Below are 115,343 nucleotides of genomic sequence, written 5' to 3' on the forward strand. Positions count from 1 at the left end.
TCTAATTCTTTCCATCATGGTTCAGGTCCAGTTCTTGGTCCATCCTCTCATCCTTCCCATCCTTGTTCAAAACCATCCCTCTAATCCTTTTTCATCATTGTCAAGGCCAGAAACAAGCGTAAAGCAATACGCCAATCCTGTATCTGGTCAGTTCAGGCGCCATATTACCGATTATGATCATGGAATATCCTCTAATCCATTCTATCCTGGTTCATTTCCAGTTCTTGGCCCATCCTCGCATCCTTTCGATCCTGGTTCAAAACCATCCCTCAAATCCTTTTCATCATGGTCAAGGCCAGAATTGAGCCTATAGCGATACGCCAATACGGTATCTGGGCAGTTCAGGCGCCATATTATCCATTATAATCCTGGAATATCCTCTAATCCATTCTGTCCTGGTTCATTTCCAGTTCTTGGTCCATCCTCTCATCCATTCCATCCTGGTTCAAACCTATCTTTCCTTCCAAAAACCTTCCCTCTATCCGTTACATTTTTATTATTCTATTAGGAAAATGAATCTAAAAAAATTATACTGTATTCTTTTTAGAAATTATTAAATCCCATGGTTAATATTAGTTATATAATATTAATTTTCATGGATTGTCCAATACTTAACATATTTCAATAAATGTATGGTTTTGGCCATATATCCACTCGCTTTTACTGGATATGGATAATAAATCTACGTTTTTGATAGATTATAGCAAGTTTGTGACGTAATTTAATTTTGTATATAAACCTATTTTGTCCATTCGTTTACTTATCTATTCAACTTCCAAAATATCTTTATGTCGGCTATTTTATGGATTATTTTTTTTTATATCTTGGATTCAATAATTAGCCGATAAGCCAAAATTTCACTTTGCCGACATTTAATTTTAATTAATCAGATAGGTGTGGAGACCTATTAAATAATATTAAGCTTTTTTTGAATTAACCTATTTTATGATGTTTATGGAAAACAAATCATTGCCACCTTAGCTGACTTTAGTTGCATAATAATTAAAACAATAATTTACTAATAACAATTTATATAAAAACTTAAATTATGAGATGGAATAAACCTAATGACGTTCCAAACATAAATTACCTAAAGCCTATGAAATTCTTAAAACTTGTACTTTGTTCAAGTTCAATTTTATTCATGGCGCAAGCTGAGGCCACGCCTCACTATCTTTGGAAAACAGATAAAATAGAATCGAATCTGGATTATTCTTTTGAACTGCTGCAACAAGTTACCGTAAGGGGACAGTTAGTGGATGAGCAAGGGGCTCCAGTACCAAATGCTTCTATTTTGGTTAAAGGCACCAATGAAGGTGCAAAGTCTGATGAGCAAGGTAAATTCTCTTTTCAAACGGGGAAAGCAAAAGGGATCTTGGTCATCAGTCATATGAGTTATGAAACGAAGGAAGTGCCAATCAACACAGCTTCACAGATGAAGATTGTTTTGACGGAAAATTCATCCACCAATATCGAAGAGGTTGTGGTTACCTCATTTGGTATTAAACGTGACCGTAAGACATTGGGATATGGGGTAGCAGAAGTCAAAGCTGATGAGCTTTCCAAAGCTCCTACTCCAGATGTAACCAATGCCTTAGCCGGTAGATTGTCAGGTGTACAGGTAAGTGGGTCAGGTGGTGGATTTGCTGGTTCTAATATTACAATTAGAGGTTTCTCTACTTTCACTGGAAGTAACCAACCCTTATATGTGGTAGATGGTATTCCTTTGGATAATTCTGGTGGTGGTAACTCAGGAAACTCCGGTGTTATCAATTCCAGCCGTATTTCTGATATCAATCCTCAGGATATCGAATCTATGAGTGTCCTTAAAGGTGCTGCTGCTACGGTACTTTATGGTTCAAGAGCTGCTTCCGGAGTAATCTTGATTACTACCAAGAAGGCTAAGAAAGGAGTTAAGAATCAAATTTCTGTTGGTACCAACACAGGTGTTGGGATTGTTTCCAGAATGCCAGCCTTTCAAAATGAATATGCACAAGGTAGTAACGGAATTTATAATAACTCCGTAACGGGTTCTTGGGGACCAAAAATAGCTGGACAAGAGGTAATCAACTGGTTTGGCGAAAAGGAAAATCTGCAAGCCTATCCCGATAATATCAATGATATCTTACAAAATTCGGTAAGTTCTGTAAACGATTTAAGTTTTACGGGTTCTGGAGAGAAATATGACTATCGTGTATCCTATGGATATACCATTGAAACAGGTCTAATACCTAGTAATAAGTTAACCAGAAATAATATTTCTGTAAATGCCTCAACGGACATCACTGAGAAATTTAAAGTGGGCACATCATTTTCATATGTAAACAACGTTTCAGACCGTACTCAGGCTGGTAACCAAGGTGCCAATCCGCTTTGGAGAGGTGTTTATACACCTAGAAGCTATGATTTGACCAATTTACCATTTAAAAATGCGGAAGGAAATCAATTATGGTTTGCGCCGGAGGATCATCCATACTGGTCAATCGAAAATGTTAGAAATAACAATGAGGTTAACCGTTTCTATGGTAACATTAATCTGAAATATGATTTTCTTGAATGGTTAACAGCCGATTTAAAAGTGGGTGCCGATGTTTTCAGTATGGTATCTAAAGGTTTTGATAATAAGGGAATCCGTAGTAATGGTAATACCAGCTCGGCTGGAGCCGGTGGTGTGCAAGATCGTAGTGTTTCCATGAAAAATATCAACTCTTATTTTACCCTAACGGCTAATAAGAAGGTGTTTGAAAACTGGAATTTGATTGCAACTGTGGGTAATGAAATAATTGCAAACAATAGAAATACTTTACAGTCTACTGGTTTAGGTATTGTATTGCCAGATTTTGATAACCAAAGTAACTTCTTGACCTATAATACTTCAGGAAGTATAAGTCAAAACAGGCAGGTGGGGGTTTTCGCCGATGTAGTGATGGATTATAAATCCTATTTATCCTTGAACGTAAAGGCAAGGAATGACTTTTCATCTACCTTATCAAAAGGGAATCGTTCCATTTTTTATCCAGCAGCAGCTGTGAGTTTAGTTTTGACAGAGGCCTTTCCAGACTTAAAATCAAATGTTTTGACCATGGCCAAAGTGCGTGCGAATGTAGGTGAAGTAGGTAAAGGAACCGATCCATACGAAACAAACACTTATTTCGGAAGGTCAAGTGCTTCTGATGGTTTCGTTTCTACCTTGGTAAGTTTTCCATTTAATGGCTTAGCTGGTTATACGTTGAATAATAGTGCAGGAAATAAAGAATTGAGACCAGAATTTACGAGGGAGTATGAATTGGGATTAGACCTTACTTTGTTAAATGGAAGAATAGGTTTTGAAGGGTCAGTTTACCAAAGGGATACCCGTAACTTAATATTTGCAGTACCAGCACCATCTTCTTCTGGTTTTACCTCGATGGTGACCAATGCAGGTAGTTTATCAACCAAAGGTATAGAATTGATGTTAAACTTAGTTCCTGTTCAAAAAGAGAACTTCACTTGGAGGTCAGGACTAAACTTTACAAAATTCAAATCCATTGTTGAGGAATTGGCACCGGGAGTAAGCAATATCTCCATTGGTGGTTTTACCTCGCCAAATATTAGATTGGTAGCAGGACAGGAATATGGACAGATCTGGTCGAATGGCTACCAAAGAGATGACCAAGGTAGAATGATCATTAATGCCAATGGATTGCCTAAGCCAACAACCAATGTTCAAAAAGTAGGAAATCCTAACCCTAAATTTAATTTAGGTTGGACAAATGACTTTAACTACAAAGACTTGACCTTATCTTTCTTGGTTGATTTCAAATATAAGGGCGATGTGATGTCGAGGACCATTGGAGACTTGAGAATCCAAGGTGTAGCGGAAGAAACAGCGGAATTTGAACGTATTGATGGTTCGGGAAATATTAATAAGCCATATCTATTCGAAGGCGTATTAGAAGACGGTTCACCAAATACCACTCACGTTTCTGCTCAACAATACTATAGCTTACAAGGTAAATATGTAGCCTGGGAAGGGTATGTATTGGATGCAACCTTTGTAAAACTGAGAGAGGCTAATCTTTCCTATAAGTTGCCAACAAAATGGTTGGAAGGACAGAACTTTATTAAAGGAGTAAATATTTCGGTTTATGGTCGGAACTTGTTTACCTATGCTCCTAATTTCCCACACCTAGATCCAGAACAAAACTTGTTAGGTATCAGTAATGCGAGGGGATTGGAGTTTGGATTCAGTCCTACACCTAGAACGATTGGTGGAAGTGTAAGGTTTAGCTTGTAAAATTGAAACAACATGAAAAAGATATTTAGTTTATTAACAGTCGCAACATTATTAGGAGTAAGCTCATGTAGTTCATTTTTAGATGTAAATGAAGACCCTAATAACGTAACAAAAGTTGGGATTAATCAACTGCTGCCTTCAGTTACCGTAAATGTCGGTTTCTTTGGAGCTAGTGATGTAATGCGCGTTGGAAATTTATTTGTACAACAATTTAGTGGTCAAGGACCAGTTCAAGGCCACGTGGCCTTTAAGGAGTCTGAAAGATATAATATTAACGATTCAGATATCAATGGAGAATGGGTGACCATTTTCGGAACGACATTAAGTGATATATCTGTTTTGATCAAACAGGCTACCGAAGAGGGAAGTCCACATTATGCGGGCGTAGCCAAACTTTTGAAAGCTTATGTTTATCAAGTAACAGTAGATGCCTGGGGAGATGTTCCTTATTTTAATGCTTCAATGTTTGAAGAGAACTTAAAACCAGAGGTAGACGATGATGAATTGATCTATAAAGATTTGATCCGTTTAATCGATGAAGGAATTGCAGATATCAATGCCGGGACATCTGTTCTTTCTCCAAATTCGTTTACTTCCATTTACGCTTCAAACAGCTGGGCAGCATCTAAGGAAAAATGGGAGAAATTTGGAAACACCTTAAAATTGAGAATTTACCTGCATTATTCAGCCAAAGATCCTAACTTCTCCAAAACCAAGATGAATGAGCTGATCAATTCAGGTGCAAAATTCTTTGCTAGCAATGAGGATGGTTTCATTATGAACTTCTTAAATTCTCCCCAACGTCAGAATCCGATATACAGTATCGAATCGGGTCAGTTCAGGAATCAGTTCTTGCCTAATCGCTATATCGTTGATCTGATGAACAGCAATCAAGATCCGCGAAGAGAGAAGTATTTTACACCATTCCCCTATTTTTCAAATCCAAAAACCTATAAAGGTTCCAGTGTTATGGATGCGAATATTTCCAGTGAGTATTCCAGATTACATGAGTATTTATATGGAAATGTGACCTCCTTTAATTCTAGCATGGTAGATTCCAAAGGTGCATTGCAAACGGGAGCTATAGCATATGGTGGTGAAGCCCCAGCTCGACTGTTGACCTTTGCCGAGTATAATTTTATCCGTGCTGAGGCAGCATTGATGAACGGAGCAGCAGCACAGGCGCAAACCTTCTATGCCGCAGGGATCAAAGCATCATTTGACGACAGTAAATTACCAGCGGCAAGCTTAGCTTCCTATATGGCAAGTAAGGGAACTTTAGCAGGAACCAACGAGCAAAAATTGGAACAGATTATTACAGAAAAGTACATTGCCAATTTTGGAGTAGTAGGAGAGCCATGGGCAGATTATAGAAGAACTGGATACCCTGCATTGACACCTTTGAAAAAACCAATAGCGATTTATGATGAAGTTCCGAGGTCATTATTGTACGCTCAATCTGAAGCAAACAATAACCCAAATATCAAGCAGAAATCAAGTATGCTGGAAAGAGTATTTTGGGATACAAGACAATAATTTATAAATTTCGATTGTAATCAATTATCAACAATATAAACACAATGAAAAGATACATTTTAATTTTATCAGCACTAATTATGGCGATTGCTGTGCAGGCTCAACGAATGCCATTAGCAGATAGCACAATTGTTACAAAACACAGTGTTACTGCAAATGGACAGAAATTTGGCTATACAGCAAAGACCGGAACACAACCCGTTTGGGATCAAAAAGGCAATGTTTTAGCAACTGTACACTTCACCTATTACACCCGTGATGATATCAGTAACCGCGCAAAAAGACCTTTGGTAATTTCTTTCAACGGTGGTCCTGGTTCAGGTTCAGTTTGGATGCACTTAGCATACACCGGTCCAAGAATTTTAAATATTGATGATGAAGGATATCCTTTACAACCTTATGGGGTTAAGGAAAACCCTTATTCAATCTTAGATGTGGCCGATATCGTGTATATTGATCCGATCAATACCGGTTATTCCCGTATTTTAGATGAAAAAGCTGATCGTTCTCTTTTCTTTGGAACCAATGCCGATATCAAATATCTAGCGGAGTGGATCAATACCTTTGTAACTAGAAACAACCGTTGGGCATCTCCTAAATATTTAATTGGCGAAAGTTACGGTACCACCCGTGTTTCTGGTTTAGCTTTGGAATTACAAAACGCGCAATGGATGTACCTAAATGGAGTTATTTTGGTATCCCCAACTGAATTAGGTATTAAGAGAGAAGGTGCTGTTGAAAAAGCTAACTTTTTACCTTATTACTCTGCTACAGCTTGGTATCATAAAAAACTAGCTCCGGAGTTGCAAAACAGAGATTTAGAAGAGTTTCTTCCAGAGGTAGAGAAGTTCACTATTGAAAAGCTTTTACCAGCGATAGCGAAAGGATCTAGCATTAGTGCAGCAGAAAAATCCGAAATTATCAAGCAGTATTCCAAATATTCTGGATTGTCTGAAACTGTAATTACACAGAATAATTTGGATATTCCAACTGCATTATATTGGAAGGAGTTATTACGTGATCAAGGAAAAACTGTAGGTCGCTTGGATTCCAGATATATTGGAATTGACTTCCGTGATGGTGGGGAACGCCCAGATTATAATTCGGAAATTACATCATGGTTACATTCATTTACTCCGGCCATTAATTATTATTATACCAATGAGCTGAACTATAAAGCAGATGTAAAATATAATATGTTCGGTCCTGTTCATCCTTGGGATAGAAGCAATGACAATACAGGTTATAACCTTAGACAAGCGATGGCAGCTAACCCTTACTTGCATTTAATGGTGCAGTCAGGTTACTATGATGCTGCTTGTGATTATTTCAATGCTAAATATAATATGTGGCAAATGGATCCTTCCGGTAAATTAAAATCAAGAATGAGCTGGATTGGATACAGAAGTGGTCACATGATGTACTTACGTAAAGAAGATCTAATCAAAGCGAACGATGATATTCGTCAATTCATTAAAAAATCTTTACCAGCAGCTGATCAACCAGCTAAATACTAGTGTTTTTTTTAAACGGAGCCAGCCTTTCCCTTCGGGCTGGCTTCTATTTATTTCACACATACTATGCTATTAAAACGTTTAATTCTTATTCTATTTGTCAGTATAAATTCTGTACATGCCCAAGACTACATCAATGACACGAAAGCGGTCAGGACCTTCCTCGACCAAGAGAAATCGAGGTACATTAAGGAACTCCATTCAAGTTCTAAAACTAAATATGCTACCTTAAATCAGCTCTTGGATCTTGGAGAATGGAACTTGGTGAATCAAGAATTAATAGTTGGAAAAAATATCAATGCGCAAGAAGCCGCTGTTTTAAAATTTAAATACCATTGGCTTAATAATGATTTCAAGGCTGCAGAACAGGATCTTCTAAAGTTAAGTAAAAAGGATCAGGCCGACTTGAAAGTAAAGCGTGCCTTTGCCATTCTAAAAATTGAAGCTTGGGAACTGGAAACTGCAGAGCAAATGAGTAAAGCGCTATTGCAAAAGCATCCTAATGACATCGAAACAAACCTTGTTTTGGGAAGAGCTTTGATGCTGCAGAAAAAGTACCCTGAAGCTTTAGCTTTAGCCAATAGCCTCATTGAAAAAATGCCTAACCTTGCGGCTGGGTATTTTTTGAAAGCTGACGTTTTCTTCTGGGATCAAAAACCAAAGGACGCGGAAGAGGTTTTGGTTAAGGGCCTCAAGTTAAATCCGCTGAACGCTGATGCCAGATTTTATTATGGATATGCGATATGGAGGAGAATTGATGCCACTCAATTAGGAGATATGGTTGCCCAATGGGAAATTGCATTAGCTCTAAATCCATTGCATTTTCAGTCACATTGGCATCTGGGAAATGGTCATACCAATTTGACCTATGCCGATTACGTGGATGAAAATGAAAAAACAATCAGACAAGAGCTGGAAACTGCCGATGAATTGTTTACTGCTAATGAAATTGAAGCAGCGCTTGAAAAGGTAGATCAAATAGAAAAAGCGCATCCAAATTCTGTATTGCCGGAGATGCACAAAGCATCCCTGCTATATGGTGATTTTGATGCTACTGATCGAGAAGAGAGGTTAGATAAAGCGGAGCAGATTTTCTTAACTATATTAAAAGAAAAGCATCATTATGGACCAGCACACAATGGATTGGCAGCTGTAATCAAATCAAAGAGAATTCCTTACCTGAATACTTATCCAAGTATAAGTGCTGCAATAAAGAATCCTAAGATTAGCAATATGGACGATTTCTTGGAAGTATTTCCTGATCTCGCCTATTACCCTGGTCATGTTGCGAAAGGTATGGCTTGGAATCAATTATATACCTCTACGGTATATTTTCCATTTCTGGTAAAACAGCATCGTGTATTTGTTGTGCCTCCGTTGCACATCGACTTGGCCTTAGCAATGAAAGCGCCTTATTTCAGGTTTAATTCAACCTTTGACAACCGTCAGTGGATGGATATCCGTGGGGTAGGCTCCGGAGCAGCGGCCATAGAATATGTAGAACGTGGTGCCTTTCAGGAAAGAAATGTAATCCTACATGAATATGTACATCTTTTCCATGGACAGGTATTGACGGATAAACAGAACAGAAAGATCCGTGAGCTTTATTATAATGCCATGGAAAATGGCCTTACTCTTGACTACTATTCACAGAACAATGAATCTGAATATTTAGCTCAGACCTATCCAGCCTATTTTGAAAAGGTAAAAGTTCATCCATTGGATTTTAAATCGATGAATACCTTGAATGACCTGAAAACCAAGGATCCCAAGATGTATGCTTTTTTGGATGATATGATCAGCAAGGAGAAAGCGTATTTGGCAGGTGATAAACAGGCCATGGCATCAAATTGGTCAGAAGTTTATGTGAATTTAGCAAGAAATTCTGCCAAGAATGACCTGAAGGAGGCTTATACTTACTTGGATACGGCTCTGCAATATGATCAGCAATATTTACCAGCTTTTGTTGATTATGCAGATTACCTGTTGTCGGAAGGTAAATATGATGAAGCTTCCAATCGATTGAAAGCGGCCAAGGCGATCGATGCCAACTATGCTCCTATTTATTCGGTAGAGGGAAATATCCTTATGGCCACTCAACCTAATAATTTACCTGCTCAGGCGGCCTTGCTCAAAAAGGCGTATGATATCGAGGTTGATTATATGGAGAAAGCTAAAAACTCCGGAATCTTGAGGAATTTCTATTTCCAACGCGGAATGTTGAAGCAAGCTATGGACGTAGCGGATGAATATGTGAAAAATGGTTCGGAAATATCCACCTATTTAAGAGATAGAAAAGATGATTCCAAGACGTTCAAAGCCTGGCAGAAATCATTGCTGGGATATGAGGAGGAAATTGCTGTTCTATCACATTTGGCGGCCCAGAAACCACAAAATTATTTGATCCGTACGCAACATATTGAGGCTTTGACTGCAAATGGAAAGTATGATGAAGCCTTGAAAAACCTACAACAGATCTATCGTACCTTGCAAGCTTCTCAAGTGAACAGACCAGAGTTTGAATTGCTTTTTGCTGAAGTTTATGCCAAACAGGGAAAAACTAAGGAATTGAATGAATTCTTGGACAAATTGATGGTCCGAGGTGGTGACCCGATTAGATTGGAGCCTTTATATAACCAAAGGTTGGTCAGGTTATTAGCTGATAACAATAGATTGGAGGACGCTAAAGCATTTCATCAGAAATTAAAACCGAATAACACTTTGTTTTATAAAGCATCCGATTTAGTTAGCCAGGCATTGATCAATTTAAAAGAAAACAAAACGGACGAGGCATTAAGCCTTCTGGACGAAGCACTTGGAATTTATCCTTACGAGGTTGATGGCATCAAAATGTTGAAGGAAATAGGGAAATCTAATGCTAAGGCAGATAATATTTTAACTAATCGTTTAAAAGGAATGGAAATTCCAGCAATTTTATAGCATCTTTACAAATTAAAATTATTACATGAATACATACGAATTAATTTCCATTGGCCTTTATATGCTACTAATGGTTCTGATAGGGCTTTATTCCTGGAAGAAATCAACGAGTAACTCAGAAGAGTTTTTAATTGGAGGCCGTAAAATGGGTGCTGCAGTAACAGCATTGTCTGCCGGTGCTGCGGATATGAGTGGATGGTTATTGATGGGCTTGCCTGGCGCCATGTATGCCGCTGGTTTGTCCAGTTCTTGGATAGCCATTGGATTGACAACCGGTGCATTTCTAAATTATGTTTTAGTAGCACCAAGGTTAAGGGTATATACGGAGGTTGCCAAGAATTCCATTACCATACCGGTCTTTTTTGAAAATAGGTTTCATGATAAGACCCAATTGCTGAAAATCGCATCTTCTGTCTTTATTCTAGTGTTCTTTACACTTTATACTTCTGCAGGAATGGTTTCAGGAGGGCGTTTATTTGAATCGGCCTTTAATATGGATTATTATACTGGTTTGTATGTAACGACCTTTGTCGTGGTTCTATATACCTTTTTGGGCGGTTTCTTAGCAGTGAGCTTAACTGACTTCGTGCAAGGTACCATTATGGTTACGGCCCTTGTGATATTGCCTATCGTGATGGTTACCCAGATCGGTGGATTGGGCGAAACCATTAACATTATCGATACTAAAAATTCAGATTACCTGGATTTGTTTAAAGGCACGACCACTATTTCCATCGTTTCCTTACTTGCTTGGGGATTAGGCTATTTTGGTCAACCGCATATCTTGGTTCGTTTTATGGCTATTGATAGCGTTAAGGACATTCCAAAAGCAAGAAATATCGGGATTACCTGGATGATCTTTACCGTTGGTGGAGCTATGTTGGTAGGTCTATTTGGTATTGCCTATTTAGCAAAATTTGATACGGCTACCATGACTAAATTTGATGGCTCAAAAGAAATGGCTGAAACCATCTTTATCTATACCTCCAGGGTGTTGTTCCATCCATTGATCGGTGGATTCTTGCTGTCTGCTATCTTGGCTGCAGTTATGAGTACCATTTCTTCTCAATTATTGGTGACTTCAAGTTCCATGACGGAAGATATCTATAGGACCTTTTTCAATAAGCAAGCATCCGCAAAGACCATGTTGCAGGTCAGCAGGCTTTCAGTTTTGATCGTTGCTGTGATTGCTCTGTTATTATCCCTTAATCCGAAAGATAGTATTTTGAATTTGGTAGGGAATGCATGGGCAGGATTCGGTGCTGCTTTTGGACCGATAGTATTATTATCCCTGTTGTGGAAAAGGACCACAGCTATGGCAGGATTGCTTGGCATGTTAGTGGGAGGTGCCGTAGTTTTATTGTGGGTGTATGTTCCGCACAACTATAAGGAGGTTTATGAAATGATCCCTGGCTTTATTTTAAGCTTTTTGACCATTGTCATTGTTTCCTTGTTATCAAAACCTGTGAGTCAGGAAATTCAGGATGAGTTCGATGAAGTAAAACGCATCGTCAAATCATAGATAAACAACAGATTGATTATTAAGCGCTGATCGAATTCGATCAGCGCTTTACTTTTTTATAGGTATCAGGTGGGATTAAAGAACAGGGGTCACTTTATAACCTTTGTCCTTCAATAATTGAATGACACCATTTTTGCCTAATAAATGACCTGCACCAACTGCAAAGAAGGTTGAGTTGTTCTTCATCATTTCAGGCATTTTGCTTATCCATTCTTGGTTTCTTTTGGTCAACATCATTTCTTCTTTTTCAGGGCTCATTGAAGAGGTCTTAAATAACAACTCTTCGACTTGTCCAACTTCATTGTTGAAGTATTTTGTGACCAATAGTTTAGTTTGTTCCTTCATTTTATCTAAATCCCTCAAATAGGTGTAAAGGTCTTCCGCCTTGAAGAATTCGTTCATGAGATTGATCTGAAACTCTGCTGTTTCCAGTTCGTCAACTGGTTTGCCAGCAGCTCCTTCCAATTTCAATAATTCCAATTCCATGGATTTTATATCCTTAGGGTCTTGACAGTCGAATGCCTGCATGGACAAAAGTGAAATAAGGACCGCTGGGCCTACCTGATCCAACATCGCTGGAGATAAATTCTTGGCGGTCAGAACGCTATCGATCAGTTGTTTCTTTTCTGGAGCCAAGCCGTCAAAGAATCCTGGTACTGGTCCGATATGAGCCTGTAATGATTTTACAGTTTCTGGATTGCTAGCATTAAGTTCTAGAGCAATACGGTCGGTTGTTTTGACAGCTTCATTTATTTTGTCTTCCATTTTGAAATCAGGACCACATGCCATGTGAATGGTTCCTAGGACATACGAATCCTTTTTTAAACCGTTTCCGGAAATTTTCCAAAGGAATGTCTCTTTGTTCTGGGCAAATAAGGCAATAGTCATCATAAATGCCATTGCAGTAAGAATGAGTTTTTTCATATTGTATTAGTGTAAATTCAAATAGTAAGTATATGACCAAGATTATTCGTTACAATAAATGTGCAAAAAATTGTAAATGGCGTTGGAAAGACATAAAAAAGGGACGAATTTAATTCGTCCCTTTCTATTGTTTTCCAGTTTACAACTTGAAATCTCCAAGAGTTTCAAATTTGATTTTACTTGGATGGTTTTTGTCAAAGTATAGCTTATGGGTGTTCTTGATATAATCTTCAGCCTTAGCCTTGTAGATATCCATAAATTGGTTCGGATTTCTATCTGCTAATGGGAACCAGGTATGTTGGATCTGCACCATGATTTTGTGCCCTGCCTTGAAAGTGTGGGCTACATCTGGAAGGACAACACGCACAGGCGTGATTTCATTAGGTTTGAATGCCTCTGGATTACTGAAGCTATTACGGAACTTGCCGCGTAAGATTTCTCCCCTTACCAGCATTTGGTAATTAGGCATTACGACCTTTTCGTTTACTGCAGAAGTTGCAGAAGAAGTGTCCGGATATACATCGATGATTTTAACGATAAAGTCTGCATCGGTACCCGTCATGGATACATTGAGGTCTGCAACAACCGGACCTGCCATAGTGATAGCTGATGTTAATGTTTCAGTCTCAAATACAATTACATCTGGGCGATTTGCCACGAAACGTTGATCAGCGATCATATATTCCCTGGTTCTGTTTTCAATCAGACCTTCTTGGAAAGGAACAGGTTTGTTTGGGTCACTCACATATTCCACATAGGATTCAGCTTGATCGTCTGCTGCCTTTGAAATCTTTCCGTTTGCATTTAGGAAAAGTTCATTTGTATGAGCATCCTTTGGCGGCCATTGGTCAAAATTCTTCCATTCATTGGCTCCTGTGAAAAAGATATTGGCTTCCGCAGGATTGAAGGAACCTTCACCTTTTAGATAGTATTCGAAGAAAGGTGCTTCAAATTTCTTTTGGTAGTCCAAGCTTGTTTTTTGTCCAAAGCGGATGTCACCAAAATGATCACCTTCTCCACGAACCCATCCGCCATGGAACCAAGGCCCCATTACCAAAATAGAATTGTTCTTTTTGTTGCGTTTTTCGATTTGTTTATAGGTTTCAAAGGCGCCATAGGTATCCTCTGCATCGTAAAGCCCGCCAACCACCATTACAGCAGGTTTAACGTCGTTTAGATGATTGGTGATAGTTCTTGCTACCCAGAAACTGTCTAGGGTGCTGTGCTTCGCCAAATTGTCCCAGAACTTAACGGTATGACTTAAATATTCATTCTTTAATCCAGATAGCGTTGGGTTGTCCAAGAAGAACTTGTAAAGGTCCTTTGATGGTAATTGGAATCCTTTCGGCCCATTTTCATTGGTAATAGGTTTTGGCCTTGGAGCATCAAAGGAATACATGAAACGGAATGCATCTGCCAAGAACAGGGCTCCTCCATGATGAAAATCGTCTCCGATGAACCAGTCTGTAACTGGAGCTTGTGGAGAAACCGCCTTTAAGGCAGGATGACTGCCGACCAAACTTACTGTAGAATAAAAGCCAGGGTAGGAGATACCATATATCCCAACTTTACCATTGTTACCCTTTAAATTCTTGACCAACCAATCTATGGTGTCATAAGTATCTGTACTTTCATCAATTGTGTGTTTGTTTTCTTTGGTTTTAGTTGGGCGAATGTCTTCAAAAGTACCTTCACTCATCCATTTACCACGTACATCTTGATAAACGAAGATATAGCCCTTCTTCATCATCTCTGGAAAATTTCCTAAACTGGCCTTGAATTTCCCTTCGCCATATGGGGCAACGGTATTAGGAGTTCGGTTCAGCATGATAGGGTATTTCTTCGACTTGTCTTTTGGGGTGTAGATTGATGTGAACAGCCGTGTACCATCTCTCATGGTGATGTACTGTTCGGTTTTGTCATAATGCGTTTTTACATAATCGGCATTGGCATCCTGACCTTTGCTTTGTATACCCAATAGGAGGAAAAGGATACAAAGAATTAATAATTTCTTCATTTGGATAGGTTTTTTAATTTAGTTTAATAAGGTTAAAGTTATACTTTTTTTGATAACTTAGGTTAACATTAATACATTATTTATATGAGCATTAAAGAAGGATTTTTGGTAGAATTGGAACGCGAAACCAATAACACAAGAAGGATCTTAGATCGATTGAAAGATGAGGACTTGTCTTTTAAACCTCATGAAAAATCCATGTCATTAGGCAATTTAGCAGGGCATATTGTTGAGCTCCATAATTGGGTCTCTGATGCTTTGACGAAGAACGATTTTAACCTAGCAACAGACTATAAACCATTTCACCCAAGCAGTGTGGAGGAACTTAAGAAATCATTGGATGAAGGCTATAAAAGGAATGAAAAAACGTTAGATGAATTTCCTGAAGAGGATTGGTTTAGCAAATGGACGATGAGGGTGGATACCTATGTGGTAGGGGAAATGCCAAAACTAGGCGCTCTTCGCTTTGTCATCAATAATCATTTGATCCATCATAGAGGTCAGTTAAGTGTTTACCTTAGGTTGTTAGATATTCCTGTACCAGGTTTGTATGGACCTTCAGCAGATGAAAAGAAATAGGTTAATTTCAAAAGAATTAAATGCCAGGAGAATTTCTTCTGGCATTTTTTGTTGCTGAAAATAAGTGATTTATGGTTATTTTTCAGTTTTTTTATTTTTTGATGTAATAGAAGGGCAGCGTAGTCTGTCTTGTTAATAAATAAGCAATAATAATGATGAACCAAGAGACCTTTAAAAATACGGTATTTGTCCTGAAGGATAAGCTTTACCGGTTTGCAAATAGGTTTCTGGAACATCAGGAAGACGCTTACGATCTGGTACAAGAGGTGATGCTGAAACTGTGGGAGCAGAGGGGTCAATTGACACAGTTGAAAAGTATTGAAGCTTTTGCCATGCAAATGGTCAGGAATATGGCTTACAACAAAATTGATAAACTGGGAAGGCATGCGAAATATCTAAATCAATTGCCCGCAGATGTTCAAAAAGAAAAGTATCCAGCGATGACCAAAGAGCTGATCTTGAAAATGATCGATGAACTGCCGGAAAAGCAAAGATTGGTGATGTACTTAAGGGATATTGAAGAATATGAAATCATAGACATCGCCGAGATGGCAGGACTTGAAGAAAATGCAGTCAGGGTGAATTTATCAAGAGCTAGAAACAGCATAAGAGTAAACTTAACTAAGGTTTTTGAATATGAAAAGAGAAGAATTGGATAAGCTGAGGGCTAAGTACTGGGAAGGAAAATCTTCCTTGGAGCAAGAACGTAGACTGAAAGAGTTGGAAGATGAAGAATTCTTTTCCATGCTCAAAAAACCTGAAGAAAAGATGGACTGGGATTTTGAGAGCTTTATGGATCTGGCTGAAAAAGAAATGCCAGCTGACAAGAAAATTATTCCATTGTCCCGAAGGATCATCATGCTGACTAGCATCGCGGCTTCATTGCTGTTGGGATTTTTCTTGATCCGTCAATTCAATGATCAAAAGGATAATCGGGCAATCAATAAAGTTGCTGTATCAAATGAAAGACCTAAGCCTCTGGACGTGGAGTCGCCAAAGAGCACTCCTGAAGAGTTAGTTGCGTCGAAGGGTCCAAGTGTCCAAGCTGAAAGCAAGGAGCCTTTAAAAAGCGTGCAATTAGCCTCTACAAGGAAGTCAAAAGAGCATTCGCCAGAAACTATGCAAACAAACCCTTATCCGGATGAGGATTTGTATGTGGAGGTCAATGGCGTCAGGATCTATGACGAAGAGAAAGCCCTTGAAGTGACTGAGACAGCCCTGCATTTCGCTGCGTCGAATTTAAAGAAGGGGATGGAGGGTGTTGAAAACATTAAGTATCTAAAAATTGAAATCTAAAAAAATGAAAACTATGAAAACGTTCATGTTAATAATCAGCCTATTTGTGGCAAGCATGGCACAGGCTCAGATCTCTAAGCTAGATCAAATTTTTGAGCAATATAAGGAGCAAAAAGGGGTTACTTCGATCAAGATTGGAAAACCTATGTTCAAGATGTTGAACAAAATGAAAATCAATGATGCCGACGTTGAAACCATCAAACCCTTATTGAGCAAGATCAATTCCATCAAGATGTTGGTTTTTGAAAACGCAGGTTCTGCCATCCAAAAGGAAGTTAGTTCTGCCATTGGAAACCTTAAATATGAAGAATTATTGGTAATCAATTCTGATGGAGACAAAATCCGGTTCTTGGCTGAAAATGTAGAAGGTGATTTCCTGAACAATCTTTTGCTCAGTATCAATTCCGATGAAGAAACTGTCTTTATGATTCTTGATGGTTCCTTAAAATACGATGATCTCAATGCCCTTGTAAACAATAACGATAACTAACCTTAATAACACTAACATTATGAAACGCTACATTGGAATTATTTGTGCCGCTATTATTTTCTTCAGCATGCAGAGCTGTATGATCAAAAGGAGTGCTAACATGGATTTCGCAAAAGGCACTAAACTCTCAGCTGATGCTGAAATTGTATCAATCAATGTTCCAGGGATCCTGATGAAAACATTTATCCGTGGAAAGATCAGGGAATTGCGTGAAGATGATCCTGCACTAGCCTTGGCATTGAAGAAGATCAAGAAAATTAAATTGATGGCAGTTTCTGGTGGTGGAAGAAATTCCAACCTTTATGATAAATTCAACAGTTATCTGGTGAAAAACGATTTCGAGGAGCTGATGAGTATATATAGTGACGGCTCAAAAATCTCCATCAACACAAAAACAAAAGGGGATAGGATAAAAAGTGTGATGTTGGGAATCACTGACGATGAGGATCAGGTATTTGTTGATCTGAAGTCTGATATCAATCTCAATGAACTCAATCAATTGATTGAGCATTATGAAAGTACACAGCAAGATAAAAAGGAAAAGAAAGAAGATCCTTCAGAACAATCTTAAGTTTCGTTGTTTAGTTAATAAAAAAGCCTGGCTCATTTGAGTCAGGCTTTCTTTATGATTTTCGCTGTTAGAATTATTTAGCTAATTCTTCAGCAATTGCTTTTCCAATTTCAGCAGGTGATTCAACCACACGGATACCGCACTCTTCCATGATTTTCATCTTAGCAGCAGCAGTATCATCTGCACCACCAACGATAGCACCAGCGTGACCCATACGGCGTCCTGGAGGCGCTGTTTGGCCAGCGATGAAACCAACAACAGGTTTAGTTCCGTTTTCTTTGATCCAACGAGCAGCTTCAGCTTCCATACCACCACCGATCTCACCGATCATGATGATACCTTTAGTTTCAGGGTCGTTCATCAACAATTCAACAGCTTCTTTAGTAGTAGTTCCAATGATTGGGTCACCACCGATACCGATTGCCGTTGTGATACCTAATCCTGCTTTCACAGTTTGGTCTACTGCTTCGTAAGTTAAAGTACCTGATTTAGATACAACACCTACAGAACCTTTTTTGAAGATGAAACCTGGCATGATACCGATCTTAGCTTCTTCAGCAGTGATGATACCAGGACAGTTAGGGCCGATTAAACGTGAGTTTTTGTCGCTCAAGTAAGATTTTACTTGAATCATGTCTTTTGTTGGAATACCTTCGGTAATACAAACAATTAAAGCAATACCAGCAGCAGCAGCTTCCATGATAGCGTCAGCAGCAAATGCAGGTGGAACAAAAATAATAGAAACATTTGCACCTGTAGCATCAACAGCATCTTGAACTGTGTTGAATACTGGGCGGTCTAAGTGTGTTTGGCCACCTTTACCAGGAGTAACACCACCTACTACGTTTGTACCGTACTCAATCATTTGAGACGCATGATAAGTACCTTCGTTTCCGGTAAAACCTTGAACGATTACTTTGGAATCTTTATTTACTAATACACTCATTTTGTCTTATTTTTTGCAACGCAAATCTACTATTTTGATATGACTTCTAAAAATCAGATAGGTAGGTATTTTGTTATTTTTTAATAAACTTGGTTTTATTGATTAAATCCCACAGTACTATACCTATGGTAACAGAAACATTGAAGGAATGTTTTGTCCCGAATTGAGGTATTTCTAAGGTGCCATCCGCCAATGAAATGATATCCTCTTCCACACCATGCACCTCATTGCCAAATACTACCGCATACTTCTTGCTTGTTACAGGCTCAAAGGTCTCCAAAGAGACACTATTGTTGGTTTGTTCGATCGCATATACTTCAAAACCTTCTGCTTTTAATTTTTTGATGGCTTCGACACTATCCTTTTCGTACTCCCAGGTTACCGACTGGGTTGCTCCTAATGCTGTTTTCTCTATTTCACGATGCGGTGGAGTAGCTGTAATACCACATAAAACGATCTTATCGATGGCAAAGGCATCCGCAGTACGAAAGGCCGAGCCTACATTGTGCATGCTCCTCACATTGTCCAAAACAATGACCAAGGGAGTTTTCTCTTGAGATTTAAAGGTTTCAACATCAACCCGATTGAGCTGATCCATGGATAATTTTTGCATCTTGCAAAGATAATGATTTCGAAAAATTAAAAATGATTTTGAATATTAGATTTTCTGTGCTATTTTTGCAGTCCGAAATAAAGTATAAAAGATTTAAAATATTATATAGCTAAGAGAAATGGCAAATCATAAATCGTCGATCAAAAGAATTAGAGCTAACGCTGCGAAGCGTTTAAGAAACCGTTACCAAGCGAAAACTACTCGTAACGCAATCAAGAAATTACGTAACACTACTTCTGCAGAAGAAGCTAAAGAATTATTGCCACGCGTGGTATCTATGCTTGATCGTCTTGCAAAGAAGAATGTTATCCACAAGAAAAAAGCTTCTAACAACAAGTCTAAGTTGACTAAATTCGTTAACAAATTAGCGTAATCTAAGCTTTTTTTATAAAATATTGTAGGGGTGTTTTAAAACATCCCTTTTCTTGTTTGTATACTTTTCTGATTCTGTGCTCCGTATTTCAAGGTGGAATACCAGGAGCACCATAAAAAAGCTGCGCTGACCAAAAGGTCAGCGCAGCTTTTTTATGGGCATATTTCTTATTTGCTCAGGATCGATTTTACAACCTGATCTAATTTCTGTTTGTCACCTTTATATGAGTTTAGGTCATAAAGTTCAACTTTACGGAAATCAATGGGATGGCTTTCACTTTGTAAATAGATATAGCCTTTGTCCAATAGTTTACCATCTTGTTTCACCTTAGGGTCCACAGGTGATGCACTTCCACCTCCAATTTGCGGTTTGTTGTATTCCAGAACAACCTGTCCATCCAGAACGTGCTGGATCAACGAATCGCCAAGTACGACAAACTCAGCGGTTACCCATTGGTCACCATGGTAAGTCTTCGATTTGGAGCTCAAACAGTGTGGGGTGAATAACTTATCGTCGATTACCACGTTGGTTCCAGGTGTACATAGGTTGGAGGTTGTGCGTTCGTCCTTACCGTTTCCGCCCAAGAGCTGTCCTTCGATAGAGATCGGGAAATCTTGGTCTTTCAACATGGTTTTAGGATCTTGTCCATGCAACATAGCGCCGCTATTGGCCCATGCCCAGCCTTCACCACCCTTGGTCTGTTCGCCTACAAACCTGTATTCCAGCCTCAGCACATAATAACCATAAGGTTTATTGAAGGCTAGGTGTCCATACTGTTGGTTAAAATCATCATATCCATCATAACGTACTTTCAAAAGCCCATCTTCAACTCGGAATGTATTCGCATAGTTGTCGCCTACTTCATGCAATCTAATCTTAGGAGTCCAATCTTTGATATCCTTGCCATTAAATAACTGAATAGGTTTAGGGGTTTTTACGGTTGTTTTTTGGTTGACTTGTGAGGTTGCTGAGCAAGAAAACATAGTTCCCAGCAGCAAACAGGCGATAATGGTCTTGAAATTCATTTATTAAGGATTATAAAAGTAAATTACGGTTTTTTACATATTCACTAGGACGCACGCCAATAACCTTGTTAAAGGTGTTGCTAAAGGTAGGCAGACTATTGTATCCTACTCGCAACGCCACTTCATTCACGCTAAGTTTGTCGTCCAATAGGAGCTTCAAGGAGGTCAGCATCCTTAAGATCGTGAAGTACTGAATATACGACATGGCCAGTTCTTTCTGGAACAATCTTGCCAATGTCCTTTCGGAAATATCAAAATGCTCAGCCAAGCTCTTAAAACTGATGTTCTCGGCGATATTCTGTTCCAGGTAATTAATGATCTGCTTTAGCTTGTCATTTTTAGGATAGGGAAGAGCCAATGGCAACTCCGTTTGGGAAAGCTCAGGCAGGATAAGCTTAAAGGCTTTCGCAATAGAATAGCGAGGTTCTTCCTCAGGAAAGATATTCCCATTCCAGCGGTTTGTAAACATGATCAATTCGATCAACAGATCGTTGACCGGATAGATATTGACCTTATCGAAAAATTCTGTGTCGGTCTCGTACTTAGGAAAGTACAGGTTTCTCATCACCACCTCCGAGCTACTCGGGTGAATGCTGTGCTTTACATGCGGCGGAATCCAGATATAGTGGCGGGCAGGGAGAAAGTAAGACTTCTCTGCCGTCTTCAAAAAGACAACCCCACCTTCCGTATAAAGGAATTGACCTTTTTTGTGTGAGTGCTCAGTAACCGAGTCACCCATTACTGCATGATGACAATAGATACTGTTGTCATAAGTATCTACTTCTGTCATATAATATTTATCAATATATTCCTTTTGCATCCAGATGAGGCGTTAATGTGGCATAAATTTCCTGTTTTTATTTGAGAAAAGCAAAACAAGGGCGTTTTGAGGACCACACGCCACAAGTGTTTGCCTTACATTTTTGAAATAATTTTAAAAAAAGATATCCACATCTTTTGATTATTATCGCATTTGCTCTAAATTAACAGCATCTAACATCAATCTATGGCGATTTCTTATCCTATCCACAAGAATTCTATAGTAAATGTGTCTAGTAAGTAATCAGTTACTTTTTATTCAGACAAAAAAAGTAACTGGCTATTATGAATAATTTAATAAATAAAATATTGACTAATATTGCCTCACTCTTTTAGAGGGAACACAAATGTATTGATATGTTGGACAGAATACGTCTTGAAAGACTTAAAGAAAAAGTTACTACTGCCGAAGAAGCTGTCAAATTAATCGAAGACGGTATGGTTGTAGGCTCCAGTGGTTTCACCAAAGCTGGAGACAGTAAGGTCATCTTACCCGCATTAGCTGAACGCGCCAAAAAAGAAAATATTAAGATCACTTTAATGACAGGAGCGTCCCTAGGTCATGGTACCGACGGGAAACTTGCTGAAGCTGGTGCCTTGAAAAAGCGTATGCCCTTTCAGGTAGACCCTGTCCTGAGAAGTAAAATCAATAATGGTGAAGTGCTTTTCATCGATCAGCACTTGAGCGAAAGTGCCGAACTCTTACATAATAAAAACCTTCCTGATGTAGATATCGCCGTTTTGGAAGTAGCCTATATTGACAGAGATGGAAGCGTGGTTCCAACGACTTCCGTAGGGAATTCCGTTACATTCGCGGCCTTGGCCAAGAAAGTTATCCTGGAAATCAATACTTCGGTCCATGAGAATGTTTATGGTATCCACGATATCTACCAAGCCGAAGATTACCCACATAGAAATGTAATCCCGATTGTTGCGCCATGGAATAAGATTGGCAGAAAGACCATTCCCTTAAATCCGGATAAAGTAGCGGCTATTGTCTTTACCAGTCAACATGATAGCCCTGCAGATATCGCTCCACCCGATGAGAAAACCAGCAAGATTGCTGAACATATCCTGGAGTTTTTTGAAGAGGAGGTAAACCTAGGCCACTTATCAGATCGTTTGCTACCGATCCAGGCTGGGATTGGAAAAGTAGCTAATGCCGTTTTGACCGGTTTCTTACATAGTAATTTCTATGACCTGACCATGTTCTCTGAAGTATTGCAGGATTCCGCATTTGACTTAATGGATGCAGGAAAATTAAGCTTTGCTTCGGCATCATCGGTTACCGTTTCCAAAGAATGCTATGAGAGGGTGTTTGATAACCTTCAGAAATACCGCGACAAGTTTGTGCTTCGTCCACAGAATATTTCCAATACGCCAGGTTTGATCCGTCGTTTGGGAATCATTGCCATCAATACCGCTATTGAATTTGATATTTATGGAAATGTGAACTCTACCCATATCGGTGGAACCAAGATCATGAATGGTATTGGAGGATCAGGGGATTTCGCGAGAAATGCCTATCTAAGTATTTTCGTGACCCAAGCCGCTTCCAAGGACAACAAGATCTCGCATATCTTGCCGATGGTGTCCCATACGGACCATACAGAGCACGATGTCGACATCTTGGTAACTGATATCGGTTTGGCAGATTTACGCGGACTGGCGCCAAGGGAGAGGGCACAGAAGATCATTGACAACTGTGTACACCCAGACTATAGAGAAGAATTACAATCTTACTTCGACCGTGCCTGTCAGCGCGGTGGACATACGCCACATCTCTTGGAAGAAGCCTTCAGTTGGCACATTCGCTTCAATGAAACTGGAAGTATGAAAAAATAATAATAGACTATTGTTTTATTTATTGCAAAAAAGCTTAGCGAAATTTCGCTAAGCTTTTTTTTGGAATTTAATTTTTGATTGAAATCTTATCTGGTCAAACCAGAAAAGGTCTTAATTCTACTATCTGTTTCTTCCCGGTAAATAAATCTGGAAACCAACTGATAATCCAAGGCCATTCTGAGTTCCAGAAGCATTAATATTGGCCTTTGAATAATTGTAGCCTGCCATAACTTCCAATGCCACAGTTTGTGTTATGAAATGGGCATAACCTACATTTGCTCCTAGGTTTAATGAGACATCATCACCTGCAGAGCTACCGCCAATTCCGACATCACCCTGTCCAAAGAAACGACCCGTTGCGCTAGCACCTCCTGGGAAATAATAACGAACAAATGGTGAAATACCATAACCCCAATTATTAGGGTTGTCATCTTTTCCCGAAGTAAAACCCAGATTCGCCTGTGCACCTATTGCAATACCATCTGAAATAAAGTACCCAGCACGAGGGTTCAATTGGATATTGAAGGATTCTCCTTCAAAGCTATATCCTAAACTACCTACAGATCCACCAATCATCCAATTACCTTGTCTGATCGGAGCCATACCAACATCCGCTGAAGATTGAGGTACGGTTTTTACTTCTACCTGTGCTGTGCTATAGGATAAGCAGCCTACTGATAAGGCTAATGTTAGTAGTAAATTTTTCATAATAATCTTGTTTTCTTTTAACTTATCAACAAGATGCAATTAATAATGTTTTCGTATTGATAAAATTTTATCTTTTGTAGGATATAGGTTACAACATATAAAAAGCCTTGTTAATCCGTATTAACAAGGCTTACGCTATATTTTCTCTGAAAAATAGATTAATTAATGAAAGGAGATTCTATGTTTCTTTTTTTGATATAAAAATCCAATGCTTTCCAAGCTTCAAATGGTCTGTCTGTCGATAGCACATCTGCTCCTCTAACGATAAAATCAGCATACAACTGGTATCCCGCTTTTTCAGCAGATCGGTCTAAGTTGCCGATTGTACCTAAAATGGATTTAATTCCATGCTGTCTCAACAGCGTATACAGAGCGGTGTCTGGCTCGCGAGTGCCCACAAAAGCGATTAATCGGGTGTCTGGAATACTCAGTTCACTTAGGCGGTTCAAATCATCCCTGTTTTTGATCGTAGCCGAGATCATGAGATCTGGAGCCAACCTGTTCACAACTTCCGCTTGGTTAGCCGAGTAGGTAATGATAATGCTGTTTGCTTCAGCTTTTGTCTTTCGGATCAATTCAATGACCTTTTCGTAAGGAACCGATCTCTTGACATCCAATGTATAGATAACCCTTCCGATACCCCATTGCAAAGCTTCTTCTAGGGTAGGGATCCTATAGTTTGTCAGCTCACCATTGTTATCCTTTAGCTTAAGGTCTTTCAGTTCCTCAAATGTTTTATTGGAAACTCTTCCTTTGCCGGTTGTAGTACGGTCTAATGTTTCATCGTGCATCAGGACCAAAACAGAATCCTTGGTCATGGCAATATCGCATTCAATGATAGCAGGCATCTTGCTGGCCACCTCAGCGAATGTCGGAATTGCATTTTCAGGAAAACCATCACTTGGACCACCACGATGGGCACTGACCAAAGGGAAAGAGTTTTCATTGTAGGTCAGGAAATGGTACAGATCATCCACGGTCTTCAGGTTGAAAACCTGATCCACCTGTGGCATATTGTTTATACTGCTCGAGCTGTTGGTCCTAAAACAAGATGAGGACAGCAGCGCCAGCATTCCTGCGAAAAAAATAGATGAGTAGAATCTATTGCTCATGTAATTCAATGTTTGCTTTTACCAAGGAAACTAATTCTTCCAAAGGCGTATTGATTTGATCGACCAAGATATGGGCGCGATCATAGAATGGGTTTCTTTCTTCCAGTTTGCTCTCTATAAAGTTCAGGAGTTCATCACCAGTAAAGCCTTTCAAGGCCGGTCTCTTATGGACATCAGATTGGCTTAACCTGCTCCATAAGGATTTTGGACTGTGCTTCAGATAGAGGACCGTTCCGTTTTGCAATAGCCAATCCATATTGTCGAAATAACAGGGCGTACCACCGCCCGTAGAAATAATGCCAGATTTGTCCTTTTGGGCATGCAATATTTCTCTTTCGATTTCCCTGAACTTCCCTTCGCCGTGTAAAGCAAAATATTCAGGGATGCTCATGCCGATATGCTCAACAATTTCATGGTCCAGGTCCACGAAAGGAACCTCTAGGGCATTTGCCAATTTTTTTCCCCATGTGGTCTTCCCACTTCCCATAAAGCCAATCAGGAAAACTGGTCGCTGAATCATTCTACTTTATCTAGATATTTAGTTATTAACTCATGTTTGCTAGGAAAATTGTACTGCGACCATTTTTTGACAACGGTTCCGTTCAGCATCAGCATAACCCCAGGGTTTGCCCGGACCATACTTTTCAATGGAACGGCATCTACATAGAATGTTTCCAGCACAAGATCCATTTGATCATTCAGGTAGTTTACTTCATCAGAAGATGATGCAGTTGCCAAAACGGCCCTGATATTATAGTCTTCAGAAAGGTCTCTGATTGTCGTATTGACGCGGTCCAATGCAGCTAAATCAAAAGGAGACATCATCTTGAGGTCTGTACTTACCACAATAAAATTATAATATGGATTTTGGATCACTTCCTCCGTACGATCCGTACCGTCCATGTCCGTAATAATCAAATCAGGGATTTTTACTTCATATCCTTTTTTGATCAATCTCGTCTGTGGATCACCCACAACTTCCCAGTTTTCATCCTCCCACAGCTTCTGACCCATATATTCTTTGTCAGTTACTTTTTTCGTCTCATTCGTGGTTTTATTCTTCAACTCGTAGATATGTTCAAATACATCAGGTTCAGCACCTTCTGGTGCTTTCATCAGTTCTGGAACATTGTTTCCTTCTTTGTAAGGAAGAAAGTCTATAAATGGAAGGAAATAATAGGTATAGATCCCAATACCAAATGAACCCAATATGATGAGTGCAGTCAGCAGGTTTCTGGTAAAAAGACTTCTAATGAATGGCTTGATCTGGTCCCTTTTCACAAAGATGTATACGATCAGTAACAACAGGATAAGGTCCTTAAAGAATGATTGCCAAGGGGTCAATGGAATGGCATCGCCAAAACAGCCGCAAGATTTGACTACTTCAAAAAATGCAGAGTAAAAGGTCAAAAAGGTAAAAAATATGATCAAGAGCAATAAGCCCCAGGCTACCTTCTTGCCAGCAACACCCAGGATCAACAGACCACCTAAGATGATCTCGACCGCACAAAGGAAAATAGCGATCCAAGTGGCATAATCACTTAGGAATCCAAGGTTGAGCACATGGAAGTATTCTTGCAGCTTATAGCCAAATCCCATCGGATCATTGGCCTTTATCAATCCGGAGAAGATAAATAATAATCCAACCAGAATTCTAGCAATCCATAATAAAACATTAGGTTTGGGTTGTTTCGTTTGGGAATAGCTCTGTGTATAAGTCATGTTGTTCGTTATTTTGCCAAACCTAATTTGATCAGTGCAAAGACTGCATAGTTCAGCATATCTTGATAGTTAGCTTGTAATCCTTCCGACACCAAAGTTTGGCCATCATTGTCCTCAATCTGTTTTACACGATGCAATTTCATCAAGATCAGATCGGTCATCGATGAAACACGCATGTCCCGCCATGCCTCGCCATAATCATGGTTTTTGGCAAACATCAGGTCGCGGGTCTCATTCACCTTTTCGGTATACTTCTCCGCCACGATTTTGGGATCCAAGTTCTCGTTTTCCGTATTACCAATTTCCAGTTGTATCAAAGCAATCACACAGTAATTGATGATGCCAATGAATTCATCCACTACACCTTCACCAACTTTCGATTCCTTTTTTTCTTCCAATGAACGGATACGGGCGGCCTTGATATAAATCTGATCAGTCAAAGAACTTAATCGTAATATTCGCCAAGCTGTACCGTAGTCTTTGGTCTTTTTAATAAATAGCTCTTGGCATATGTTGATAATACGATTGTATTCTGTATTTGTATCCATAAATTGATTTTGCATTATAGTATGAGTCTCACAAATATAGCTAGAATATCCTTAACCTTTAAGTCACTTTAGGGTACAATTTCCTCGATTTTCAATATTTATGAGCACTTTAGATTAACTTTGAAGGATGGAATCTGCTAGGTTTTATGATCTTTCCTACCTCAAAAGGGGCACTGCACTGCAACGGAAATCTTATGATTTGATCCGGAATAATGGGATTATGGAAGCTTTGCAGGATTTCAACCCCGTCCTTATTGGAACCATTCCCATTGACATAGCCGTATGGAACAGCGATTTGGATATCGCCTGTGAGGTCTATGACCTCGATAAATTTGAAAGAAAATGTCATGAAAATTTCGAAAAACACAATGGATACAGCTTTAAAGTAGGAACGATGCGTGGAATAGAAGTTGGAATTGCTAACTTTAAAATTGATGGTATGTTGTTCGAAGTCTATGGAGAGGGTAGACCGGTGGCTGATCAGTATGGTTTTCGACATCTGTTGATCGAATCCCAACTTTTGGAGACCTTCGGTGAGGAATTTAAACAACAGATCATCAAGCTGAAGTCGCAAGGATTAAAGACAGAACCGGCTTTTGCCAAATTATTGAAAATCCATGGAGATCCTTATGAAGGTCTCCTAAACTATAACATAGAATCGATGCTGGAAATAAAGAGTCCTGAAATTAGAGAGGTGAATATCATCCGATATATCCAACCTTTTCGCGAAGGTGGTTCGCTGCCTGGATTGGTTGATGCGGATGATGGATTTAGCTATGTGATCAAGTTCCGAGGAGCTGGACAAGGTAAAAAAGCCTTGGTCGCTGAATTTATCGGTGGCGAACTGGCTAGGTTCTTAGGACTTCGGGTTCCTGAAATGGTGTATGCCGATCTGGATGTAGGCTTCGGCAGGACCGAACCGGATGAAGAGATCCAAGACCTGCTCAAGTTTTCTGTAGGGAAGAACCTGGGCGTTAGTTATCTGAATGGAGCTATCACCTTTGATGCCAATGTCGATGAAATTTCCTCCGAGGAAGCTTCCAAGATCGTTTGGCTGGATGCCCTTTTGATGAATGTAGATCGTACGGTGAAAAACACCAATATGCTGATCTGGCATAAGGAATTATGGCTGATTGACCATGGCGCGGCACTGTATTTCCACCATAACTGGGACAACTGGGAAGAAACCGTCGATAAACCATTCGTACAGATCAAAGACCATGTTCTCTTAGCGAAGGCCAAGGATGTTGCCCAAATCGATGCAACCTATAAAGAGCTGTTCAACAAAGAAAATATCAGAAAGATCCTAAAGGTAATTCCGGATGAATGGTTAATTGATGAGGTTCGCAATCTTAGTGCTGATGAAGTGCGTGAAGTTTATGTGGAGTTTATTTCCAGAAGAGCGAGCCATTCTGAAATATTTGTAAATCAAATTCAACATGCAGGATAGGACATTATACGAATATGCTGTGGTAAGACTCGTTCCGCGCGTTGAAAGAGAGGAATTTGTCAATGTAGGCGTGCTCTTATATTGCAGAAAACAACGCTATGCCAATATCCTGTTCCAGGTGGATGAAGGCCGCTGCGAATTGTTATGCAAGGATATCGACTTTGATCAGATCCGGGCTCATTTGGAATCCATGAAGCAAGTCTGTTTAGGAAGCCAAGAGGGTGGAGCCCTTGCCCAATTGGACCAAACCGAACGTTTTCGTTGGTTGACAGCCAAAAGGAGTACGCTGATCCAATGCTCGGCGGTACATCCAGGCTTATGCTTAGATGCTGAAAAAACACATCATGAACTCTTTGAAAAACTAGTACTTTAATATTTAAAATAATTCAACCTACCCATGATAATGGAGGATTTTTATCAACATATATACGAGAAACAACAGGCTGTCCAAGATATGCCCAGCAATAAAGCCATTGCCCATTGGGCGATAGAATTGCTGCATCTGTTGTTCCCTGAACGAAATTCAAGAACATTCAATACGGTTCAGGAAATTGAAGCTGCATTCAAGCAGGCTGAGGCAGATCTCTATCTTTTACTCTTCAAAACAAAAGCATGCTCCAGCTGCAATATCAAGAAAGTGTCCGAAAAGTTCTTTGCCAACCTGCCTTCCATCTATCAGCGCATGCTGACCGATGCAGAAGCCATCATGGAAGGAGATCCAGCAGCACAGAGTTTGAATGAAGTGATCCGTACCTATCCCGGCTTTTTGGCTATCAGTATCTATCGTTTGGCCAATGAACTGTGGAACCAAGGAATCCCTTTGATTCCACGGATACTGACGGAACATGCACATTCCAAAACAGGCATTGACATCCATCCCGGAGCATTCATCGATGAATACCTGCATATCGACCACGGTACCGGTATCGTGATTGGAGAAACCTGTAGGATCGGCAAGCATGTCAAGCTGTACCAAGGGGTAACCTTGGGTGCTTTGAGTGTGGAAAAGAACATGGCCAATACCCAGCGTCATCCCATTATCGAAGACCATGTCATTATCTATGCTGGAGCGACCATCTTGGGAGGTGAAACCGTAGTGGGCCATCATTCTGTGATAGGAGGGAATGTATGGTTGACCAGCAGCGTTGATCCTTATACCACCGTATATCATCAACCCAATTCAAAATTTATTGACTCTAAACCTTTAGCATAATGGCGAATATCATAGACTTAATTGGAAATACACCGATGGTGGAAATCAAAGGATTTCATGACAACCCAAAGGTGAAAATATATGCAAAACTAGAAGGGAATAATCCCGGCGGCTCGGTAAAAGACCGTGCTGCTTTGAATATGATCCGTTCTGCGATGGAACGTGGCGAAATCAATAAGGATAGCAAATTGATTGAAGCAACCAGTGGCAATACCGGTATCGCCTTGGCGATGATCGCCAGTATGTATGGCTTGGAGATTGAACTGGTGATGCCATCTACTTCAACAAGGGAGAGGGCCTTGACCATGGAAGCTTTTGGTGGCAAGGTAACTTTGTTGGACAATATGGAGGTGAGCCGGGACTATGCCGAGGAAAAAGCAGCAAGCGGTGAATACTTTATTCTCAATCAATTCTCTAACCCCGATAATTACGAAGCCCATGTGAAAACTACGGGGCCTGAGATCTGGCGTGATACCGATGGCAAGATTACCCACTTTGTCAGTGCAATGGGGACTACTGGTACCATTATGGGCTGTTCTATCTATTTGAAAGGCCAGAATCCAGAGGTCCAGATCGTTGGCTGTCAACCGACTGAAGATTCCTCTATTCCCGGCATCAGAAGATGGCCAGAGGAATACCTTCCAAAGATCTTTGATCCAAGTAGAGTAGACCGCGTAATAGACATCGACCAAAAAGACGCAACGCAAAGAGCAAGGGAATTGGCAAGAAAGGAAGGGGTATTTGCAGGGATGAGCTCTGGTGGAGCTTTTCAGGCAGCCTTGACCGTAGCCAATGAAATCGAAGAAGGCATTATCGTATTTATCGTTTGCGATAGAGGCGATCGATACCTCAGTTCAGACCTCTTTGGCTAAGAGATCATGATAAAAAAGAATCGGGGCTTTCATTTGAAGGCCCCGATTCTTTTTATGATAAATTTCTATTTATTGTCCCTAGACCAGATCTCAAAGATAGGGTCACCTTTGGAGCTCAAGCCACTGTGGTTCCAAGCGCCATCCTTGATTTCGCCATCAAAGGACAAGGAAGCGCCGACACGGCTATTGTCTCTGGAGAAGAATAAGATGTTCTCGGTATATTTCTTATCCTTGAAACTGTATTTTCCTCCACCTGTGCCGTAAAATCCCTTTTCAGCAGGATTGATGGCAATCCATTGGAAAAAGCCATCCACCAATATTTTAATGGTCTTTCTATCCCCGCGCGGGATGGTCGACATTTTATCTTTTTCTTTTCTACCGGTTATGCGCCACAGCCCATCCAAATCCTGTTTATTGGCAGTTTGTTTCGCGAAGTTCAGGTTTCCCATTTTGATGCCTTTACCATCCAATTGGGCATTCGTGGCCTTTTCAGTGCCTATCTCAGCTGGATTGGCATCATTATATTCCACGTTTACCTGTATTCCATTGTTTGATGTGCTAAATGGACCTCCCCAGGTAGAAATATACTTATTGTCCTCATATTGGATATATGAACTATAGCCATCTACAAATAGCCATAGGTGATTGACATTTCCATCTTTTGCGAGGTAAGCTCCATGTAGGGGCTGCTTAGATTGAGCAATGACTGCAAAACCCATCAGCAGAATGGCCAAACTTAAAAATAGTCTTTTCATGTTGTGATTCTGTTGGTTATCCTTTAAATATAATTAAAACCATTTAAAGAGCAAACTGTTTTGAACCTGACAAAAACGCTTTGTCACGAATGGGTAGGAATCGAAATTTGAGTTTTCGCTTTCAGGCTAATACATTAATTTTACGCCAAATTTAACTTCTATTACATTGCAACTAAATCACAGGACACTATTTCTTCTGTCGTGGGTCTTAATTTTATCCACATTCAAGTCACTAGCTCAGGTAGAGACCAAATCAGTTACTGATACGATCCAATTTAGAAAAGACAGCCTAGCTGTCATTCCCGATGAACCTGCTTTTTTAAAAGATACCTTGCAGTGGGACCTAAACCCAAAGAGGGAAAAGAAATTTTGGCGTGCAGGAACACAATGGTTTTTGGCCCAAGCTTTACCCGCTTCTTTCAACCGTTTTATCACGAAAGATCCTTATTCATATATCAGTTTCCAGAACTTTTTGGACCATCAGCGATTTAGTGCCTGGGATTGGGATGACAACCAATTTACTACCAATCAGATTGACCATCCTTTCCATGGACAGATTTATTTCAATGCCTTTCGTAGTAATGGTTATAACTTTTACCAATCCTCCCTTGCCACGGTAGCCGGAAGTTATATATGGGAGACCGCAGGCGAAACTCAGCACCCTTCCATCAACGATTTAGTCAATACCACCTTTGGAGGGATATTGATGGGGGAGATGATGCATCGGGTATCCCGCAATATCCTTGCGAGAAACCGTACGGACCATAATAGGATAGGAAATGAAATCGTAGCGACATTAGTGAATCCTATCAACGGATTGAATCGCTTTTTAGATGGTAAATGGGGTAAACCGATCGATGATTATTATGGAGCTGACTCTTCGGTCATCAAGGCGGAACTGGATTTAGGAGTGCGACGCTTTGATGCCAAGGAAGGTGATTTCCTGAATGAAGGAAAGAATGCTTTTTACGGTCGCTTGCGATTTATCTATAGCAATGGTGACCATAACTATAAAAGACCTTTTGACCAGTTCTCTGTAAACCTAGAATTGGGGAATGGGGACAGTTCATTTATCAATGGGGTCAATGTACATGCCCTACTTTATGGTGCAAAATTCTTTAAGTCTAAAAAGGGGGATCATTATGGTACCCTGAATGCCCATTATGACTTCTATAACAACGATGCCTTTTTTTACGGAGGACAAAGTTTGAACTATAATTGGCTATCTGAATTCAGATATAAAAAAGGCAATCGCTTGAACCTGTCTGTAGGAGCGGGAGCGGTGATATTGGCCGCAGTTCCTGATCCATATTTGCTATATGGAGCCAGTAGAAACTACAATTATGGGCCCGGAGCATCGTATAGGTTCCGTGGAGATTTGATGCTCTTAGATCGCTTTATTCTAAGTGCTGACTATAATGGTGGCGTGTTCTTTACCATTTCGGGTACGGATTCATACTATGTCCTCCACGGACTGAACGTAGAAGCCAGCCTGAGATTATATAAACGTTGGTCCATCAACTTGAGTTCTGGTTATTTCAATCTCCAAGGTCATTTCTATGATCAGCAATATCCAGACTTTAATCGTGAATATCCTTATGGTAGGTTGTCAGTAGGGTATAATATTTTCTTCTAAGGTTAACACAAAAAACATACTTTTTTATTAAAGTATAATTTTGTTCTATATTTTTAATTTTGTTAGCTATATTTTTGCTGCAAATTAAAAATAGACAATGACTAAATCTTTACTAAGCAGCTGGAGTAGGGGAATTCTTCTTTTATTTATCCTAACTATCTTTTCTTATTCAACTTATGCCGAAGAACAGGACTCTAGCAAACATAAAGCAGTTGATTCTGCCTATTTGGTTAAACCAACCTCTAGTATACGACTTTCCTTAATTGTTCCAAGCTTAACTTATCAACACGAAAAACCAATTGGTCCAAAAACTGTATTTGATGTCAATGCGGGGCTTGTTGTTAGCTTTGGAATAAGTAAACTTACGTTTGAAATAGATCAATATGGAGATTTTAAGACTAATGCTAGGTTTTTCGCTTTAATGCCACAAATGTCTGTCGGGGTAAAGCATTTTTATAATATTAAAAATAGGCTCCGAAAAAATAAAAGCATTGAGAATAATAGTGCAAATTATTTTGGTGGAAGGTTATACGGTGTTATGCTTGGATGGAATAAGGAAACTAAAAACATCAATGCGGAAAAGTCGAAAAGAACACAGTTCAGCAGCAGAACTGCAGTGGGATTAGTAGCCTTGTGGGGGATGAACAGAGACCTCAGTAATAATTTCAATTTTAATCTGGAGACCGGTCCAAGTTTAGTCTATAATTTGGATTCTGAAATAGCGCCTTCTTTCTGGCTTCATGTAGGTTTTTCAAAGACCTTTTAAAAAATTGGTTTATTATTTAATCCTAAGATATTTTTATAACCCATGAGATCTGTTTTAATATTTATTCTGCTATTCCTGTTTATTATATCATTTGCCCATGCTCAAGAAACCAATGCACTTGATCATGATTCATTCCGTTCATATGTTGTAGAGAATCATTGTATCCGTGCGAATATCGTAAAACCCATGTTAGCATATCAGTTTGAAAAGCCAGTTTTTCAAGATGCTGTCCTCGAGATGCATGCAGGTCTTACATTAGGAGGTTTAACACGCTTTCATGCTTTACCAATAGGAGACAAGGAGCGTTGGAATCATTATAATAGAACAATAGTGTTGATGCCGACCTGGTCCTTAGCGGTCAAGAAATATTATGGTTTTTCAAATCGATTACAAAATGGCAAATCCATTAAAAATAATTCATCAAATTTCCTCGCTCTTCGTTATTTAGGCTTAATGGCAGGCTGGACATTTGATACAACGGTGGGAGAGAAAGAAGCAAAAGAAAAACCTAGTTTTGATAAAGGTATAGCCACAGGTTTCGCTGCAACTTGGGGAATAAACAGAGATATTGGCAAAGACTTTAGTTTCAATTATGAAATGGGACCTATTTGTATGAAAGCTCCCCAAGGAATCTGGGGTTTAGGACTATACCTGAAAGTAGGCTTTCAGTGGAATATAATGTCATCTGCTAAACATTGATATTAATATATATTTAGGTAAAATATATTTGTTCCTCATTTTTAATTTCATAGATTTTTCATTGAAGCATTAATATATCCTTATTGAAAAATATTTCACCCACGCTGTGGGTTGGCCATTCCAAACATCCAGGTTCTATAAAGATTTCACCCCTTTCAGGGGTTCGGTAATTTAACAAACATCAATCCTTCCGAAGGAAGCCCTTTAGCCCCCGGCTCATTTCCAGTGGCGGAGAGATGGAAAGAATGCCGATGCCCCGTGCGATGGGATTGGCCTTGGGATGCTTTCAAAAAATTCTCCATCAAAAGGGAGAATTTTGAAGGAAGATATCCCCGACAACAAGGCATTCTTGTCCATGTGCGGATGACCGTGCGAAAAGCCACCTTAAATGGGCCGAAGCCTTTTGGTTACTTTTGGGCTTCAAAAGTAACGAAGATGATTGGTATCCGTGAGCTCCTTCGTCGGTTTGGTTAATTTGCGATTCAAAATTAACGAAGAGTATCAATTGAAATTCAACTTGTCATCTGACGGAGGAAGGATCTCGGAACAATGCAAAAATTCTATTTGTAAGGTTGAATAATTGCATTGGCGTACAGTTCCTGCATCTTCGGTGCAGCATGACAGCACCTGTGTGCGGGGGAAGAAGAATCGTACAGATTCTTCACTAAGCGTTCAGAATTGGAAATGTACTAGAGAGGCATTCATAGTGAAACGAAGAATCTGTTTATTCGATTTATTATGGGTCGTTGTCATCTTGAGCTCAGCGAAAGAACTATTTTCCCTCTTTAAAAAGATTTATTGAAAAATATTTCACCCCTTCCAGGGGTTCGCCATTGCAAACATCCAAATTCTACAAATATGTCACCCCCGCTGGGGGTTTGGGTTGTGGAAATTGTACGCACGATAATTTGAATATCGAGGAATTTCTTTAATCAGAATTGATATTTATTTTATGTTTGTATGGGCGGGCGTATGGGGGACTTTCCAGAGACAAATTGATCCAAATCATGGTCTATCCTCGAATCTGTTAAATCCTGGTTCAAATCCAAATCTTGGCCCATCCTCCCATCCCGTACCCCGATCTGCGTCGAGGGGCATCCTGGTTCAAAATAACCTACAGTCCGATTCCCTTCGCTTAAAGCCCCCCCGAGTCTAAATACTAAATACTTACTACTAAATACTACAAAAAAAGGTTAACGAAATTGCTCCGTTAACCTTTTTTTATTTTATAACTAATTCTTGTAATGCTTATTTGTCAAGCTTTTCGAATTTGTCGAAATCGATCTTTTTAGATTTGATTTTCACTGTATCTTTCAATTGATCGAACACTTTTAAAGCTTTTACTTCTTCGAACAAACGGTTAGCTTGTTCTCTGTCGCCTAATAATTGCATTGCGAATTGTTGCAATTGCTCATCAGTTGGCTCTTCGTTGATGTTGTACATTTTGATTTGCGCGTAGATACGTTCTTTAGCCAAATCAACAACCTCATCATATTTTACTTCTAAGTTGTTTGCTGTAACGATGCGGTTTTCGATGATCGTCCATTTCAGGTTGTTCAAGAAATCTTCGAAACCTTCTTCGATTTCAGTAGCATCCAAGTTAGGGTTAGTTGCTTTTAACCATTTTTTCAAGAAATCCTCAGGGAATTTAGCGTCAACTTTATCCATACCGAAAGTATACATATCGTTGCGTAATTTTTGAGCTGAGTTTTGTTTGAATAGGTTTTCAACTTCTTCTTTTACTTTTTCGTTGAATTGCTCTTCTGTAGTTACTTCACCAGCAGGGAACAATTTGTCGAAGAACTCTTGGTTCAAGTCAGACTCTTCTAATCTATTGATGTTTTTAACCGTCAATTCGAATTTAGTAACGTCTAGGTTTTCAGCCTCATCTTCAGTGATACCTAAGATACGAGCAAGGTCAGCAACTTTGAATGCTTTCTTTACATCAAGCTTTGCAGTATCATCTTTTTTCAAGCCAACCAATGATTTTTTGATTTTGGCATCTTCAATGATGTCCGTACGGATTGAAGTTGTTTTTTCGATACCGTCTTCTTTATCTTGTTTCAATTCAGCGTAAAGAACGTCACCTTCCTCAGAAACTTCGGGGTTGGTCATTTTACCATAGCTACGACGTAAGTTTTTGATACGCTCAGTAAGCGTTGCTTCATCAGCTTTGATGTCGTATTCAGTGAATTCCGTCTCTGCTGAGAAAGGAATGTCAAACTGAGGAGCTAAACCGATCTCGTAATCGAATTTAAAAGTATCTTTGAAATCCCAGTTGTATTGACCGTCTTTATCTTCTTCTTTAGGAAGAGGTTGGCCTAATACTTCCAGTTTTTGCTCACCGATGTATTCAGCAATTTTATCATTGATAATTTTATTGATCTCATCAAATAAGATCGCTTTACCGTACATACGTTTGATATGTCCAGTAGGAACCATTCCTGGGCGGAATCCTGGTAATTTAGCTTGTTTTGCTTGGTCTTTAATTGCTTTATCAACCTGTGGGTTATAGTCCTCAGGCGCTATTTCCACTTGGATACTAGCGTTGATGTCATCAATGTTCTGGTGTGAAATATTCATACTCTTGTTTTAGCTTTTCGCAATTAATAAAAAAAAGTCCTCCTGATATTTTGTTTTCAGGAGGACATCAAGTGCGGAAGAAGGGACTCGAACCCCCACGCCTCGCGGCGCCAGATCCTAAGTCTGGTGCGGCTACCAATTACGCCACTTCCGCAGTTAGGATTTTATTGAGCCACAAAGATAGAAACCAAACCTATATATGTCAAGCTTTTTCTTCTCTTTTTTCTGTGTTTTTTTGTAACTCTTTGTTTCTTAAAGCCTAATTTTTTAAAAAATATTGAAAACAGCCTAGGCTAAACTCAAAATACGGGAAGATTATGCTGCTTTTGGAGCGGTTTCGATGGGTAAACATCCTCTTTCGGTCTTTATAATTATGGAAAACTAAAAGGACATCCTCCAAAAAAACGCGAAGGAGGGGAGGCTCATATTCCTTTTATATAATAAATCAATAAACACTATTCTATAGAAGTAAGAATTCCTTCAAGAATCCTGACCAGGATAATGGAGCATATTTTGACCTCATTCGAGACACATTCCGAATTTTCCGAATATGTCTCGAACAAGGGTAAAGTGATGGTCGAAGGCCTAAGATCAATAATTGGATAAAAAAACGACTTTCAAGAACTTGGTTTTATTGATGGATTGGGGGAGGCTTTATAAAAAAATTGAAAAAATATTTGCGCAAGTACTTTTTTCTCCTTTACTTTGAAACACAAAGTACTTTTATGGACCAGAAAGATATCTTAAAAGAAATAGGCCAGATCCGCTCCATGATGGAGAAATCATCGAAATTTATGTCCATCAGTGGACTTTCAGGCGTATTGATCGGTTGTTTAGCTTTATTGGGATCAGCAGCTGCATATTTTGTGGTTTATGGAACCAAGAGTTTGTTTGGATACCGTGACTATTATGTGCTGGATGAACAGGTGCTATATAAATTGATCATCATTGCCATTTTGGTCCTGGTGATTTCCGTAACGGTAGGGGTGATTATGGCAAGAGCAAAAGCCAAGAAAGCCGGACAGAGCATCTGGAACCCGACCAGTAAAGCGTTATTGAAAGCGATGGCTATCCCATTGCTGACAGGAGGACTGTTTTCGATCATCCTGATCAGTAAAGGTGTGGTCGGTTTGGTAGCTTCCACATTGCTGATTTTTTATGGACTGTCGCTAGCGGCAGCCAGTGTGTTCACTTTTCGGGAAGTCAGGGTACTTGGAATTTTGGAAATTGTATTAGGCTTGTTAGCTTTGGCCTTCCCTGGATATGGCGTCGTGTTTTGGGCCTTAGGATTTGGTGTTCTACATATCGTTTACGGGTTAATTGTCCATAAAAAGTACGAAAGAAAGTGAGCTTGGATTTAACATTATATGACAAGGTTTTTGAAAATAGGGTCAGGCTGCAAATCATGAGTATCCTGATGGCCAATGATTCCTATGATTTCAATTCGTTAAAGGAATTGTTGGAGGTGACCGATGGTAACCTGGCATCAAACCTGAAGAACCTTGAAAAAGAAGGCTATATTTTGGTGACCAAAACATTCATCGATCGTAAGCCGAATACAAGTTATAGTAAAACGGATAAAGGCGCTAAAGCATTTGAAAATCATATCATTGCCTTGGAGAGCCTCATCAAACAACAGTACAGATAGAATTTTTTTGTTCATCTACTTTGAAAGACAAAGTACTTTATAGATAAAAATATGAGAGGATTAAGATTGAAATTTATGCTATTCCTGTACAATTGGTCATCCAAATTGTATGCAGAGCTGTTTAAGGGATATAAGCCAGCCTGGGGAATCAAGAAAGAAGAGTTTTTGGAATATCCGGAGGGGAGTTTAGGCTATGCCTTAGGGATGTTCTACAAAGAAAAAGGTTTTGACGTCATGCCGAAATTGGAGAATCATGATGTCTTTCATCTGATCACAGAAACTGGAACAGAGATTAACGATGAAATTGCCATGCAATATCTGCTGTTCGGAAATGGAAAGCTGAGTTTGTACCTGCTGGCCATGATCTTTATCGGAACCTTTATATTTCCGGAACATAGCGCACATTATTGGTCTTCTTACAGAAAAGGGAAGGCCATGCAAAAATTTCACCATATAGAATTTAAGGGCTTCCTCACAGAATCACTGAGCACATTACAACAAACACTAGATAAAAAACAATTAAAACTACAACTACAAGTAAATCCTATTCAACATGGAAAATAATTCAACTAACGAGGGATTGGAGAACAGTTCTCAAAAATCCCTGATCGAAAAAATCACGTCTTCATTGATCGTTAAGATCTTTGTCATTTTCTTTCTGATGTTAATCTTGCTCATTCCATTGGGCTTGATCGGAGACCTGATTTCAGAGCGCAACAATAGGGAGACGAATGTATCTACGGAGATAGCGAGGAAATGGGGGATGGACCAAGTGATCACAAGTCCAATCATAGCCGTTCCATATGAGGTGGTCAGGGAAAGGATGAAAAGTGATGGCGAAGGTACTGGAACCAGTACGTTGGTCACTACAGTAGTGACCGAATATGCCTTTATGATGGCAGACCAGACACAGATTACAGCTACTGTAGAACCAGAACCCTTAAAGCGTGGTATCTATCAAGCCATTGTCTATACCTCAAAGATCAATATTAAGGGGAATTTCGAAGCCTTTGATTTCAGTAAATTAAAGGTACTGCCTGCTGATCTGAAATGGCAGGACGCCAAACTGGTTTTCGGTATACAGGATGTGAAGGGACTATCAGAAAATCCAACCTTTAAATGGGATGGTAAAGCCATGGAAATGGGGAAATATGATCTGGATATCGATCTGTTCAAGCAGAATTTAACGGTTGACCTGCCATTAGAAAACAATGAGTCCTTGAACAAACCTTTTGAGATCACATTTGACCTGAAAGGATCCAAGTCATTAAATTTCTTGCCGTTGGCAAAAAACACGAAGATCAATGTAAATGGAAATTGGGCAAACCCGAGTTTCAATGGTAACTTTTTACCGGATGAGCGTGAAGTCGGAGAAAGCTTTAAAGCCAACTGGACCATTCCGGATTACAGCAGGAAACAGGCCCAACAATGGACCGGAGAGCCTTATAAGATCTATAACTTCCAAGGTATCGATCTTTCTGACGAAGATGCACATCCTAATGAATATGCTGCACGCACCTTTCCAGAACCACAGAGCGCTAGCACAGACAATCAGCTGACCGCTAACGATTATGACATGGTTCAGGTAAACTTCTTGCCACAGGTCGATAATTATCAAAAAACAACTCGCGTAACCAAGTATGGTGCTTTGGTGATCGCATTGACTTTTGTTTCCTTGGTCTTCATGGAAATCATCAAGAAACAGCGTGTGCATATCATTCAGTATGTATTGATCGGTTTTGCCATGGTACTGTTCTACGCCTTATTACTGGCGATTTCGGAACATATTGGATTTAATTTTGCATATTTAATAGCAGCAATTGCAACAATTATCCTGATTTCATCGTTTATCAAAGCAATAACCAAGGATATGAAATCGGCCTTGAACTTTGCCGCCATATTAGCTCTATTCTATAGTTTTATCTTCGTACTTCTTCAATTACGTGACTACTCATTAATCGTTGGAACCATTGGACTATTCATCATCTTGGCGGTATTAATGCGTATTTCAACAAAAATTAACTGGTATCAATTTGAAAAGCAATGATAAGGTTAAGTAGAACATCCATAAGAATGTACCTCACGAGCATTTGGCTCTTATTTTGGAAAGCCAGTCGTGTAAATTAGGTAATGATTTCGGTTTGCCTGTCAACTTTAGTAAATTGGCAGGCAAATCGTTTTTTATATGCATAAGATATCATGGATTGGAGCACTCTTATTGATCAATAATATGGTTATTGCACAAGAAGGAAAAGAAGTTCCCCAAAAGGTGGAGCGACCAAAAGTAGAAGATCGCGTCAGACGTTCAGGAAATGTGGAACCCCTTAGTCCCCAAAAACTATGGGAATTGGGCCGGGTTTCGGGAGAAGGACTTTCAGCAGATGGCACCCAATTGATTTATGGTGTATCGAATTATCAGTTTGATGAAAACAAATCCGAGAAGGATCTTTTTGTTATTCCGGTAAAAGGAGGGGTTGCCAAGCAATTCACCTCCGAGGCTGGTGGAGAGTCTGTACTTAAGGTAGAAGGGGATGATGTCCTTTATATGTTCAAAGGGCAGATCTGGAAAAAAAGCCTGAAAGACGGAAATGCCGTTCAAGTGACAAATCATGAAGGTGGTTTGGAAAATGTGAAGATCTCTCCTGATGGGAAGCATATCTTGTTCAGCAAACAGGTTCTCTTAAAAGATTACCATAGTACCGATAAATATAAGGACCTACCAAAATCCAATGTGTATATCTATGACAATCTAGATTACAGACACTGGGATACCTGGAATGATGGAAAATTCAACCACCCATTTATCGCTAGTTATGACAATGGAAAAATTGGGGAGGCTAAGGATATCTTAGCTGATGAGCCTTTCTATTCGCCTACCATGCCATTTGGGGGAGCAGAAGATTTTGCATGGACTCCAGATAGTAAATCCGTACTCTATGTCTGTAAGAAGAAATTTGGAACGGAGTACGCACAGAGTACCAATACAGATATCTACAGATACGACCTGGCTTCAGGACAGACCAGCAATCTGACCGAAGGGATGAACGGATATGACAATAATCCGAACTTCAGCCCTGATGGAAAATTGATGAGCTGGATGAGCATGAAAACAGATGGCTATGAGTCAGACAAAAATGATATCTACATCATCGAACCTGCCAGCGGAATCAAACTGAACATGACGGCTCATTGGGATGGCACGATAAACTCTTACACATGGAGCAAGGACAATAAAAAAATCTATTTCTTGGCCCCAACCGAAGGTACTGTTCAGATATTTGAACTATTGATCCCAAGCAACCTGAAGAATAGGGCATTGCCAATTATCAATAAGATTTCAGATGGAGAATTTGATATCAACGGTATCGTGGGAGAAACCAAGGACGGTCTGGTAGTTACCTTATCAAAAATGACAAGGGCCAATGAAGTATACCATTATGCTTTCAAATCCAAAAAATTAAATCCAATTACTTCTGTCAATGATCAATTGTACAGTAAGGTTGCTGATACCAAGGTGGAAGCCAGGGTTACTAAGGCATCGGATGGTTTAGACCTGTTTTCCTGGGTGATCTATCCACCGAACTTTGATCCTAGCAAAAAATACCCAACCCTATTATTCTGTCAGGGAGGTCCACAAGGTGCGGTTACACAGTCGTATTCCTTCCGTTGGAACTTTCAGTTATTGGCTAGTCAGGGCTATATCGTCATCGCACCTAACCGTCGTGGTATGCCTGGATGGGGAGTGAAATGGAATGAGCAGATTTCAAAGGATTGGGGTGGTCAGGCGATAGCAGATTACCTATCAGCAATCGATGACCTTTCCAAGGAAGCATATGTTGATAAAGATAGGATCGGAGCCGTAGGAGCTAGTTATGGCGGTTATTCCGTATTTCAATTGGCAGGTGTGCACGAAGGTCGATTCAAATCCTTTATTTCACATTGTGGATTATTTGATATGAAATCTTGGTATGGTACGACAGAAGAACTGTTTTTTGCCAACTATGAATTAGGTGGGCCTTATTGGGAACAAGGTAATGAGAAAACCTATACCGAATTCAATCCAAGTACATTGGTTTCGAAATGGAATACGCCGATCTTGATTTTCCAAGGCGGGAAAGATTATAGGGTTCCAATCGGGCAAGGTCTGGAAGCTTTCCAAGCAGCTCAACTTAGAGGCGTGAAAAGTAGATTGGTCTATTTACCAGATGAAAACCATTGGGTGCTTTCAGGGCATAATGCACAGGTATGGCAAAGGGAGTTTTTCGGATGGTTGGATGAAACCTTGAAAAAATAAAAAGATAAAAAATAAAGAAGCCGATTCAAATTTGAATCGGCTTTTTGAATGCACAGAAACAAGAGACAGTATAGGATCTATAACTTGCTTTTTCATTCATTACTTAATAAACAACATTTAAAGAATATTTTTACCTTTCTTCATCAGGTCTAAATTTTCATTCAAATCATAGAGCTGGTTTTCTTCGGCTCTCGTGATTGCTTTTTCCATTAAGGATATCCCTTTTTCTTTTTCTCCCACTTTATAGTTTAATAAAGCGTAGTTGGATAGATTTTCAGCATCTTCGGATTTCTCAAAGGCATCCCTTGACCAATCCAATAGGTATTTGATCAGTTCAATTTCCTGAGATCTCTTTGCAAAAACACCCACATATTCCATTTTCATTCTATCACTGATGCTGTTGTCATATTTTTCAATATAGGCTTTCAGGGCAGGGATATAATCCTGCATCAGGAAACCATTTTTATAAAAATTTAATTTTATAAAATCCAACAGTTCAGTGCTATGTGTAGGATATTTTGCTGTTAAAGAGTCTTGAAAGACAGACCAATCCGGATTGCTGTTCAGGATATAGTAGCCCATCGGAGATTTGCGGCCGAGCTTGTTAGCGGCATCTTCAAAATTTATTATTCCTCGGTATAGATCCTCGGCCGCTGTTTCTCCTAACAAAGAGTCAATTTTTTTTGCCTGATTCAAAAGTATGGGGAAGCCGATGTCATGGGATGAACGGGTTACATCCATGATGACCTTGGCTTCGGCTTCCGTTTCAATAGCTGGTTTCTGTGAAAGATAAGCGCTGACCAATTCCTGTTTGTCTTCAGGCTCAGCCTCCATGGAAGCATTTAATAGCTTTTTTAATATCTGTATGTCCTGCTTGTCCGCTTCATACTTTTTTCTTAAAGTGTAGTACTGGAAATCTGGATTTGGAACCTTTTTTAATAGGCTTAGGAAATTGCTGATCTCTCTTTTACCATAGGCTTTATGTACTAATTCGCCATTTGGGTTGAAGAAGAGGTAGCAAGGGTAACCATCCACCTGATAATTTTTGTCAAATTCCTTGCTTAACTTCATCCATTCTTTTTTGATTGGATTGGCTTGAGGGTCATCATCAAATTGCACCTGGACAGACACATAGTTTTGGTTGCTGTACTCCCCAATTTTACTGTCTGTGAAAACCTGTTGTTCCATGATCTTGCAAGGAACACACCAAGAGGTGTAGCAATCCATCATGATGTATTTGTTCTCCGCCTTGGCTTTTTCTTTAACCTCTGCCCAATTCAGGTCATTGCTGAATTTTATTCCTTTTTCCTGAGCAAAGAGAACGGTTGGTAGCAAGAATAATATAAGGATGAATCTTTTCATGATTATTGGATTAATAGCTTTAGAGCACGTACGGAAATTGCATTTTTCATGACCATCTGTTGTTTGTTGCCTTCAGGAGCTGCCGAAGGGATGGTCTGGGTAGAAGAAACCACACCAGCCAGGTTGCCAGCCTCTGATAGGATAGGAGCACCGCTTGAACCGACCGCATAGTCTGCACTGATGGTCATTCTATATTGACGGATTCCAGGGGTCCTAGGGTTCAACATCAAGCTGTTCTTGTTGACGATGCCTTCACTCAGATAGTAGTAGATATGATCAGGGTGGGAAATGATATAAACGGGTTCACCAGGTAATAGGACAGGACCTAATGGAATAAAAGGTAATTTCTTTCCATTTGTTTTTACCTTAAAAATGGCTACATCATTACTGGAAGAAAAGGCCAATAGCTTATCCATCACATATACCTCGCCGTCTATGGTTTCGATAAAATAGGTACTCAGATCTTGGCTCAGTTGCAAGGAGTCAGTTGGCTTATCTGTATGGATCAATTCCCCGAGTACATGATAATTCGTTACGCAGATTCCATCGGAACTGATGGCAAAAGCGGACGCAAATAGATCTGCATATGGGTAATCATTTCTATCCTTTTGATTCAAACGACCCATCAAAAAGACTGTTGATTTTTTTGTTCGAAATAGATCCTTAGGTTTCAACGGTTCTGTTGAAGGATTTCCTTCTATTTTCCATGAAAAAGCTTGTTCATTTTTTAAAGATCTGGCTTCTAACTGAAGTTGAGGAACGGTTTTACCTTGCTGCGCGTTAAAGGCGGCCAGTACTTTTTCCTCCAAGCCCTTGTAGTATAGCGCATCATTCGTGAAAATGCTGTCTGATTGGTCCTGCGCATTGACTTCCGATTGAAAAAAGGAGATTGCAAGAGCCAGGGTCAAAGCCAAAAAAAACGGTGTTTGAAACAATTTCATGGTTAAAGCAGTTCTTCGAGTTTTTTGATTAAAGCTTCGCCCCTTAAGTTTTTAGCTATGATTTGGCCATCTGCATCGACCAAGAAATTGGTCGGGATCTGTACCACATGATACATTTTAGCCACATCACTATCCACACCAGTAAGGTCGGAAGTTTGTTTCCAGGTCAGTTTATCCGCAACGATTGCTTGTCGCCACATTTTCTCCGCTTCTTTTTTGTCTAGGGAAATGCCTAATATTTCGAATCCCTTTTTGTTGAACTGATTATAGGCAGCAACTAAATTGGGGTTCTCGGCGCGGCAGGGGGCACACCAACTTGCCCAGAAATCGATCAGTACATATTTGCCTTTGTAATCTGAAAGGTTGACCGTTTTGCCTTCGGTATCTGGAATGGAGAAATCAGGCGCCGGCATGCCAATGTCAACGATAGCAGATTGCATGATCAGTGAATTGATCATTTCACCGCCTGGAGATTGCTTTAGCTCGTCGGACAGTCCTTGGAAAAGCTCTTTCATTTGACTGTTTTCCAAGCTTCCCACAAGATTGTATAACTCGGTTATCGAAACGGCACTGCTGCCATGGTTTTTGATAAAGGATACGGCAAATTCATTGCGGCTCACATATAATTGATCCATTTGCTTGTCATACTCCTCTTGAGAAATCTTGGGCTGCGGACTATTATATTGATCATCCAATTCCTTGATCTTTGCAGCTAATTTAGTTTCAAAGTCTTTGATTTCTAGGTAATCTGAATAGGTCTTAGAACCTGTAATCTGGACTTCATTTATTTTGTTGAAGTCTCCATTGACTTGAATGTTTCCAGGTTCGACGAATAAAAAGAAAGCGGTGCTTTTATCATTAGACTTATTGACCAAAAATGAATTGGTTGGTCCTGGAATCGTTCCTTTAAATTCAAACTTTCCGTCGACCACCTCTGTGGAATCTTGGCCTGGATAGTCGCCGCGCTGTTCTAGGTGGATATATTTGCTGGGCCAATTCTTGATCTCGCCCTTGATGCTAAAAGGCTCTTGTGCAAAAAGAGGAGAGCATACTGCTGCAGTTAAAAATAAAGCTGTTATCGTCTGGATGTATATTTTCATGATTGTGTTGTTCTAATTTTATCTTTAATGATCATTGACCTTCAATTTCTTCTTCTTGTTTATCCTTGCCCATCAATGGGAGGTTTTCGGATAGTAAAACGCCCTCTGGACTTTCCTTGATATAAAGGCTTAGTGAATTGAAAAGAGCAACCAATTCGCTGTTCAACAGGCTGTTGTTTAAGGTTTGGATTTCCGATAAGCTAACGATGCTGTTCGGGTGTTTTTTAATAAAATCCTTGGAGTATTCAATATCCAGAAGACTTAGGCTATCTAGGCTTTTATAATATTGCTTCAGTACCGTACTGTCTTCCGTTGTGAATTGTAGTTGTACATATTTGCTCATTTCCTGGTCGTATTTTTCATGACCTTCCCTGAGTTCAATAAAGTCATTGTAGGTAGCAGATCCTTTGACCTCCACATTTTTAAAATCTTCGAAATTGCCATTAACGGTGATATTGCCCGGTTCTACGTACAATAATTTTGCAACTCCGCTCTTTTTCTGGGTAATCAGGTAAGCTGCGGTAGCACCTGGGATACTCCCACTGAATTGGAAGCTGCCGTCTGTGGTGCTTACTGAATCAACTCCAGGATAATTTCCTTGACGGACCAAATAGACCGTTTCTGTTGGCCATCCTTCAATTTTACCTTTTACGGTAAAGTTATCTTGGGAAAAACCGAGTTGCGTGAGTATAAATAATTGAATGAATAGCGCAGATAGAATTGTTTGAATTTTCATGTAATTAAGCTTAAAGTGTATGGTTATTTAAATATTTCCTTCAGTTTTTCCTGCAATTTTTCTCCAACAAGGTTCTTGGCAATGATCTTTCCGTCAGGGCCAATCAGAAAGTTGGATGGGATAACCTGAACGGCATAGGTTACTGCGGCTTCGTTCTTATTGCCTTGCAGATCGGAAACCTGTGGCCAAATGACACCATCGTTTTCGATTGCCCGTTTCCAGCGCCATTCTTCAGCTTTGGAGTCGATGGATACACCAAGGATTTCGAAACCTTTATCTTTATAATTTTTATAGGCCGCAAGGAGATTAGGATTTTCTCTGCGACAAGGAATGCACCAACTTGCCCAAAAGTCAATAAGGACATACTTGCCACGGAAATCCTGAAGTTTGATCGTATTACCGGCAGTATCTTTTTGTGCGATGTCAGGTGCGATTTTCCCTATTTCGATATTGGATAAATTTTTCATGTAGGCATTGATATCCTCTGCCTGCACACTTGCAATTAATTTAGGGTCCAATACATCATACAGCTTCTTGAGCTCTGTGTAGTTCAGCTCCTGGCTTAAGCCTGCCAATTCGTAGACTGTCGCTGGGCTAGCAGGATGTTCTTTGATGAATGTTTTTGAAATCTCGATGTTTTTCTCGGTCAGGCTTTTGATTTCATTGCTGATTCCTTTCTGTTTACTTTCATCATTTTCACCGTTTAAGACTTGGTATAAGCTGTCGATCTGCTCTCCCAATACCTTGTGGACTTTCTTGATTTCATAATACTCGTCAGTGGATTTTGAACCGGTTACTTTGGCCTCTTCCAGATTGTCGTATTGGCCATGGATTTCAATATTTCCGGGTTCTAAAAAAAGGAATTTATACTTAGGTTCCTCCCCATCTAGGGAAACCAAGAAAGCATTGGTTGGCCCCTCGATCTTGCCACGGAATTCGAAAGAACCATCCTTATTTTCTACAGAGTCCTTTCCAGGGAAATTGCCCTTCCGCTCAAAGCGGATATACTTGGATGGCCAGCCTTCAATTTTTCCTTTGACCACATACTCGCTTTGGCTAAACGCTTCTTGGCTAAACAATGAACCAACTAATAGAAGCAAAGGGGTGATTTTTCTAATATTTAATGTAACTGTCATATACGTGATTTTTAATTTATACCTTCTATTTCTGAAATATATGGGGTGCCAAAAGAGCTTTCAATAATGGTAAACTTGATATACTTCGCTGTAACTTGATTGATGAATTTTAAGTTTTTCCTATCAGGCCTATCCGCGTTGCTTTGATAATTCACATCTCCCGCTATAAAGACACCTTCTTTTTTCCAGGTCTTGCCATCATTGCTGGAATAGGCTTCAACTTTGGCGAAGTTGTAATAGATATCGTATGAACTGAGGTAAGAAGGCGTGAAGACAAAACCTTTGAGCGTTTCGGTTTTACCGAAGTCGATGGTCAAGTCCTGCGGAGTATATCCGGCGGCTTTCCAGATCGTAGATATCTTGCCGTCAAAGAGATTGGTAGCAGGGAAATCCCTATTGTTGTCATTTACTTCAGCCTGTGCTTTCCATAAGCTGCGGTCCATTTTATTGCCCTGCACTGTTTGAAGTGGATAAGCAATATTTTCAGTCTGAAAATCCTGAATGTTTATGGTGATGAAAGCATACATGGACCCTAGGTCATTTTCTGGTTCTACCATGCTTTTATCGGTAATGTTTTCCAATTCAATGATAGCCACTTGGGTCTGGGTCGATGGTTTTATCTGTTGAAAATCTATGTGCACCTGAAAACTATCCCTCGAATCTGTTTCCCCTATGGCAAACTTCACTGTAGGTTTCAGGATCTTGATGGCACTTTCTGGAATTCGAATGTATTTTTCCCTTTTAACCTTTTCAAACCAGGTTTGTAAAGTGTCTGAAGTATTGACACGGATCTTAGCTTGAGATTCAATGTCCAACGGATGGTTGATCCTTGCGGAAAACATGTATTTCTCGTTTCCATTATCCTTGCCATTGATTCGAGTGATGGACTGGTTTCCATTTAAAAAGTAATAGCCTCTTGGTTTATTGTCTTGGAATCCATTTTCAAATTTGAATACTCCGAACCTTACAAGAGAAGGAGTGATCAATACTTTCATCTTGACAAACATGTAACTGCTTTTCAATTTGCTGTTTCCTGAAAGGATCTTCAGCTTAATGGGAATCAAGTAGATTTCATTATGCTTGAGGTGGGTCGCGTTATTCAATTCAACCTTGAGCGTATCGGTTGACTCAGACAGACCGGACTCTACGGTTATCTTTCCATCATTGGCCAACCTGAAGGCATCTACTGGGAAAGTAGGTGACTTGGTATGCTGCAGACTGTCATAAATACTGAGTAGGGAAAGGTCTATTTTCCCTTGAACCTGTATGTCTCCAGATGCTACGCTTTCCAATAATACAGGTAATCCAGCAGGAGCAAGGGTTCGGTTATTTACTGCAGAGTCCCCAAGTTTCATGGCCGTAGCATTTCCGATATTGCTGCTCAGGTAATTGCTGAACTCATTGGCCACCTCTTGGTATAAATCGAGGTTATCCTTCTTACATCCCACGATGTTGCTCAGGACAACGAGGATGAATAGGGCAGAAAGGCCATATCGAAAAAGTATATTTATTAATCTATTCATGATATTAATGCATTGTATTCCTTGATCTGAATCGCTCCTTATCTCGGATTTGGTATGATATCTTTATTGTTATTGGTAATCAGTGGAGCTATCTCCATTAAGTAGCGTGGAGAATTGGGCTTAATAATGGCAACCGTGGTGTCTTGGTAGTTTTCAGAATCATAGAAACTCCTAACAATATTTTTTAAAAACCTTTGTTCCCGGTTTAGCCTTTTTAAATCAAATAACCTCAAGCCACCATGACAGAAGAGTTCCCTTCTCCTTTCCTGCAATACCGTCGGTAAGATTTCTATGTCGGCAACCTGCAGGTCTGTAGCGTTTTCAATTCTGTTTTTCCTCAGGAGATTTAGAATGGGCAATGCTTCCTTAGGTTTCCCGGTCCTTGCTAGGCTTTCGGCTTTGATGAGCATAACTTCAGGCACTGCAATGCTATAATTGAAATGGTATTTGCCATCTTCATTGGCAAAAATATCATAGTAGTCGAAGTTGAGTCTCCTCCGATAATCCGAGGAGGTGAAAAGAGAATCTAAGCTTTTGCTGATTTGAATTTTAAAGGCATAGGTCAGGTTTAAATCATAGTCTACCCCTGTTTTACCAAGTAATACTTCTGGATTTCGGCTTTGATCCAAGAGTTTTAATGGGGATGCTGTCAGGGTTTTATAATCCAGTAAGGAAGATTTTAGAGCCAAGCATTCATCAGCAGCTTTCAGCGCTTCGGCATAATTCCCCATAAGCAAATAAGTTCTGCTTAATAAGGCCAAGGCCGATGCTTTACCGGGATGAATGATGGTATTTCCCATAACTGGGAAGTCTGGCGTTGCGATGGCATCCGTTAATTCTGCAATGACTAAATCATAGACAGCCTGAACCGTTCCTCTTTTGGGCTTAACGGAAGCATCTGGAACAAGGGAAATTGGGATTGCCAATTCTGTAGCAGCTTTGCCATTGGTAAAGTCCTGGCCATATATATTGGCCAATTGTAAAAAATACCAAGCGCGGTTTACTTTTGCCTGTGCTATGGCAATTGCTAGACCCTTTTTCTCATCTTCATTTTTCGGTTTCACTTCAGAGGCTTTTAGGATCAGGATGTTCATTTGCAGTATGCGCTCATAGGCACTTTTGTACATGAAGTCCATTTCGCCTGGTCCCCAAATATGTTGGGCATACATATAGCTGTTGCCATAGAATTCATTTCGGGCGAAGGCTGGAAAGCTGAGGTCATCGGCCATGAGGTCTGCAAGAATAAAATTACACCGTGCAATGGAGTCGCTGTTAAGCATTTCCTGGAAGTCCTTGAGGGTAGAGGGGTTTACATTTCCCGTACTTGGCGTAATGTCCAAGAATTTCTCGCACGAGGAAATTGTATATATAATCACAAGACTCAGAATGAAAAAATAATGTTTTGTCTTCATGTTTTTATGATTAGAAAATAACGTTTAGTGTAGCCCCATACTGAATAGGAGTAGGTAAACCAAGTCTACCGCCCGTATCCACATTATTAGGGTCGTATTTATATCTGTTTTTTGCCCAAACGGCAATATTTTGCATGTGAGCTGAGATCCGGAGGCTCTTAACATATTTTTCGTTGAGATAGCTCTTCGGAATTTCCCATCCGACCATTACTTCCTGAAGGCGGATAAAATTGGCTGACATAAAGCTGTTGCTGGAGTTCTGGGCCAAGAAACTGCGTATGGATAATCCTGTGTCATCGGTCAGTGCAGGGACATCGGTGAAAGCTTCGTCGCCAGGTTTTTTCCAACGCTGGCTGATCAAGTTGGAGTTTTCGTATTGAGCCCCTGAATTGGACGGTATGAACCGGCGCATAATGCCACCGAAGCTTCCCATAAAGGATACACGGGCGAAGAATTTGCCGTAGGTAATGTCATGCATGAATCCTCCTGTCCATGGCGCTCTAGTGGCTCCCATGTAGATGATATCGTTCGCCAAAACGGAAGAGTCTGGATTGGCTGTGATGTTGCCCTTTGCATCATAGATTTGCGGTGCACCTTCTGCATTCAGGCCTGCCCATCGGTATCCCCAAACATTGGTTGTGCTATAACCTTCGCGGAAAGCCGTTAAAAATTGCCTGCTGGCAGAATATGGCGTTTTTGGAATCTTCTTGGCCATATTCAAATTATAGGCTCCATTGATGGCGAAACTATAACTGAATTTCGGTTTTCTGACAATGTCAGATTTATAGAAGAATTCGACTCCTTTGTTCACAATGTTACTGAAGGTAATCTGGTTGTCCAGACCTGTTGAAGGGTCGGTAGGAATAGGGATGTTATTGGTAATCCCTTGGTCTGACCGGTTATAGTACCTTAAATCTATACGATGGCGGTCATTGTTCAGACCGAATTGTAAATAGATTTCAATGTTTTTATTCCTCGGAGGCAAAACGGAAAAGGTACTGTTGGTCGCCAATCCGAAACCTCCACCCGCGCTGCTATTGGTTCCCATCATCAATCCCAAACCTTGGATGGAAGAAAGGTCCTGATAGGTAGCACCAATCATTAAGGTACTGATCCCTTCGGAAGTGAAATAGGATTCCTTCTTGATATCGTAGGAAATATTTCCGTTGAATTGCTTTTGCCCTTCTGGGGAACGATCAAATGTTCCGTTGAACATCAACGTTCCTTCCCTTAAAGATCCTTCTAATCCCGCACTGAAATACCTGAGGGTCCTACGTTGGTTAAAGGATGCGGAGTCAGTCAAGCTTCCGCTAGGGGATATACCACTCAATTTCATGGTATTGTATCGGCCATAAACGGAGAGGCCTCCACCAAACAGATTCAATCTTAATTCTTCAAAAATATTGAAGGAGGATTGCCCTGCCTGTGGTACGGGAATAAAATTATTTACCCAGATGGCATAATTGTTCCATTCTGCCTGTCTGTATCGGTTACTTCCAATCGTCGTAGGGAGATCAGGCATTTTATTTCCCATCAAACCAGCAGATGCCATCACTCCTGATAGCCAATCAGGAAGGTTTTTATGTTTGAATTGGTAACCTACGATGGAATTAAACGTCCTTGTTGTTGCATATTTCTCCATTCCATAATTAGGGCTGAAAGCCTCGCTATAGTTGGCATTGAAATGTATGGTCTTTTCTTTATAGTCGTAACTGATTCCAGCATTCCAGTTTAGGTTCCTAAAGATCGAGGTGTCACCAGAGGAAGGAGTCAATAGAGCAAATGGATAGATCAAGGCGGCCGTATTGCTATAGAGCCTTCTGAAGTTTTCTACACCTCCGGTCGGATCACCGCCAGGCAGGAAGATCGCAGATCCTTTGCCTGTATTTTTATTGTATCCATAGCGGGTAACATTTCCCGGTCTTTCCCTGGTCTCATTTGCTCCACCTGCACCAATATTGGCGGATACGGTATGCTCCTCAATCTTTAAGGAGTAGCTAAGGCCGGAGCGGATATTCCATTGTAGATACTTGTCACGGCTGTTGTTTAGGATATCTCCAGGGGGAACATAGAAGTCCACCGAGCCATCGTTTGGAGCGCCATAATTATTAAAGAGCTGTCTTCCTTCGCTGCTTTGTCGGTCTGTGATTCGGTCATTGTTGTTGCGAGTCATGCGATAGAATATCGAGTTGTCCCAACGCAATCCCTTGAACAGGTCCCATTTCATTTCCAGACGGCTTTGAACCAGGGTGTTCTTGGATAGACTATTCATCAAGCGGTTGTCTTCCAATATATTGCTTCCATGGTTGAAATAGCCATTTCTCATGATAAGGTTATTATAGACATCACCAAGTACCTTTTGGTCATAGATATAGTTTCCTTGTCTATCAAGGAACATCTGATAGGCTGGGGGAAGGTTATAGATGGATAGTTCATTGGCTCCTCCCTGTGCATTTGTCCGGTTGGCATTGATTTGCCAGTTTGCTATTAACTTCCCTTTCAACAGGTTGAAATTATTTTTCAGGTCAACACCGTAGGTGTTGGAATTATTGTTGAGACCATGGGATTTGAAATTGTTATAGGTCCCGGTCAGGGTAAACATATACTGTGGAGTACCTCCTGAGAAAGTCAACAAATGGTTTTGTGATATAACGTTCTGTTGGAGATGAGCAACCTGGGCTTCATTGGATAGGACAGATAGCGAGTCAATTCTACGGTTGAAATCTGCTTCGGTAATTTTGTTGTCCCTACGCCAAGCGAAAAGTCTTTCTGCCAAATTCAGGTTCTCAAAATCTCCGTCTCCAGGGACAAGATTCATTTCTTCCGCACTTTTTAGATAATCGATGATATCTTTAGAGGTAGCCAACCCTAGTTTTCCCATGTCGTATTTCGGAGCAGGCTTAAAGTACATATTGGCGTTATATGTTATGTTGACCTGGTTCTTTCTTCCGGTTTTGGTCTTGATCAAGATAATACCGGCAGTAGCTCGAGGTCCCCATTTGATCAGTTCTTTTGGGTCTTTGATGACTTCAACCGATTCGACATTGGCCATTGGATAGTCTGCTGGAAATTCCTCAACTGGGAATCCGTCGATAATGACCATCATCCCTTCAGTATTTCCAAAACTTGCAGATCCACGGAGTTCCGGAACAAGGGTTACACTGGCTTGATTGGAATACTCAATAAAAAACCTACCGGCATCACCACCCCCCGGAAGGCTGGTCTTATTTTCGATAGCATCGATCATCCTCTGCCCATTCGGGTAGAACCTTTGGAGGAATTGATCCAGTGTATAATAGGTTTTTCTAAGTCCACCGCCTTGACCTGTTTGGATAGTTCCAACTTCGGTTATGCCGACAATCTTTCTTTTGTTAGATGGAAGGACCTGTAAGGTCAATCCCGGCACAGTTCCCTGCAGTAACTGACCAAGGTTCATGTATGACCTGTTGGTCATATCGATCTGGGTATTCAGGTTCAGGTTTTTCTTTACGCGCGCCTCTACCGTTACTTCGTTTACCGCCAATACCTGATTATACAGCGTTACGAGCATGTTTCTTTCCCCACGAAACAATATCGTACTCTCCTTATAGCCTTGGCAGGTAAAAGTAACCAAGTCGCCCCTAGAGGTCTCAATGTTAAACCGCCCATGGATGTCGGATATGGTCCTGACGTTTTTGGGGTCTTTGTTGTTCACAATGGTTACTCCTCGAATGGGCTTTCCGGCTTGATCTCGAATCTCTCCTTCGACCATTCGTGGCAGGTTAGGACGGGTCAGTTGATCGATGTTGACCTCAATGACCGTTTCCACGATCCTTGGTCTTTTAGGGACCAGGACGATGGTATTGTTCGCAATGGAATAAGATATGGTCTGATGCTGGAAGATCTCATCCAATACGGATCTTAGATCTTGCTCAGTTACTTTTATCCGTACTCTTTTTGATTTCTTGAGTATTTCAGTGGAATAAAAGAGATCATAATTCGTCTGTTCGACAATCTTTTCCAGAACATCCTTTAATTTGCTGTTGCGTTCATTCAGGGTCACCTTTTGAGCAAACAAGGGTAAGGAAAGCATCATCAAACAAGTGATAATAGCTAATTTGATTCTATTCATTTTAGGGTTTTGGTAATTAGGGTTATTGGTACTTTTCTTTAGATCATGGGATTACGGTAAGTTTGTTGTTCTGGAGCTGCGTTTTGATTCCACTTAATTCTAAAACTTTCAGCACTTCAGAGAGATTTTGGTTCATGCTCGTACGACCGGAGAAGGTTTGATTTTGATCTACCCCTGCTTGGAATTCGACTTCAATGTTGTACCAGCGTTCTATTTGTTTCATAATTCCCGCTAGGTCCGAATCTTGAAAGTTGAAATATCCTTGGACCCAGCTAATGGATTGTTTGGCATTTACCTCCGATTTAGCAAGTGTTTCCTTGCTGCGGTCATAAGTAATTTGTTCGTTAGGGGTTAAGAAATGCTCTTCACCTTGACAGGAGATCTTGACCTTGCCTTCCAATAGGGTGGTTCTGCTAGCGTTTTCGTTTGAATAACTATTAATGTTGAATTGAGTTCCCAATACCTGAATGGTCTGGTCTTCGGTTTCAACAATGAATGGTGCATTTTCATTTTTTGTGACCTCAAAATATGCTTCTCCACTCACAAGGACCTTACGTTGGTTTACAGCAAATTCGATTGGGTATTTAATGGTAGATTCAGCATTCAACCAAACATTGGAACCATCAGGAAGTTGGATTTCAAACTTCCTGCCTTTGGGCGTATGTGCGGTATTGTAAGAGATTTTGCCAGCTTCACCTTTATAGTAAATGGCCCCATCTTTTTTATAGATTTCAACACCATCTTGACTAGCAATAAGCCCATCAGCTAAGGAGTCAATTTCTACGGTTTCACCATTTTCTAGGGAAAGGACCAATCCATCCGTACCGGCTTTTTTATCTTGAGTTGTTATTGTATTTTCTGGGACTTTATTTTCTGTAGCAAACCAATAAGATGCGATGCCTAGGATCATCAGAAGGCTTGCTGCAATACCTAAGTAGGTTTTATTTCTGTACCAAATTGGTTTTGGCTCAAGGGTTTTGCCATTAGAGTACTCTAGTTTTGCCAATAGACCTTCTAGGATTCTGGTTTTATGCTCTTCTTTGCTACTTGCAATATGTTCAGGGATAACAATAGGGTCATTCTGGGCACTATTGTACCAAGCAGCATATTCCTTTGCCTCATCGTCAGAAATCGAACCATTGAGCCATTTCTGTTCCAGTTCGGCTAAGCGATTTTGTTCCGTCATCGTAATTTAATTATAGGTCTATATAACTATAATCAAGGTGAGTGCCCTTATCCCTATATAGGAAATGAAAAAAAGTAAAACTTTTTTATGAAATCTTAGTAAAACAAGCAGATGATATAGTTGAGGCCTGATTTTATTTTCTTGAGTGCTCGGGTTAAATGGGCTTCCACGGTCTTTTCCGCAATTAATAGCCGCTTTGCAATTTCTTTTTGGGATAGCCCTTCCTCTCGGCTCAGCTTGTAGACCAATTGGCATTTTTCAGGGAGTTGGGTAACCAATTTTTCCAATTTGGTCTTGAGTTCTTCAAATTGGAGGTAGTTTTCCATAGAATAGAATTTATCGTCTTCCGATCTTTTACTGTAGTCAACAAACTTTTGTTCTATTGCCAGTCTATGTCTATGATTGATTATCTTATATTTTAAGGCTGCTGCAAGATATCTTTCTATTTGGTCACTGAGTTTGATGCTCTGCCTGCGTTTCCAGATATCCAAGAATATATCCTGGACTATTTCTTCAGCTACTAGGATATCGGAAAGTTTATTGCTGGCTATAACCAAAAGCTTGTCCCAATACCTTTTATAAATCTCTGTAAATGCTTTAGGGTCGCTGTCTTTCAATAGGACCAATAACTTTTCATCAGAATATTTATCAAAATGGGACATTTTAGCGCTTAAATATCAATCCTCAGTGTTAAAATAACTTCAATATGATTTAAACGGATAGGAATATTTATCGCTACATCAAATGGAATTAATTAAACTTTGATTATTTTAAGTATAAAAATATTAAAATAATGTTTTATTGCTTTAATGTATTATTGGTTATAATTAGCAGTCAATTAGGTAAGTAATTAATTGATAGTTGTTTAAGCAATTTAAGCGGTTTAAAATAATTCAATAAAAAAGCTCTAATCGGTTAAAATTAGAGCTCTTTGTAAAATTGATTCGTTGAATCTATTTTGTGTCTTTCTTTCCGAAGATTGAAATCTTCAGGTATTTACCTGGGTTTTCTTTCAGGTCTTTCACCAATTGATCCAGACTTTCGGAAGCATTTGTTAAGTTATTGTACAGTTTTTCATCATGGATCAATTGACTTAGTGATCCATCTCCAGTATTGATCTTATTGGTTATTTCCATCACATCCTTCATGGCTTGGTTGGCATTGTCAACAGTCGCCTTGATTTCGGTTTTTGATAGGTCATCTGAAAGGTTATCCAGGTTCGCTAAAATGGAATTGATCTTTTCGTTGTTGTTTTTGAAGTTCATGGTAATGGACTCCATGTTGGCAAGGATCTTACTCAAGCGGTTTTTCTCTGCGCCCATCAATCCATCTACATCACCGGTAATCTTTTCCAGGTTCTTCAAGGAAACAGAGATACTATGCACACTGCTCTTGAAGTCTCTTTGGAAGTTTTCATCCAATACCGAGTTTACACCCGATAGTACGGAATCCAGTTTTACGACCAAGTTTTCGATTTTCTTTTGCAAAGGTTCAACTTTTTCCATCAGGTTGGCCTGTACATCCGATAGCAATGGATCTCCATTCCTGGCCATGGTGGTACTGTTCCCTAATTCAAAGACAATGGCCTTACTACCCAATAGGTCGGCACTTACAATTCTTGCCACCGTATTGGATGGGATATCATAGTCATTGTTGATCTTGAATTCCGTCCTGATTTTTCCGTTCGGTTGAAGGGTAAGTTTAGAAACGCGGCCAATTTGGAAACCACTGACCAATACAGGTTTAGAAACCGCTAGCCCGTCCACGTTGTCATATTCTGTGTAAAAAGTATTTTCGCTGCTAAAAACATTGTTCCCTTTGAGGAAACTGTAACCGATAAATAAGATTGCAATAGCAATACTAGTTAATGCCCCGACTTTAGTTTCGTTAGATATTTTCAAAATTACCCTATTTAAGTACTACCACTCTGTTCTAACCGCCAATTTAAGAAAAAGTTTATTTTTCTATGCTTTTTCTGTAGGTATTTATGGCATTGAACAAATCGGTGACAATTGATTCTTGTCCAGCGGATGACATCATGAAGCGTTCCTCATCTGGATTGGAAATAAATCCGATTTCGGTCAATACCGCCGGCATACCTGCTGTTGCCAAAACCGCTAAAGATTGTTCCTTTACACCTCTATCCGTACGGCTAGATCCCGCAAACTGATCTTGCATATAGGATGCAAGGCGGATACTTTGCTCTCTAAATTTTCTTTTCATCAATGAAAATACGATGTAGGTAGAGGGGTCTTTAGGGTCAAAACCACCATAGTTTTCTTTGTAGTTTTCCTCCATTAAGATGGATGCGTTCTCACGGATCGCTACATCTTGGTCACCGGTACGGCTAAAACCCAGAACCAAAGTTTCGGTTCCTTTCGCGGATGTGTTCAGCACACGTTGCGTGACATAGCGGCCGCGGCTGTTTTTTACCCTACGGCTACTGGCACCACCTGAATTACAGTGTATGGAAATAAAAAGGTCCGCATGATGCTTATTTGCCAATGCAGGACGTTCATAAAGTTTAGGATATACATCAGTAGTACGTGTATAGATCACTTTGATCCCTGGGAATTCCTTCTGGATTTTCTTTCCCAGTTTCAAGGCCACCTGTAGGGCAATGTCCTTTTCCTTAGATTGCCTACCTACAGCCCCAGAATCATGTCCACCATGCCCAGGATCTAATACTATTGTTTTAATTTTTCTAGGACTTCCACTTTGGTCACTTTGTAAATCTTTTGGTTTAAAACTCGCTAATACAACCACTGAGATACAAGTCAACATCAACCCAATTTTCCGAATCACGTTTTTCTTTTTTGTTGTCAATTTCTCCAATTTCTCTTAATCGTTTCTGTTTCCTATCAAATTCTATTCCTAATGTGCAGTTGAATTTGATTTATATTGCTTGATGGCGTCCACTAAATTAGCTACGATTTCATTCTGTCCAGCTTCAGAAGCCATGAACTGTTCTTCATCTGGGTTAGAAATAAAGCCGATTTCCGTCAGTACGGCAGGCATTGCGGCCGAAGCTAGGACTGCCAGTGATAATTCTTGCACCCCTCGGTTTGGACGGCCTTTTTTAACATATTCATTTTGGATATGAGTTGCAAACCGAATGCTCTTATCGCGATATGTCCGCTTCATTAAGGAGAAGATAATATAGGTGGAAGGATCATTCGGGTCAAATCCGCCATAGTTCTCCTGATAGTTCTCTTCAAAAAGGATATCGGCATTCTCCCTAACGGCTACTTCCGATTCACCTCGCTGCAACCTGTTAAAGCCACAAACAAAAGTTTCCGTACCGCTTACTCCAGGGTTCCTGATGGTCCTGGTGGTATAGCGACCATTCTTACCTTTCACTCGGCGGTCTACATCGGCCGAGTTGCAGTGGATAGAGATAAAAAGGTCAGCATGGTTTTTATTTGCCAAGGCTGTCCTTTCGTGAAATGGAACATCCACATCAGTTTCACGGGTCAACATGGCCTTTACGCCAGGCATTTCCTTTTCAATGGCCTCTTTCAATCTTTTTCCCACTTGCAGCGTAATATCCTTTTCCACGGTCGTCCTTCCTCGAGCACCGGGTAGATTACCACCATGCCCTGGGTCAATAACGACCAATTTGAATGTTTTATTGGATTGCGAAGTTTGAGGAGGATTATTCTCAGGATTTTTCTTTTCAGTGGAATGAACAATACCACTCAAGAAAATCAAGGGAAGAAGTACTGCTGCAAACGAAATCGATATTTTTGTTGATTTATTGAAATTCATAGTTAACGTTATTATTTTAGTCCTATCAATAACATTGCAAATGTAAACTGTTAAATATGATTAACTTTTGAAAAACCTAATCGTTGTTATTGATTTTTGACTATTTTTGCCAACAAGAGTTTAAAATTAGCACAAAAATAACATTCATATTTCATTTTGAAGGCCTTAAGTTGTTTTTTCCTTTCCATTCTGTTTTTTTTTATTGGGATGTCTGTGCTACAGGCTCAGGTGGAGACCAATTCTCGCACTCAAAATGTTACAATAGACACCCTTCAAAGAGATACAATTCCGACCGATACCAGCAGAAATAACTTCAAGGAAGTAAATGGTCAGGATACAGTCCACATGAAAGATCAAGGTGGTTTGGAAACCGTTGTGACCATTTCCGCAAATGATTCTTCTTGGAACCAGGTCAGTAAAAACGTCCTTCACTTATACAAAGGCGCCAAAGTTAAATACCAAGGCTTTGAATTGGCAGCAGATTATATCCGTTTGGATAGAAATACCAACGTCCTCTTTGCCTCGGGAGTAATGGACCATAACGGCAAATATGTAGGTCGTCCGGTCGTGATCATGCCCGGTGAGTCACCCATTGCGGTCGACTCCCTTCTCTATAACTATAAGACTCAAGTGCCCAAAACCTTCGGTGTAATGACCGAGGTTGATGGGGGATACATACAGGCCAGGGAGGTCAGGAAAAACATCTATGATGAAATGTCCCTCTACAAAGGGCTTTACTCCACCTGTAACCTGCCTTATCCACATACCCACTTTGGTATACAGATTACCAAGGGGGTCATCACCCAGAAACAGATCATTGCAGGACCTTCCTATTTGGTCGTAGCAAATATTCCAATTAAGTTCTTGGCCATCCCCTTTGGTTTTTTCCCTAAACAGGACAAGAAAAGTTCCGGATTCCTATTTCCATCCTTCGGTGAAGATGCCGCTAGAGGTTTCGCGATGCGTGATCTAGGTTGGTACCTGACATTCAATGATTATTGGGACTCTGAAATCAGGGGTACCTTATATTCCAAAGGAACCTGGGAAGCCAATGTGAGGACCCAATACTTAGTGAATTATAAGTTCAATGGTAACTTCGCCCTTCAATATGGCTCCTATGTGCAAGGGGTGGAAGGAACCGATAATTATGGCCGCGAGAAAAACTTCCGATTTACTTGGAACCACTCTCAACGTCAAGAAGCAAATCCAGGAACATCCTTCTCTGCATCGGTAAACTTCGGTTCGCGAAATGCTTACCGTAATGCAGCCACAACAGGTGGTTATAACCCTCAGCAGGCGATCAACAACAGTATGCGTTCATCGGTTGCTTACGGAAAAGTGTTTGCTGATGGCAAGGTGAATTTCACGGCAAATATGTCCCATGAACAGAACCTATCGACAGGTGCCTTGTCCATGGACCTACCAACCATCAGTTTAAACGTTGCAACCTTCAACCCATTCGATTCCAAAGACCGTATCGGTGAACAGAAATGGTATCAACGTATCACGGTAGGATATAGCTTGCAAGGTCAAAACCGGATCGTAACGACAGACTCCCTGTTGTTCAGGAAAGAATCATTGAATAAATTCACTAACGGGGTACAGCACAATATTCCAGTAAGTTTAAGCTTAAATGTGATGAAGTACTTCCAATTCAATACTTCATTCAACTATACCGAACGCTGGTACCTTCAATATGTAAGGAACAGACTGGTGAACCAACCTTATGGATTTGAAAACGTAAGAGATACCCTTCAGGGCTTTAAGCGTGCTTACGACTATTCGGTATCTTCAGGACTATCCACCAAGATCTATGGTCAGATGAACAAGAAGATCGGTAAGATCGAAGCCATGCGACATACCATTACCCCATCGGTGAATGTGAACTATAGACCCGATTTCTCGGATGCCCGTTATGGTTTCTATAGGGACTTTACAGATGAAAATGGCGTGTACAGCAGATACTCAATCTTCGAGAACGGTATTTATGGAACACCGAGCGCCGGTAAATCCTTTGGTATTGGATTCTCCGTGGATAATACCCTCGAGGCCAAGATTCGGAATGATAAGGACACGACCGGTACCGGGGTCAAAAAAGTACCCATTATCCAAGGTCTGACTTTCAGTGGTAACTACAACGTAGCGGCCGATTCCCTGAAACTTTCCCAGATTTCTTTCTCTGGTCGTACAGCCTTGTTCGACAAAAAAGTAAATGTGAACTTCAACGGGGTATTCGATCCATATACCTACGATAAATATACCGGTAACCGTATTGACCGTTTTGCAATCAAAGATGGTACGCTGGCACGCTTGACCAACTTTGGTTTATCATTCGACTATAGTCTAAACCCGAAAGCGAACGAAAACAGAAGCGATAATATTGACTCCCTGAGAAGTTCTATGCCTAACCTGACCCCTGAACAGGCGCAAGCCTTGGCAAGGATCAGTACCGACCCGAATGCATTCGTGGATTTCAATATTCCATGGAACTTGGCCGGTTCATTCAGTATGAACTATGCCCGTGTATTCAGTCGTGAAAAGCAAAGAATGGAGACCAGACTGACCAGTACGGTAAACGTGCATGGTGATTTTAATGTGACTCCAAAATGGAAGGTACAATTCAATACCGGTTACGACTTTGTGCAGAAGGAGGCTTCCATGACCCAGGTCAGCATCTATAGAGATCTGCACTGTTGGGATATGTCGGTGGGCTGGGTACCATTCGGAACCTATAAGAGTTACAATATTACCATACGTGCGAAAGCATCCATATTACAGGATTTAAAATTGACCAAGAGACAGAGTCACTATTCGTATTAATAGACATTCTGTATAAAACTATATCTATGAAAGCTGAAATTATTACCATTGGTGATGAAATCTTGCTCGGACAGATAGTAGATACCAATTCTGCTTGGATAGCCCAAGAGCTATTCGCCCAGCAAATCCAAATACAACAGATCACTTCTATCACAGACCAGGAAAGCCATATCCTCGAAGCATTGCATGATGCTGCCAGCCGTGCCGAAATCATCATCTGTACTGGTGGTCTAGGGCCTACCAAAGACGATGTGACCAAGTTTACGGCTGCAAAATTCTTTAACAGCAGCTTGGTCCATAATCCAGAGGTGATGGAACATGTCAGACAGATCTTCCATCGTTTCGGACGTACCATGCCTGAAATCAATAAGGGGCAAGCTGAAGTATTGGCCAATGCCGATGTGCTGTTCAATGATTGGGGTACTGCGCCCGGCATGTGGGTAGAGCATGAGGGCAAGGTCTATGTTTTCCTACCTGGGGTTCCATTTGAAATGAAGAACCTGATGACTTACCGTGTCCTTCCTAAATTGAAGGACTTTAAAACGGAAGAAAAGGTGGTCAACAAATATATCCTGACCGTCGGAATAGGAGAATCCCATCTAGCTGAACATATTGCAGCAATTGAGGATCAATTTCCTCCGCATATCCATTTAGCTTACTTGCCTAAGATCGGCTTGGTTCGATTAAGGTTGACTGCAACCGGAACAGACCTTGAAAAGCTTGAAGTCGAAGCAGAGGATTGGAAAAATAAATTGGTCGATCGAATTGGCAATGCGGTGGTAGCCACGGAGGATATTAGTTTTGAGGAGGTCATCGTCCATGCTTTTTCGGAAAAGGGAAAGACCTTAGCGACCGCAGAAAGCTGTACCGGAGGCAATATCTCCAGGTTGATAACCGAAATACCGGGTTCCAGTAAGATGTTCAATGGTGCGGTTGTTGCGTATGCCAATGAGGTTAAGGAGCATGTGCTAGGGGTGGAGAGGGAAACCCTTATCGCCCATGGAGCCGTAAGTGAAGAGACCGTCATTCAAATGGCAAAGGGCGTTCAGCAAAGGTTAAAAGTGGATTATGCCATTGCTACCAGTGGAATTGCCGGGCCAGATGGTGGAACGGCCGAGAAACCTGTAGGGACGGTATGGGTGGCCATTGCGGGCAAGAACGAGGTGAAAACAAAGCTGTTTCACTTCCATCATGATCGAATAATTAACATAGAACGCACTACTGCTCAGGCATTACTGATGCTCTGGAACTTATTTCAACAAGAATCAGAGTTTTAACAAAACGATATTTTGTTAATTATATATGATAAAATATTTAATTTTGTTCACTTGTCAAGTAAGTATTAATAATTAACTTAGTAATCTAACAATCCAAATAATAATAGATGGCAATATATAAACTTTTGTTACCTAAGATGGGGGAGAGCGTCTCTGAAGCGACCCTGACCAAATGGGTAAAGCAGGTTGGGGATCATATTGAAGAGGATGATGCAGTTGTAGAACTTGCTACCGATAAGGTCGATTCTGAAGTTCCATCGCCAGTATCTGGTATTCTTAAAGAAAGATTGTTCGAAGAAAATCAGGTGGTTCAGGTCGGTGATGTCATTGCTCTGATTGAAATTGAAGGACCTGAGGAGGAAAGCCAAGAACCTCAGTCTACCCAACAGGCAGAACCTGTTGAAAGCTCAGATACCCCTGTAGATACTGCAAACGAATCCGAATCCATTCATAAGGATATTTCCGATGTCGAATCACCGGTAATAGAAATACCAGACCATGATATCCCTGGTCTTGATCAGGTTCAGGAAAAAAATATTCAAATCGAATCCAACCATCAGGAGATCCACTCCGGCATCCGCTTCTATTCTCCTCTAGTAAGAAATATCGCTCAGCAAGAGGGTATTTCCCAAAAAGAGCTTGACAGTATCCCAGGTACCGGCGGTGAAGGAAGGGTTACTAAACAAGATATCTTGAATTACCTTGAACAGAACAAAGGCGTTCAAGTGCCAAAGCCTGTTCAACCCGCTACGGAAGAAAGAGCTCAGCCTAAAGTTGAGGAACCACAAACTCCAGCGGCGCAGGTTGTAAAAAGTAGTAACGGTGATTCAGAAATCATTGAAATGGACCGTATGCGTAGGCTGATCGCAGACCATATGGTGAACAGTGTCAAGACTTCTCCACATGTTTTCTCTGTTGTTGAAGCTGATGTAACCAATTTGGTGAATTGGAGAAACAAAGTAAAAGATGGCTATAAGAAATCTGAAGGTGAGAATATTACCTTCACACCATTGTTCATAGAAGCTATTGCAAAAGCCATCAAAGATTTTCCAATGGTGAATGTTTCAGTAGATGGTTATAATATTATCCGTAAAAAGAACATCAATATTGGAATGGCAACGGCACTGCCTACTGGCAACCTTATCGTTCCGGTAATCAAGAATGTCGATCAACTGAGCTTAACCGGAATCTCCAGGTCCGTGAATGACTTGGCAAACCGCTCTCGAGGCAACAAGCTTAAACCAGACGATACCCAAGGTGGTACTTTCACTTTCACCAACATCGGTGCATTTGGCAATATCTTTGGGATGCCGATCATCAACCAACCGCAGGCAGCTATCCTAGCCGTCGGAACGATCAAAAAGAAACCGGCAGTTCTGGAAACCGAATTTGGTGATGTCATTGCTGTGCGCCATATGATGTATATCTCCATGTCCTATGACCATCGCGTTATTGACGGCGCATTGGGTGGACAGTTTATCCGACGTGTGGCTGATTACTTAGAAAATTGGGACTCTGAAAGAGTTATCTAATCCATAATAAAACAAAAACGCTCATCATCCGATGAGCGTTTTTGTTTTATCCATTTATCATAATCTGATGCCTCGGCAACTTCATCATTACCATATAGCGGTATCTGAAATATAATAATATCGAAGAGGTCAATAAGCCCAAGGTCAAACCGTACCATATTCCCTTAACTCCAATGTTCAATTCAATTCCCAAGAAATAGGCTGTTGGTAAACCGATCACCCAATAGGCAAAGAAGGTAATGAAAGTAGGGGAATTCACATCACCCATACCCCGTAATGTACCAAGACCTACCACTTGCGTGCCATCAAATATCTGGAACATTCCTGCAATGATCAATAACTGTGATGCCATAACCACCACTTCATGATCCTTGCTGATGATGTATGGTAGGTATTGATTGAACACCGCAAAAATAATCGCACAGATAACCATGAAAATCAATACCAAATGGTAAGACACCGTTGCGAACTTCTGTAAACGGAAGAAGTTTTTGTTTCCGTAAGCATTGCCCACCTTGATGGTAGCCGCAGAAGCAATCCCACTTGCCATCATATAGGTCATTGCCGCTAGTGTTATGGCCGTTTGGTGAGCCGCCTGCTCAATTGCACCGATCTTTCCTGCAATTAGCGCTGCACCTGCAAATGCTCCGATTTCAAATACATATTGCATCGCCACAGGACCGCCTATCTTAAAGATCTGTTTTACTCTATTGAAGTCAATAAACTTAGCAGAGAAATGGTCCATATAGCGCTTGAAGTTTTTTGATTTCAAGACATACCAAGCCATCACGATCATCATCAAGATGCGGTCAACCAAGGTTGCAATACCCACACCACGAACGCCCATCGGTTCGATTCCGAACATCCCTTTCACCAGGATTACGGCAATGATGACGTTCAGCACATTCCCCCAGATGGTAATGTTCATCGCCTGTTTGGTGAATCCCAAACCTTCCGCAAACTGTTTAAAGGTATTGAAGACCATTAAGGGCATGATAGAAAGACTCAAGATCAATAGATAGGGCTTCGCAGTCTTAACTACCTCAGGATCCTGATCAGCATGTTCCATGGCAAACATAGATCCATAAAAAACGAATAGGAAGAGGAGGATGGCTGATACAATGTTCAACCAAAAACTATTGGATAATAATTTTGCACATTCCTTATAATTCTGCCGGCCGTTTTCTTGAGCGATCAAAGGTGTCAAGCCGTAAGCTATCCCCAAGCCTATCACCAATACGACCATGAAAACGGAGTGCACCAAGGAAACTGCGGCCAATGGGATGGTCCCTGCAAAGTGACCGACAATAATGGTATCTGCTGTTTGGACCAAGGTATGCCCCAATTGTGAAATCACAACCGGACCCGCTAAAGCCATCGTACTTAAGTAATAAATTTTATTGGATTTGATATTCTGCAGCATATACGAAAAAAGTAAAGAGCACAAAGGTACGAGTTAAAACTTGCTTCGCGAATCATGTTTGGGTTAACTTTTTGTTTCTAAATATTTACATCAAAAAATTGCTGAAAAAAAATAATAGACTTACCTTAGCTTATTAACAATTAATAAAGTAGAGATGAATTTAGCGTTTTTGAACATTGGTACCCAAGAGATGATGCTTATTATTTTAGTTGCATTATTGCTTTTTGGTGGCAAGAAATTACCAGAATTGGCTAGAGGACTGGGACGTGGTATCCGGGAATTTAAAGATGCTTCTGAGGGGATTAAGAGAGAGATTTCAGATCAGATCAATAACTTCGAAAAAGAAATTGACGATATAAAAACAGATATTGATAAAGAGCCTGAGACCAAAAAACCTGCTGCAACACCTATCCAAGATTTTGAACAGGTAAATGCAGCTACCGAAACAGAGGAAGTGTCCGAAGAAGGTGTAGTGGAGAAAAAAGTTCCTCAATTTACGGCTCCTGCTGGAACCTATGAGCATAAGCCATACAGCACGCCAACACAAGACGATTACTATAGCTATGGTTATAATGATCACTTTGGTAGCAATGACAGCCCAGCTGCTGATGACACCCAAGCAGTAGCTAACTCAACGGAAACCCCTGAACCTGAAGTTGAGCAAAATCCATTAGAAGATAATAATTCTAAGAAAGCCTAAAACAATTAAGAATTCTATATCGATAAGCTGTTGGAATCCATTCAACAGCTTTGTTTTTTCATTTTAAAATATTTTATGAGTACATCCCACGAGATTATCGTATCGAAAGAATTGTCGATTAGCGAGAAACAGGTGCATACCACCATCAACCTATTGGATGAAGGTGCAACAGTTCCTTTTATTGCCAGATACCGTAAGGAATTGACCGGAAGCTTGGATGAAGTGCAGATTACAGCCATCCGTGATCGCATGCAGCAATTGAGAGACTTGGACAAACGTAAAGAAGCCGTCCTGAAGTCGATAGCAGATCAAGGTAAGCTAACTCCAGAACTAGAGATCCAAGTGAAATCAGCCGAAACCATGGCTGCTTTGGAAGATATCTACTTGCCTTACAAACCTAAGCGTAAAACCAGAGCTTCTGCAGCACGCGAAAAAGGCCTGCAGCCTTTAGCTGATCTCTTGCTAGCGCAAGATAAATTGGATGTGGAATCCAATGCTGCGACTTTCATCGATGATGAAAAAGGGGTGGCAACGCTGGAAGAAGCACTCGCTGGTGCTCGTGATATCATAGCCGAACAAATTGCGGAAGATGCAGAAGTACGTGCTCATGCCCGTAAAACAATGTTGAACAAAGGACAGTTCGTGTCGCGGGTCGTTCCAGGCAAAGAGGAAGCTGCACAGAAATACAAAGATTATTTCGAATGGGCTGAATCCTTAAAGGATGCTCCTTCGCACCGGGTCTTGGCCATGCGAAGGGGAGAAAAGGAGGAATTATTGTACCTCGATATCGATATTGCTGAAACCGATGTCGTTCCAGGTATAGAGAAGCTATATATCAAAGGAAATAATGAAGCGAGCAAACAAGTGTCATTGGCACTGGCGGATAGCTATAAACGCCTTCTAAAGCCATCTATGGAAACGGAAATCCGCGTATTGACAAGACAGAAAGCTGATGAGGAAGCCATTAAGGTATTTGCGGACAATGTTCGTCAATTGTTATTGGCGGCACCACTTGGACAAAAAAGACTGTTGGCCATTGACCCTGGATTCAGGACTGGCTGTAAGACCGTCGTTTTAGATGCCCAAGGGAACCTTTTGGAAAATACAGCTATCTTCCCGCACAACGGCGCTGCCGGACAGGCGGAAGCTGAGCGTATCATCAAAAAATTGATCTCGACACATGATATCGAAGCCATTGCTATCGGTAATGGTACTGCCGGTAGGGAAACGGAAGATTTTATCCGTAAAATGAACATGCCGGGTGCCACAATCGTAATGGTCAATGAAAGTGGAGCATCTATTTATTCTGCTTCAGAAGTAGCAAGGGAAGAATTCCCTGACCATGATGTCACCGTGAGAGGTGCTGTCTCCATCGGTAGAAGATTAATGGATCCATTGGCCGAGTTAGTGAAGATCGACCCTAAGTCAATCGGGGTTGGACAGTATCAACATGACGTGGATCAAAATAAATTGCAGACTGCGCTGGATGATACCGTGATGTCCTGTGTGAACTCGGTTGGGGTGGAGCTGAATACCGCTTCAAAACAGATCCTATCCTATATATCTGGATTGGGACCTGCTTTGGCACAACAGATCATTAACTATAGAAAAGAAAATGGTCCATTCAGTTCTCGCAGGGAATTGAAAAAGGTGCCTAGGTTAGGGGGCAAGGCATTCGAACAGGCTGCGGGTTTCTTGCGTATCCGCAATGCGGACCATCCTTTGGATGCCTCCGCAGTTCATCCCGAGCGTTATGCTTTGGTGGAACAGATGGCGAAAGATATCCATGTTTCCATTCAGGACCTGATGAAAGATGAAAAGGTCAGAAAGAGTGTTGACCTGAAGAAATATATTTCGGATGAAGTAGGATTGCCTACCTTAAATGATATCATGGCTGAATTGGCTAAACCAGGATTGGACCCTCGTGATAAGTTTGAAGCCTTCTCTTTTACCGAAGGAGTGAATAAGATTTCAGACCTGAAAATTGGAATGAAACTGCCAGGTATCGTTACGAATATCACCAATTTTGGAGCATTCGTGGATATCGGTGTTCATCAGGACGGATTGGTTCACCTGAGCCAATTGGCTAACCATTTTGTTTCTGACCCCCATGAGGTCGTAAAAGTTCAACAACAGGTGACCGTTACGGTGACTGAGGTTGATGAAAAAAGAAACCGAATCAGTCTGACCATGAAAACGGAGGAAAAAGCCCCAAGGAAACATGCGGAGAAACGTTCAGATAAACGTTCCGACAAACGTCAGGAGCGAGCACCTGAAACCGACATGGCAGCTAAACTGGCAGCCTTGGCAAGCAAGTTTAAATAATAAAAACAAAAGGGCGATTATCGCCCTTTTGTTTTTAACCATCTCTAGAAATCTACCGGCTCGGAAGCCGCACGATTTCCTATATCCTGAAAAAATGAATATCTTAAATCCATGACATTAGAAGAATTTAAATCAACCTTAAAAGACGCTCAGCCAAATCCAAACTGGAATGTACAGGTTCAAGCCCTATGGTATGATGCGAAAGGGGACTGGAAAAATGCCCATGACCTGATCGATCACCTGAACGATAGGGAATCTGCCCATGTACATGCTTACCTACATCGTGTGGAAGGGGATCTATGGAATGCGAGGTACTGGTACAACCGTGCCAAGCAGCCTGAGTTTACTGGAAGCCTGGAGGCGGAACGTAACCAGCTTTTGGAGCTTTACCTGGATTAGCGTTCGTACTGCTGTCAGACGAGTTCTTAATGCTGTCCTGCGGGATGTTAGGGATCGATGGGATGCTGTCGCGCTTTGGCTTCCATGTCCACATCTTTCGCCAAAACTCACCAAGGGTATTGAATTCCTGACGGTATACCAAGCCTACGGCATTGATATAATCGTCCGTAGGGGTAAAGAGAATATTTCTTGTGTTCAATCGATTATAGGCCCTAAACATCAAGCTACCATCTCTCCTGATCTTATAGGTCAGTTCAGCATCGGTCGCCACCTGGTTTGAGAAAAAGGTCAGGTCGGTCGTCTGTATATTTCGGCGGTCAACAATTCCCCCTGTCAATACCAATCGGTCATCAAAGAAACGGAAGGATGCGGAGGCATCGTTTAGCGATCGGATGTTGAAATCCAAGAAGTTGATCTTTAGGGATTGCGCCAGAATATTGTTCAATTGGTTAAAGGCGATTTCCGTTCCGGCAGATAATAAGGTATTGTTTACCTCCCTGCCAATTTCACCCGAGTTTCCAGCGGTAAAGCTTCTCCGGATAATTAAACTCAATGCCTGTTGGTTTACATTATTGGCATCACTGAAATAGGCCTGCAGTTCATCCTTGACATATGGTGTCTGCGGGAAGTTCAGGTCAAAAGAGACATCGGGCTGGCTCAAGGTTCCCTTGATGATCATGTCAGCCTGTGCCAATACTCTTTCGTCCGTGCCGGCACGCCCAGCTGCATTATACAGATCGCCAATGGAGGTGCGCTGCTGATAAACTGCCGTGATATTGACAGTTGCTCCAGAAGGAGATCCCGTCCAGCGTATCGTTCCGCCTTGCTTGATGTCGAAATATTTGTTGATAAAATCCTGTGCCGTAAAGTGGAATTTTCCCGAATTGATGGCATAGTCCCCGAACATCTCAAAATCGCCCAGACTGGAAATCTTCAAACTGATTTCTCCGGTTCCAGTACCTTTCAGCGAACCAATGTCGGTCTGTAGGTTGACCTCTGCACTCGGGGTCAACTCCAGGTCCATATTCATCGTCATGCCCTTTAGGAAATATCGGTTTGCATTTTCCTTATTTACGCTGGAGTCTTTACTGACAAAGTAGATAAAGTCACTTTCTGAGACAGTCATTGCCGTATTGAATGGGATACTGATTACCGTATTGTCTTCTGACCTTGCCTTGATATTGATGTCGATCGCCGAGGTATATCCCTTAAATTGATAGGTCCCTGTGGCATATGCGGTTCCATAATACAGGTTATTGTCCTTGTAGGTCGTATTCAGGATCATCACATTGTTGGTCGCTACATTCACATCGATATAAGGATTGCTCAGCGTTGAAAGATTGACCACTCCACCTGCTACAGCCTGATGCCCCTTGGAGTCGGTAAAGGTCAGGTTATTCATCATGACCGCGTTATTATCGATCATCACAGACTGATTGTTCAGGTTATAGGTAGTTTTTAGGTAATTAACCTTGAAGGATGCACTTTCAATTTTCGCTGAACCATTTATTTTAGGATTTTGAACAGTTCCTGAAATTTGAAGGTCTGCATCCATTTTTCCTTCCAGATCGGAAGCCAAGCTTCGGATAAAAGGTTGGAACAAGATCAATTCGGTCTGGTTCAGGTTCCCTTTTAAATTTATGGCTTGCTCACCGGACACCACTTGGTAAGTACCGTTCAGCGTCAATCCTCTTTTTCGATCGTCCAATAACTGGAAATCCAAATTGGCCACCTTGGATTCCGGATCAAAATCTGCTAACAGGACCAATTGCCCAATTGGTATTTGGTTCCACACCAAGGGTGTGGTGGTTACGTTTGCAGATAGGTACGGTTTTTTGAAAATGGAATGTAATTCGATGTTTCCGTTCAATTCACCATCTAAATGAACCCCCATTGGCTTGGTTACCGTTTCCAAAGAATGCAGGTTGAATCTTTCAAATTTGATGTCCAGTTTATCGTCCTCATTGGATAATACACCATTGAATTCCACTCTTTGGTTACCTTGGGATGCAATTAAGTTGTTTAAATAGAATTTCCCCTTGGACACCCGCATTTCAGCATCTTTGTTGAAAGCCCAAGGTTCATAATTTACAACGATGGTGGATTCCTCAAACCGGATATAAGCGGGTTTATTGTGTGCGAAGTGAATGTTCCCATTCAAACGCATGTAATTCTTTTCGGTTTCCTCTGCCCCTTTGATATTAAACAATAGGCTGTCCTTGGAAAGGATATTGTTGATCTCAACATTATTGACAAAAACGGAGTCTGTCAGGAATACCTTGTCCGCTTTTAGGTTTAGGGAGAAAGCATTTTCATCAGCAATCTCATCAATGCTCAGGTTTTGCAGGTTAATGCCCTGATATTTGACAAACGGACTAAAGGCATTGAATTCGGCCGTAAAATCTTCTGAATTAAAGTGGGCCTCTAAGGTTGCTCCATCCTCCAAAGTTAAGGTTGGGTCCAGAAATGCGGATACAGGTTCAAAGGATTTGACCTTGAGTTCCAGGTCAAAAATTTGAGGATTGTACCGTTCTGTTTCCAAACCAATGGCCGGTGCATATTTCATGGCCAATGCCTTGAAATAGGGTACAAGCGTGTTCAGGTCTATCACCCCTTTCATCTCTCCATCCATCACATTGGATTTCAGGGTCAAGAGCCTATCTGTTTCATTGCCTTCAGCGGCAAAGAACACATCATCAATGCTGAATTTCCCCTTACTGGTCTGCATGTTGATCTGATTGGCGCGAAGGTCTCCATTCAGGTTATTGAGGTTATTGCCAGTCAGGTGTGTGCTGATATTGGAATCATAAATGATGATGCTATCCTTGTTGACCAAGCCTAATTTCTTTAGGTTAATTTGATCGATCTGGGCATCTACATTATAGATGTTGAATTCACCGGATAAGTTGATTTTCGAATCATAAGCCAAGGCAACGTTCGGGTCACTGATATGACCATTCATTTCAATCTGCTCCTCAAATAGGAAGGCATCCACGGATACGCTGTCGTATTGGTAATTATTGAGCTGTAATCTTCTCAGGTCTCCTATGATGTTCAATTGAATTTCTTTGAAATCCAAGTTTTGACCATCAAAATCCAGATTAAAACCCGTGTTCTTGATGCTGTTGCTGTTGATCAAATTTCCGATCTGAAACTCTTCAGATTTCATGTGTCCAACGTACTGAATATTCTTTTGGATGTCTATTTTAGCGTTGGTTTCTAATTTTCCCAATTCCGTGTCAAAGGCACCTACAACATCAAATAAATTATAAAGCCCTTTTAAGTTACCCCTGAAATTAATCTTTCCCAATCTATGAAGCTGCTCAGGTAAGTCAAAAGAACCTCTGTTAGAAAGTTCAGGCACCAATTTTTCTACGTCAGAAGCACTGGTCTGCAATTGATTGGCATTAAAATCAAAAATTGTCCTGTTGATATCGGGTAGACCCTTGATGCTGAAATCCCCCGTCAATCGGGTTTCCTCTCCGGTCTGTATGTCAGCATCCTTTACGTACATATTGGCAACCGTACCCTTAACGCTTCCTTGGTTTACTTTGGCTTTAAACTTGACAAATTTCATGTCTGGGGCAAAGTATTCGATGTCCTTGGAATCAACAAATACATTGCGCATGCTTGACTCAATCTGTACTTTCTTTACGAAATCGCCAAAGTCGCCAAAATCTTTATAACTGAATTTCAAGTGTCTCCCCAATGTGGAATTGTTGGTGATCAGCTTTAATTGGTCAAATTCCATGGACTTGTCCGTAACGAAAGCATCTGCACTCAGTTCTCTTACGATAAAACCAGATTTCTCCTGGAAAGTCAATTTCTTGATCTTGGCTTTAATCGAACTGCTATCCTGTACTATCTTGCTGAAATTACCTGAGAGATGGGTCAGTTCGATGTCCGAAAAGTCCACCCCACGGTTATAGTGTTTCTGGGTATGGTTAATGATCTTGACATGGTTGTCAACCAAATTGACCTCATACAATTTCAGTTCCATTTGCTTCTTAGGGCCGGTTTTTTTCTTCTTTTTTGGGCTGAAATAGTCGATTAGGAATTTGATGTTGGAACTGTCCTTGTAGACCTGAAAATCCACATAGGCCTGCTCAATATTTAGTTTTTCAATAATGATCTTGTTCTGGAAAAAATCCGTCAGGATAAGGTCTGCATTTAATTTCTTTGCAGAAAGTATGGGGTTTCCATTTTGGTCTGCCAGGTTGAAATTATAAAGGTTAAGTTCGGAGAAAGGCTTGAAGTAAATGCTTCCAATTTCCACTTTGGCATTAAGCTCTTTGGAAAGGTATTTAGCCACTTTTTTGGTAACAAATGTTTGAACAGATGAAAATTGTAAAGAGAATAAAATTACCGACAGCAGTGCGAGTATGCTGAGCAGGCTAATAAGCGTTATTTTAAGTATTTTTTTGATACTTTTGTAAATTAAATTTTATACTTCTCTCAAAATGGCCATTATTCTAGGAATAGAATCTTCATGTGATGAAACTTCGGCCTCTATATGTATAGACGGCGAAATTAAGTCAAATATTATTGCAAGTCAAGCAATTCATGCTAAATATGGGGGTGTGGTTCCTGAGTTAGCTTCTCGTGCACATCAACAAAACATCATTCCAACAGTAGACCAAGCTATCGCTGCAGCTAAAATACGGAAAAATGACATAGATGCAGTAGCTTTTACACGCGGACCTGGACTTTTAGGTGCTTTACTGGTGGGGACCTCCTTTGCAAAATCATTTGCCTTGGCCATGGATATCCCATTGATCGATGTCAATCATATGCAAGCACATATCTTAGCGCACTTCATCGATGATCCAAAGCCCAATTTTCCTTTTCTATGCCTTACCGTTTCCGGAGGTCATACGCAAATCGTATTGGTCAAGGATTATTTTGAAATGGAACTGTTGGGCGAAACTTTAGACGATGCAGCAGGGGAGGCCTTTGATAAGACCGCGAAGATATTGGATCTTCCTTACCCAGGTGGACCTTTGATTGACAAGCATGCTCAAAACGGAAACCCCGATGCCTTTAAGTTGCCCGAACCTCAAATCCCAGATCTGAACTTTAGCTTTTCTGGATTGAAAACCGCAATTTTATATTTGGTACAGGCTGAAGTAAAACAGAACCCTAATTTCTTGAATGAAAAAATGGATGACCTATGTGCGTCCGTTCAGAGCCGTATCGTCTCCATCCTATTGAATAAATTAAAGAAAGCAGCCAAACAGACTGGAGTAAAGGATATCGCCATCGCCGGTGGGGTATCTGCCAATTCTGGTTTGAGAAATGGACTGATTGAAATGGGGAAAAAATACAATTGGAATGTATTTATCCCTAAATTTGAATACTGTACAGATAATGCAGCCATGATTGCCATTGCAGGCTACCAAAAGTTCTTGAAAAAAGATTTTATAGGACAAGAAGTAGGACCAGTTGCTCGAATGGGAGTCTAATCAAGTTCAATTGGAGTCTTATTTAGATTTCAATTCCATCGGACTGAAAATTTTTAATATTTATATATCAAACTTAAGCTTGATCTTATTCGAGACATATTCGGAAATCTGGCAATATGTCTCGAATATGTCTCGAACCATTCCCGAATAATATTCAGAGCAATAGATAGGATAAATTCATGATTTATCCTTTTTTATTTTAGCAAGATTAAACTTTAATGGGGATGTGCTTTATCTGAAATTGATCTTGACTTCGATCTTTTTACCATCATTTCCTTTTTTCCAGTCTGGTCCATTGTGGATAATCTGAATGGCTTTCTGGCTTAGGTCAGGGTTGCTTGATTTCTTGATGCTGATGTCAATCGGCCTACCGAATGTTGAAATATCGAAGATCAAGGTAACGGAGCCTTTGCCCAACAGGGTTTGGTAAGAATTATCGTTGATGTATTTCTTGTAGGCAACCCAACCTACTAGAGGTTCTGATTTTACCTTTTCCGTTTTATTTCCATAGCCAACGACAACCACTTCGTCAAGTGCTCCAAAGCTTGGTTTGAGTTGCACAATCTTATTGTTGCTGGCAGTGATCAATTCTTTCTCGTAACCTAGGGAAAGGATTTCCAGTTTTTGATTGTCTGAAGTCAATGGCAGTATATACTGGCCAGAAGAATCGGTCATGACCACATCGTTGGTCTTGACATCGCGTACCGATGCACTTACGATCGGCCTTCCAGATTGCTGATCTAGGACACGGCCGGTCGCTAACTTTTTAACGTCTTGAAGGGAGCTTACGCGGTCGGCGGAAGCAACAGCAGCCTGGCTAGTTTGTTTTGACTTCGCGGGCGTCTTCCCATTCATCAGGATGACATTGGTTTTGTCCATCTTTTTGAAGGATCCCATTTCGTTTGCAGCTATTCGATTGTCATGTTTATCGTGGAAAGTACTTGTGTCTGAACGAGGAACTTCCCTTAAGAAAACATCGGAATTATCAGCGAGCACTTCTTCTACCGTAGGTTTTGCAGTATTCGCGTTTTTCTTCCTTTCGCCTGAAGCTTCCGCTCCAGCTGGAGCAGGTTCGGCTGGTGTAGCTAGGGCAATCAGGTTGTCCTCTTCAGAAAGGCCATCTAAACTGTCCAAATGTATACTGTTCAGCGTGGTATCCGTCGGCACATCTGATTTATTGTCCAAGGCCACGGTTTCCATCGTCTCAGCGACCTTGTTCTGGTCCCTGTTTAAGTACCAAATCGTACCGATACCTAATGCCAGCAATACCGAGGCTGCGATGGATAGGTTTTTATAGAAGCCGATTGGTCTAACCTTCGTAGGATGTGTCCTTTCGAAAATTGCGGAATGAAGATCTGCAACCTCAAGAGGGTTGTTCAGTTTTTTCTCTTCTTCCAATCCCATCAATACATCCATTAAAAGTTCATCTTCATGGGATGCCTTTTCAATAGCATACATTTCGGAGTCGCTCAGTTCTCCGTTCACGTATTTACGTAGATATGCTATGTCAAAGTTCTTATTCATGAGAATTCCTTTCCATACAGTTCTTCAAATTCCTTTTGCCATTTTGGATATAACTTTTTACATCGTTCATGCTAAAGCCTGTAATTTCTACGACTTCCTTATAGCATTTCTGTTCGATGAAAAAGAGCTGAATACTTTTCTTTTGCTTTTCTATTAAGGTATCCAAGCAGCTTTCCAGTCTCAATAACTGTTCCTCCCTTTCTTGATAGTTTTCCTCCTGATGCAGGTTCATTGAAAATTCCACAAAATTATCTGTAACAATTTCTTGTTTGTTTTTTGCAGATCGCAGGGCCATCAGGCAATGGTTCTTACTGACCACATAGAGCCAGCGGGGGAAATCCTGTATATCTTGTTTTTTGACTTTGTCGATGAGTTCCTCAAAGATTTGCATGACCGCATCCTTGCTGCGTTCAGACTCTTTAAAGTATCGTAAACACACATAATAGACCATTTCACTATGCTTTTGATAGAGGTCGCCCAGATGGTTGAGGTCGCCATCCTGCAGATAGAGTTTTAGCAGATCTTCATCCGATAGATTTTTCTGTTTTGACAAGGTCCTAGTGCTCATTTACTGCTGAAAATTAATTTTTTTTTCTCGTTTATGGAAATTTGATTTTTTCTGCATCCTTTGGCAAAACTTACTAGTCATGAATAAAATATTTGCATTATTAGTCTTTTTGCTTACTCTAGGTGGTAGCGGACTAGCCCAAGAAAGAATGATCAAAGGTATTGTAACTGAGGCGGGAACACAGCTGGCACTCGCCGGTGTAGAGGTTCGCGTGGAAGGAAAACAGCAGGCAACGCTGACCGATCAGCAAGGTGCATTTTCCATAAAAGCTGCTGAAAAAGATATTTTGCTGTTTAAATTTTTAGGGTACGAAACTAAAAAAGTAAAGGTAGGGAAGAAGAATAGCATAAAGGTAGTACTGCAAGCAAGGGAGGCCTTATTAGAAGAAGTTGTTGTTATAGGTTATGGTAATGCAGCACAAAAGAGGGTAACCGGCAGTGCAATGGCACATTCAAACGGTTTATATTTGCAACCTAGACCTCAAAATACGGAAACTTATGGTCGTTTTGACGAGAACGGTTTTATTTCGCCTACAAAAGAAGCTTTGTCAACTTTTGCGGTAGATGTGGACGCTGCTTCTTATTCTAATGTAAGAAGAATGATCAATGCAGGTAATTTGCCTCCAAAAGATGCGGTAAGAGTAGAGGAGATGATCAATTATTTCCAATATGATTTACAGGGTCCGAACAATGGCGACCCAGTGAAGATCTATACAGAGCTGACCACTTCGCCATGGAACAAGGAGCATCAATTGATGCGTATCGCCTTGAAGGCAAAAGATATCCCTAAGGAAAATTTGAAGGCTTCCAATTTTGTTTTCTTGATCGATGTATCGGGATCTATGATGGGAGATAATAGATTGCCATTGGTGCAGTCTTCATTGAAGATGCTGGTAGACCAATTGAGACCAGAAGATAAGGTTGCCATAGTCACCTATGCAGGCTCAGCTGGGGTAAAATTAGAGAGTACCCGTGGGGATCAAAAGATGAAAATCAAGACTGCCATTGATGAATTGACCGCTGGAGGTTCTACTGCCGGTGGAGAAGGAATTAAGAAAGCCTATCAGATTGCCCGTGCGAATTATATTAAAGATGGAAACAATAGGATTATCCTGGCATCGGATGGAGATTTCAATGTGGGTGAGTCCAGTGATGAAGCCATGGAAGACTTGATTGCCAAAGAACGTGAAAGTGGGGTTAACCTGACAGTACTAGGTTATGGAATGGGAAACCTGAAAGATAGCAAGATGGAGACTTTGGCCGACAAAGGAAGGGGTAACTATGCATATATCGATAATATTTCAGAAGCAAGAAAGGCTATGGTGACTGAATTTGGTGCGACCTTATTTACCGTTGCCAAGGATGTAAAAATTCAGGTGGAGTTTAATCCTGCATACGTTCAAGCCTATAGATTGGTTGGCTATGAGAACCGTTTATTGGAAGCGGAAGATTTCAATAATGATGCTAAGATTGGCGGGGATATGGGCGTTGGACATACCGTAACGGCGATCTATGAAATCATTCCGGTAGGGGTGAAAAGTTCGATTATTGGTACGGTGGATCCTTTGAAATACCAGAATAACGATAAGCCGAACCCAGGAGCAAAGAATGGAGAATTGGCGACGGTGAAATTCAGGTACAAAGACCCTAAATCGGACAAGAGTGAATTACAGCAGACCGTTGTGAAAGATGCGCCAAAAGCATTTGATACCGTGAGTGAGGATTTCCGTTTTGCGACAGCAGTTGCTGAATTTGGGATGTTGCTGCGTAATTCAGATTACAAGCAAAATGCAAGTTTTGCAAGCTTGATCGCCCGTGCAAAAGCTGCAAAAGGAAAGGATGATGAAGGCTATCGTGCAGAGTTTATCCGTATGGCAGAAAATAGTAAGTCAATTGTCGATACAGAAAAGTAAAAAGGGGAAGGGAAATAGGTTTTTAAAGGTTATGGAATTGGATTTTAACCAGGATGGAAAGGATGGGAGGATAGACCAAGATTTGGATTTTGAACCAGGATGGAATGGATGGGAGGATGGTTCAAGATTATGGAAGGAACAAGGTTGGAATGGAAAAAAGGATTAGGAAATATTCAACTAATCTGATAAGAGCTACCAAACCTGAAACCATTCAAAGGACATACTGATCTTGGTCCATTCTCGATTCTGTTGAATCCTGGTTAATTCCATGATTTTGGTCTATCCTCGAATCCCGAATATCCTGGTTCAAAAACCTGATTATCCAATACGAGCCGACAATTATCGCTTGTTACTTATCTTTCTGTTTTTCTTTCCATTGCTGGGAAAAAGATTTATCAGCGATTTTTGGAAGTTCGCGTTGGTTTCCCCAGGCTTTCTTGAAGAAGTTTCGGACAAAGAAGTTTTTGGTCTTTCCGCCAAAGAAATCAAGGAGCTTTCTTTTTTGGATTGCCCAAGTGAACATGCTCCAGCCTTTTTTCTCCACTGAAGAAACCAGGTCTTGTTGAACGGCATCCCTTCTGTTGACCAATAGCATCTTTTGGATATCGATGCCTACCGGACATACCTCTGTACATTTTCCGCATAAGGAAGAAGCGTAGCTGAGATGCTTAAACTCTTTCATGCCATTCAGGTGAGGTGAGATCAGGGAGCCAATAGGACCTTGATAGGTTGTTTCGTAAGTATGACCGCCAATATTTTGATAGATTGGGCATACATTGAGGCAAGCGCCACAACGGATACAGTACAATCCTTGGCGTTGCTCTTTCTGTTCAAGGACATTGGTACGGCCATTATCCAGTAGAATGACATACATCTCCTCAGGGCCATCGTATTCCGTGTTTTTACGTGGGCCAGATAAGACGGTGTTATATACCGTTAGATTTTGACCAGTTCCATGTGTAGCCAATAAAGGCCAGAAAAGGTCTAGGTCGTTTATGCTCGGCAATATTTTTTCGATCCCTACAACGGCGATGTGCACTTTAGGGAAGGTGGTAGTCAATCGGGCATTACCTTCATTTTCGGTAATGGCAATGGCACCGGTATCTGCCAATAGGAAGTTAGCTCCCGTGATCCCGATATCAGCTTGGGTATATTTCTCTCGCAATATTTCCCTGGCTTTCATCGTGAGCTCTTCAGCTGTAGCTTCCAATGGGGTATCAAACTTTTCATGGAAAAGTTTCGCTATCTCCTCCAAGCTGAGGTGCATGGCAGGAGTGACGAAGTGATAGGGTTTTTGCCCAAGCAGTTGAATGATAAATTCACCGAGGTCACTTTCAATCGTCTCGATGTTTTTCTTTTCCAGGAAATGGTTGAGCTCAATTTCCTCGGTGGCCATGGATTTGGATTTCACCACCGATTTGGCTTGATGTTGTTCCATGATCTTCCAGATTTCCTCCCGAGCCTCTTCAGCATCGTTTGCCCAAATGACCTTGCCGCCATGCGCTGTAAAATTGGATTCAAAATCTAAGAGATAGCGATCCAGATTCTCGATCACCTTCCATTTGATCAGGTTTGCCTTGATCTTGGAATTTTCGAGGTCTAGGAACTTACTTTTCCCTTTTTCAAAAGCATGTTCATACTTATCAATGTTATTATTGATAATCTGTCTATGCTGTAAATCGAAGGATTTTGAAGCACTATCTTTCAGGAATTTTTCAGCTACTGTCTGTGCCATAGGGATGTTCTGTTGCTCATGCAAAAATAAAGGTTGAGCGTGATAATCAACCAATTTTAAAGATAAAAAAATATCTGCTAAAGGCAGTAAAATGTTTATAACTAAAGGGCTGTTCAAAATTTGAGCTTTGAACAAAAAAAATAGCGGTCAATTTTCGTTGACCGCTATTTTTGCTTTTGTGTATTTTATTTTTTCGGTTCGATTAAACTGATGCTTAGTTCGTCCAATTGTTCTTTGGCAATTTCAGCAGGGGCATCGATCATGACATCGCGCCCGGAATTGTTTTTCGGGAAAGCGATAAAGTCACGGATGGTTTCCTGACCTCCCAAGATTGCGGTCAGACGGTCAAGACCGAAAGCCAAACCACCATGTGGAGGAGCGCCATATTGGAAAGCATTCATTAAGAAGCCAAACTGCGCTTGAGCCTGTTCAGGAGTAAAACCTAGGTGCTTGAACATCAAGGCTTGCATATCCTTATCATGGATACGGATAGAGCCACCGCCGATTTCATTTCCGTTCAACACCAAGTCATATGCATTGGCACGAACCTTTCCTGGGTCAGTATCCAATAAAGGCATATCCTCGATTTTCGGAGATGTAAATGGGTGGTGCATAGCGTGGAATCTTTCCGTTTCTTCATCCCATTCCAATAATGGGAAGTCTACTACCCATAGTGGAGCAAATTCGTTCGGCTTACGTAAGCCCATGCGATTTCCTAATTCCATACGCAGGGCGCTTAATTGCGCTCTCGTTTTATTTGCAGGACCAGAAAGGATTAAGATCAGGTCGCCAGCTTGAGCGTCGGTTGCCTCGGCCCATTTAGCAAGGTCTGCCTGGTCGTAGAATTTATCTACTGATGATTTATAGGTTCCATCAGCTTCACATTTTACATAGACCATTCCAGAAGCACCTACTTGAGGGCGTTTAACCCAGTCCACCAATTCATCGATCTGTTTTCTCGTGTAGGCAGCAGCACCTGGGACTGCGATACCAACAACCAATTCGGCATTGTTGAAGATCGCGAAGTCTTTATTTTGGGCTACCGTATTCAGTTCGCCAAACTTCATTCCGAAACGGATATCTGGTTTGTCGTTACCATAGGTGCGCATGGCTTCGTCGAAAGTCATTCTTGGGAATTGATTCAATTCGATTCCATGGATGTTTTTCAAAAGGTGACGTGTCATGCCTTCGAAAACGTTCAGGATGTCTTCTTGTTCTACGAATGACATTTCACAGTCGATCTGTGTAAACTCAGGTTGTCTATCGGCACGTAAATCCTCGTCACGGAAACATTTCACGATTTGGAAATATTTATCCATTCCACCCACCATCAACAGTTGTTTGAAGGTCTGTGGAGATTGAGGAAGTGCGTAAAACTGACCAGGGTTCATACGGGATGGAACGATAAAGTCACGGGCACCTTCAGGTGTAGACTTTATTAAATAAGGTGTTTCAATCTCGCAGAAGTCTAGGGCAGATAAATAGTTTCTTACCTCTTGTGTTACCTTATGACGGAACAATAGGCTGTTCTTGACCGGATTTCTACGGATATCCAGGTAACGGTATTTCATACGGATGTCTTCACCACCGTCTGTTTCATCTTCTATAGTAAAAGGAGGCAATTTTGATTCGTTCAGTACCTCAAGGTTGCTGACTTTGATTTCAATGTCTCCGGTAGGGATTTTAGGGTTTTTGCTGGAACGTTCAATAACGGTACCTGTAACCTTAATAACATACTCTCTACCCAATTCGCGGGCCTGGCTACGAAGTGATTCATTGTCTTCGGTATTGAAAGTTAGCTGAGTAATACCATATCTATCACGAACATCAATAAAAGTCATTCCACCTAAATCGCGTGATTTTTGTACCCATCCGCTCAGGGTTACGGTTTTTCCTAGGTCTTCAATTCTTAATTCGCCACAAGTATGTGTTCTGTGCATGATTATCTCAATTTTATTGAGCCACAAAATTATCGCATTTATGCGAGAATAAAGAATATTTAAGTAATAACCAGAAGGAGGGTAGGGCTTGAGCAAAAGCCCTATGAAATCTAGGTCAAAAAACAGCCAATTCTACCACTTTCCCCCACTGGACATGTCAATTGGTTCCACTTGCTCCACTTCGCCCCACTTTTGCTGTTTTTAGGGCCTCCAATTCCTTAAAAACAAGAGAATTGGGGCTAAATTTTGCCGTTAAGGAGATGATTTTTACAATTCTTAATTTATTGTATTTCAATGTTATTATGCTTTTAAAGTGCAATAAAGGGCTTTTTTGTAGTCGATAGGCTATGTGGAAAACTTTTTTGTGGGGCATTGTGGGAGATTGTGGGAGAAAGTGTATACTTTTACATTAAAATTAGAGTAGAATTATAGGAAATGATTCAATTAATCGGAGAATTCGAATGCAAGCTAGACACCAAAGGAAGAATGGTGGTTCCTGCTGCGCTCAAAAGGCAACTGCCTGATGTAGAGCGTGAGGGGCTTGTTATGAATCGCGGTTTTGAGAAGAATTTAGTGATCTATACCAAAGAAGAATGGAGCAAGAAGATGCACCAGCTTTCGAAATTGAACCAGTACAACGAGAAGACCAGGAACTTTATCCGTCAGTTTATGCGTGGTGCTACGGAGCTTTCTTTGGATTCTGCAGGTAGGGTTCTTTTGCCAAAATCATTGCTGGAATATGCCAATATCAAAGGTGAGGTTTTCTTGCAATGTCAGTTTGATAAAATTGAGGTTTGGGCGAAAGACGAATACGAAAAAATGATAGACAGTAGTACTGACGAGGATTTTTCTGCATTGGCTGAGGAGGTAATGGGTGGATTTAACTTTGCAGGAGATGACAATGAATAATGAAATTGGATATCATGTTCCTGTGATGTTGCAGGAATGTATCGATGCACTAGCGATAAAGCCAAACGGGATTTATGTAGACGTGACATTTGGGGGTGGTGGACACTCGAAGGAAATCCTAAAGCATTTGGGTCCAAATGGCAGATTGATCGCTTTTGATCAAGATCCAGATGCGATTAAAAACACACTTCCTGATGATCGATTTACATTGATCCATCAAAATTTCAAGTTCTTAAAAAATTATTTGCGACTGGAAGGGGTGAAACAGGTGGATGGGATCTTAGCTGACCTAGGTGTTTCATCGCATCAGTTTGATGCTGCAGACCGTGGCTTTTCCATCCGTTTTGATGCGGATCTGGATATGCGAATGGATCAAGTAGCTGATTTGGATGCCCGTAAAGTACTGAATACCTATCCTGAAGAGGAATTGCACAGGATTTTTGGGATGTACGGTGAAATCCAGAATGCGAAATCATTGGCCAAAACCATTGTGACGAGCCGATTGAGCAATCCGATCCAGACGGTGGCCGAGTTGAAGCAAGCGATCCAGAAATTGGTTCCTAAAGGCAAAGAGCATAAATATCATGCTCAGGTTTTTCAGGCCCTGCGCATTGAGGTGAACAAAGAACTGGAAGCCTTGCAGCAATTTTTGGAGCAGACCTCACTGGTCTTAAAGCCAGAAGGTCGTTTGGTAGTGATGTCGTACCATTCATTGGAAGACAGGTTGGTAAAGAATTTTATGGCCAAAGGGAAGTTTAAGGGCGAAGTGGAGAAGGATTTCTTTGGGAACGAGATCAAGCCATTTAAAGTGATCAGTAGAAAAGCGATCGTTGCTTCGGAAGATGAAGTAAAACAGAACAACAGAGCGCGCAGCGCGAAGTTGAGGATTGCGGAAAAAATATAGTAGCGAAGGTATATGGCAAAGAGAAATACTATAAAGCAAAATGAACTGAGTGAGGAAGTGCAAGAGGAGATGTCTGATGCACTGGAAGAAAAGGTTGAGGAAACCCAAGACTTCCTGAAGACCTTCTTTTCTCAGAAAAAGCTTTCTACTTACCTAGTTGCCAAGAATCTGCCTTTCGTGGCATTTCTTGCCTTATTAGGTTTGCTGTATATCTCAAACCGTCACTTGGCAGAGAACACGGTACGAAGGATCGATAAGTTGGGTAGGGAAGTGAAGGAGTTAGGTTGGGACTATAAATCGTTGAATGCCGAGTTGATGAAATTGACCACGCAGACAGAGATTGCAAAACGTGCGGATACCTTGGGCTTGAAAGAAAGAACGGAACCGCCAATTAAGTTGGAGATAGTAAGGGAAGTAAAATAAAGATTAAGACCAAAACATGAATATTAGGAAGTCCATATTGATTAGGGTGTACCTGGCGTTTGGCCTGATGGTTTTTGGTGCTTTAATGGTATTTGGGAAATTATTGCATTTGCAATATGTGGACGGTGATAAGTGGCGTGAGATTGCAGATAGCTTGACGATACGCGAACGCGTAATCGAAGCGGCAAGAGGAAATATTTATTCCAATGACGGAAGTTTACTGGCTACTTCTGTTCCGGAATATGAGATACGGTTTGATGCGATGGCCATTCCATCCGAGCACAACAATGTGTTCAATGCTCGGGTGGATTCTTTGGCCAGTAAGCTAGCGACCTATTTTAAGGATAAATCGGCCAGACAGTACCTGACTCAATTGAAAGAGGCAAGGGCTAAAAAACAACGTTACGTTTTGATCAAGCGTAATGTATCACACCAACAGTTGAAGGTCCTAAAGACCTTTCCTTTGTTGAGAAACTTTAAGGAAGAGAAGGAAAGATTCTCCAGTTCTTTGATAGCAGTAAGGGAAAACAAGCGTATCCTGCCATTCACGAATTTGGCGGCCCGTACCATTGGTTATAAAAACAGCAAGGGCGATACCGTTCGTGTAGGCTTGGAAGGTGCTTACGGAGATTATATCGAGGGTAAGAGCGGGGTGCAGTTGATGCAGCGTATTGCTGGTGGGGTATGGATTCCAGTCAACCGTGAGGTGGAGGTCGCTCCAACCGATGGTTCGGATATCATTGCCACCATTGATGTGAACATGCAGGACATGGCGCAACGTGCCTTGGAAAAACAGTTGATCATCAGTAATGCAGACAACGGATGTGTAATCCTGATGGAGGTGGAAACTGGAGAGGTCCGTGCGATTGCCAACTTTACCAGAGATGGTGAAGGGGTATACAGAGAGAAATTTAATTATGCCATCGCGCAAGGTGCTGACCCTGGATCTACTTTCAAGGTTGCGTCCTACCTAGTTGCATTGGATGATAATAAGGTTGATACCAATACAGTAATCGATATCGGTAATGGTACCTGGAAAGTTCCTGGCCATACCATTAGAGATTCTCACCCACCGAAAAAATCAAAGGTGACCATTAAGGAGGCTTTTGAAGAGTCTTCCAACGTGGGGGTTGCCAAGACGATCGGGAATGCATATGGCAAGAATCCAGAGAAATTCACTGGCAAATTGCATGAGTGGGGAATGGCCAAGCCGTTAGGTTTGCAGATTCCCGGTGAGGCGAATCCTTGGGTGAAGATGCCGGACAGCAGATCTTGGAGCAAGTTGTCATTGGTGCAGATGGCCTATGGATATGAGTTGAAATTAACGCCATTGCAGACATTGACCTTGTACAATGCAGTTGCCAATGATGGTAAGATGTTGGCTCCATTGTTCGTAAAAGAAATTCAACACCTAGGTTCAACGGTTAAGAAGTTTGAAGCTAGGGTGATCAATAAGCAGATTGCTTCCAAAGAGGCGATCGGTAAGATGCAGAAGATGATGGAAGGGGTGATGGTTGAAGGGACCGGTAAGAAATTGAAGAGCCCACTTTATTCATCAGCTGGTAAAACAGGGACAGCGCAGATGGCTGATGGTGCAAGGGGATATGGAGCGAGAAGATACCAATCGTCATTTGCAGGTTATTTCCCAGCGGAGAATCCAAAGTATTCAATGATCGTCGTGATTCGTAATCCTAGGAATGGATACTATGGTGGTTCGGTAGCGGGTCCTGTATTTAGAGAGTTGGCTGATATGGTTTTTGCAAATGACCTGTCATTGCACAAGACATTTAACAATAGAAAAGTAAATGTAGCTGGAAATAAAGTTCCATATACTTTGAAAGGTTCTAAGGATGCTACGGCGAAGGTCTATGAGATGTTGGGCGTGCAGGCCGTGAACTGGAATTCCATTGTTGCTGCTGATAAGGATTCAGCGAACCATTCGGCGGGCGCATTTACAGTGGCAGAGTTTAAGGAAGGTGTAGTGCCGAACGTGAAAGGAATGGGATTGGTAGATGCAATCTACGCGATGGAGAATGCGGGATTCAAGACTACTGTAAGGGGAAAAGGAAGAGTAATAAATCAATCATTGGTTGCTGGTCAGAAATTAAAACCTGGCACCCATGTTCTAATAGAATTGAATTAATATGTTGTTGAAAGAGTTGCTACATGCCATTCCGGTAATTGATTACCGAGGGTCTCTGGACACAGAGGTTAGCTCGCTATGCTTGGATTCAAGAAAGGCGGTTAAGGGCAGTGCGTTTGTGGCAGTTCGTGGGCATCAGACCGATGGACACCTTTTCGTCAATAAGGCGATTGAATTAGGTGCTTCCGTGGTGCTGGTAGAAGAATTACCAGAGGAGATCAAGGAAGATGTAGTGTATGTGGTAGTCGGCGATTCGGCTTATGCATTGGGTGTAATGGCCTCTACATTTTACGGAAATCCATCCTCGAAATTGAAGTTAGTGGGCGTGACAGGTACCAATGGGAAAACGACCGTGGCTACCTTGCTCTTCAACCTGTTCAGCAGATTGGGTTTTCATGTAGGCCTGTTGTCTACGGTGCAGAACCAGATCGGTGAGCGCATTGTTGAAGCGACCCATACCACTCCAGATCCCATTTCATTGAATTCCCTGTTGAAGGAAATGGTGGAAGATGGATGTGACTACTGTTTTATGGAAGTGAGTTCGCATGCTGTTGTTCAGCAGCGTATCGCCGGGTTGAAATTTGCGGGTGGCATCTTTACCAATATCACGCATGATCACTTGGACTTCCATGGAACTTTCGCCAACTATATCAAGGCGAAGAAAAAGTTCTTTGATGATTTAGACAGATATGCATTTGCATTGACCAATATCGATGATAAAAACGGTCAGGTGATGCTTCAGAATACATTTGCCCATAAGAAAACCTATGGCTTGCACCAAATGGCAGACTTTAAGGCAAAGATCTTGGAAAGCCATTTTGATGGGATGTTGCTGCAGGTGGACGGACAGGAAGTGTGGGTGAAACTGGTCGGCGATTTCAATGCCTATAACCTATTGGCAGTGTTCGGTGCTTCCATTTTATTGGAGCAGGAGACTGTGAAGGTGTTGATGGCTTTGAGCGAGATCACAGGTGCTGAGGGACGTTTTGAAACCTTGAAGTCGACAACAGGTGTGGTTGCCATTGTGGACTATGCACATACCCCCGATGCGGTGGAAAATGTACTGGAAACCATTGGCGGATTGAGAAAGCCTGGTCAACAGATCCTGACGGTGTTGGGTTGCGGTGGAGACCGTGATAAAACTAAACGCCCAGAGATGGCTGAAGTAGCATCCAGATTGAGCGATAAAGTGGTCCTGACTTCGGACAATCCGAGAACGGAAGATCCTGCTTCCATTATCAAAGAGATGGAAGTTGGTATTCCTGGAGAAAAGCGCAAAAATGTTTTCTCGATTACAGATAGAAGAGAGGCAATCCGTGCTGCTTTCCATCTAGCACAACCTGGAGATGTAATCTTGGTCGCTGGAAAAGGACATGAGAAATACCAAGATATCAACGGGGTGAAAAATCACTTTGACGATAAAGAGGAATTAATAAAGATTTTTAACGAACATAATTAGACTGCATGCTTTACTATTTATTCACTTGGCTTAACGAGCACGTACATATTCCAGGTGCTGGATTATTCCAATATATCTCGTTTCGTACGGCCATGGCAGTTATCCTTTCGTTAATCATCACAACTGTATTTGGTAGCCGATTGATTCGTTTACTGCATCAAAAACAAGTGGGAGAGACCATCCGTGATTTAGGATTGGAAGGTGAGAAGAAAAAACAAGGAACCCCTACAATGGGAGGTCTGATCATCATTGCCGGTATCTTGATCCCAACATTGCTCTTTGCAAAACTGGATAATATCTACATCATCCTGATGATCATTACAACGATCTGGATGGGTGCAATCGGATTCTTGGATGACTACATCAAAGTGTTCCGTAAGAATAAAGAAGGATTGGCTGGTAAGTTTAAGGTGATTGGTCAAGTGGGATTGGGTGTTTTGATCGCGATCACGATGTATTTCCATCCGGAGATTGTAGCTAGACAGCAAGTAGCAAATCCTACTTCCTCAAAACCGGTGGAAGTGATCATCAATCCATCAACTGGGGAGAAGACCTATGCGGAGAATGTGAAGTCTACCAAGACGAACATTCCTTTTTACAAAAACAATGAGTTCGATTACGCCAAAGTGTTGGACGTATTCGGTATCAATAGCCCTTTGGCAACGTTCTTTGTTTTCTTGGTTGTTGTCGTGTTTATCATTACGGCGGTCTCCAATGGAGCGAATATTACAGATGGGATCGATGGCCTCGCCACGGGAACTTCCGCTATTATGGGGATTACCTTGGCCATATTGGCCTATGTATCCGGTAACATCATTTTTGCGGATTACCTAAACATTATGTTTATCCCGAATTCGGGTGAGCTGGTAATTTTCGCGGGTGCATTTGTTGGAGCCTGTACAGGTTTCCTTTGGTACAATGCCTACCCTGCACAGGTATTTATGGGAGATACGGGTAGTTTGGCGATTGGTGGTATCATTGCTGCCTTCGCGATCCTGATCCGTAAAGAATTATTGATTCCGGTATTGTGTGGTATTTTCTTGATCGAGAATCTATCGGTTATCCTTCAGGTTTCTTATTTCAAGTATACCAAGAAGAAATATGGCGAAGGTAGAAGGATTTTCCTGATGTCGCCTTTGCACCACCATTATCAGAAGAAGGGTTACCATGAGTCCAAGATCGTGACGCGATTTGTGATTGTGTCGATCATGCTGGCCATACTAACCATAGTTACATTGAAAGTAAGATAGTAGAAGAAGATGTCGAATATAGCACATACATATTACCCTCAAACTGGCCGCTTAGTAATTTTGGGCGCAGGCGAGAGTGGAGTTGGTGCAGCGATCCTGGGTAAGGATAAGGGTTTTGATGTGTTTGTGTCAGATATGGGAACGATAGCTGATACGTATAAAGCCACTTTGGAAAAAGAGGGGATTGCATTTGAAGAGGGGCAACACACACAGGAATTGGTCATCAACGCCGATCTAGTGGTGAAGAGTCCAGGGATTCCAGAGAAGGCTCCTTTGATAAAGGAATTAAGAGGTTTAGGCCTTCCGATCATTTCGGAAATAGAATTTGCAGCTCAATATACGGATGCCAAATTATTGTGCATCACGGGTTCAAACGGAAAGACAACATCAACTTTGTTGACTTACCATATATTGAAGAACGCAGGTCTGAATGTAGGTCTAGCCGGAAATATAGGAAATAGCTTTGCCTTGCAGGTAGCTAGAGAGCAACATGATGCTTACGTTTTGGAGATCTCCAGTTTTATGCTGGATGATATGTACCACTTCCGCGCTGATGTTGCCGTGATTTTGAATATCACACCCGATCATTTGGATCGATATGATTATAAGATGGAGAATTATGTGGCCTCGAAGTTCCGCATGGTACAAAATCAAAAGCCGACGGATTACTTTATCTATTGTAAAGATGATCCGGAGACGATGGCAGCCCTGGAGAAACATCCAACAGCAGCAATGCACCTGCCATTTACACAGGAAGGAACAGTAGATACCGGTGCGTATCTGGACGAGGAGAAGAATTTGAACATTTTAATACCACATAGAGAAGCTTTTATCATGAATATCGAAGAATTATCACTGCAAGGCAAGCACAATGTTTACAACAACATGGCTTCAGGACTGGTTGCTAAGGCTCAGGAATTGAGGAACCAAACGATGAAGGAGAGCATGGGTTCATTTGTGAACGTGGAACACAGATTGGAGCATGTAGCTTGTATCGGTGGGGTTAATTATATCAATGATTCTAAAGCGACCAATGTCAATTCGGTTTGGTATGCGCTGGAGAGTTTCTCTACGGATATCGTGTTGATCATGGGTGGTGTAGATAAAGGCAACGACTATGAAATGTTGAAAGACCTTGTGAAATCAAAGGTGAAAGCGATCATCTGTATCGGTAAGGATACGGGCCGCATTCATGAGGCTTTTGAGGATGATACGGACGTAATCGTCAATAGCGCCTCGATGAGTGATGCTGTTCAGATCGCATCTCATTTGGCTAAGAAAGGTGATACCGTATTGTTATCGCCAGCATGTGCCAGCTTTGACTGGTTCAAGAACTACGAAGATCGTGGTGACAAATTTAAGGAAGCAGTAATGACTTTATAATTAGGAGGACAATGGAATACATTTTTTCTAAACTAAAAGGCGATAAATGGATCTGGATCATTGTGATCTTGCTATCCATTTGGTCACTATTAGCTGTTTATAGCTCCGTAGGCACCTTGGCATACAAGGAAGGAAAGGGTACAGAACTTTATTTATTCAAGCACCTTTTCATCGTTGTTGCTGGTTTAGTGATGATGTATCTATCACATAAGCTGGATTACCGCTACTATGCTGGGATTTCCAAGTTATTGATGGTAGTCACGATTCCATTGTTGTTATATACCCTTGTTTTCGGTAGCAAGGTAAATGATGCCAGTCGTTGGTTGACCATTCCGGTGATCAATCAGACTTTCCAGACTTCGGATTTGGCGAAATTGGCTTTGATTACCTTCTTGGCGAGGATGCTGTCCCGCAAACAAGAGGAGATCAAGGACGTGAAGAAATCCTTTATTCCGATTATGGGAGCGGTTTGTTTTGTGTTCGTATTGATCGCTTGGGCAAACCTTTCGACAGCCTTGATGCTGTTTGGGGTTAGTGTATTGTTGTTGTTGATCGGTCGTATCAGTTTCAAACAGATTGCAGTGGTGTGTATGGGCGGTGGAGTGCTGTTGATGCTGGTGATCTTTATGGGGCCTAGACGTGCTACTTATATCAGCCGTATTCAAGGTTTCTTCAATACGGAAGAAGTACACGAAGGGAAAGGGTCCTTTCAGGATGATAAAAACTACCAGGCAAACAATGCCAAGATAGCGATCGCTACGGGTGAGATGTTTGGTAAAGGTGTCGGTAACAGTGTTCAGCGTAACGTGTTGCCTCACCCATATTCAGATTTTATTTTCGCCATTATCATTGAGGAGTATGGCACGATCGGAGGGGCGGTGTTGCTCTTCCTGTACATAGCATTGATGTATCGATGTATCCGGATTGTCACCTTAAGTCCGCGGGCCTTCGGGGCATTTCTGGCAGCCGGCTTGGGCTTCAGTCTGACGATTCAGGCTTTGGCAAACATGGCGGTTGCCGTTGGTCTAGGGCCAGTGACCGGGGTTCCACTTCCGTTAGTGAGTATGGGGGGAACATCGATCTTGTTTACGAGTGTAGCCTTAGGGATCATCCTAAGTGTGAGCCGTAATGTTGAAGAGTTGAAAGTTAAAGAAGAAAAAGAAGTTGTAAAGGCTCCACGCAAAGTGGTAGTTGGCTCAATTTAATTGAATATTGAATGGCGCATCGAGTAATCATAAGTGGTGGTGGAACCGGAGGACATATCTTCCCGGCGATAGCGATAGCCAATGCGTTAAAAAACCTGTCTCCAGATATTGAGATCCTGTTTGTAGGAGCCAATGGCAAGATGGAGATGGAAAGAGTACCGGCAGCGGGATATGAAATCGTAGGACTGGATATCGTTGGGATCAACCGTCAGTCCTTACTGAAAAATATTAGTCTTCCATTCAAGATGTTGAAAAGCTTGTGGAAGGCGAGGAAAGTTCTTAAAGAGTTTAAAGCGGAAGCAGCGATTGGTGTTGGCGGTTATGCATCTGGGCCATTATTGATGATGGCAAATATGATGGGATTGCCGACTGTAATCCAAGAGCAGAATTCCTTTGCTGGGGTGACCAACAAAAAGTTGGGTGCTAAGGCCAAAAAGATCTGTGTTGCCTATGAAGGCATGGAAAGGTTCTTTCCGGCAGACCGTGTTTTGTTGACTGGTAATCCGATCCGTAAATCTTCAGTAGCCATTGAAGGTAAAAGAGAAGAAGCTATCCATGCTTTTGGATTGGACCTGGACAAGAAAACCTTGTTGGTTACAGGTGGAAGCCTTGGCGCATTGACCTTGAATGATAGCATAAAAGCCGGTTTGGAGAAACTGGTGGCAGCTGGGATTCAGGTAATCTGGCAATGTGGTAGTTACTACTACGAGAAATTGAATGCTGAACTGGCAGATCAGTTACCGGAGTCCATCAAGTTGATGCCATTCTTGGAGCGTATGGATTATGCTTATGCAGCAGCTGATGTAATCGTAGCGAGAGCAGGAGCAGGAACCATATCAGAACTATGTGTGGTAGGAAAGCCAGTGGTCTTGGTGCCATCGCCAAATGTAGCGGATGACCATCAGACCAAGAATGCAAATGCGCTGGTTGAAAAGGATGCTGCCCTGATGGTGAAAGATAATGTGGCTCGTGAAGAGCTGGTGCCTACGGTCTTGGCTTTGTTTCAGGATGAAAGCCAGCAGAAGGAACTAGGTGAACATATTCTGAAATTGGCTTTGGCTGATGCAGATGAGGTTATCGCACAAGAAGTATTGAGTATAATAGAAAATAGAAAATGAATATCGACAAAATAAAAAGAGTTTATCTACTGGGTATCGGCGGAATCGGCATGAGCGGATTGGCTCGTTATTTTAGTCGTTTGGGCTGTGAGGTCGCCGGTTATGACCGTACCTCAACAGAGCTTACCAGAACTTTGGAAGCGGAAGGCATGCCAATCAGTTATGCTGATGATGTGGATTCGGTTCCTGCTTCTTTTAAATCGGCAAGCGATGAAACCCTGATCATTTTCACACCTGCTATTCCAAAGGATCTAAAATTGAAAGCGTTTTTTGTTGATCATGGACATGAACTGTTCAAACGCTCTCAAGTCCTTGGTTTTATCTCTGCAAGTAGATTTACCATTGCAGTTGCAGGTACACATGGAAAGACAACAACTTCGACCATGGTAGCACATGTTTTGAAACATTCTGGTTTTGATTGCTCAGCCTTCCTTGGCGGAATCAGTACCAATTATCAAAACAATGTTCTCTTTGGAGAAAATGATGTAGTGGTGGTTGAGGCCGATGAATATGATCGCTCATTCCTGACCCTGCATCCGAATATTGCCATCGTGACTTCTGCGGATGCGGATCACTTGGATATCTACGGCGATCCTCAGGAGTTGATTACTTCTTTTGAGATGTTCTTGGATAGGGTCGTAGATGGCGGAAAGAAAATCGTAAAGGTTGGATTGCCTTTTTCAGGTGATATCAGCTATGCAAGGGAGCAGGTTTGTGATGCCTATGCTGAAAACGTAAGGGTGGAAAATGGAGAATTCTATTTTGATTACCACTCTGCAGATTTAGTAATCAAGGATATCCATTTGGGAATTCCAGGATTGCACAATGTTGAAAATGCAGTTGCGGCCATTACGGTTGCTCATCTTTTGGATATCTCTGCTGATAAAATCGTTGCGGCATTATCTGATTTCCAAGGCGTGAAAAGACGCTTTGAATATATCGTGAAGTCTGATAAGAATGTGTACATCGATGATTATGCACATCATCCAGAAGAGTTGAGGGCATTTTTGACCTCAATGAAAAAACTGTACCCAACAAAGAAATTGACGGTAGTTTTTCAACCGCACCTTTTCAGTAGGACCAGGGATTTTGTGGATGGCTTTGCAGAAGTGTTGGCCTTGGCAGATGAGTTGCTATTGATGGAAATCTATCCAGCAAGGGAATTGCCAATCCCAGGTGTTGACTCAACATGGTTGCTGAACAAGATCGAATTGGACAACAAGCGTTTGGTAAGCCCTGAGGAAGTTCTGGAAATCGTGAAAACAGAAGACCCAGAATTATTGGTAACCGTTGGAGCTGGAGATATTGACAAATTGGTGAAACCTCTTAAAGAAGAATTGAACCATGCTAAATAGAATAAGAAATATACAATGGCGTCAAGTAGGCTATTTTTTCTTAGGATTAGTGGCCATCGTTGGTGTCGGCATGTTGATGAGCTTGGTCAACAAGAAAGACCAAGTGCAAGAATGCACCGCACTAAAAGTGATGGTAGAAGGAAAAGAAACTTTCATTGATCAGAATGATATTTCATCGATGATCAAAGAGAAGTTTGGAGCAGTGGTTGGCAAGCAATTGAACCAATTGCCATTGCAACAGATCGAAACGGAATTGAAAAAATCGCCATATGTATCCAATGCTGATGTTCATATGGATATGGATGGTACAATGCGCGTTTCCGTTCAGCAGCGCGAGGTTGTTGTCAGGATCATCAATCAAGGTGGGCAAGAGTTCTATGTAGACTCCAAAGGAAATAAGATTCCGGTGACCTTAAAATATGTTCCGCATGTCATGGTGGCAAACGGGAATATCAAAGAAGGCTATAAGAAGTCTTTGGAGCCTGTACAGAGCCAATTGGTGAAAGACCTGGTGAGGATCGTTGAGGAAACAAAAGCAGATGAGCTATGGAGCAATCAGATCGTCCAACTCTATGTCAATGATGAGAGGGACATCGAAATCGTTCCTAGAGTGGGCAGCCAACAATTGATCATCGGAAATGCAGACTCTTTAAGCTACAAGTTGGACCGTTTGAAAAAGTTCTATACGCATATCCTTCCAAGAGTAGGATCCGATGCATACAGCAAGGTGAACGTGAAGTATAGTGGACAGATTGTCTGCGAGCGCAAGGGCGATTGGTTTATCGATAGCCTGCAAATGAAAATTAACAAGAAGATTTAAGAAACAAATTACATACAGCATCAAACACAGCATATGAAACCTAGAATTGTAGAAAATGAAAAAGAAAATCCAATTATCGTTGGATTGGACATCGGTACGACAAAGATCTGCGTAACTGTAGGTCGTCGTAGTGGATCGAACAAGGTTGAGTTATTAGGTGTAGGGAAAGCGGAATCTGCCGGCGTAAATCGTGGAGTTGTTGCCAACATCCAGAAGACCGTTACTAGTATCCGTGAGGCTGTTGCTGTGGCTGAAGGTCAATCCAATGTTGACATCAAAGTTGTCAATGTAGGTATTGCCGGACAGCACATCAAGAGTATCCAACACCGTGGTATTTTAACAAAGAATGACGATGATGAAATCGGACGCCTAGATATCGAGCGTTTAATCTCGGACATGTACAAATTGGTACTGCCTCCGGGAGAAGAGATCATCCATGTCTTGCCACAAGAATTTACCATCGACAACGAACCTGGTATCAAGGAACCTATCGGTATGGCGGGAAGAAGAGTGGAGGCAAACTTCCATATCATCTCTGGTCGTGTTACCGATATCAAGAACATCAAGAGATGTGTGGACAACTCGGACCTTGAAGTTTCTGAATTGATTCTTGAACCTCTTGCATCATCCGAGGCTGTGTTGGATGAAGAGGAAAAGACTGCAGGTGTTGTGTTGGTGGATATCGGTGGTGGAACTACCGACGTTGCTATCTTCCATGAGGGCATCATCCGTCATACGGCTGTTATTCCTTTGGGAGGAAATATCGTTACGGAAGATATCCGTCAAGGTTGTGCCGTATTGCGCAATCAAGCTGAGCAATTGAAAGTACGTTACGGATCAGCTTTAGCCGATGAGAACAAAGAGAACGAGGTTATCTGTGTACCTGGTATCAGAGGAAGAGAAGCTAAAGAAATTTCCGTTAAGAACTTAGCATATATCATTCAAGCGAGAATGGAAGAGATCATCGAGCACGTGTTCTACGAAATCAAATCGTCAGGTTATGAAGACAAATTGATTGCAGGGATCGTGATCACCGGTGGTGGAGCACAATTGAAGCACTTGGTTCAATTGGTTGAATATATCACAGGAATCGATTGTCGCATTGGATACCCGAATGAATACCTTGCAAAAACCGATATGTTGAATAAACAGGCTTTCGAAGAATTGAAGAGCCCATTGTATGCAACCGGTATTGGTCTATTGATCAAAGGGATTCAGTCGATCGAGGAAGAAGAGAAAAGGAATGAAGAGAAATTCATCAAAAAGACTGCGCCAACACAAGGAAAAGTGAAAGAAGGCGTTAAAGAAATAGCGGAAGGTCAAAACAAAAAAGAAGGGTGGTTGACTCGTTTTTTAGGCGATTGGATCAAAGATGGGGCGGATATAGACGACGACACATTCATCGGTAAGAAATAATTATCAACATCGACTTGTTTTTTCCACATTTTAACAAATGTGGAAAACTCTTGTTAAGAATTTGGTAATATTACATTAGAATTGTTGACTTGCGTTGTGTTAACGTAAAGGCTTGATGAAGAATTAAATAGGATAAAATATATGTCGATACAATTTGAAATGTTAAAGGAGAACTCATCAATTATCAAGGTAATTGGTGTAGGTGGGGGCGGCGGAAACGCAGTCAATCACATGTATAAGCAAGGAATTAGTGGTGTTGATTTCATAGTTTGCAATACAGATGCGCAAGCTTTGGAGCTTAGCCCTATTCCAAACAAGGTGCAATTGGGAGCGAGTCTTACAGAAGGTATGGGTGCTGGCGCTGATCCTGATGTTGGTGAAAACTCAGCTATCGAAAGTATTGAGGATATCAAACGCATGTTGGGTACCAATACAAAGATGCTTTTCATTACTGCAGGAATGGGTGGTGGTACTGGTACTGGAGCTAGTCCGGTGCTTGCCAAGGCAGCAAAGGAATTAGGAATCTTGACCGTTGCTATCGTTACAACTCCATTCACATTCGAAGGTAAACGTCGTCGTATGCAAGCAGAAGACGGTTTGGGAGAACTTCGCAAATACGTTGACTCTTATCTAGTTATTTCAAACGACCGTTTGCGCGAAATCTTCGGAAACCTGACGATGACGGCTGCATTTGCGAAAGCAGATGATATCTTGACCACTGCGGCCAAAGGTATAGCAGAAATCATCACCATCCCAGGATATGTAAACGTCGATTTCAAGGACGTTCGTACCGTAATGAACGATTCTGGTGTTGCGATCATGGGTAATGCTGTGGCAACAGGTGAACAACGTGCATTAGATGCTGTAACAGGCGCGTTGGCATCACCATTATTAAAAGACAATGAAATTGAAGGTGCTCGTTACATCCTATTGAACATTACTTCCGGTACCCGTGAAGTAACCATGGATGAGGTGGCGATCATTACAGACTATATCCAAGAAAAAGCTGGCCTTTCGGCTGACTTAATCTGGGGTAACTGTATCGATGCAAACTACGAAGAGGAACTTTCCGTAACCATAATCGCTACTGGTTTTCAGACTTCTGAAGAGCGTGTGAAGGAAAAAGAAATGGAAAAGATTGCCATTCCTTTGACTCCTGAGGTATCGACTTCAGCTTTCGTTAAACCGGTAACGACCAATCAGTTCGTGGATAGAAGCAATACTGAAGCTAGTGCTTTTGTGAAGCCTAGTACACCAATTGACTCGCCATCGAATCAAGCTCCACAGAGCGACTTGTTTTCAAACAAAGCAGCAGTAGCTGCCCAACAAGCAAATGCAGTGGAAAAAAACGAATCTCAAATCGTTCGCCATACATTGGAATTAGATGATAACTCTGATGTAGAAGAAATTGAGGAAGATCCAAATCCACATGGATTTGAATTAAAGACTTCGCCATCACTGTTCGAGTTCAAGTTGCCTACTGTATTTGATACATACAAACCTACTGAAGAGAAGGAAGAGCCAACTCCAGAACCAGTGAACGAAGTTGTTCAGCCAAAAGCTGAAATCGAGTTGGAAGAAGCGAAAAAAGAAGAAACTAATTTCGAAGATCAGTTGTTGAAAACCAAGGAGCGTATCCTTCGTCTGAAAGAACTGAGCATGAAGTTGAAGTCTTCAAATGGTCTTCAAGAGCTTGAGAATGAGCCAGCTTACAAAAGAAAGCAAAAAACATTGGATGATGTTCCTCATTCCTCAGAATCTCAGGTTTCCCGTTTCACCCTATCTTTTGATGATGGTGAGACTGAAATCAGACCGAACAACTCCTTTCTACACGATAATGTAGATTAATCTTATCCTATTTAATAAATAAAGGGTGGCTTGAAAAGGTCACCTTTTTTGTTTTTTAGATTTTGTTTATAGAAAAAAGATGCTAATTTTAAGTGAGTTACTATTAAAAACTATAAATAAATCTAAAAGTTATGGCAAGTATTGATAAATTCAAGGAGTTGAAGTCTCTAATTGACGGATTAGAAAATGACGCAGACAAGTTTTTTGCAAAAGGGAATAGTGCCGCTGGTACACGAGTGAGAAAAGGCCTGCAGGATATCAAGACATTAGCTCAAGATCTACGCCTAGGAATCCAAGGTCTGAAAAACAAGAAATAAAGATCTTTAAACCCTATTAAGAACTAAGCCCATTATTGGGCTTTTTTTATGTGTATATTCGAATAAACTAGATATAAGATGAAACAGATCCAGAATCCCATTTGGTTGATGAGCTCCGCATACGACCAGCTTGGACAATCCGAACTATTAGATACTGCTGTCCAATTAGGTGCGCAGGGAATCGATCTCTGTGTGTTCCGTAAGGATGGTTCCAGGGTTGACCATACCGCTACCCATTTGGATTATGAAGGCTTCGGTCCAGAGGAGGCCAAAAGAACCTTGGAAGCCTTCAATAACAAAGGGCTAAGGCTGTCTTTGGGAGCCTTTGAGAACATGATCGGTGGTGATGAGGGGGAAAGGCTGAAAAACCAGGACCATCTCTTAAAACTGATTAGAATAGCTCATTTGCTGGGTGGAGATGAAAACAACGTCATGGTGGGGACATTCGTAGGTTATAACCATGAGTTGGGTAACCAGATCGATGGCTTCCAAAAGAACCTGGATGAATATAAGCGGGTTTTTGAGCCTATCATCCGCTATGCTGAAGACCTGGGCGTCACGCTGGTCTACGAAAACTGTCCGATGGAAGGCTGGCGTTCCTCTCGTTACACCAGTACCTTCAACAACCTACCCGGCGTATTGGCAGCTCGCAAACTAATGTACGCGATGATCCCCAGCAAGGCACATGGAGAGATCTATGATCCTTCCCATGATATCTGGCAGAATACGGATCCCGTGAAGGTGATTGAGGAAATGGATATCGAACGATTGAAGCGGGTGCACGTGAAAACCAGCAGGATGCTGAGCAGCAAGGCTAGGGTAGAGTGGGGCGGTATGTATCCCATGCAGCAGGTGGATGCTGAACTTGCTAAACTAGCGGGTGTCAGTGTACCCCAGAGCGATTGGGACCGTCATCATTATACTGCGATGCTTCCGGGTTTTGGAGGAACAGATGATATGGACTGGAACAGCTTTGTGGAGGTTCTGCACGAGCGCGGCTTTTCAGGGCCCTTTGAAATTGAAAACGAAGCGAAGAACTCCAAGGACACGCACAATATGGCAGCGATCAACCAAGGCGCCAAAGCTTGTATCAGCTTCCTTTCACCATTGCTCTGGAAGCTAGATGCCAATGGATATGCATTTACCGAGCAGAAGCCTTTAAATATAGTTTCGCGAGAAGACATTGCCGTAAAGAGCATGGCTGATCTGACCTAAGGGTGATTGACTCCTAGGTAGAAGATAAAAAAATAAGGAATAACCGTTCGGTTATTCCTTATCTGCGTTCATTTTGAACAGCGATATCAAATCTGGGATGTTGTGCACACCCAGTTTCTCGAAAATTCTACTCTTATAGGTACTCACTGTGGACGAGCTCAGGTTCAACCTGTTTGAAACCTCGATGATCCCCAATCCTTCAATTAAGTGTCTTGCCACGTCCATTTCGCGATTAGAAAGTTTGTACAGAGGATTCAGGCTGTCCACCTTGGATTTACTGGTCGTCAGTTTCTGAACATACAGGTCCTTAATGGCTTCTGACATATAGCGTCCACGTTCAAAAATGCTATTGATGGCATTGGTGAATTCGGTCATGCTAGTCGTTTTATTGACATAGCCCGCAGCACCAGCCTCTATATAGCGAAGGGCGTACAAGGTCTCGTCATAAGAAGAAAAGACTAAGATTTTTAAGTCAGGTTGAATGTCCAACAACTCCTTGATCACCTTGATGTTATTTCCTCCCGGCATATTGATATCTAGGAGAAGTAAATCAAAATGTGTTGTCTTTAATTGTGCAAATACCTCATCATATGTTTGCGCATGGACTATCTCAACCGCTTTTAAAGTCTCCTTAATGGCAGTTGACACCCCCAGTCGGACAATAATATGGTCGTCGGCTATTAATATTTTTTTCATAAAGTTATTACACAAATTACCCTAGATTCACATGATTTTTTTGAATTTCTCAACGTATGGATTTGGGTTGAAAAATTGTATTTAGTAGTTAATTTGTTTCCTCAAATATAATAATTTTATATGTATTCGTTCTCTTTAAAAATTAATTTAAAGTTTTGTGCTCTGCCTTCATGGTAGAAGTACCTAGTATACAATAAAAATACTCATTTATTTTGAAAATAATTTTAGTTTGTGAATGTAAACCGCTTTTTTTGTAAGATATTCAATACATTACACAACTATTAAGGGAAAAACAATTTAAACATATTATATTCACTTTTAGACTATTTAACTTATGGGATTTTTAAAAGAATTTAAAGAATTCGCTATGCGCGGCAGCGTGATTGATCTAGCTGTCGGTGTTGTTATCGGTGGCGCGTTTGGAAAAATCGTTACCTCCTTGGTCGATGATATCATCATGCCTCCTATTGGATTCATCACCGGTGGTGTAGATTTCTCCGCCATGAAATATGTTATCAAAGAAGGAAACGAAGCAGCAGGTGTTGCCGAAGTGGCCGTAACATATGGTAACTTCATCAACGTGTTGATCCAGTTCCTGATCATTGCTTTCTGTATTTTCTTGGTGATTAAAGGGATCAATTCTTTGAAAAAAGAAGAACCAAAAGAACCAGAAGCAGCTCCAGCTCCTACAAAAGAGGAAGCATTGCTTGCTGAGATCCGCGATATTTTAAAAAATAAATAAGCATAAAATATATGCTCTAAAGCAAATTATGAGGGTTATTGGCCCAAATAATTTGCTTTTTTTTATTTATTAGATTTAGAGTGTTGCGTATGTGTGAAATAAACTTTATTTTTGCATTCCTCTTTTGAGGGATAATTTGATTAAAAGTATTAAAACAAGCATAAAAGCGTCATGAAGAGAACATTTCAACCTTCGCAAAGAAAAAGAAGAAATAAACACGGATTCAGAGAGCGTATGAGCTCTGCAAATGGTAGAAGAGTACTTGCTGCTCGTAGAGCAAAAGGAAGAAAACGCCTTTCAGTTTCTGACGAAAGCCGTCACAAAGGTTAATCTTGCGCTCGCCGGTGATATAGGGACCGCGCTGTTTTAGCCGGCTTTATGGTCATCGTGATGAAAAAATATACATTTAAAAAAGAAGAACGATTATGTAGCAAAAGGTCTATTGACGATCTTTTCCATAATGGTTCTTCTTTTGTTGTATATCCTTTCCGAGTGGTTTACCTTAGCCAGCCCGCCAATCCCGAACAGCAATTCCCCGCTCAGGTCATTACCTCGGTCCCCAAGAAACGCTTCAAAAAAGCAGTGGACCGAAACCGTATCAAAAGACTTACCCGGGAATGTTACAGGCTCGAGAAAGACAAACTCTATTCCTTTTTACAAGATCATTCCTTAAATTTGTTGCTGGCCATTCAGTACGTAAGTAATGAAAAGCTACCTATGGAAACGCTTCAGGGCAAGCTTGGTCAATTGATCGGTAAACTAGAACATGAAATATCTAAATCTAATCTGGGAGAAAGGAATTAAGTTACCCTTAAAGTGGCTTTTTTTGCTCATAATCAAGATTTACCAGCTATTTCTGTCACCATTGCTCGGCGCTAGCTGCCGATATTCCCCAACCTGTTCCCAATACGGCAAAGAAGCAATTCTTAAGCACGGCCCATTCAAGGGCGGTTGGCTCACTATTAAACGTATTGCCCGTTGCAACCCTTGGGGTGGACATGGGCACGATCCAGTTCCTTAATTCACTATGTCAAATTCGTATATCCTTTCCATCGAGACTGCCACCAATCTCTGTTCGGTTTCTCTTTCCAATCATGGTCAAAATCTATTCAGCGTTGTCGGCAATGAACCCAATCTTCATGCGACCAAACTGACCGTTTTCATCCAGGAATTAATGGATAAGGCTGCCATGACCCTTGATCAGCTTGCCGCAGTAGCCGTAAGCATGGGGCCAGGATCCTATACCGGACTGCGAATTGGCGTCTCTACGGCAAAAGGACTGTGTTACGCCTTGGATATCCCGCTTATCGCCAATAATACCTTAGAAGCGCTAAAAGACGGTTTTATGGCCAAATATCCCCAAAGTGATGATAAGGTGCTACTGTTGCCAATGATCGATGCAAGACGGAGAGAGGTTTATACCGCAGTTTTCCGCGCAGACGGAAACCTGTATAAGGAAACCGAAGCCTTGATCATCGATGAACATACATTTGATGGATACCTGAACGAGGGATACCGACTGGTCCTTTTCGGTTCAGGTGCAGATAAGTTTACCCCTACTTTTGAAAATAACGATAAGGTTCAGGTCATCGCTGGCTTCGATTCCATTGCCAACTTCCAGGATGAAGTTTCCTACAGGAAACTGCAGGATCAGAAATTTGAAGATGTGGCCTATTTTGAGCCTTTCTATCTCAAAGATTTTGTGGCTACCACCCCCAAGAAATCCCCTTTATTATAACCATCTTTTCCTTTTGAACCAGATGTAGATCATCAGGGAAACCAAGATCATCAAAATCCAGACTGCAGGATAGCCTAGCAACCAATCCAGCTCGGGCATATATTTGAAGTTCATCCCATATACTCCGACGATAAAGGTCAATGGCATAAAGAACACCGAGATAATGGTCAGGATACGCATGATCTCATTGGTGTGGTTGGATTCTATGTTAAAGTAAACGGAAAGCAACTGAGCCGTATTTTCAGCAATATTCCTATATAGGGTGTTCGTTCTGGAGTAAATGTCCCTCAGGTCCTGCGTATAGATGTTCTGGTATTCCGGCATATGGAAATAGTCCACAATGTCCTTGTACAGGGTTAGGATAATCTTGATGAGGTCCACCTGCCTTTTCAGGTAATATAGCTTCATCAGGAAGGGTTTCCGCTTTCTGTGCAAAAACACGATCTCTTCATAATCATCCAGTTTCTCGGCCAGGTCATTGATCACCAGGTTTTCGAAGGTTTTCAGCGATTGCGATACCAAGCTGTTGACCAAGCTCTTGCTGGACTTCAGCTTTTTATTGGTCTTGTCCAGTTCAATCAGTTCATTGAGCAATGGGATTTCATTCCTGTGGACCGTAATGATGAAATCTTCATCGTAAAAGACCGAAATACGTAAGGTGATATCTGCTAGGGTATCCGAATTTTCCGGAAAGGAATCGGCAATGGAGCGCAGGATCAGGAAGTGGTAGTTGTCGAATTCCTCAATCTTGGGAAGGTGGCCAATTTCCAAGCAGTCCTTGATGGAGGCATCGTTCAGGTCGTATTTTGCCTTGAGTTCGATAAAGTCCTCTAGGGTAGGATCCAGGATCTCGTACCAGTCGTAACCATTTTCTTCTTTTCGGAGGATATGTCGTACCATGTATTTCGTTTAATGATGAAATTTAGTGAGATTCTATCAATTTACAAATTTGATTTGTAAGGATAGGCATGCCTTTGACAGTTTTTTGCGGAACTATAGGGCATAAAAAATGCCCCGATAGATCGGGGCATCTCCATAATATCCTTTACTGCTTATTTTTTATCAGCAGCGCTTTTGTCTTTGTATTCCTTGTTCAGGGCATCTAAAACTTCGTTTGTGATGTCCATTTTCGGATCAGCATACAATACCGCAGGATTGGTTTTTGAATAGGTCAATACCAATTTGTAACCTTTTCCTTCCGAGTGTTTCTTCAGGTGGTCGGTGATGGTGGTGTACACTTTAGTGAATTCAGTCTGTTCTTCTTGCGCAATGGAAGTAGAAGCATTTTGGTCCATGCGGCCCAGGTCATTTTGGTGTCTTACCAAACGCTCTTCCGTAGCTTGACGCTCCGAAGCGCTCATGGTCGCTGCTTTTTGTTGGTATTCAGCAAGTTCACGTTGGTAAGCTTGCCCCTTCGCTTGAAGGTCGCTCTGTGCTTTTTTCACTTTAGCTTCCAATTTAGTGCGAACGTCTTTGAAATATTGGTATTTCTCAGAAAGAGTATCCGAGTTTACATAGGCGATTTTGTCAGTAGGGTCAGGCGTAGTAGCGGTAGTTGTTGCTGCAGATGGTGATTTTTCTGCTTGGGTACTAGCCTGTTGATTACAAGATACGATTGCTGCAGTAGCAACAAGACCTAAGGTAATTTTTAATAGTTTATTCATTCTGTGTTTTATATTTCGATTTTCTTAATGACAAACCTAATATAAAAATTTCAATTATTCTAAAAACGCCGCTATTTCCTATGGAATTTAAATAGTGAAATAATGTTAATTTTGCTCGTTCACGTTGCCTTTTTTATTTGATTATTAGGGGAAAATTTCGTATTTTTGAAAGTTAATCAACAGTAATTTTAAAGGATTTTCATGAGCGAAGAAAATAAAAATGCATCTACGTATTCAGCGGATAATATCCAGGTATTAGAAGGATTAGAAGCTGTACGTAAGCGCCCTTCCATGTACATCGGTGATACAGGCGTAAAAGGCCTACATCACTTGGTTTATGAAGTAGTCGATAACTCTATCGATGAAGCTGTTGCCGGTTATTGTAACGACATCGTCGTAACCATTCTAAAATCTAACGGTGTATCTGTACGCGACAACGGTCGTGGTATTCCAACAGGGATCAATAAAAAAGAAAAGAAATCTGCTTTAGAGCTTGTAATGACTGTATTGCACGCCGGTGGTAAATTCGACAAGGATACCTACAAGGTGTCCGGAGGTTTGCACGGTGTGGGGGTTTCCTGTGTGAATGCCCTTTCCACTCATCTACGCGCTGAAGTACATAGAGAAGGTAAGATCTTTGTCCAAGAATATGCACAAGGAAAACCTCAGGCTGATGTAAAAGAAATCGGTACCAGTGATGTCACAGGAACCATTGTTACATTCATTCCTGACCCGGAAATCTTTACCACTACCACCGTTTATAACTACGATACTTTAGCAAACCGTCTTAGAGAGCTTTCTTTCTTGAACAAAGGCATTAAGTTGACCTTGATCGATGAAAGGGAAATCTTGGACAATGGCGAGTTTAAGAAAAATGTATACCTATCTGAAGGTGGTCTTCAGGAATTCGTGAAATTCTTGGACGGTAATAGAACCGCTCTGATCCCTGAACCTATCTATGTGGAAGGTATCAAGCAAGGAGTTCCTGTTGAACTTGCCCTGCAATACAACGATACGTACTCAGAGAATGTACATTCTTACGTAAATAATATCAATACCATCGAAGGTGGTTCTCACGTTGCTGGTTTCCGTAGAGGATTGACCCGAACGCTGAAGAAATACGCTGACGATTCCGGTCTATTGAAAAACTTGAAAGTTGAGATCACGGGTGATGACTTCCGCGAAGGACTTACTGCGGTAATTTCGGTAAAGGTTGCAGAACCTCAATTCGAGGGACAGACCAAAACCAAATTAGGTAACTCGGAAGTAATGGGTGCCGTAGATGTTGCCGTGGGCGAGATCTTGAGCTCTTATTTGGAAGAGAACCCGAAAGAGGCTAAGCAAATCGTACAGAAGGTAGTGATCGCTGCCCAAGCACGTGCTGCTGCGCGTAAGGCAAGAGAATTGGTGCAACGTAAAACCGTAATGGGTGGTTCCGGTCTTCCTGGAAAACTGGCCGACTGTTCGGATAGAGATCCTGAAAGATGTGAGATCTTCTTCGTCGAGGGGGACTCAGCGGGTGGAACGGCGAAACAAGGCCGTGACCGTGCTACTCAGGCCATCATGCCTTTGCGTGGTAAGATCTTGAACGTGGAAAAAGCCATGGAACACAAGATCTACGAAAATGAAGAGATCAAGAACATGTTCACCGCATTAGGAGTGTCGATCGGTACCGCCGAAGATTCCAAAGCCTTGAACATTGATAAACTTCGTTACCACAAGATCATCATCATGACGGATGCCGACGTCGATGGTTCGCACATTGCAACCTTGTTGTTGACTTTCTATTTCCGTTACATGAAAGAATTGATTGAACGTGGCTATGTCTATATCGCTACTCCACCATTATATTTGGTGAAGAAAGGTAAAGACTTCGAATACGCTTGGACCGAAGATCAGCGTCTGGCAGCAATCCAACGCTTAAAAGGTGCAGGTAAAGAAGATAGCGTACATGTTCAACGTTATAAAGGTCTTGGAGAGATGAACGCCGAGCAGTTATGGGATACGACCATGGATCCTGAAAAACGTACGCTTCGCCAAGTCACCATTGAAAACGCTGCTGAATGTGACCGTATCTTCTCCATGCTAATGGGTGATGAGGTTGCACCTCGTAGAGAGTTCATCGAAGCGAATGCACGTTACGCAAAAATTGATATCTAAGAATAGATCAAAATATAAGTTTCACAGGTTAAAGGTGGTCAGAAGTAATTTTGACCACCTTTACTTTTTCTTAACATGAATTTGCCATGAATTTTTCCCCCATTCTGATTTTGGTCTTATTCGGGCCATATTCGGAATTTTCGCAATATGTCCCGAACATGCCTCGAATAAGAGTAAGGTAAAGCCCTCCAACTTTTTTCGATTTTTTTATTTTTCAACCCTATTCTTTCTTTAAGGTTTTCGCCTTTTCCCTGTCCTGATCTTCAGCTGTACTTTACCAAAAGTTATTCTACAGTACCGTACCCTTAGTCATAGTTTAAAATAGAAATCATTCCCTATTAACAGAGGGCAACGATATTTAGCATGAAAACCCGAGTATGGATTTGTATTGCTTTTTTGAATGAATAGTATTTTTCGTTGTTTGCTTTCGCATTTTGCCCTATGCCTTTTTTCATGTTCTGTACTTGCCCAAAATGAAAGTGAAACCGAAGAAATAATAGTCAACCAGCTCATCGATGAAAGTGAAGTAGATGCAGGTCTTTCCGATTATGCAGAAGCCTTATCCCAATACTTAAAGCGACCCCTGGATTTGAACAAGGTAACAGCAGCGGATCTAAATCAATTGATTTTCCTTTCACCATTTCAGGTACAGCAGATCCTCCTGCACCGCGAGAAAGCTGGACCATTTATCTCTACCTTGGAACTTCAGGCTATTCCAAGCATCAATCTAGAAACTTTAGAAAGACTGCTTCCCTTTGTCAGGGTCAATGAAAACCTTTTGGATGGAGATGGGCATTGGCGCGAAATCCTCAAGGAGCCAAGTGGATCTTGGATGATGACCTATTCCCGTGGATTGCAGGTGCCTAGAGGCTATGAGATCGCCGATCCGAAACGGTCAAGGTATTTGGGCAGTCCGGACAGGGTCATCAATCGTATCCGCTGGAATGCCCGAAAGAAGCTTAAGGTCAGCCTCAACATGAAGAAGGATGCGGGTGAACCTTTTTCCATAAAGGATAGAAGGATGGGTTTCGATTATACTTCAGGATCGATCTTGATCAATAAGCTGGGCCCCTTTGATCAGATTGTTGTGGGCGATTATCTATTGCAGTTTGGCCAAGGCCTATCCTTATGGAATGGACCTGTAGTGGGTAGGTCAGCATCTGTTGCAAACATTATGCAGCAGGGATTGGGGATTAGGCCGCATACAGGAATGATGGAAAGTAAATTTATGCGTGGCATGGCGATTCGAATCAAGAGGAAAAGCTTTGAGCTTAGCCCGTTTTTTTCCTACAATAACCTCTCGGCCAGCCTAAATACCCAAGGCAAATATCCGTTTGTCGAGAGCATCAATTATTCTGGATTACATCGAACGCCCACCGATGGAAAAATCGGAAAAGGCTCGATCAAATGGTCTACGGACTTCAAGTGGGCTATGTGAATAACATTTTTAAAGTAGGGGCAAATCTTGTGAATACGCAATTCAGCTTGCCCCTAAAGCTAAATACGAAAGCCCACAGCCGCTATAGATTTGAAGGTCAAAATTTACAGAACGTTTCTGCCTACTATCAATACAATCTATACAACATGTTGCTATTTGGAGAATCAGCACATTCCATTGGATCTGGATGGGCCCATAACCATGGATTGATAGCTGCGCTGGGCAGGAAGTTTTCCGCTTCCATTTCCTATAGGAATTATGCGAAAGATTATCATGCATTCTTTGCTCAGTCTCTTCAGGCACAATCTCATTTGTCCAATGAAAAAGCCTGGAGCCTGAGTTTCGCCTTTCAACCAAACCGGAAAATAGAATGGATGAATAGCGTAGACTATGTAATATTCCCTTGGATGAAATTCAGGACCAAAGAAGCTTCCTATTCCTTCCTGGGACGAAGCCAAATAAGTTATATCTGGTATAAGAAAGGGCATCTGCGATTACGGTATCAATATAAATTCTATCAGGAGAACTATTCTGCTACGCAGAAGGGGGCAATAGCTGTGGCAGATGTAGCGAGGCAACAGGCGAGACTGATCTTCCTGTACAAGCTCAATAATACGATACAGATTGGACATCAGATGGAAGTGAAAGAGTTCCATAAAAGCAACTTGGGGAAAAAGCATGGTTTCATGGCATATCAAGATTTGATCTGGAATAAAGCTAGCTGGCGGATGGGCGGGAACCTCCGCTTGGCCTATTTCAATGCTGAATCCTACGAATCGCGATTATATGCTTACGAAAGAGATGTACTGTATGGTTTTTCATTTCCATCTTATTTTCGAAAAGGGTTTCGAGCCTATTTCAACCAAAAACTGAGACCCATTAAAGGGATAGATATTTGGCTCAGGTATGCCCTGACACACTATCTAGGTCAAACGCATATAGGCTCTGGTTTGGATCAGATTTCCGGGAATAAAAAGTCGGATATAAAATTGCAAATCCGTTATTCCTGGTGACCATGGAAATCCAAGAATTGAAAATAGAACAGATTCCCTTCTTTCGGATATGTCTATGCTTCGGACTTGGGATATTGGTCTCCTTTCAGATCCATTGGAATTATGCCTATTTCCAAGGATTGGCACTATTGATCCTGATGTTGTTTGTTCTCCTTCTCCTTTTTTGGATGCGGAAAAAATCAAGAAAACTTTACTATCTGATCTATGTCCTATTATTTCTGTTGGGGGTCTTGAGCCTTGCGATAAAAATGCCCAAAGAAAAAGTCAATCTATCCAAAACGCTGATCTATTCAGGGAAATTATTGGAAGAGCCAAGCAGAAAAGGTCAGGTTTTAAAAAGTAAGCTTGAACTGAATTTCCAACATCTTCCTTCAGGTCCAAAACCGATGGATATCCTGCTTATGGCCACTATTTGGGATAAAGATTCCAGCATAGTCCATTTGCACAAGGGCGATATCATTGGGTTTAGGGCCAAGATTAAGGAATTGGATCCAGCCTTCAATCCAGGACAATTTGACTATTCAAAATATTTAAATGGAAAGGGTATATTCTATCAGGTCTTTATCCCTAAAGATCAATTGTTGCAAGTGAAAATTGCCAAGATCAACAGGTTTGAAAGCTGGGTTTTGCAATATCAGGAAAGGCTTCAGATGAACTTCAGGAAATTTATCAACGATCCTTCAGCCTTTCAGATTGCCAGTGCGATTACTTTTGGATATCGCTCCGACATGGCCGATGAGCTGATGGAAGTGTTCTCTAACACAGGGACCATTCATGTACTGAGTGTATCAGGTATGCACGTCGGTTTGATGTTCCTGCTTTTGACCTGGATATTAAAACCGATAGATCGCCTAGCCCATGGACGAAAGGCAAGATACCTTCTTATTCTCTGTTTTATTTGGTTTTATGCGCTGATCTGTGGTTTTGTCCCCGCTGTGCTGCGAGCAACCTTAATGTTTAGCCTGTACTTGATCGGACATTGGCGCGCTCGTGTCGTCCTATCATTAAACACAGTCTTTTCCTCCGCATTTTTATTATTGGTTTTTGATCCTTTTATGCTTTTTGATATTGGTTTTCAGCTTTCCTATCTCGCGGTTATTGGAATCCTGCTGTTTATTCCTGTACTCCAAGGTATATATTATTCATCCCAGATCTGGATCAATAAGCTGTTGGACCTGTTATATATTTCCATTGCAGCACAATTATCAACAACTGCCTTGGCCATTTTCTATTTCCAGCAGTTTCCCACCTTCTTTCTGTTTTCCAATCTTTTTATCAGCTTGCCATCTACGGTTATCCTTTATTTAGGCATGGGGCTAGTTGTTTTTTCAATGGAAGGGATAGGAGAGATCCTTGGAAACCTTTTGAACGAATGCATTTTGTTTTCCTACCAAATCCTTAAGTACATCGATTCCATTCCTTTTTCCAGCATCAAAGGAATGGTTATAGACCCGAATATAACCTTTCTCTGCTACCTCGGTCTAGCCTTTCTTTTTATAGGATTTCAGAAACAGTCGAAAATATTTCTCTGCACTTTGGTCATTTCCTTTGTCATGCTATTTGCCATGGTCCTAAAAATAAGGTTGGATCATCGATCCTTTCGGGGAATAAAAATCTATAATACAAGAAAAGAGTTGAGCATTGCCTATATCAATCGTGCAGAAGTACTGCTGTTAAGTACCTGTGATTCTCCTCAACATAAAAGCCTGCGATTTTCAGTATTGCCAGATTTAAAGAAGTATGTGGATCCAAAAGATATTCAGTTTGCCAGCTTGAAGGTTAAGAATGAAAACCAATGGCTTCATCTATATGATGATATGGACCTATATATCCAAAATTCCAAGGTGCAAGATCATCAGGCCTCCAAGATTTTATTGCTCAGAAACAATGTGCAGCTACCGAGTGAATTGAATGCTTCCATGTGCATTCTGGATGGGTCCAATTCTGATTGGTATATCGAGCAGACTGTGGCAGAATTAAAAAGGGTAAACAGGGCTTATTACATATTGAAGGATAATTTTGCGTATGTTTGGGAGAGTAATCAAGATGGAAAAAACGAGCTTAACCATATTAAAGGAGTTCTGGGGATACGATAAATTCCGTCCCTTGCAGGAAGAGATTATCCATGAAATCCTGTTGGGAAATGACACCTTGGCTTTGATGCCAACCGGTGGCGGGAAATCTATTTGTTTCCAGGTCCCTGCCATGCTCCAAGAAGGGATCTGCATCGTGATCAGTCCATTGATTGCCCTGATGAAAGATCAAGTCGAAAATCTACGCAAGCGAAATATTCCAGGGATTGCCATTTATTCAGGGATGTCCCATCGAGAGGTGGATATTGCACTGGACAACTGTATTTTCGGCAATATCAAATTCCTCTATTTGGCACCGGAGCGATTGTACAACGATATGGTCCAAGAAAGGATTCGTCACATGAAGGTGAATCTGTTTGCCATCGATGAGGCCCATTGTATTTCGCAATGGGGATATGATTTTCGACCATCGTATCTGGAATTGATTAAGTTAAGGGAATTACAACCCAAAGTTCCAATCCTGGCCTTGACCGCTACCGCTACCCCTAAAGTCGTTGAAGATATACAGGAGAAATTAGGATTTGCGAAGCCACATGTACTGTCCAAGAGTTTCCGAAGGGAAAACTTGGGTTATATGGTTTTCAAGGAAGACAATAAGATGGGGCGGATGTTGAAGATCATCTCCAAGATAGGTGGTACAGGTATCGTATATGTAAGGAACCGTCGGGAAACCCAAGAGGTTGCCCGTTATCTGCTGAACCATGGTATACCGGCCGATTTCTATCATGCAGGTTTGGATATGCAAAGCCGTTCCAAAAAGCAGGATGCTTGGACCAGTAACCAGGTTCGGGTCATTGTAGCGACCAATGCCTTCGGGATGGGAATAGATAAGCCTGATGTACGTTTTGTCATCCACCTGGACATTCCAGACTCCCTAGAGGCCTATTATCAAGAAGCTGGAAGGGCAGGTAGGGATGGAAAAAAAGCCTATCCCGTCTTGTTGTATCAGCAGGCGGATCGCAATGAACTCTGGGAAAATATAGATTTGAGCTTTCCGGATTTTCAATATATCCAACAAGTCTACCATCATCTCTGTAATTATTTCCAGATCGCATACGGTGCTGGGAAAGGCCTGATCTATGATTTTGATGTGGTCGATTTTGCCAAGAAATATAAGCTGGATGTGGTCAAGACCCTGAGTTCCTTGAAATACCTGGAAAGAGATAAATGGTTGTCATTAAGTGAAGCTGTGTATATTCCGGCAAGGATTAAATTCGAGGTAGATTTTCAAGAGCTATATAAATTTCAGGTACAGAGTGCGCAGTATGATCCTTTGATAAAGGCCATTTTGAGGATTTATGGAGGAGTGTTTGATTATTATGTCCCGATCAATGAATTTGAAATTGCCAAGAAGTTGAGCAAGCCCTATGAAGAGATTGTGCGGATGATGCGGTACCTGCAACAACAGGAGCTTATGACCTATGTGGCCAAGACTGATTCACCCCAATTACAGTTTTTACAGCCAAGGGTAGATTATAAGAACCTCTACATTGATACCGCGTTTATTGCGGAACGAAAGCTGATCAAAGAGGATCAGGTAAAGGCCATATATCATTATCTGGACAGCAAGGATTGCCGCAGTTTGAGTTTGCAGCATTATTTTGGGGAAGAAGCCCAGGAACCCTGTGGCGTATGTGATCTCTGTGTGGTCCGCGAGCATAAATCTGGTTTGGCGGAATCTATCGAAAAGAAGATCCAGTTCCTATTGTTGGCAAAGCCCATGTTGCTTCATGACCTGATCGAAGCTATTGAGATAGGCAAAGATGAGGATCGCCTCAAAGTCCTCCGAAAACTATTGGATTCCGAAGAAGTGAAGTTGGAAAATGAGCACTATAGTTGGAATGCCCTCT

General features: G+C 41.2%; 95 protein-coding genes, 1 tRNA gene and 1 pseudogene (1 of these 97 running past the window's edge). 61 read left to right on the forward strand and 36 right to left on the reverse strand.

Features of this window, described 5'->3' with window-relative positions; genetic code table 11:
* From RT138_RS13165 to putP, 6 genes are all read left to right on the forward strand, one after another.
* On the forward strand, positions 1-313 hold a 313-nt coding region (locus RT138_RS13165; RefSeq protein ID WP_313191063.1), incomplete at its 5' end, for a hypothetical protein.
* Between the two features lie 735 nt (positions 314-1,048).
* Positions 1,049-4,276 carry a SusC/RagA family TonB-linked outer membrane protein gene (locus RT138_RS13170; RefSeq protein WP_313191064.1) on the forward strand — a complete coding sequence of 1,076 codons (3,228 nt, stop codon included), beginning with the start codon at positions 1,049-1,051 and terminating at the stop codon, positions 4,274-4,276.
* A gap of 12 nt (positions 4,277-4,288) precedes the next feature.
* The gene (locus RT138_RS13175) at positions 4,289-5,812 is read left to right on the forward strand and encodes a SusD/RagB family nutrient-binding outer membrane lipoprotein (RefSeq protein WP_313191065.1); all 1,524 of its coding nucleotides are present in this window, start codon (positions 4,289-4,291) and stop codon (positions 5,810-5,812) included.
* 44 nt (positions 5,813-5,856) lie between these two features.
* The gene (locus tag RT138_RS13180; RefSeq protein WP_313191066.1) at positions 5,857-7,329 is read left to right on the forward strand and encodes a S10 family serine carboxypeptidase-like protein; all 1,473 of its coding nucleotides are present in this window, start codon (positions 5,857-5,859) and stop codon (positions 7,327-7,329) included.
* 63 nt (positions 7,330-7,392) lie between these two features.
* The gene (locus RT138_RS13185; RefSeq protein WP_313191067.1) at positions 7,393-10,266 is read left to right on the forward strand and encodes a tetratricopeptide repeat protein; all 2,874 of its coding nucleotides are present in this window, start codon (positions 7,393-7,395) and stop codon (positions 10,264-10,266) included.
* 25 nt (positions 10,267-10,291) lie between these two features.
* A complete protein-coding gene (putP, locus tag RT138_RS13190) occupies positions 10,292-11,788 on the forward strand; it encodes a sodium/proline symporter PutP (protein WP_313191068.1) in 1,497 nt (498 codons plus the stop codon).
* Positions 11,789-11,863: 75 nt separating this feature from the next.
* Here the strand turns inward: putP and RT138_RS13195 are convergent, their stop codons facing one another.
* Together RT138_RS13195 and RT138_RS13200 are read right to left on the reverse strand one after the other, a co-directional pair.
* Complete coding sequence (locus RT138_RS13195; RefSeq protein ID WP_313191069.1) at positions 11,864-12,712, reverse strand: TraB/GumN family protein; 849 nt, start codon at positions 12,710-12,712, stop codon at positions 11,864-11,866.
* A gap of 139 nt (positions 12,713-12,851) precedes the next feature.
* Positions 12,852-14,729, reverse strand: a complete 1,878-nt coding sequence (locus RT138_RS13200; protein ID WP_313191070.1) for a CocE/NonD family hydrolase — start codon at positions 14,727-14,729, stop codon at positions 12,852-12,854.
* Between the two features lie 84 nt (positions 14,730-14,813).
* Between RT138_RS13200 and RT138_RS13205 the strand changes: the two genes are divergently transcribed.
* The 5 genes from RT138_RS13205 (at position 14,814) to RT138_RS13225 (ending at position 17,665) form a co-directional block, all read left to right on the forward strand.
* Positions 14,814-15,308, forward strand: coding sequence for a DinB family protein (locus RT138_RS13205; RefSeq protein WP_254530219.1), 495 nt, complete (start codon positions 14,814-14,816; stop codon positions 15,306-15,308).
* Between the two features lie 152 nt (positions 15,309-15,460).
* Entirely contained in the window at positions 15,461-15,967 is a 507-nt protein-coding gene (locus RT138_RS13210; RefSeq protein ID WP_313191071.1) for an RNA polymerase sigma factor, read from the forward strand.
* Complete coding sequence (locus RT138_RS13215; RefSeq protein ID WP_313191072.1) at positions 15,945-16,604, forward strand: hypothetical protein; 660 nt, start codon at positions 15,945-15,947, stop codon at positions 16,602-16,604. Before RT138_RS13210 ends, RT138_RS13215 begins: the two co-directional genes overlap by 23 nt.
* A 13-nt stretch (positions 16,605-16,617) precedes the next feature.
* Positions 16,618-17,094: a DUF4252 domain-containing protein gene (locus RT138_RS13220; RefSeq protein WP_313191073.1), complete on the forward strand. Its 477-nt coding sequence runs from the start codon at positions 16,618-16,620 to the stop codon at positions 17,092-17,094.
* A gap of 19 nt (positions 17,095-17,113) precedes the next feature.
* On the forward strand, positions 17,114-17,665 hold the full coding sequence (locus RT138_RS13225; RefSeq protein ID WP_313191074.1) for a DUF4252 domain-containing protein: 552 nt from the start codon (positions 17,114-17,116) through the stop codon (positions 17,663-17,665).
* A 73-nt stretch (positions 17,666-17,738) separates the two neighbouring features.
* Here the strand turns inward: RT138_RS13225 and sucD are convergent, their stop codons facing one another.
* Together sucD and RT138_RS13235 are read right to left on the reverse strand one after the other, a co-directional pair.
* Positions 17,739-18,611 carry a succinate--CoA ligase subunit alpha gene (gene sucD, locus RT138_RS13230; RefSeq protein WP_093098465.1) on the reverse strand — a complete coding sequence of 291 codons (873 nt, stop codon included), beginning with the start codon at positions 18,609-18,611 and terminating at the stop codon, positions 17,739-17,741.
* A 73-nt stretch (positions 18,612-18,684) separates the two neighbouring features.
* On the reverse strand, positions 18,685-19,224 hold the full coding sequence (locus tag RT138_RS13235; RefSeq protein WP_313191075.1) for an RNA methyltransferase: 540 nt from the start codon (positions 19,222-19,224) through the stop codon (positions 18,685-18,687).
* Positions 19,225-19,342: 118 nt separating this feature from the next.
* Between RT138_RS13235 and rpsT the strand changes: the two genes are divergently transcribed.
* The gene (gene rpsT, locus RT138_RS13240; RefSeq protein ID WP_093098462.1) at positions 19,343-19,597 is read left to right on the forward strand and encodes a 30S ribosomal protein S20; all 255 of its coding nucleotides are present in this window, start codon (positions 19,343-19,345) and stop codon (positions 19,595-19,597) included.
* A 167-nt stretch (positions 19,598-19,764) separates the two neighbouring features.
* Here the strand turns inward: rpsT and RT138_RS13245 are convergent, their stop codons facing one another.
* Complete coding sequence (locus RT138_RS13245) at positions 19,765-20,622, reverse strand: DUF1080 domain-containing protein (protein ID WP_313191076.1); 858 nt, start codon at positions 20,620-20,622, stop codon at positions 19,765-19,767.
* A gap of 10 nt (positions 20,623-20,632) precedes the next feature.
* On the reverse strand, positions 20,633-21,412 hold the full coding sequence (locus RT138_RS13250; protein WP_237219568.1) for an AraC family transcriptional regulator: 780 nt from the start codon (positions 21,410-21,412) through the stop codon (positions 20,633-20,635).
* 386 nt (positions 21,413-21,798) lie between these two features.
* Here RT138_RS13250 and RT138_RS13255 point away from each other — a divergent pair, with 386 nt between their 5' ends.
* The gene (locus RT138_RS13255) at positions 21,799-23,286 is read left to right on the forward strand and encodes a succinate CoA transferase (RefSeq protein ID WP_313191077.1); all 1,488 of its coding nucleotides are present in this window, start codon (positions 21,799-21,801) and stop codon (positions 23,284-23,286) included.
* A gap of 120 nt (positions 23,287-23,406) precedes the next feature.
* On the opposite strand, the gene RT138_RS13260 is transcribed toward RT138_RS13255, so the two are convergent.
* The 5 genes from RT138_RS13260 to RT138_RS13280 form a co-directional block, all read right to left on the reverse strand.
* Entirely contained in the window at positions 23,407-23,994 is a 588-nt protein-coding gene (locus RT138_RS13260; protein ID WP_093098522.1) for a hypothetical protein, read from the reverse strand.
* 158 nt (positions 23,995-24,152) lie between these two features.
* Positions 24,153-25,106 (reverse strand): glycerophosphodiester phosphodiesterase family protein, encoded by a 954-nt coding sequence (locus tag RT138_RS13265; protein WP_313191078.1) that lies wholly within the window; start codon positions 25,104-25,106, stop codon positions 24,153-24,155.
* Positions 25,096-25,626, reverse strand: coding sequence for a shikimate kinase (locus tag RT138_RS13270; protein ID WP_313191079.1), 531 nt, complete (start codon positions 25,624-25,626; stop codon positions 25,096-25,098). The genes RT138_RS13265 and RT138_RS13270 overlap by 11 nt, the downstream gene beginning before the upstream one ends.
* The gene (locus RT138_RS13275) at positions 25,623-26,828 is read right to left on the reverse strand and encodes a BT_3928 family protein (RefSeq protein ID WP_313191080.1); all 1,206 of its coding nucleotides are present in this window, start codon (positions 26,826-26,828) and stop codon (positions 25,623-25,625) included. Before RT138_RS13275 ends, RT138_RS13270 begins: the two co-directional genes overlap by 4 nt.
* A gap of 8 nt (positions 26,829-26,836) precedes the next feature.
* A complete protein-coding gene (locus RT138_RS13280; RefSeq protein WP_185214296.1) occupies positions 26,837-27,376 on the reverse strand; it encodes a DUF1599 domain-containing protein in 540 nt (179 codons plus the stop codon).
* 127 nt (positions 27,377-27,503) lie between these two features.
* On the opposite strand from RT138_RS13280, the pseudogene RT138_RS18895 reads away from it, so the two are divergent.
* The 5 genes and pseudogenes from RT138_RS18895 to cysM form a co-directional block, all read left to right on the forward strand.
* Positions 27,504-28,013, forward strand: a pseudogene (locus tag RT138_RS18895) (DUF4269 domain-containing protein); the annotation flags it as partial.
* A gap of 24 nt (positions 28,014-28,037) precedes the next feature.
* On the forward strand, positions 28,038-28,826 hold the full coding sequence (locus RT138_RS18900) for a HipA family kinase (protein ID WP_409529456.1): 789 nt from the start codon (positions 28,038-28,040) through the stop codon (positions 28,824-28,826).
* Complete coding sequence (locus tag RT138_RS13290) at positions 28,816-29,199, forward strand: DUF3037 domain-containing protein (RefSeq protein ID WP_313191082.1); 384 nt, start codon at positions 28,816-28,818, stop codon at positions 29,197-29,199. The genes RT138_RS18900 and RT138_RS13290 overlap by 11 nt, the downstream gene beginning before the upstream one ends.
* A 30-nt stretch (positions 29,200-29,229) precedes the next feature.
* Positions 29,230-30,039, forward strand: a complete 810-nt coding sequence (locus RT138_RS13295) for a serine O-acetyltransferase (protein WP_409529454.1) — start codon at positions 29,230-29,232, stop codon at positions 30,037-30,039.
* A complete protein-coding gene (gene cysM, locus RT138_RS13300; protein ID WP_313191084.1) occupies positions 30,039-30,911 on the forward strand; it encodes a cysteine synthase CysM in 873 nt (290 codons plus the stop codon). Before RT138_RS13295 ends, cysM begins: the two co-directional genes overlap by 1 nt.
* Positions 30,912-30,976: 65 nt before the next feature.
* Here the strand turns inward: cysM and RT138_RS13305 are convergent, their stop codons facing one another.
* Complete coding sequence (locus RT138_RS13305) at positions 30,977-31,666, reverse strand: hypothetical protein (protein ID WP_313191085.1); 690 nt, start codon at positions 31,664-31,666, stop codon at positions 30,977-30,979.
* 166 nt (positions 31,667-31,832) lie between these two features.
* On the opposite strand from RT138_RS13305, the gene RT138_RS13310 reads away from it, so the two are divergent.
* From RT138_RS13310 to RT138_RS13325, 4 genes are all read left to right on the forward strand, one after another.
* Entirely contained in the window at positions 31,833-33,302 is a 1,470-nt protein-coding gene (locus RT138_RS13310; protein WP_313191086.1) for a DUF3943 domain-containing protein, read from the forward strand.
* 97 nt (positions 33,303-33,399) lie between these two features.
* A complete protein-coding gene (locus RT138_RS13315; protein WP_313191087.1) occupies positions 33,400-34,068 on the forward strand; it encodes a hypothetical protein in 669 nt (222 codons plus the stop codon).
* 42 nt (positions 34,069-34,110) lie between these two features.
* Entirely contained in the window at positions 34,111-34,767 is a 657-nt protein-coding gene (locus tag RT138_RS13320) for a hypothetical protein (protein ID WP_313191088.1), read from the forward strand.
* Between the two features lie 258 nt (positions 34,768-35,025).
* Complete coding sequence (locus tag RT138_RS13325; protein WP_313191089.1) at positions 35,026-35,241, forward strand: hypothetical protein; 216 nt, start codon at positions 35,026-35,028, stop codon at positions 35,239-35,241.
* A 774-nt stretch (positions 35,242-36,015) separates the two neighbouring features.
* On the opposite strand, the gene RT138_RS13330 is transcribed toward RT138_RS13325, so the two are convergent.
* On the reverse strand, positions 36,016-37,350 hold the full coding sequence (locus RT138_RS13330; RefSeq protein WP_313191090.1) for a trigger factor: 1,335 nt from the start codon (positions 37,348-37,350) through the stop codon (positions 36,016-36,018).
* Between the two features lie 72 nt (positions 37,351-37,422).
* A tRNA-Leu gene (locus tag RT138_RS13335) sits at positions 37,423-37,504 on the reverse strand.
* A gap of 571 nt (positions 37,505-38,075) precedes the next feature.
* Between RT138_RS13335 and RT138_RS13340 the strand changes: the two genes are divergently transcribed.
* The 5 genes from RT138_RS13340 (at position 38,076) to RT138_RS13360 (ending at position 43,292) form a co-directional block, all read left to right on the forward strand.
* Entirely contained in the window at positions 38,076-38,699 is a 624-nt protein-coding gene (locus RT138_RS13340) for a hypothetical protein (RefSeq protein WP_313191091.1), read from the forward strand.
* Entirely contained in the window at positions 38,696-38,998 is a 303-nt protein-coding gene (locus tag RT138_RS13345) for a transcriptional regulator (RefSeq protein WP_313191092.1), read from the forward strand. The genes RT138_RS13340 and RT138_RS13345 overlap by 4 nt, the downstream gene beginning before the upstream one ends.
* 51 nt (positions 38,999-39,049) lie before the next feature.
* Positions 39,050-39,562 carry a Coq4 family protein gene (locus tag RT138_RS13350; RefSeq protein ID WP_313191093.1) on the forward strand — a complete coding sequence of 171 codons (513 nt, stop codon included), beginning with the start codon at positions 39,050-39,052 and terminating at the stop codon, positions 39,560-39,562.
* Positions 39,552-41,045, forward strand: a complete 1,494-nt coding sequence (gene creD, locus RT138_RS13355; RefSeq protein ID WP_313191094.1) for a cell envelope integrity protein CreD — start codon at positions 39,552-39,554, stop codon at positions 41,043-41,045. Before RT138_RS13350 ends, creD begins: the two co-directional genes overlap by 11 nt.
* 138 nt (positions 41,046-41,183) lie before the next feature.
* Positions 41,184-43,292: a S9 family peptidase gene (locus tag RT138_RS13360; RefSeq protein WP_313191095.1), complete on the forward strand. Its 2,109-nt coding sequence runs from the start codon at positions 41,184-41,186 to the stop codon at positions 43,290-43,292.
* Positions 43,293-43,409: 117 nt separating this feature from the next.
* Here the strand turns inward: RT138_RS13360 and RT138_RS13365 are convergent, their stop codons facing one another.
* The 13 genes from RT138_RS13365 to RT138_RS13425 all read right to left on the reverse strand — a co-directional run bounded on the left by RT138_RS13365 (position 43,410) and on the right by RT138_RS13425 (position 60,567).
* Positions 43,410-44,654: a thioredoxin family protein gene (locus tag RT138_RS13365; protein ID WP_313191096.1), complete on the reverse strand. Its 1,245-nt coding sequence runs from the start codon at positions 44,652-44,654 to the stop codon at positions 43,410-43,412.
* A gap of 2 nt (positions 44,655-44,656) precedes the next feature.
* Positions 44,657-45,595, reverse strand: a complete 939-nt coding sequence (locus RT138_RS13370; RefSeq protein ID WP_313191097.1) for a serine protease — start codon at positions 45,593-45,595, stop codon at positions 44,657-44,659.
* 2 nt (positions 45,596-45,597) lie between these two features.
* Positions 45,598-46,695 (reverse strand): TlpA disulfide reductase family protein, encoded by a 1,098-nt coding sequence (locus RT138_RS13375; protein WP_313191098.1) that lies wholly within the window; start codon positions 46,693-46,695, stop codon positions 45,598-45,600.
* A gap of 31 nt (positions 46,696-46,726) precedes the next feature.
* A complete protein-coding gene (locus RT138_RS13380; RefSeq protein WP_313191099.1) occupies positions 46,727-47,431 on the reverse strand; it encodes a DUF4369 domain-containing protein in 705 nt (234 codons plus the stop codon).
* A 23-nt stretch (positions 47,432-47,454) separates the two neighbouring features.
* Positions 47,455-48,567 carry a TlpA disulfide reductase family protein gene (locus RT138_RS13385; RefSeq protein WP_313191100.1) on the reverse strand — a complete coding sequence of 371 codons (1,113 nt, stop codon included), beginning with the start codon at positions 48,565-48,567 and terminating at the stop codon, positions 47,455-47,457.
* Between the two features lie 11 nt (positions 48,568-48,578).
* On the reverse strand, positions 48,579-50,090 hold the full coding sequence (locus RT138_RS13390; protein ID WP_313191101.1) for a discoidin domain-containing protein: 1,512 nt from the start codon (positions 50,088-50,090) through the stop codon (positions 48,579-48,581).
* A gap of 38 nt (positions 50,091-50,128) precedes the next feature.
* Positions 50,129-51,466, reverse strand: a complete 1,338-nt coding sequence (locus RT138_RS13395) for a RagB/SusD family nutrient uptake outer membrane protein (protein WP_313191102.1) — start codon at positions 51,464-51,466, stop codon at positions 50,129-50,131.
* Positions 51,467-51,512: 46 nt separating this feature from the next.
* Complete coding sequence (locus RT138_RS13400) at positions 51,513-55,613, reverse strand: hypothetical protein (RefSeq protein ID WP_313191103.1); 4,101 nt, start codon at positions 55,611-55,613, stop codon at positions 51,513-51,515.
* Positions 55,614-55,656: 43 nt separating this feature from the next.
* Complete coding sequence (locus tag RT138_RS13405) at positions 55,657-56,799, reverse strand: FecR family protein (protein WP_313191104.1); 1,143 nt, start codon at positions 56,797-56,799, stop codon at positions 55,657-55,659.
* A 95-nt stretch (positions 56,800-56,894) separates the two neighbouring features.
* Positions 56,895-57,461: an RNA polymerase sigma-70 factor gene (locus tag RT138_RS13410; protein WP_313191105.1), complete on the reverse strand. Its 567-nt coding sequence runs from the start codon at positions 57,459-57,461 to the stop codon at positions 56,895-56,897.
* A 291-nt stretch (positions 57,462-57,752) separates the two neighbouring features.
* Entirely contained in the window at positions 57,753-58,700 is a 948-nt protein-coding gene (locus tag RT138_RS13415) for an MlaD family protein (RefSeq protein ID WP_313191106.1), read from the reverse strand.
* 55 nt (positions 58,701-58,755) lie between these two features.
* Positions 58,756-59,604 (reverse strand): N-acetylmuramoyl-L-alanine amidase, encoded by an 849-nt coding sequence (locus RT138_RS13420; protein WP_313191107.1) that lies wholly within the window; start codon positions 59,602-59,604, stop codon positions 58,756-58,758.
* Positions 59,605-59,673: 69 nt separating this feature from the next.
* On the reverse strand, positions 59,674-60,567 hold the full coding sequence (locus RT138_RS13425) for an N-acetylmuramoyl-L-alanine amidase (protein WP_313191108.1): 894 nt from the start codon (positions 60,565-60,567) through the stop codon (positions 59,674-59,676).
* 207 nt (positions 60,568-60,774) lie between these two features.
* On the opposite strand from RT138_RS13425, the gene RT138_RS13430 reads away from it, so the two are divergent.
* The 3 genes from RT138_RS13430 (at position 60,775) to RT138_RS13440 (ending at position 66,196) form a co-directional block, all read left to right on the forward strand.
* Positions 60,775-63,387 carry a putative LPS assembly protein LptD gene (locus RT138_RS13430; protein WP_313191109.1) on the forward strand — a complete coding sequence of 871 codons (2,613 nt, stop codon included), beginning with the start codon at positions 60,775-60,777 and terminating at the stop codon, positions 63,385-63,387.
* 26 nt (positions 63,388-63,413) lie between these two features.
* Complete coding sequence (locus RT138_RS13435) at positions 63,414-64,664, forward strand: competence/damage-inducible protein A (RefSeq protein WP_313191110.1); 1,251 nt, start codon at positions 63,414-63,416, stop codon at positions 64,662-64,664.
* A gap of 107 nt (positions 64,665-64,771) precedes the next feature.
* The gene (locus RT138_RS13440; protein ID WP_313191111.1) at positions 64,772-66,196 is read left to right on the forward strand and encodes a dihydrolipoamide acetyltransferase family protein; all 1,425 of its coding nucleotides are present in this window, start codon (positions 64,772-64,774) and stop codon (positions 66,194-66,196) included.
* A 46-nt stretch (positions 66,197-66,242) separates the two neighbouring features.
* On the opposite strand, the gene RT138_RS13445 is transcribed toward RT138_RS13440, so the two are convergent.
* Entirely contained in the window at positions 66,243-67,619 is a 1,377-nt protein-coding gene (locus RT138_RS13445) for an MATE family efflux transporter (protein ID WP_313191112.1), read from the reverse strand.
* Between the two features lie 154 nt (positions 67,620-67,773).
* Here RT138_RS13445 and RT138_RS13450 point away from each other — a divergent pair, with 154 nt between their 5' ends.
* The 3 genes from RT138_RS13450 to RT138_RS13460 all read left to right on the forward strand — a co-directional run bounded on the left by RT138_RS13450 (position 67,774) and on the right by RT138_RS13460 (position 71,043).
* Entirely contained in the window at positions 67,774-68,319 is a 546-nt protein-coding gene (locus RT138_RS13450; RefSeq protein WP_313191113.1) for a twin-arginine translocase TatA/TatE family subunit, read from the forward strand.
* Positions 68,320-68,394: 75 nt separating this feature from the next.
* The gene (locus tag RT138_RS13455) at positions 68,395-70,644 is read left to right on the forward strand and encodes a Tex family protein (protein WP_313191114.1); all 2,250 of its coding nucleotides are present in this window, start codon (positions 68,395-68,397) and stop codon (positions 70,642-70,644) included.
* 111 nt (positions 70,645-70,755) lie between these two features.
* Positions 70,756-71,043, forward strand: a complete 288-nt coding sequence (locus RT138_RS13460) for a hypothetical protein (protein ID WP_313191115.1) — start codon at positions 70,756-70,758, stop codon at positions 71,041-71,043.
* Here the strand turns inward: RT138_RS13460 and RT138_RS13465 are convergent.
* Entirely contained in the window at positions 70,988-75,355 is a 4,368-nt protein-coding gene (locus tag RT138_RS13465; protein ID WP_313191116.1) for a translocation/assembly module TamB domain-containing protein, read from the reverse strand. The genes RT138_RS13460 and RT138_RS13465 overlap by 56 nt on opposite strands.
* Positions 75,356-75,503: 148 nt before the next feature.
* On the opposite strand from RT138_RS13465, the gene tsaD reads away from it, so the two are divergent.
* Positions 75,504-76,505, forward strand: coding sequence for a tRNA (adenosine(37)-N6)-threonylcarbamoyltransferase complex transferase subunit TsaD (tsaD, locus tag RT138_RS13470; RefSeq protein WP_313191117.1), 1,002 nt, complete (start codon positions 75,504-75,506; stop codon positions 76,503-76,505).
* A 231-nt stretch (positions 76,506-76,736) separates the two neighbouring features.
* Here the strand turns inward: tsaD and RT138_RS13475 are convergent, their stop codons facing one another.
* The gene (locus RT138_RS13475; RefSeq protein WP_313191118.1) at positions 76,737-78,029 is read right to left on the reverse strand and encodes a carboxypeptidase-like regulatory domain-containing protein; all 1,293 of its coding nucleotides are present in this window, start codon (positions 78,027-78,029) and stop codon (positions 76,737-76,739) included.
* A complete protein-coding gene (locus RT138_RS13480; RefSeq protein WP_313191119.1) occupies positions 78,022-78,597 on the reverse strand; it encodes a sigma-70 family RNA polymerase sigma factor in 576 nt (191 codons plus the stop codon). The genes RT138_RS13475 and RT138_RS13480 overlap by 8 nt, the downstream gene beginning before the upstream one ends.
* 79 nt (positions 78,598-78,676) lie before the next feature.
* On the opposite strand from RT138_RS13480, the gene RT138_RS13485 reads away from it, so the two are divergent.
* A complete protein-coding gene (locus tag RT138_RS13485; RefSeq protein ID WP_313191120.1) occupies positions 78,677-80,509 on the forward strand; it encodes a von Willebrand factor type A domain-containing protein in 1,833 nt (610 codons plus the stop codon).
* 31 nt (positions 80,510-80,540) lie between these two features.
* On the forward strand, positions 80,541-80,675 hold the full coding sequence (locus RT138_RS13490) for a hypothetical protein (RefSeq protein ID WP_313191121.1): 135 nt from the start codon (positions 80,541-80,543) through the stop codon (positions 80,673-80,675).
* A 183-nt stretch (positions 80,676-80,858) separates the two neighbouring features.
* Here the strand turns inward: RT138_RS13490 and RT138_RS13495 are convergent, their stop codons facing one another.
* Together RT138_RS13495 and aspS are read right to left on the reverse strand one after the other, a co-directional pair.
* Positions 80,859-82,244: a LutB/LldF family L-lactate oxidation iron-sulfur protein gene (locus RT138_RS13495; RefSeq protein WP_185218547.1), complete on the reverse strand. Its 1,386-nt coding sequence runs from the start codon at positions 82,242-82,244 to the stop codon at positions 80,859-80,861.
* A 185-nt stretch (positions 82,245-82,429) separates the two neighbouring features.
* The gene (aspS, locus tag RT138_RS13500; protein ID WP_313191122.1) at positions 82,430-84,184 is read right to left on the reverse strand and encodes an aspartate--tRNA ligase; all 1,755 of its coding nucleotides are present in this window, start codon (positions 84,182-84,184) and stop codon (positions 82,430-82,432) included.
* Between the two features lie 435 nt (positions 84,185-84,619).
* On the opposite strand from aspS, the gene mraZ reads away from it, so the two are divergent.
* The 15 genes from mraZ to RT138_RS13575 all read left to right on the forward strand — a co-directional run bounded on the left by mraZ (position 84,620) and on the right by RT138_RS13575 (position 101,949).
* Positions 84,620-85,093 carry a division/cell wall cluster transcriptional repressor MraZ gene (gene mraZ / locus RT138_RS13505; RefSeq protein ID WP_313191123.1) on the forward strand — a complete coding sequence of 158 codons (474 nt, stop codon included), beginning with the start codon at positions 84,620-84,622 and terminating at the stop codon, positions 85,091-85,093.
* Positions 85,080-85,997, forward strand: a complete 918-nt coding sequence (gene rsmH / locus RT138_RS13510; RefSeq protein WP_409529455.1) for a 16S rRNA (cytosine(1402)-N(4))-methyltransferase RsmH — start codon at positions 85,080-85,082, stop codon at positions 85,995-85,997. The genes mraZ and rsmH overlap by 14 nt, the downstream gene beginning before the upstream one ends.
* 12 nt (positions 85,998-86,009) lie before the next feature.
* Positions 86,010-86,420, forward strand: coding sequence for an FtsL-like putative cell division protein (locus tag RT138_RS13515; protein WP_185214335.1), 411 nt, complete (start codon positions 86,010-86,012; stop codon positions 86,418-86,420).
* A gap of 16 nt (positions 86,421-86,436) precedes the next feature.
* Entirely contained in the window at positions 86,437-88,563 is a 2,127-nt protein-coding gene (locus RT138_RS13520) for a penicillin-binding protein (RefSeq protein WP_313191124.1), read from the forward strand.
* 1 nt (position 88,564) lies between these two features.
* Complete coding sequence (locus RT138_RS13525; RefSeq protein ID WP_313191125.1) at positions 88,565-90,022, forward strand: UDP-N-acetylmuramoyl-L-alanyl-D-glutamate--2,6-diaminopimelate ligase; 1,458 nt, start codon at positions 88,565-88,567, stop codon at positions 90,020-90,022.
* Between the two features lie 5 nt (positions 90,023-90,027).
* Complete coding sequence (gene mraY / locus RT138_RS13530; protein WP_185214338.1) at positions 90,028-91,272, forward strand: phospho-N-acetylmuramoyl-pentapeptide-transferase; 1,245 nt, start codon at positions 90,028-90,030, stop codon at positions 91,270-91,272.
* A 9-nt stretch (positions 91,273-91,281) separates the two neighbouring features.
* Positions 91,282-92,655, forward strand: a complete 1,374-nt coding sequence (gene murD, locus RT138_RS13535; RefSeq protein WP_313191126.1) for a UDP-N-acetylmuramoyl-L-alanine--D-glutamate ligase — start codon at positions 91,282-91,284, stop codon at positions 92,653-92,655.
* Between the two features lie 11 nt (positions 92,656-92,666).
* Positions 92,667-93,860 (forward strand): FtsW/RodA/SpoVE family cell cycle protein, encoded by a 1,194-nt coding sequence (locus RT138_RS13540; protein WP_185214340.1) that lies wholly within the window; start codon positions 92,667-92,669, stop codon positions 93,858-93,860.
* An 11-nt stretch (positions 93,861-93,871) separates the two neighbouring features.
* Positions 93,872-94,978: an undecaprenyldiphospho-muramoylpentapeptide beta-N-acetylglucosaminyltransferase gene (murG, locus tag RT138_RS13545; RefSeq protein ID WP_313191127.1), complete on the forward strand. Its 1,107-nt coding sequence runs from the start codon at positions 93,872-93,874 to the stop codon at positions 94,976-94,978.
* Positions 94,975-96,333: a UDP-N-acetylmuramate--L-alanine ligase gene (murC, locus tag RT138_RS13550; RefSeq protein ID WP_313191128.1), complete on the forward strand. Its 1,359-nt coding sequence runs from the start codon at positions 94,975-94,977 to the stop codon at positions 96,331-96,333. The genes murG and murC overlap by 4 nt, the downstream gene beginning before the upstream one ends.
* Positions 96,323-97,153, forward strand: coding sequence for a cell division protein FtsQ (locus RT138_RS13555; RefSeq protein WP_313191129.1), 831 nt, complete (start codon positions 96,323-96,325; stop codon positions 97,151-97,153). Before murC ends, RT138_RS13555 begins: the two co-directional genes overlap by 11 nt.
* Before the next feature lie 33 nt (positions 97,154-97,186).
* Positions 97,187-98,569 (forward strand): cell division protein FtsA, encoded by a 1,383-nt coding sequence (ftsA, locus tag RT138_RS13560; RefSeq protein WP_185214344.1) that lies wholly within the window; start codon positions 97,187-97,189, stop codon positions 98,567-98,569.
* A 141-nt stretch (positions 98,570-98,710) separates the two neighbouring features.
* The gene (gene ftsZ, locus RT138_RS13565; protein WP_313191130.1) at positions 98,711-100,417 is read left to right on the forward strand and encodes a cell division protein FtsZ; all 1,707 of its coding nucleotides are present in this window, start codon (positions 98,711-98,713) and stop codon (positions 100,415-100,417) included.
* A gap of 131 nt (positions 100,418-100,548) precedes the next feature.
* Entirely contained in the window at positions 100,549-100,734 is a 186-nt protein-coding gene (locus RT138_RS13570; protein WP_185214346.1) for a histone H1, read from the forward strand.
* Positions 100,735-100,812: 78 nt separating this feature from the next.
* Entirely contained in the window at positions 100,813-101,949 is a 1,137-nt protein-coding gene (locus RT138_RS13575) for a sugar phosphate isomerase/epimerase (RefSeq protein ID WP_313191131.1), read from the forward strand.
* Positions 101,950-102,000: 51 nt separating this feature from the next.
* Here RT138_RS13575 and RT138_RS13580 read toward each other — a convergent pair whose 3' ends face one another.
* On the reverse strand, positions 102,001-102,645 hold the full coding sequence (locus RT138_RS13580; protein ID WP_185214348.1) for a response regulator transcription factor: 645 nt from the start codon (positions 102,643-102,645) through the stop codon (positions 102,001-102,003).
* Positions 102,646-102,979: 334 nt separating this feature from the next.
* Between RT138_RS13580 and mscL the strand changes: the two genes are divergently transcribed.
* From mscL to tsaB, 5 genes are all read left to right on the forward strand, one after another.
* Positions 102,980-103,387, forward strand: coding sequence for a large-conductance mechanosensitive channel protein MscL (mscL, locus tag RT138_RS13585; RefSeq protein WP_313191132.1), 408 nt, complete (start codon positions 102,980-102,982; stop codon positions 103,385-103,387).
* Between the two features lie 171 nt (positions 103,388-103,558).
* The gene (gene rpmH / locus RT138_RS13590; protein WP_093098370.1) at positions 103,559-103,717 is read left to right on the forward strand and encodes a 50S ribosomal protein L34; all 159 of its coding nucleotides are present in this window, start codon (positions 103,559-103,561) and stop codon (positions 103,715-103,717) included.
* Between the two features lie 60 nt (positions 103,718-103,777).
* Positions 103,778-104,191: a ribonuclease P protein component gene (locus tag RT138_RS13595; RefSeq protein ID WP_313191133.1), complete on the forward strand. Its 414-nt coding sequence runs from the start codon at positions 103,778-103,780 to the stop codon at positions 104,189-104,191.
* Positions 104,154-104,408: a membrane protein insertion efficiency factor YidD gene (gene yidD, locus RT138_RS13600; protein WP_093098368.1), complete on the forward strand. Its 255-nt coding sequence runs from the start codon at positions 104,154-104,156 to the stop codon at positions 104,406-104,408. The genes RT138_RS13595 and yidD overlap by 38 nt, the downstream gene beginning before the upstream one ends.
* Before the next feature lie 6 nt (positions 104,409-104,414).
* Positions 104,415-105,125: a tRNA (adenosine(37)-N6)-threonylcarbamoyltransferase complex dimerization subunit type 1 TsaB gene (tsaB, locus tag RT138_RS13605; protein ID WP_313191134.1), complete on the forward strand. Its 711-nt coding sequence runs from the start codon at positions 104,415-104,417 to the stop codon at positions 105,123-105,125.
* On the opposite strand, the gene RT138_RS13610 is transcribed toward tsaB, so the two are convergent.
* Complete coding sequence (locus tag RT138_RS13610; RefSeq protein WP_313191135.1) at positions 105,120-106,025, reverse strand: CorA family divalent cation transporter; 906 nt, start codon at positions 106,023-106,025, stop codon at positions 105,120-105,122. The genes tsaB and RT138_RS13610 overlap by 6 nt on opposite strands.
* 152 nt (positions 106,026-106,177) lie before the next feature.
* Positions 106,178-106,789 carry an OmpH family outer membrane protein gene (locus RT138_RS13615; RefSeq protein WP_093098363.1) on the reverse strand — a complete coding sequence of 204 codons (612 nt, stop codon included), beginning with the start codon at positions 106,787-106,789 and terminating at the stop codon, positions 106,178-106,180.
* Between the two features lie 201 nt (positions 106,790-106,990).
* Here RT138_RS13615 and gyrB point away from each other — a divergent pair, with 201 nt between their 5' ends.
* The 5 genes from gyrB to RT138_RS13640 all read left to right on the forward strand — a co-directional run.
* The gene (gene gyrB / locus RT138_RS13620) at positions 106,991-108,949 is read left to right on the forward strand and encodes a DNA topoisomerase (ATP-hydrolyzing) subunit B (RefSeq protein ID WP_185214354.1); all 1,959 of its coding nucleotides are present in this window, start codon (positions 106,991-106,993) and stop codon (positions 108,947-108,949) included.
* A 400-nt stretch (positions 108,950-109,349) separates the two neighbouring features.
* Positions 109,350-110,387 carry a helix-hairpin-helix domain-containing protein gene (locus RT138_RS13625; protein ID WP_313191136.1) on the forward strand — a complete coding sequence of 346 codons (1,038 nt, stop codon included), beginning with the start codon at positions 109,350-109,352 and terminating at the stop codon, positions 110,385-110,387.
* Positions 110,357-111,400, forward strand: coding sequence for a hypothetical protein (locus tag RT138_RS13630; RefSeq protein WP_313191137.1), 1,044 nt, complete (start codon positions 110,357-110,359; stop codon positions 111,398-111,400). Before RT138_RS13625 ends, RT138_RS13630 begins: the two co-directional genes overlap by 31 nt.
* Before the next feature lie 2 nt (positions 111,401-111,402).
* Entirely contained in the window at positions 111,403-113,496 is a 2,094-nt protein-coding gene (locus RT138_RS13635; protein ID WP_313191138.1) for a ComEC/Rec2 family competence protein, read from the forward strand.
* Positions 113,426-115,343 carry the 5' portion of an ATP-dependent DNA helicase RecQ gene (locus tag RT138_RS13640; RefSeq protein WP_313191139.1) on the forward strand. Its footprint extends 2 nt past the window's final position, so only the first 1,918 of its 1,920 coding nucleotides appear in the window; it begins with the start codon at positions 113,426-113,428; only part of the stop codon is in view: it crosses the right edge, with 1 base visible at position 115,343. The genes RT138_RS13635 and RT138_RS13640 overlap by 71 nt, the downstream gene beginning before the upstream one ends.

Source organism: Sphingobacterium sp. (assembly GCF_032065005.1).
Lineage (GTDB): Bacteria > Bacteroidota > Bacteroidia > Sphingobacteriales > Sphingobacteriaceae > Sphingobacterium.

Bases quoted from the DNA above. Each gene is read 5' to 3' on its own strand.
- RT138_RS13235 (WP_313191075.1), bottom strand. From the start codon at position 19,224: ATGCAAAAATTATCCATGGATCAGCTCAATCGGGTTGATGTTGAAACC.
- RT138_RS13305 (WP_313191085.1), bottom strand. From the start codon at position 31,666: ATGAAAAGACTATTTTTAAGTTTGGCCATTCTGCTGATGGGTTTTGCA.
- RT138_RS13330 (WP_313191090.1), bottom strand. From the start codon at position 37,350: ATGAATATTTCACACCAGAACATTGATGACATCAACGCTAGTATCCAA.
- RT138_RS13405 (WP_313191104.1), bottom strand. From the start codon at position 56,799: ATGACGGAACAAAATCGCTTAGCCGAACTGGAACAGAAATGGCTCAAT.
- gyrB (WP_185214354.1), top strand. From the start codon at position 106,991: ATGAGCGAAGAAAATAAAAATGCATCTACGTATTCAGCGGATAATATC.
- RT138_RS13400 (WP_313191103.1), bottom strand. From the start codon at position 55,613: ATGAATAGAATCAAATTAGCTATTATCACTTGTTTGATGATGCTTTCC.
- RT138_RS13525 (WP_313191125.1), top strand. From the start codon at position 88,565: ATGTTGTTGAAAGAGTTGCTACATGCCATTCCGGTAATTGATTACCGA.
- RT138_RS13475 (WP_313191118.1), bottom strand. From the start codon at position 78,029: ATGAATAAGAACTTTGACATAGCATATCTACGTAAATACGTGAACGGA.
- murC (WP_313191128.1), top strand. From the start codon at position 94,975: ATGAATATCGACAAAATAAAAAGAGTTTATCTACTGGGTATCGGCGGA.
- ftsA (WP_185214344.1), top strand. From the start codon at position 97,187: ATGAAACCTAGAATTGTAGAAAATGAAAAAGAAAATCCAATTATCGTT.
- RT138_RS13410 (WP_313191105.1), bottom strand. From the start codon at position 57,461: ATGTCCCATTTTGATAAATATTCTGATGAAAAGTTATTGGTCCTATTG.
- RT138_RS13280 (WP_185214296.1), bottom strand. From the start codon at position 27,376: ATGGATACAAATACAGAATACAATCGTATTATCAACATATGCCAAGAG.
- RT138_RS13445 (WP_313191112.1), bottom strand. From the start codon at position 67,619: ATGCTGCAGAATATCAAATCCAATAAAATTTATTACTTAAGTACGATG.
- RT138_RS13250 (WP_237219568.1), bottom strand. From the start codon at position 21,412: ATGACAGAAGTAGATACTTATGACAACAGTATCTATTGTCATCATGCA.
- creD (WP_313191094.1), top strand. From the start codon at position 39,552: ATGGAAAATAATTCAACTAACGAGGGATTGGAGAACAGTTCTCAAAAA.
- sucD (WP_093098465.1), bottom strand. From the start codon at position 18,611: ATGAGTGTATTAGTAAATAAAGATTCCAAAGTAATCGTTCAAGGTTTT.
- RT138_RS13425 (WP_313191108.1), bottom strand. From the start codon at position 60,567: ATGAATTTCAATAAATCAACAAAAATATCGATTTCGTTTGCAGCAGTA.
- RT138_RS13625 (WP_313191136.1), top strand. From the start codon at position 109,350: ATGAATAGTATTTTTCGTTGTTTGCTTTCGCATTTTGCCCTATGCCTT.
- RT138_RS13220 (WP_313191073.1), top strand. From the start codon at position 16,618: ATGAAAACGTTCATGTTAATAATCAGCCTATTTGTGGCAAGCATGGCA.
- RT138_RS13315 (WP_313191087.1), top strand. From the start codon at position 33,400: ATGACTAAATCTTTACTAAGCAGCTGGAGTAGGGGAATTCTTCTTTTA.
- RT138_RS13440 (WP_313191111.1), top strand. From the start codon at position 64,772: ATGGCAATATATAAACTTTTGTTACCTAAGATGGGGGAGAGCGTCTCT.
- cysM (WP_313191084.1), top strand. From the start codon at position 30,039: ATGGCGAATATCATAGACTTAATTGGAAATACACCGATGGTGGAAATC.
- RT138_RS13275 (WP_313191080.1), bottom strand. From the start codon at position 26,828: ATGACTTATACACAGAGCTATTCCCAAACGAAACAACCCAAACCTAAT.
- RT138_RS13205 (WP_254530219.1), top strand. From the start codon at position 14,814: ATGAGCATTAAAGAAGGATTTTTGGTAGAATTGGAACGCGAAACCAAT.
- RT138_RS13295 (WP_409529454.1), top strand. From the start codon at position 29,230: ATGGAGGATTTTTATCAACATATATACGAGAAACAACAGGCTGTCCAA.
- RT138_RS13635 (WP_313191138.1), top strand. From the start codon at position 111,403: ATGGAAATCCAAGAATTGAAAATAGAACAGATTCCCTTCTTTCGGATA.
- RT138_RS13360 (WP_313191095.1), top strand. From the start codon at position 41,184: ATGCATAAGATATCATGGATTGGAGCACTCTTATTGATCAATAATATG.
- ftsZ (WP_313191130.1), top strand. From the start codon at position 98,711: ATGTCGATACAATTTGAAATGTTAAAGGAGAACTCATCAATTATCAAG.
- RT138_RS13170 (WP_313191064.1), top strand. From the start codon at position 1,049: ATGAGATGGAATAAACCTAATGACGTTCCAAACATAAATTACCTAAAG.
- RT138_RS13365 (WP_313191096.1), bottom strand. From the start codon at position 44,654: ATGAAAAGATTCATCCTTATATTATTCTTGCTACCAACCGTTCTCTTT.
- RT138_RS13290 (WP_313191082.1), top strand. From the start codon at position 28,816: ATGCAGGATAGGACATTATACGAATATGCTGTGGTAAGACTCGTTCCG.
- mraY (WP_185214338.1), top strand. From the start codon at position 90,028: ATGCTTTACTATTTATTCACTTGGCTTAACGAGCACGTACATATTCCA.
- mraZ (WP_313191123.1), top strand. From the start codon at position 84,620: ATGATTCAATTAATCGGAGAATTCGAATGCAAGCTAGACACCAAAGGA.
- RT138_RS13225 (WP_313191074.1), top strand. From the start codon at position 17,114: ATGAAACGCTACATTGGAATTATTTGTGCCGCTATTATTTTCTTCAGC.
- rpmH (WP_093098370.1), top strand. From the start codon at position 103,559: ATGAAGAGAACATTTCAACCTTCGCAAAGAAAAAGAAGAAATAAACAC.
- RT138_RS13455 (WP_313191114.1), top strand. From the start codon at position 68,395: ATGAGTACATCCCACGAGATTATCGTATCGAAAGAATTGTCGATTAGC.
- RT138_RS13340 (WP_313191091.1), top strand. From the start codon at position 38,076: ATGGACCAGAAAGATATCTTAAAAGAAATAGGCCAGATCCGCTCCATG.
- RT138_RS13215 (WP_313191072.1), top strand. From the start codon at position 15,945: ATGAAAAGAGAAGAATTGGATAAGCTGAGGGCTAAGTACTGGGAAGGA.
- RT138_RS13450 (WP_313191113.1), top strand. From the start codon at position 67,774: ATGAATTTAGCGTTTTTGAACATTGGTACCCAAGAGATGATGCTTATT.
- aspS (WP_313191122.1), bottom strand. From the start codon at position 84,184: ATGCACAGAACACATACTTGTGGCGAATTAAGAATTGAAGACCTAGGA.
- RT138_RS13610 (WP_313191135.1), bottom strand. From the start codon at position 106,025: ATGGTACGACATATCCTCCGAAAAGAAGAAAATGGTTACGACTGGTAC.
- RT138_RS13555 (WP_313191129.1), top strand. From the start codon at position 96,323: ATGCTAAATAGAATAAGAAATATACAATGGCGTCAAGTAGGCTATTTT.
- RT138_RS13430 (WP_313191109.1), top strand. From the start codon at position 60,775: ATGTCTGTGCTACAGGCTCAGGTGGAGACCAATTCTCGCACTCAAAAT.
- RT138_RS13515 (WP_185214335.1), top strand. From the start codon at position 86,010: ATGGCAAAGAGAAATACTATAAAGCAAAATGAACTGAGTGAGGAAGTG.
- RT138_RS13350 (WP_313191093.1), top strand. From the start codon at position 39,050: ATGAGAGGATTAAGATTGAAATTTATGCTATTCCTGTACAATTGGTCA.
- RT138_RS13265 (WP_313191078.1), bottom strand. From the start codon at position 25,106: ATGAGCAATAGATTCTACTCATCTATTTTTTTCGCAGGAATGCTGGCG.
- RT138_RS13390 (WP_313191101.1), bottom strand. From the start codon at position 50,090: ATGAATAGATTAATAAATATACTTTTTCGATATGGCCTTTCTGCCCTA.
- RT138_RS13385 (WP_313191100.1), bottom strand. From the start codon at position 48,567: ATGACAGTTACATTAAATATTAGAAAAATCACCCCTTTGCTTCTATTA.
- RT138_RS13490 (WP_313191121.1), top strand. From the start codon at position 80,541: ATGGAATTGGATTTTAACCAGGATGGAAAGGATGGGAGGATAGACCAA.
- RT138_RS13595 (WP_313191133.1), top strand. From the start codon at position 103,778: ATGAAAAAATATACATTTAAAAAAGAAGAACGATTATGTAGCAAAAGG.
- RT138_RS13540 (WP_185214340.1), top strand. From the start codon at position 92,667: ATGGAATACATTTTTTCTAAACTAAAAGGCGATAAATGGATCTGGATC.
- RT138_RS13570 (WP_185214346.1), top strand. From the start codon at position 100,549: ATGGCAAGTATTGATAAATTCAAGGAGTTGAAGTCTCTAATTGACGGA.
- mscL (WP_313191132.1), top strand. From the start codon at position 102,980: ATGGGATTTTTAAAAGAATTTAAAGAATTCGCTATGCGCGGCAGCGTG.
- RT138_RS13270 (WP_313191079.1), bottom strand. From the start codon at position 25,626: ATGATTCAGCGACCAGTTTTCCTGATTGGCTTTATGGGAAGTGGGAAG.
- rsmH (WP_409529455.1), top strand. From the start codon at position 85,080: ATGACAATGAATAATGAAATTGGATATCATGTTCCTGTGATGTTGCAG.
- RT138_RS13495 (WP_185218547.1), bottom strand. From the start codon at position 82,244: ATGGCACAGACAGTAGCTGAAAAATTCCTGAAAGATAGTGCTTCAAAA.
- RT138_RS13435 (WP_313191110.1), top strand. From the start codon at position 63,414: ATGAAAGCTGAAATTATTACCATTGGTGATGAAATCTTGCTCGGACAG.
- RT138_RS18900 (WP_409529456.1), top strand. From the start codon at position 28,038: ATGCTGGAAATAAAGAGTCCTGAAATTAGAGAGGTGAATATCATCCGA.
- RT138_RS13375 (WP_313191098.1), bottom strand. From the start codon at position 46,695: ATGAAAATATACATCCAGACGATAACAGCTTTATTTTTAACTGCAGCA.
- RT138_RS13260 (WP_093098522.1), bottom strand. From the start codon at position 23,994: ATGAAAAATTTACTACTAACATTAGCCTTATCAGTAGGCTGCTTATCC.
- RT138_RS13480 (WP_313191119.1), bottom strand. From the start codon at position 78,597: ATGAGCACTAGGACCTTGTCAAAACAGAAAAATCTATCGGATGAAGAT.
- RT138_RS13185 (WP_313191067.1), top strand. From the start codon at position 7,393: ATGCTATTAAAACGTTTAATTCTTATTCTATTTGTCAGTATAAATTCT.
- rpsT (WP_093098462.1), top strand. From the start codon at position 19,343: ATGGCAAATCATAAATCGTCGATCAAAAGAATTAGAGCTAACGCTGCG.
- RT138_RS13175 (WP_313191065.1), top strand. From the start codon at position 4,289: ATGAAAAAGATATTTAGTTTATTAACAGTCGCAACATTATTAGGAGTA.
- RT138_RS13245 (WP_313191076.1), bottom strand. From the start codon at position 20,622: ATGAATTTCAAGACCATTATCGCCTGTTTGCTGCTGGGAACTATGTTT.
- RT138_RS13255 (WP_313191077.1), top strand. From the start codon at position 21,799: ATGTTGGACAGAATACGTCTTGAAAGACTTAAAGAAAAAGTTACTACT.
- RT138_RS13630 (WP_313191137.1), top strand. From the start codon at position 110,357: ATGGTCTACGGACTTCAAGTGGGCTATGTGAATAACATTTTTAAAGTA.
- tsaB (WP_313191134.1), top strand. From the start codon at position 104,415: ATGTCAAATTCGTATATCCTTTCCATCGAGACTGCCACCAATCTCTGT.
- RT138_RS13180 (WP_313191066.1), top strand. From the start codon at position 5,857: ATGAAAAGATACATTTTAATTTTATCAGCACTAATTATGGCGATTGCT.
- RT138_RS13615 (WP_093098363.1), bottom strand. From the start codon at position 106,789: ATGAATAAACTATTAAAAATTACCTTAGGTCTTGTTGCTACTGCAGCA.
- RT138_RS13210 (WP_313191071.1), top strand. From the start codon at position 15,461: ATGATGAACCAAGAGACCTTTAAAAATACGGTATTTGTCCTGAAGGAT.
- RT138_RS13380 (WP_313191099.1), bottom strand. From the start codon at position 47,431: ATGAAAATTCAAACAATTCTATCTGCGCTATTCATTCAATTATTTATA.
- yidD (WP_093098368.1), top strand. From the start codon at position 104,154: ATGAAATATCTAAATCTAATCTGGGAGAAAGGAATTAAGTTACCCTTA.
- RT138_RS13460 (WP_313191115.1), top strand. From the start codon at position 70,756: ATGACATTAGAAGAATTTAAATCAACCTTAAAAGACGCTCAGCCAAAT.
- RT138_RS13320 (WP_313191088.1), top strand. From the start codon at position 34,111: ATGAGATCTGTTTTAATATTTATTCTGCTATTCCTGTTTATTATATCA.
- murG (WP_313191127.1), top strand. From the start codon at position 93,872: ATGGCGCATCGAGTAATCATAAGTGGTGGTGGAACCGGAGGACATATC.
- murD (WP_313191126.1), top strand. From the start codon at position 91,282: ATGTCGAATATAGCACATACATATTACCCTCAAACTGGCCGCTTAGTA.
- RT138_RS13580 (WP_185214348.1), bottom strand. From the start codon at position 102,645: ATGAAAAAAATATTAATAGCCGACGACCATATTATTGTCCGACTGGGG.
- RT138_RS13370 (WP_313191097.1), bottom strand. From the start codon at position 45,595: ATGAAATTGTTTCAAACACCGTTTTTTTTGGCTTTGACCCTGGCTCTT.
- RT138_RS13575 (WP_313191131.1), top strand. From the start codon at position 100,813: ATGAAACAGATCCAGAATCCCATTTGGTTGATGAGCTCCGCATACGAC.
- RT138_RS13485 (WP_313191120.1), top strand. From the start codon at position 78,677: ATGAATAAAATATTTGCATTATTAGTCTTTTTGCTTACTCTAGGTGGT.
- RT138_RS13200 (WP_313191070.1), bottom strand. From the start codon at position 14,729: ATGAAGAAATTATTAATTCTTTGTATCCTTTTCCTCCTATTGGGTATA.
- tsaD (WP_313191117.1), top strand. From the start codon at position 75,504: ATGGCCATTATTCTAGGAATAGAATCTTCATGTGATGAAACTTCGGCC.
- putP (WP_313191068.1), top strand. From the start codon at position 10,292: ATGAATACATACGAATTAATTTCCATTGGCCTTTATATGCTACTAATG.
- RT138_RS13195 (WP_313191069.1), bottom strand. From the start codon at position 12,712: ATGAAAAAACTCATTCTTACTGCAATGGCATTTATGATGACTATTGCC.
- RT138_RS13520 (WP_313191124.1), top strand. From the start codon at position 86,437: ATGAATATTAGGAAGTCCATATTGATTAGGGTGTACCTGGCGTTTGGC.